This window comes from Actinacidiphila cocklensis, assembly GCF_907177275.1.
GTDB classification, from domain to species: domain Bacteria; phylum Actinomycetota; class Actinomycetes; order Streptomycetales; family Streptomycetaceae; genus Actinacidiphila; species Actinacidiphila cocklensis.
Genome location: NZ_CAJSLV010000062.1, coordinates 1 through 103,039 on the forward strand (window position 1 = coordinate 1; position 103,039 = coordinate 103,039).

The 103,039-nt window shown below is 72.1% G+C and carries 84 protein-coding genes; 40 read left to right on the plus strand and 44 right to left on the minus strand.

Annotation, left to right across the window (positions count from 1 at the left end):
* Positions 1–280 precede the first annotated feature (280 nt).
* Positions 281–1,531, plus strand: coding sequence for an MATE family efflux transporter (locus NFU81_RS21960; RefSeq protein ID WP_251492659.1), 1,251 nt, complete (start codon positions 281–283; stop codon positions 1,529–1,531).
* On the opposite strand, the gene NFU81_RS21965 is transcribed toward NFU81_RS21960, so the two are convergent.
* A complete protein-coding gene (locus NFU81_RS21965) occupies positions 1,500–2,978 on the minus strand; it encodes an O-antigen polymerase (protein ID WP_251492516.1) in 1,479 nt (492 codons plus the stop codon). The genes NFU81_RS21960 and NFU81_RS21965 overlap by 32 nt on opposite strands.
* Positions 2,979–3,237: 259 nt before the next feature.
* Between NFU81_RS21965 and NFU81_RS21970 the strand changes: the two genes are divergently transcribed.
* Entirely contained in the window at positions 3,238–4,404 is a 1,167-nt protein-coding gene (locus NFU81_RS21970) for a glycosyltransferase (protein WP_251492518.1), read from the plus strand.
* Here NFU81_RS21970 and NFU81_RS21975 read toward each other — a convergent pair.
* From NFU81_RS21975 to gmd, 4 genes are all read right to left on the minus strand, one after another.
* On the minus strand, positions 4,370–5,200 hold the full coding sequence (locus NFU81_RS21975; protein ID WP_251492520.1) for a glycosyltransferase family 2 protein: 831 nt from the start codon (positions 5,198–5,200) through the stop codon (positions 4,370–4,372). The two genes, NFU81_RS21970 and NFU81_RS21975, sit on opposite strands and share 35 nt — an antisense overlap.
* Complete coding sequence (locus tag NFU81_RS21980; protein ID WP_251492522.1) at positions 5,200–5,979, minus strand: hypothetical protein; 780 nt, start codon at positions 5,977–5,979, stop codon at positions 5,200–5,202. Before NFU81_RS21980 ends, NFU81_RS21975 begins: the two co-directional genes overlap by 1 nt.
* A complete protein-coding gene (locus NFU81_RS21985; RefSeq protein ID WP_251492524.1) occupies positions 5,976–8,195 on the minus strand; it encodes a LamG-like jellyroll fold domain-containing protein in 2,220 nt (739 codons plus the stop codon). Before NFU81_RS21985 ends, NFU81_RS21980 begins: the two co-directional genes overlap by 4 nt.
* A gap of 174 nt (positions 8,196–8,369) precedes the next feature.
* Positions 8,370–9,383 (minus strand): GDP-mannose 4,6-dehydratase, encoded by a 1,014-nt coding sequence (gene gmd / locus NFU81_RS21990; protein WP_251492527.1) that lies wholly within the window; start codon positions 9,381–9,383, stop codon positions 8,370–8,372.
* Positions 9,384–9,464: 81 nt separating this feature from the next.
* Here gmd and NFU81_RS21995 point away from each other — a divergent pair, with 81 nt between their 5' ends.
* Positions 9,465–10,469 (plus strand): GDP-L-fucose synthase family protein, encoded by a 1,005-nt coding sequence (locus NFU81_RS21995; protein ID WP_422665250.1) that lies wholly within the window; start codon positions 9,465–9,467, stop codon positions 10,467–10,469.
* Here the strand turns inward: NFU81_RS21995 and NFU81_RS22000 are convergent.
* Positions 10,466–11,962 carry a sugar transferase gene (locus NFU81_RS22000; RefSeq protein WP_422665251.1) on the minus strand — a complete coding sequence of 499 codons (1,497 nt, stop codon included), beginning with the start codon at positions 11,960–11,962 and terminating at the stop codon, positions 10,466–10,468. The genes NFU81_RS21995 and NFU81_RS22000 overlap by 4 nt on opposite strands.
* Positions 11,963–12,309: 347 nt before the next feature.
* Here NFU81_RS22000 and NFU81_RS22005 point away from each other — a divergent pair, with 347 nt between their 5' ends.
* Positions 12,310–13,335 carry a small ribosomal subunit Rsm22 family protein gene (locus NFU81_RS22005; RefSeq protein WP_251492531.1) on the plus strand — a complete coding sequence of 342 codons (1,026 nt, stop codon included), beginning with the start codon at positions 12,310–12,312 and terminating at the stop codon, positions 13,333–13,335.
* Here the strand turns inward: NFU81_RS22005 and corA are convergent.
* The 3 genes from corA to NFU81_RS22020 all read right to left on the minus strand — a co-directional run bounded on the left by corA (position 13,332) and on the right by NFU81_RS22020 (position 16,477).
* The gene (corA, locus tag NFU81_RS22010; RefSeq protein WP_251492533.1) at positions 13,332–14,444 is read right to left on the minus strand and encodes a magnesium/cobalt transporter CorA; all 1,113 of its coding nucleotides are present in this window, start codon (positions 14,442–14,444) and stop codon (positions 13,332–13,334) included. The two genes, NFU81_RS22005 and corA, sit on opposite strands and share 4 nt — an antisense overlap.
* Positions 14,441–15,982 (minus strand): phytoene desaturase family protein, encoded by a 1,542-nt coding sequence (locus tag NFU81_RS22015; protein ID WP_251492535.1) that lies wholly within the window; start codon positions 15,980–15,982, stop codon positions 14,441–14,443. The genes corA and NFU81_RS22015 overlap by 4 nt, the downstream gene beginning before the upstream one ends.
* Before the next feature lie 282 nt (positions 15,983–16,264).
* Positions 16,265–16,477, minus strand: a complete 213-nt coding sequence (locus NFU81_RS22020) for a hypothetical protein (protein WP_251492536.1) — start codon at positions 16,475–16,477, stop codon at positions 16,265–16,267.
* Between the two features lie 87 nt (positions 16,478–16,564).
* Here NFU81_RS22020 and map point away from each other — a divergent pair, with 87 nt between their 5' ends.
* Both map and NFU81_RS22030 read left to right on the plus strand, forming a co-directional pair.
* Positions 16,565–17,422, plus strand: a complete 858-nt coding sequence (gene map / locus NFU81_RS22025; RefSeq protein ID WP_251492538.1) for a type I methionyl aminopeptidase — start codon at positions 16,565–16,567, stop codon at positions 17,420–17,422.
* Between the two features lie 66 nt (positions 17,423–17,488).
* Positions 17,489–18,454: an SCO2278 family lipoprotein gene (locus NFU81_RS22030; protein ID WP_251492540.1), complete on the plus strand. Its 966-nt coding sequence runs from the start codon at positions 17,489–17,491 to the stop codon at positions 18,452–18,454.
* A gap of 12 nt (positions 18,455–18,466) precedes the next feature.
* Here the strand turns inward: NFU81_RS22030 and NFU81_RS22035 are convergent, their stop codons facing one another.
* Positions 18,467–19,183 (minus strand): bifunctional DNA primase/polymerase, encoded by a 717-nt coding sequence (locus NFU81_RS22035; protein WP_251492541.1) that lies wholly within the window; start codon positions 19,181–19,183, stop codon positions 18,467–18,469.
* A 388-nt stretch (positions 19,184–19,571) separates the two neighbouring features.
* Between NFU81_RS22035 and ddaH the strand changes: the two genes are divergently transcribed.
* The gene (gene ddaH / locus NFU81_RS22040) at positions 19,572–20,438 is read left to right on the plus strand and encodes a dimethylargininase (RefSeq protein WP_340188949.1); all 867 of its coding nucleotides are present in this window, start codon (positions 19,572–19,574) and stop codon (positions 20,436–20,438) included.
* Between the two features lie 87 nt (positions 20,439–20,525).
* Positions 20,526–21,242: an NADPH-dependent F420 reductase gene (gene npdG / locus NFU81_RS22045; RefSeq protein WP_251492543.1), complete on the plus strand. Its 717-nt coding sequence runs from the start codon at positions 20,526–20,528 to the stop codon at positions 21,240–21,242.
* A gap of 8 nt (positions 21,243–21,250) precedes the next feature.
* Here the strand turns inward: npdG and NFU81_RS22050 are convergent, their stop codons facing one another.
* Positions 21,251–22,177 (minus strand): NADP-dependent oxidoreductase, encoded by a 927-nt coding sequence (locus NFU81_RS22050; RefSeq protein WP_251492545.1) that lies wholly within the window; start codon positions 22,175–22,177, stop codon positions 21,251–21,253.
* Between the two features lie 143 nt (positions 22,178–22,320).
* On the opposite strand from NFU81_RS22050, the gene NFU81_RS22055 reads away from it, so the two are divergent.
* A complete protein-coding gene (locus tag NFU81_RS22055; RefSeq protein ID WP_251492547.1) occupies positions 22,321–22,488 on the plus strand; it encodes a hypothetical protein in 168 nt (55 codons plus the stop codon).
* Positions 22,489–22,533: 45 nt separating this feature from the next.
* On the opposite strand, the gene NFU81_RS22060 is transcribed toward NFU81_RS22055, so the two are convergent.
* Positions 22,534–23,304 carry a site-2 protease family protein gene (locus tag NFU81_RS22060; protein WP_251492666.1) on the minus strand — a complete coding sequence of 257 codons (771 nt, stop codon included), beginning with the start codon at positions 23,302–23,304 and terminating at the stop codon, positions 22,534–22,536.
* Positions 23,305–23,849: 545 nt separating this feature from the next.
* On the opposite strand from NFU81_RS22060, the gene NFU81_RS22065 reads away from it, so the two are divergent.
* The gene (locus NFU81_RS22065; RefSeq protein WP_251492549.1) at positions 23,850–27,200 is read left to right on the plus strand and encodes an AfsR/SARP family transcriptional regulator; all 3,351 of its coding nucleotides are present in this window, start codon (positions 23,850–23,852) and stop codon (positions 27,198–27,200) included.
* Between the two features lie 22 nt (positions 27,201–27,222).
* On the opposite strand, the gene NFU81_RS22070 is transcribed toward NFU81_RS22065, so the two are convergent.
* The 7 genes from NFU81_RS22070 to NFU81_RS22100 form a co-directional block, all read right to left on the minus strand.
* Positions 27,223–28,056 (minus strand): ABC transporter permease, encoded by an 834-nt coding sequence (locus NFU81_RS22070; RefSeq protein WP_251492551.1) that lies wholly within the window; start codon positions 28,054–28,056, stop codon positions 27,223–27,225.
* Complete coding sequence (locus NFU81_RS22075; protein ID WP_251492554.1) at positions 28,053–29,078, minus strand: ATP-binding cassette domain-containing protein; 1,026 nt, start codon at positions 29,076–29,078, stop codon at positions 28,053–28,055. Before NFU81_RS22075 ends, NFU81_RS22070 begins: the two co-directional genes overlap by 4 nt.
* Before the next feature lie 135 nt (positions 29,079–29,213).
* Complete coding sequence (locus NFU81_RS22080; protein ID WP_251492556.1) at positions 29,214–29,894, minus strand: anti-sigma factor family protein; 681 nt, start codon at positions 29,892–29,894, stop codon at positions 29,214–29,216.
* On the minus strand, positions 29,891–30,382 hold the full coding sequence (locus NFU81_RS22085) for a sigma-70 family RNA polymerase sigma factor (protein ID WP_251492668.1): 492 nt from the start codon (positions 30,380–30,382) through the stop codon (positions 29,891–29,893). The genes NFU81_RS22080 and NFU81_RS22085 overlap by 4 nt, the downstream gene beginning before the upstream one ends.
* A 282-nt stretch (positions 30,383–30,664) precedes the next feature.
* Entirely contained in the window at positions 30,665–31,537 is an 873-nt protein-coding gene (panB, locus tag NFU81_RS22090; RefSeq protein ID WP_251492558.1) for a 3-methyl-2-oxobutanoate hydroxymethyltransferase, read from the minus strand.
* Positions 31,538–31,691: 154 nt separating this feature from the next.
* A complete protein-coding gene (locus tag NFU81_RS22095; protein ID WP_251492560.1) occupies positions 31,692–32,114 on the minus strand; it encodes a hypothetical protein in 423 nt (140 codons plus the stop codon).
* 96 nt (positions 32,115–32,210) lie between these two features.
* Positions 32,211–34,601 carry an ATP-binding cassette domain-containing protein gene (locus NFU81_RS22100; protein ID WP_251492562.1) on the minus strand — a complete coding sequence of 797 codons (2,391 nt, stop codon included), beginning with the start codon at positions 34,599–34,601 and terminating at the stop codon, positions 32,211–32,213.
* A 171-nt stretch (positions 34,602–34,772) separates the two neighbouring features.
* On the opposite strand from NFU81_RS22100, the gene NFU81_RS22105 reads away from it, so the two are divergent.
* The 3 genes from NFU81_RS22105 to NFU81_RS22115 all read left to right on the plus strand — a co-directional run bounded on the left by NFU81_RS22105 (position 34,773) and on the right by NFU81_RS22115 (position 38,201).
* Positions 34,773–36,365, plus strand: coding sequence for an MFS transporter (locus NFU81_RS22105; protein WP_251492564.1), 1,593 nt, complete (start codon positions 34,773–34,775; stop codon positions 36,363–36,365).
* Complete coding sequence (locus tag NFU81_RS22110) at positions 36,362–36,982, plus strand: TetR/AcrR family transcriptional regulator (protein ID WP_251492566.1); 621 nt, start codon at positions 36,362–36,364, stop codon at positions 36,980–36,982. Before NFU81_RS22105 ends, NFU81_RS22110 begins: the two co-directional genes overlap by 4 nt.
* Before the next feature lie 292 nt (positions 36,983–37,274).
* Positions 37,275–38,201 carry an endonuclease/exonuclease/phosphatase family protein gene (locus NFU81_RS22115; RefSeq protein ID WP_422665258.1) on the plus strand — a complete coding sequence of 309 codons (927 nt, stop codon included), beginning with the start codon at positions 37,275–37,277 and terminating at the stop codon, positions 38,199–38,201.
* Between the two features lie 12 nt (positions 38,202–38,213).
* On the opposite strand, the gene NFU81_RS22120 is transcribed toward NFU81_RS22115, so the two are convergent.
* The 6 genes from NFU81_RS22120 to NFU81_RS22145 form a co-directional block, all read right to left on the minus strand.
* Complete coding sequence (locus tag NFU81_RS22120; protein ID WP_251492569.1) at positions 38,214–39,974, minus strand: NAD+ synthase; 1,761 nt, start codon at positions 39,972–39,974, stop codon at positions 38,214–38,216.
* Positions 39,975–40,243: 269 nt separating this feature from the next.
* Positions 40,244–41,959, minus strand: coding sequence for a glycoside hydrolase family 13 protein (locus tag NFU81_RS22125; RefSeq protein WP_422665252.1), 1,716 nt, complete (start codon positions 41,957–41,959; stop codon positions 40,244–40,246).
* Between the two features lie 65 nt (positions 41,960–42,024).
* Positions 42,025–42,915, minus strand: coding sequence for a carbohydrate ABC transporter permease (locus NFU81_RS22130; RefSeq protein ID WP_251492573.1), 891 nt, complete (start codon positions 42,913–42,915; stop codon positions 42,025–42,027).
* Positions 42,916–42,929: 14 nt separating this feature from the next.
* Positions 42,930–43,883 (minus strand): carbohydrate ABC transporter permease, encoded by a 954-nt coding sequence (locus tag NFU81_RS22135; protein WP_251492576.1) that lies wholly within the window; start codon positions 43,881–43,883, stop codon positions 42,930–42,932.
* Between the two features lie 87 nt (positions 43,884–43,970).
* Entirely contained in the window at positions 43,971–45,377 is a 1,407-nt protein-coding gene (locus tag NFU81_RS22140) for an ABC transporter substrate-binding protein (RefSeq protein WP_251492578.1), read from the minus strand.
* A 300-nt stretch (positions 45,378–45,677) separates the two neighbouring features.
* Positions 45,678–46,703 (minus strand): LacI family DNA-binding transcriptional regulator, encoded by a 1,026-nt coding sequence (locus NFU81_RS22145; RefSeq protein WP_205042732.1) that lies wholly within the window; start codon positions 46,701–46,703, stop codon positions 45,678–45,680.
* Between the two features lie 171 nt (positions 46,704–46,874).
* Between NFU81_RS22145 and NFU81_RS22150 the strand changes: the two genes are divergently transcribed.
* Positions 46,875–47,603, plus strand: coding sequence for a carbohydrate-binding protein (locus NFU81_RS22150; RefSeq protein WP_422665253.1), 729 nt, complete (start codon positions 46,875–46,877; stop codon positions 47,601–47,603).
* Here the strand turns inward: NFU81_RS22150 and NFU81_RS22155 are convergent.
* Positions 47,517–48,770, minus strand: coding sequence for a PucR-like N-terminal domain-containing protein (locus NFU81_RS22155; protein WP_251492580.1), 1,254 nt, complete (start codon positions 48,768–48,770; stop codon positions 47,517–47,519). The genes NFU81_RS22150 and NFU81_RS22155 overlap by 87 nt on opposite strands.
* Before the next feature lie 455 nt (positions 48,771–49,225).
* On the opposite strand from NFU81_RS22155, the gene NFU81_RS22160 reads away from it, so the two are divergent.
* The 16 genes from NFU81_RS22160 (at position 49,226) to NFU81_RS22235 (ending at position 65,597) form a co-directional block, all read left to right on the plus strand.
* Positions 49,226–49,858, plus strand: coding sequence for a hypothetical protein (locus NFU81_RS22160; RefSeq protein WP_251492582.1), 633 nt, complete (start codon positions 49,226–49,228; stop codon positions 49,856–49,858).
* Positions 49,859–50,155: 297 nt separating this feature from the next.
* Positions 50,156–51,907: a hypothetical protein gene (locus NFU81_RS22165; RefSeq protein ID WP_251492584.1), complete on the plus strand. Its 1,752-nt coding sequence runs from the start codon at positions 50,156–50,158 to the stop codon at positions 51,905–51,907.
* An 85-nt stretch (positions 51,908–51,992) separates the two neighbouring features.
* Positions 51,993–52,976: an ABC transporter ATP-binding protein gene (locus NFU81_RS22170; RefSeq protein ID WP_251492586.1), complete on the plus strand. Its 984-nt coding sequence runs from the start codon at positions 51,993–51,995 to the stop codon at positions 52,974–52,976.
* Positions 52,973–53,785, plus strand: a complete 813-nt coding sequence (locus NFU81_RS22175; RefSeq protein WP_422665254.1) for an MlaE family ABC transporter permease — start codon at positions 52,973–52,975, stop codon at positions 53,783–53,785. The genes NFU81_RS22170 and NFU81_RS22175 overlap by 4 nt, the downstream gene beginning before the upstream one ends.
* Before the next feature lie 3 nt (positions 53,786–53,788).
* Positions 53,789–54,604: an MlaE family ABC transporter permease gene (locus NFU81_RS22180; RefSeq protein WP_251492588.1), complete on the plus strand. Its 816-nt coding sequence runs from the start codon at positions 53,789–53,791 to the stop codon at positions 54,602–54,604.
* Positions 54,601–55,866 carry an MCE family protein gene (locus NFU81_RS22185; RefSeq protein WP_251492591.1) on the plus strand — a complete coding sequence of 422 codons (1,266 nt, stop codon included), beginning with the start codon at positions 54,601–54,603 and terminating at the stop codon, positions 55,864–55,866. The genes NFU81_RS22180 and NFU81_RS22185 overlap by 4 nt, the downstream gene beginning before the upstream one ends.
* Positions 55,863–56,894 (plus strand): MCE family protein, encoded by a 1,032-nt coding sequence (locus tag NFU81_RS22190; RefSeq protein WP_251492593.1) that lies wholly within the window; start codon positions 55,863–55,865, stop codon positions 56,892–56,894. The genes NFU81_RS22185 and NFU81_RS22190 overlap by 4 nt, the downstream gene beginning before the upstream one ends.
* Positions 56,891–57,961, plus strand: coding sequence for an MCE family protein (locus NFU81_RS22195; protein WP_251492595.1), 1,071 nt, complete (start codon positions 56,891–56,893; stop codon positions 57,959–57,961). The genes NFU81_RS22190 and NFU81_RS22195 overlap by 4 nt, the downstream gene beginning before the upstream one ends.
* The gene (locus tag NFU81_RS22200) at positions 57,958–59,094 is read left to right on the plus strand and encodes an MCE family protein (RefSeq protein ID WP_251492597.1); all 1,137 of its coding nucleotides are present in this window, start codon (positions 57,958–57,960) and stop codon (positions 59,092–59,094) included. The genes NFU81_RS22195 and NFU81_RS22200 overlap by 4 nt, the downstream gene beginning before the upstream one ends.
* On the plus strand, positions 59,091–60,224 hold the full coding sequence (locus tag NFU81_RS22205; RefSeq protein ID WP_251492599.1) for an MCE family protein: 1,134 nt from the start codon (positions 59,091–59,093) through the stop codon (positions 60,222–60,224). Before NFU81_RS22200 ends, NFU81_RS22205 begins: the two co-directional genes overlap by 4 nt.
* Positions 60,224–61,507, plus strand: coding sequence for an MCE family protein (locus tag NFU81_RS22210; protein WP_251492601.1), 1,284 nt, complete (start codon positions 60,224–60,226; stop codon positions 61,505–61,507). The genes NFU81_RS22205 and NFU81_RS22210 overlap by 1 nt, the downstream gene beginning before the upstream one ends.
* 50 nt (positions 61,508–61,557) lie before the next feature.
* Positions 61,558–62,061 (plus strand): hypothetical protein, encoded by a 504-nt coding sequence (locus NFU81_RS22215; RefSeq protein WP_422665259.1) that lies wholly within the window; start codon positions 61,558–61,560, stop codon positions 62,059–62,061.
* A 20-nt stretch (positions 62,062–62,081) separates the two neighbouring features.
* Positions 62,082–62,804, plus strand: a complete 723-nt coding sequence (locus tag NFU81_RS22220; RefSeq protein ID WP_251492603.1) for a hypothetical protein — start codon at positions 62,082–62,084, stop codon at positions 62,802–62,804.
* Positions 62,805–62,815: 11 nt separating this feature from the next.
* The gene (locus tag NFU81_RS22225; protein WP_251492605.1) at positions 62,816–63,397 is read left to right on the plus strand and encodes a nuclear transport factor 2 family protein; all 582 of its coding nucleotides are present in this window, start codon (positions 62,816–62,818) and stop codon (positions 63,395–63,397) included.
* Positions 63,398–63,424: 27 nt separating this feature from the next.
* The gene (locus NFU81_RS22230) at positions 63,425–64,105 is read left to right on the plus strand and encodes a hypothetical protein (protein WP_251492607.1); all 681 of its coding nucleotides are present in this window, start codon (positions 63,425–63,427) and stop codon (positions 64,103–64,105) included.
* A 130-nt stretch (positions 64,106–64,235) separates the two neighbouring features.
* Positions 64,236–65,597 (plus strand): glutamine synthetase family protein, encoded by a 1,362-nt coding sequence (locus NFU81_RS22235; RefSeq protein ID WP_251492609.1) that lies wholly within the window; start codon positions 64,236–64,238, stop codon positions 65,595–65,597.
* Between the two features lie 467 nt (positions 65,598–66,064).
* On the opposite strand, the gene NFU81_RS22240 is transcribed toward NFU81_RS22235, so the two are convergent.
* A complete protein-coding gene (locus tag NFU81_RS22240; RefSeq protein ID WP_251492611.1) occupies positions 66,065–66,727 on the minus strand; it encodes an HAD family hydrolase in 663 nt (220 codons plus the stop codon).
* Positions 66,728–66,806: 79 nt separating this feature from the next.
* Between NFU81_RS22240 and NFU81_RS22245 the strand changes: the two genes are divergently transcribed.
* The 3 genes from NFU81_RS22245 to NFU81_RS22255 all read left to right on the plus strand — a co-directional run bounded on the left by NFU81_RS22245 (position 66,807) and on the right by NFU81_RS22255 (position 69,323).
* Positions 66,807–67,595: a GOLPH3/VPS74 family protein gene (locus NFU81_RS22245; protein ID WP_251492675.1), complete on the plus strand. Its 789-nt coding sequence runs from the start codon at positions 66,807–66,809 to the stop codon at positions 67,593–67,595.
* Between the two features lie 40 nt (positions 67,596–67,635).
* Positions 67,636–68,178, plus strand: a complete 543-nt coding sequence (locus tag NFU81_RS22250; protein ID WP_251492613.1) for a hypothetical protein — start codon at positions 67,636–67,638, stop codon at positions 68,176–68,178.
* Positions 68,179–68,288: 110 nt separating this feature from the next.
* Positions 68,289–69,323 (plus strand): hypothetical protein, encoded by a 1,035-nt coding sequence (locus NFU81_RS22255; protein ID WP_251492615.1) that lies wholly within the window; start codon positions 68,289–68,291, stop codon positions 69,321–69,323.
* A gap of 6 nt (positions 69,324–69,329) precedes the next feature.
* On the opposite strand, the gene NFU81_RS22260 is transcribed toward NFU81_RS22255, so the two are convergent.
* The 6 genes from NFU81_RS22260 to NFU81_RS22285 all read right to left on the minus strand — a co-directional run bounded on the left by NFU81_RS22260 (position 69,330) and on the right by NFU81_RS22285 (position 75,463).
* Positions 69,330–70,352: a TolB-like translocation protein gene (locus NFU81_RS22260; protein WP_251492617.1), complete on the minus strand. Its 1,023-nt coding sequence runs from the start codon at positions 70,350–70,352 to the stop codon at positions 69,330–69,332.
* Positions 70,349–71,617, minus strand: coding sequence for an MFS transporter (locus NFU81_RS22265; protein WP_251492620.1), 1,269 nt, complete (start codon positions 71,615–71,617; stop codon positions 70,349–70,351). Before NFU81_RS22265 ends, NFU81_RS22260 begins: the two co-directional genes overlap by 4 nt.
* Before the next feature lie 3 nt (positions 71,618–71,620).
* A complete protein-coding gene (locus tag NFU81_RS22270; protein WP_251492621.1) occupies positions 71,621–72,490 on the minus strand; it encodes an alkaline phosphatase family protein in 870 nt (289 codons plus the stop codon).
* Positions 72,491–72,632: 142 nt separating this feature from the next.
* Complete coding sequence (locus NFU81_RS22275) at positions 72,633–73,997, minus strand: HAMP domain-containing sensor histidine kinase (protein ID WP_251492623.1); 1,365 nt, start codon at positions 73,995–73,997, stop codon at positions 72,633–72,635.
* The gene (locus tag NFU81_RS22280) at positions 73,994–74,665 is read right to left on the minus strand and encodes a response regulator transcription factor (protein WP_251492626.1); all 672 of its coding nucleotides are present in this window, start codon (positions 74,663–74,665) and stop codon (positions 73,994–73,996) included. Before NFU81_RS22280 ends, NFU81_RS22275 begins: the two co-directional genes overlap by 4 nt.
* A gap of 24 nt (positions 74,666–74,689) precedes the next feature.
* Positions 74,690–75,463, minus strand: a complete 774-nt coding sequence (locus NFU81_RS22285) for a hypothetical protein (protein ID WP_251492628.1) — start codon at positions 75,461–75,463, stop codon at positions 74,690–74,692.
* A gap of 304 nt (positions 75,464–75,767) precedes the next feature.
* On the opposite strand from NFU81_RS22285, the gene NFU81_RS22290 reads away from it, so the two are divergent.
* A complete protein-coding gene (locus tag NFU81_RS22290) occupies positions 75,768–78,767 on the plus strand; it encodes a bifunctional [glutamine synthetase] adenylyltransferase/[glutamine synthetase]-adenylyl-L-tyrosine phosphorylase (protein ID WP_251492630.1) in 3,000 nt (999 codons plus the stop codon).
* 127 nt (positions 78,768–78,894) lie between these two features.
* On the opposite strand, the gene NFU81_RS22295 is transcribed toward NFU81_RS22290, so the two are convergent.
* The 6 genes from NFU81_RS22295 to NFU81_RS22320 all read right to left on the minus strand — a co-directional run bounded on the left by NFU81_RS22295 (position 78,895) and on the right by NFU81_RS22320 (position 86,138).
* A complete protein-coding gene (locus NFU81_RS22295; protein ID WP_422665255.1) occupies positions 78,895–79,674 on the minus strand; it encodes a phosphatase PAP2 family protein in 780 nt (259 codons plus the stop codon).
* A gap of 166 nt (positions 79,675–79,840) precedes the next feature.
* A complete protein-coding gene (locus tag NFU81_RS22300; RefSeq protein WP_251492634.1) occupies positions 79,841–80,956 on the minus strand; it encodes a LacI family DNA-binding transcriptional regulator in 1,116 nt (371 codons plus the stop codon).
* 34 nt (positions 80,957–80,990) lie between these two features.
* Positions 80,991–82,727, minus strand: coding sequence for a glycoside hydrolase family 13 protein (locus tag NFU81_RS22305; protein WP_251492636.1), 1,737 nt, complete (start codon positions 82,725–82,727; stop codon positions 80,991–80,993).
* 68 nt (positions 82,728–82,795) lie between these two features.
* Positions 82,796–83,698, minus strand: coding sequence for a sugar ABC transporter permease (locus NFU81_RS22310; RefSeq protein ID WP_251492638.1), 903 nt, complete (start codon positions 83,696–83,698; stop codon positions 82,796–82,798).
* Positions 83,699–83,711: 13 nt separating this feature from the next.
* Positions 83,712–84,710: a carbohydrate ABC transporter permease gene (locus NFU81_RS22315; RefSeq protein ID WP_422665256.1), complete on the minus strand. Its 999-nt coding sequence runs from the start codon at positions 84,708–84,710 to the stop codon at positions 83,712–83,714.
* Positions 84,711–84,836: 126 nt separating this feature from the next.
* Positions 84,837–86,138 carry an extracellular solute-binding protein gene (locus NFU81_RS22320; RefSeq protein ID WP_251492640.1) on the minus strand — a complete coding sequence of 434 codons (1,302 nt, stop codon included), beginning with the start codon at positions 86,136–86,138 and terminating at the stop codon, positions 84,837–84,839.
* Between the two features lie 379 nt (positions 86,139–86,517).
* On the opposite strand from NFU81_RS22320, the gene pulA reads away from it, so the two are divergent.
* On the plus strand, positions 86,518–91,989 hold the full coding sequence (gene pulA / locus NFU81_RS22325) for a pullulanase-type alpha-1,6-glucosidase (RefSeq protein ID WP_422665257.1): 5,472 nt from the start codon (positions 86,518–86,520) through the stop codon (positions 91,987–91,989).
* Between the two features lie 99 nt (positions 91,990–92,088).
* Here the strand turns inward: pulA and NFU81_RS22330 are convergent, their stop codons facing one another.
* A complete protein-coding gene (locus NFU81_RS22330; protein WP_251492642.1) occupies positions 92,089–93,930 on the minus strand; it encodes a hypothetical protein in 1,842 nt (613 codons plus the stop codon).
* A gap of 244 nt (positions 93,931–94,174) precedes the next feature.
* On the minus strand, positions 94,175–95,194 hold the full coding sequence (gene glnII / locus NFU81_RS22335; RefSeq protein ID WP_251492644.1) for a glutamine synthetase: 1,020 nt from the start codon (positions 95,192–95,194) through the stop codon (positions 94,175–94,177).
* Between the two features lie 197 nt (positions 95,195–95,391).
* On the opposite strand from glnII, the gene NFU81_RS22340 reads away from it, so the two are divergent.
* The 3 genes from NFU81_RS22340 (at position 95,392) to NFU81_RS22350 (ending at position 97,079) form a co-directional block, all read left to right on the plus strand.
* Entirely contained in the window at positions 95,392–95,766 is a 375-nt protein-coding gene (locus NFU81_RS22340) for a 5-carboxymethyl-2-hydroxymuconate Delta-isomerase (RefSeq protein WP_251492646.1), read from the plus strand.
* A 2-nt stretch (positions 95,767–95,768) separates the two neighbouring features.
* Positions 95,769–96,641, plus strand: coding sequence for a Gfo/Idh/MocA family protein (locus NFU81_RS22345; protein ID WP_251492679.1), 873 nt, complete (start codon positions 95,769–95,771; stop codon positions 96,639–96,641).
* A gap of 63 nt (positions 96,642–96,704) precedes the next feature.
* Complete coding sequence (locus tag NFU81_RS22350; RefSeq protein ID WP_251492647.1) at positions 96,705–97,079, plus strand: hypothetical protein; 375 nt, start codon at positions 96,705–96,707, stop codon at positions 97,077–97,079.
* A gap of 70 nt (positions 97,080–97,149) precedes the next feature.
* Here the strand turns inward: NFU81_RS22350 and NFU81_RS22355 are convergent, their stop codons facing one another.
* Positions 97,150–97,599, minus strand: coding sequence for a group II truncated hemoglobin (locus NFU81_RS22355; RefSeq protein WP_251492649.1), 450 nt, complete (start codon positions 97,597–97,599; stop codon positions 97,150–97,152).
* Between the two features lie 138 nt (positions 97,600–97,737).
* Here NFU81_RS22355 and NFU81_RS22360 point away from each other — a divergent pair, with 138 nt between their 5' ends.
* On the plus strand, positions 97,738–98,745 hold the full coding sequence (locus NFU81_RS22360) for an NADPH:quinone reductase (protein ID WP_251492651.1): 1,008 nt from the start codon (positions 97,738–97,740) through the stop codon (positions 98,743–98,745).
* A 43-nt stretch (positions 98,746–98,788) separates the two neighbouring features.
* Here NFU81_RS22360 and NFU81_RS22365 read toward each other — a convergent pair whose 3' ends face one another.
* Entirely contained in the window at positions 98,789–99,736 is a 948-nt protein-coding gene (locus tag NFU81_RS22365) for a class A beta-lactamase-related serine hydrolase (RefSeq protein WP_251492653.1), read from the minus strand.
* A gap of 365 nt (positions 99,737–100,101) precedes the next feature.
* Here NFU81_RS22365 and NFU81_RS22370 point away from each other — a divergent pair, with 365 nt between their 5' ends.
* On the plus strand, positions 100,102–102,075 hold the full coding sequence (locus NFU81_RS22370; RefSeq protein ID WP_251492655.1) for a galactose-binding domain-containing protein: 1,974 nt from the start codon (positions 100,102–100,104) through the stop codon (positions 102,073–102,075).
* A 72-nt stretch (positions 102,076–102,147) separates the two neighbouring features.
* On the opposite strand, the gene NFU81_RS22375 is transcribed toward NFU81_RS22370, so the two are convergent.
* A partial coding sequence (locus tag NFU81_RS22375; protein WP_251492657.1) for a vWA domain-containing protein occupies positions 102,148–103,039 on the minus strand: 892 nt, incomplete at its 5' end.

Consider the following 103,039-nt stretch of genomic DNA (forward strand, 5'->3'; position numbering starts at 1 on the left):
CCGCCGGCCCCGCCACGCCGGCCGCCCGGCGCGACGGCGACCTGCCCCAGGAAGCCGCGAGCACCCCGCCGGAGCGTCACCCGGTCCCTTGACCGGCCCCGCCCCGCGGCACCCCGCCGCGGCCGGGGCCGCCCCAGAACCCCCGCCGGGCGGCAGTACGACGCCCGCGGCCGACGCGCCACGCGCCCGTACGGTGTCCGCGCACGCACCGGACCCGGCTCCAGGCGACGGCGACACCGCGTCCGGCCCCGAGGAGCGCGGCCTCGGCTCCAAGGCCGCCATCGCCAGCTCGGTGGCCGACCAGGGCGTGGCCGCGTTCACCAACATCATCGTGCTGGTGGTCGCGGCGAGGCTGTCGACCGCGGCGGGCTTCTCGGTGTTCTCGATGGTCTACATGGTCTTCACCGTGCTTCTCGGCATCGGCGTGTCCTACGTCGGCCAGGCGCTGGTGCTGGAACGCGGTACCGAACGCGTACGGGCCGCCTGCCGGTCCGCGGCCGTCTTCACCGCCGCCGCCTCCACCGCGATCGGCCTGGCGATGGCCGTCGGCCTCGGCCTCGCGGACGGCGCGACCGCGCACGGGCTCGCGGTGCTCGGCCTGGTACTGCCGATCGTGCTCACCCAGGACGGCCTGCGGTACTGCTTCTCCGCGCTGCGGCTGCCGCACTACGCCCTGGTCGGCGACACCGTACGGCTGCTGGTCGCGGTGCCCGCGCTGGCCGTGCAGCCGCACGGGGCGGGGCCGCAGCGGCTGGTGGCGGTGTGGGGGCTCTCGGCGCTGCCCGCGCTGCTGGTGGCCGCAGCGCTGCTGCGGCCGCGCGTCAAGGGCGCACCGCTGGACCTGCGGAAGTTCCTCCGCCGCGGGCACCTCGGGCAGCGCTTCGTCGTCGAGTTCGGCGTCGGCAACGCCACCAGCCAGCTCGCCGTGGTGGGCCTGGGCCTGTTCGCCGCGCCCCTCGCGGTCGGCGCCCTGCGCGGCGCCACCACCCTCTTCGGCCCGATGAACGTGCTGTTCAACTCCGCCACCGCCTTCGGCCCGCCGCTGCTGAACCGGGTGCGCGGCGCGGACAGCAAGGTCCGCGCCACCGCGGTGCTGGCCGTCGCGCTCGCCTGGGTCGCCGCGGCCTGGACGATCGTGCTGATGCTGCTGCCCGACCGGGTCGGCCGCCAGCTCCTCGGCGACACCTGGGCCGCCTCCTCCGGGCTGCTTGCCGCGTCCGGCAGCCAGTACGCGGGCATCGCGCTGGGCACCAGCGCCCTGCTCACCCTGCGGGTGCTGCAGCCGAAGGCGACGCTGCCGATCCAGGTCGCCTTCTCCCTCGCCTCGGTCGCCTTCATGCTCGGCGGCTACCGCCTCGACGGCGTCTACGGCGCGGCCTGGGGCCTGTGCCTGGGCTCCGCGCTCAAGGCCGCCGCGCTGTGGCTGCGGATCGCCGCCGTACGGCGCCGCCCGGCCCCCGCCGACGGGCCGCAGGCCCAGGACGGCACGGGGGAGGCCGTCACCGCAGGATCTTCCGCCGGTCCTCGCTGAAGGTGGTCACCAGCGCCAGGCACACCGCGGCGATACCGATCCGCCCGGACGCCTGGAGCAGCGGGCCGCGCAGCAGGATGAACGAGTAGCCGCACACCAGCGGGATCACCACCGCCATCACCGTGCCCGGCCGGCCGTCCTCCACCGTCCGCTGCGCGTACCGCCGGTCGCCGCGGGCGCACAGGTAGCCCAGCGCCAGGAAGCCGCCGGTCATCCCCACCGGGCCGAAGTCCAGCCACAGTTCGGCCCACAGCGGCGACGACAGGTTGGTGTTGGTCATGCCCATCCACTGGCCGACCTGCACCCCGGAGTCCAGCGGCTTGCCGTGCCACACGGAGCGCGGCACGAAGAAGAAGACGTCGGCGGCCAGTTGCCGCCCGTGCGCGTGGCCCTTGCCCGAGTGCACGAAGGTCAGGGTGTTGGCGAACATCCCGACCTGGTCGTAGTCCTTGATGGTCAGCGGTTCGAGGACCGACGTCGTCTCCACCGGGTGGTAGCCGCCGGAGTCGTAGCGGAAACGGTCGAGGAAGGGGAACAGCAGCAGGGCCGCGACCACCCCGGTCACCAGCGCCGCGCGGTACATCACCGGGCTGCGCGGGAAGGCGGTGAACAGCAGCGAGAACACGACCGTCAGGAACCAGTAACGCGGGTTCGAGATCGGGTTGTTGACGATCGCGTTGACGACCACCAGGCCGCAGAGCGCGGCGATCGCCGAAGGGGTGCGCCGGGCCACCCGGGAGGTGATCATCCAGCGCACCAGGAACAGCAGTGCCAGCAGGGCCGGTACGGTCCCGAAGCCGCGGATGAAGGCCGAGCCGACATGGCTGTCGCCGCCGCCACCGGCCAGGCCGCTGGACTGCACGGACTCGCTGATCGCCTGCCGGCTGCTGAAGAAGACGGCGGGGCCGCCGAGTTTGGCGATCGAGAGCGCGCTGCCGAGGTACGCGACGGCGATCAGCAGCCACAGCCGCCGGCGGCCCACCTGGGCGGGCGGCCGCGCCCGCCGCACCCGGGCCGCCGGCCGGTGCCGGGCCAGCAGGGCGCCGACGTCGAAGGCGACGCAGCCGACGAGGACGAGGGTGATCGCGGTCGTGGTGTCGGACCGCGGTCCGACCACCGGCGTCGGGACCTGGCCGATCACCGCCTGTGCGAGGGGGGCGACGCCCATGGCGACGTAGCAGAACAGCCAGAACGCGCCCTGGATCAGGCGGCGGCGACGCGTCAGCACCATGGCCGCGAGGCGGCCGCCGGCGTAGACGGTGAGGGTCAGTTGCAGCCAGTACGCCGTGTCGCGGACGCCGGTGCCGGGCTGGACGGTGACGTAGCCGGGCAGGAACCCGACGAGGGCGATGACCAGCGGTACGGCCAGCGCCCGCGAAAGTGCCGCCCGCGGCACTGACCGCGTCGTGCCGCGGACCCCCGCCACCGCGCCAGCGCTCACCGCCATGCGCCCACCTCCCCCGCCCGCGAGTCTATTGCCCCCACCCCGCCGTGGTGGGGCGGTCACGCGATTGCCACGTGCCGTGGCGTTGCCGTCTTTCCAGCCACAGCGGCGGGAAAGACGCGTTGACACCGCACGTGGCACGTCCTCGGGCGCCCCGCAGGGCGGTGCCGGGAACAAAAGGGCAGAAGGGGCGCGGGCGGGGGCGTACCCGGATAGGGTGCGGGCAAGGGGCGCCGGGGGCGCCCGGGGGGAAGGGGGAGACATGCGGGTACTGCATGTCGTCACGTTGCACACGCCGACAAACGACTTCGGCGGCCCGACACGGGTCGCCCTCAACCTGTCCAAAGGCCTGCGCAGCAAGGGCGTTGACGCCCGCATCGCCACGCTGGGCGACAAGTTCACCGGCCCCCTGCCCACGGAAGTGGAAGGCGTGCCGTCCTTCGTGCACCAGGCACGCCACGTGCTGCCCGCGTTCGAGGTGAGCGGCATCACCTCGCCCGCCCTGCTGGCCCGCGCCCGCCGCATGGTGAAGGGCGCGGACGTCGTCCATGTGCACCTGATGCGCGACCTGATCACGCTGCCCTTCGCCCTGATCGCCCTGGAGGCGAAGGTCCCGCTGGTGGTGCAGACGCACGGGATGATCGACCCGACGGAGAAGCTGTTCGCGAAGGCCGTCGACCTGCTCGGCATGAAGCGGGTGCTGCGCCGCGCGGACGCGATCCTGCATCTGACGCAGATGGAGCGCGAGGGCGTCCAGGCGGTCGTGCCGGAGACACCGCTGCGGACCTTCCACCGGCTGGTCAACGGGGTGACACCGCAGGACGCCCGCCCGCCGCGGGGGGACCGCCCGCCGACGGTGCTGTATCTGGCCCGGGTGCAGAAGCGCAAGCGCCCCGAGGACTTCGTGAACGCGATGCCGACCGTGCTCGCGCGGTATCCGGACGCCCGCTTCGTGCTCGCAGGACCCGACACCGGTGATCTGACCGGCCCCATGCGGAAGTTGGCCGCCGACCTGGGCGTGGCGGGCTCGCTGGAGTGCGTCGGCGCGCTCGGCCACGAGGACGTGCTGGCCCGGCTTCGGGCGGCGGACGTGTACGTCCTGCCCTCGGTGGTCGAGCCGTTCGCCGTGTCGATCCTGGAGGCGATGTCGGTGGGGCTGCCGGTGGTGGTGGCCCGCACCGGCGGACTGTCGCCCGACGTCGAGGCGGCGGGCGCGGGCCGGGTCACCGACAGCCGGCCGGACGCGGACAACGGCCCGCTGGTCGGCCGGGCGGTGCTGGACCTGCTCGACCCGGCCGCCAACGAGCAGGCCTCGCGCGCCGCACGGCAGTTGATCCACGACCGCTTCTCGATCGACGCGGTCGTGGACACCCTGCTGGACGTCTACGCCGGCGTCATGGCGCCAGGCGGCGCTGTTCGCGGGTCTTGAGCCCGATCTGCCAGCGGTAGAAGCTCATCGCGAGGGCGTAGTCCAGGCCTGCCCTGCCGTCCAGGAAGCCGCGCTTGTAGACGTACGCGTAGCCGAAGGACACCAGCGGCTTGAAGGGCACCTTGTGGAAGAGCTGCCCCTGCCGGGTCTTGACCTTCCTGATCTGCTCCTTCACCTGCGGGTTGACCTCCAGCCAGGCCTCCCAGTCGGAGTACCGGTTGTGGCGGTCGAACCAGGTGCGCACCGGGTCCAGGTCCTCGTGCTCGATGGGCGAGCGCAGCCGGGCGGCGGACTCCGCCACCGGCTGGTAGTGGCCCTCCTGCTCGCCCATGCCGGGCGCGTCGAGGTCGCCGACCTCGGGGAAGCGGCAGCGCGTGCGGTCCATCAGGGCGCGTTTGACGATGGTGTAGCCGTGCCGCAGCCGCCGGCCGGCGAACCAGTAGCCGAGCGGGATGTCGAAGGCCGCGACCGACGGCGGGCCGCCCGCGAACACCGCCCGCAGTTCGCCGAGCAGTTCAGGGCTCGGCGTCTCGTCCCCGTCGAGGAAGAGCAGCCACGGGACCTCCGGGTGGACGTGGTCCAGGCACCACTGCTTCTTCTTCGGGTAGCGGCCGTCCCAGGCGTAGTCGACGGTCTCCGCGCCCAGTTCGGCGGCGATCTTGCAGGTGTCGTCGGTGCTGTGCGAGTCGACCACGACGACGGCCTGGACGTGGTCGATGACCGACGAGACCGTACGGGCGATGTTCTCGGCCTCGTTCTTGGTCGGTATCGCCACGACGAGCGGCAGCTTGTCCATCAGGTCCCTCCGGAGGCCAGCCAGGCGTAGCACCCGCTGGACGTGATGCCGCGCGCGGCGGCCGGTACGGTCAGCCGGGCCCCGCCGCCCGACGCCAGGGTGGCGCCGTTCGCGCCGGTGACCCGCCAGGTGCAGGACGGCGACGGGTTCGGCGCCCGGTAGCCGCCGGGCGCGACGGAGCGGCCCGGTACGGCCTTGGCGGCGACGGTGAACGTGCCGTCGCCGAAGCCGCGTCGCGCCGCGTCGATGACGGGCTGCTGGTCGGGGCACAGGGCGGTGACGGCCGCGGCGGCACCGGACATGCTGATGTCGCCCGTGATGATCGCGCCGGCCGCCGCGTCCTTGTCGATCTTCGCGGTACGGGTCAGCCGGTCGCAGATCTCCTGGCCGCCCTCCAGGACCGCTGCGGGGTCGGTTCCCCGCGGGACCCGGCCGGACAGGTACGTCTTCTGCTGCTTGGTGAAGCTGCCGCCGCCGGGCGGGGTGAGCTGCGCGTCCGGCACCTTGGGGGCGTCGGCCGCGGAGCCGGGCGCCTCGGTGGTGGCCGGTGCGTCGCCCGGGGGCGCGGTGGCGGTGGCCGCCGGATCGCCCGCGGGGGCCGACACCGCGGCCGACACCGGGGCCGACGGCCGGTCCGCGGCCCTGTCGCCGTCGCCGCCGGAACCGCCCGAGCCGCAGCCGCCGAGCAGCAGCGCTGCCGCCGCCGTCACGAGGACGGCGGCGGCAGCGGCCGGGCGGAGGTGGGGGTACCCCCACGCGAAGCCCTGGGGGCCGGTCACCCGGCGGTCCCGAGGGCGTAGTGGTTCGCGACCTGCGCCGAGGTGAGCACCGTCGGGTAGACGGCGGCCTCGTCGAAGGAGCCGGCGAAGTACGCACTCGACGGCGCGGACGGCCAGCTGCCCAGGCTGTCGTAGCCGATGTGCCAGTAGCCCTGGTAGTTCTCGCTGGTGGTGACCAGCAGGTTGACCGCCTGCAGGACACCGTCGACGTACAGCCGCATGCCGTTCGACCCCTGGCTGGCGGTGACCAGGTGCCAGTTGCCGTCGTTGTACGCGGCCGGCGTGGTGATGACCCGGGTGGTGCCCGTGTACACACCGAAGTTCAGCCGGCCGTTGTTGGACATGTAGATGTGCTTGTCGTAGTTCCCGCTGGGGTGGGTGGAGTTGCTGCCGAAGCCCATCAGCTTGCCGCCCGACGTGGTCGTCGTCTTGAACCACGTCTCGATGGTGTATTGCGTCGGCGTCGGGTGCAGCCGGTCGCTGTAGGTCCACTGCGACGAGCCGTTGAAGGTGTACGCCTTCGACCCCGGCACCGCGCCCGGCGTCACCCCGTGCACAGGGCCGCCGACGCTGATCCCGCTGTCGTCGCCGGTCGAGGAGTCCGCGGTGTACGACCCGGCGGCCGCGTCGTAGCGCCAGTAGAGGGTCGCCCCGTCAGCGAGCACCTGCGTCGGGTACGCCTCCGCCGTCGCGGGCACGGTGGCAGACGCGTTGGGCGACAGGGCGCTGGTGTTGGTGCCGTCGCTCGCCGAGACCCGGTAGGTGTACTTCACGCCCGGGGTGACGTCGGTGTCGGTGTAGGTGAGCTGCGGCCTGATCCACGGCAGGGAGCTGCCGGCGACGGTGTAGACCGGGGTGGTGCCGCCGTTGCGGTAGACCCGGTAGGTCAGCAGGCCGTCGTCGGTGTCGGTGCTGGACTGCCAGCTGACCTTCACCGAGCCGGGGTCGATGCTGGTCACCGACGTCTGCGGCAGCGTCGGGGCACCGGTGTCCGGGCCGCTGGCGAACCGGGTCAGGCCCTGCTGCGCCGTTCCGTTGACGGTGGTGAACTCGCCGCCCACCCACAGGTAGTCGGTGCCGCCGGAGGACGCGAGGGTCATCACGCGGGGCCCGATCTTCTCGCCGATGCCGTCGTTGGTGTCGGGGAACCACGACAGCAGGTGCGGGTCGTCCACCGACTCGGCCAGCAGGTGCTTGCGCACCGAGTCCGGGTACTCGCCCATGCTGGAGCAGTCGTGGGCGTGGCTGCCGCTGTACAGGACGGTCTGGTAGACGCTCAGCGACTGCGTGGCGCCCAGGCAGGTGTCCCGCCAGACCTGGCTGAAGTCGTCGAGGCTGAAGCGGATGCGGCCGTCGAAGACTCCGCCGCCGGTGCCCTCGTTGGCGGTGTAGAAGCTGTTGCTCGCCGCGTCCACGACGATGTCCTTGGTCACCGAGGTGGCCGGGATGAAGCCGGTCGGATACGCCTTGACCAGGGCGCCGGTCGAGGTGTCGACCACCGCCAGGGAGTGCGAGTTCACGCCGTCCACGGTGCTGAAGTCGCCGCCCAGGATGGCGTTCTGGCCGTCCGGGGTGAGCGCGAGCGCCCTGCCCGGGTCGTCCGCGTCCGGCGCCCACGGCAGCAGCGCGCCCGTGGTGCTGACCGCCGCGTAGCGGCCCCTGGCCTGGCTGTTGACGGAGGTGACGTCACCGCCGAAGAAGACGGTGTCGGCGGTCGCCTCGACGGCCCGCACCGTGCCCGACACCGCCGGGTGGAAGCTGTTGCTGACCGTGCAGGTGTCCAGGTCGATGGCGGCGAGGCTGCTCACCCCGACCCCGTTGACCTGGCCGAAGAAGCCGCCCGCGTAGAGGGTGTGGCCGTCGGGCGAGACGGCCAGCGCCCGTACCGTCGCGTTGTCGGAGCCGACGGTGAAGTCCAGTCGGCAGCCCGCCGGCTGGCCGGTCGCCGCGTCGAAGGCGGCGAAGTTCGCCACCGCGGTCTCGTTGGTGCCGGCAGCCGATCCGGCCGGCCGGATCGTGGAGAAGGTGCCCGCGGTGTAGACGATGCCGTTCGCCTGGGCCAGAGCCCAGACCACGCCGTTGGTCTGATACGTGCCGAGGCTGTCGGCGGTCAGCCCGACAGGTGGTTGGAGCGCCGTCGCCGATGGTGCCGACAGCGTTCCCAGCGTTGCGGCCGCCAGTATGGCGGCAGCCGCGAACACCGGCCATTTACGCATGAGTTGCCCCCCAAGCCCATGATGTGCAACGGCCGGAACCGGCCGTCGTGGTGGACGGCAGATTAGGGCGTTCCGCTTGCCGCGGTCTCGCTTTTTGCCGAAACCGGTGAAGTACGGTGAAGTCGCCTGACATCAGGGCATCTGTCGGCCACCGCGGGACGTGTTGCGACCGGGTCATCTGTCGATCCGTATCGAGGCGCCCGCGAGCTGGTCGGCGACCTGCCGGATGTCGGCCTCGACCATGATGCGGGCCAGGTCGGCGACCCTCACCTTGGGCTCCCAGTCGAGCAGGTCGCGGGCCTTGCCCGCGTCGCCGATCAGCGCGTCGACCTCGGTGGGGCGCTCGTACTTGGGGTCGTAGCGGACGTACTGCGTCCAGTCCAGGTCCGCGTGCCCGAAGGCGACCTCGACGAACTGCCGTACGGTGGCGGCCTCACCGGTGGCCACCACGTAGTCGTCGGGTTCGTCGCGCTGCAGCATCCGCCACATGGCGTCCACGTACTCCGGCGCGTAGCCCCAGTCGCGGACCGCGTCCAGGTTGCCCAGGTACAGCCGGTCCTGCAGGCCCGCCTTGATCCTGGCCACCGCCCGGGTGATCTTCCTGGTCACGAACGTCTCCCCGCGGCGGGGCGACTCGTGGTTGAACAGGATGCCGTTGACGGCGTACATCCCGTACGCCTCACGGTAGTTGACCGTGGCCCAGTAGCCGAAGACCTTCGCGCAGCCGTACGGGCTGCGCGGGTGGAAGGGGGTGTCCTCGTTCTGCGGCGGTGGGGCGGAGCCGAACATCTCCGAGGACGAGGCCTGGTAGATCCGTGCCTCGGTGCCGCTGGCGCGTACCGCTTCGAGCAGCCGCATCGCGGACAGGCCGGTCACGTCGCCGGTGTAGAGCGGCGCGTCGAAGGACACCCGCACGTGGGACTGGGCGCCGAGGTTGTAGATCTCGTCGGGCCGCAGGTCGCGCAGCAGGTTGACCAGCGCGACGCCGTCGGTGAGGTCGGCGTGGTGCAGGACGAAGGAACGGTTGCGCGCCTGCGGGTCCTGGTAGATGTGGTCGATGCGCTCGGTGTTGAACGTCGAGGAGCGGCGCACGATGCCGTGCACGGTGTAGCCCTTGTCCAGCAGCATTTCGGCCAGGTAGGAGCCGTCCTGCCCGGTCACGCCGGTGATGAGCGCGGTCTTGCCCACGCGTTCCCCCAAGAGTTGGTGTCGGTCCAGGTCCGCATGAATGCGGAATTAACACCCGGACGGATGAAGTGTGCTGACACAATGCCGTTCATGACGGAACTACTGCCGGACGGCGCCCGGGTCTTCGTCGCGGGGCACCGCGGTCTCGTCGGCTCGGCGGTGGTCCGCCGCCTCACAGCCGAGGGCCACCCCGTGCTGGTCCGCACGCGCGACGAGCTGGATCTACGGGACGCCGCGGCAACTGCCGCGTGGCTGCGGCAGACCCGCCCCGACGCGGTGGTGCTGGCCGCCGCCAAGGTCGGGGGGATCATGGCCAACTCGACCTACCCGGTGCAGTTCCTCGAGGACAACCTGCGCATCCAGCTGAGCGTCGTCGCGGGCGCGCACGCCGCCGGGGTACCGCGGCTGCTGTTCCTCGGCTCGTCGTGCATCTACCCCAAGTTCGCCCCGCAGCCGATCCGCGAGGACGCGCTGCTGACCGGCCCGCTGGAGCCGACCAACGAGGCGTACGCACTGGCGAAGATCGCCGGCATCGTGCAGGTCCAGTCGTACCGCAGGCAGTACGGAGCCGCGTACGTCTCGGCGATGCCGACCAACCTCTACGGCCCGGGCGACAACTTCGACCTGGCCACCTCGCACGTGCTGCCCGCGCTGATCCGCCGCTTCGACGAGGCCGCGCGGGACGGCGCCCCCGAGGTCACGCTGTGGGGCAGCGGCACCCCGCGGCGCGAGTTCCTGCACGTCGACGACCTCGCCGCGGCCTGCACCCTGCTGCTGCGCGAGTACGACGCCGACGAGCCGGTCAACGTCGGCTGCGGCGAGGACCTGACCATCCGCGAACTCGCCGAGACCGTCAGCGACGTCGTCGGCTACCGCGGCCGGATCGGCTGGGACACCGCCAAGCCCGACGGCACCCCGCGCAAACTCCTCGACGTATCCCGGCTGTTCGCGCTCGGCTGGCGGCCGCGCGTCGCGCTGCGCGACGGTGTCGCGGCCGTCCACCGGCAGTGGCGTGAGCAGGCGGCCGGCAGCGCGGCCGCCGGGTCTGAGCCGGACCCGGGCGCGGAGCCCGCGGCGGCCCACTAGTAGGCCCCGCGGCCGTCGACCACGGCCCGTACCGTACGGGTCATGACCTCCAGGTCGCCGGCCAGCGACCAGTTGTCGACGTAGCGCAGGTCCAGCGCCAGCGTCTCGTCCCACGACAGGTCCGAGCGCCCGCTGACCTGCCACAGGCCGGTGATGCCGGGCTTGACCGCGAGCCGCCGCATCGCCACCTCGTCGTAGCGGTCGACCTCCTCGGGCAGCGGCGGGCGCGGCCCGACCAGCGACATCTCGCCGCGCAACACGTTGAACAGCTGCGGCAGTTCGTCCAGCGAGCAGCGCCGCAGCAGCCGGCCGACCGCGGTGACCCGCGGATCGCGGCGCATCTTGAACATCAGCCCGTCGTGCTCGTTGGCGCCGCTGCGCTCCAACTCCGCCTTGCGGGCCTCCGCGTCGGCCACCATCGTGCGGAACTTCCACATGGTGAAGCTCGCACGATGCTGCCCGCAGCGCACCTGCCGGTGGAAGGCGGGACCCGGCGACGTCAGCCTTATGGCCAGCGCGACCACGCAGAACACCGGCGCGAGCATCAGCAGTCCGAGCGCCGCGCCGGTACGGTCCAGCGCCGACTTCAGGCCGAGCTGCACCCCGTGCCTGACCGGCGGCGCTATGTGCAGCACCAGCAGCCCGGCAGGCGCGTCCAGGCCGACCCGGCGCACCTGCACGTCGACCAGGCCCGGCAGCAGCGCCACCGGCAGCCCCGCGTCGTGCAGGCTCCAGGAGAGCCGGCGCAGCCGCTCGGCCGACAGCCGCGGCCCCGGCGCCACCAGCACCAGGTCCGCATTGTGCTCGCGGGCCGCCCGCAGCACCGCCGCCGCGTCGTCCTTCGACCCGGCCGGCTCCAGGACGCCGAGCCGCTCGGTCACCGGCGCCCCGCACTCCAGCTTCGCGCTGCCCACCGGGACGACGCCGACGACCACGTACGCGTGCTCGGTCCTGGCCGCCAGATGCCCCACCACGTGGTCGGCGGCACCTGGCTCGCCGATCACCAGTGCCCGGCGCACCGCGTGCGCCTCGCGCCGGGCGGCGATCAGCCGGTGGTAGGTGACCCTGCGGCACGCGGCCGTCAGCAGCGGTGCCCAGGCGAGCGCGGCCAGCGCTGTCGACGGCTCGGTGACCTCGCCGAACGCGGTCCGCAGGACCGCCAGGACGCCGAGCAGCACCAGCCAGTCGCCGAGCACCTGGAAGCTGCCGCGGCCCTCGCCGAGCGCGCTCGCCGCATAGCGCCCGCGCACCGCGCGCACCGCGGGCCACGCCAGCGCCGCGGCCAGCGCCGCCGGCAGGGCGTGCGGCTGGCCGCCGGCATGCAGCGTCACCGCCGTGGGCACGCCCGCGCCCAGCGCGTCGACGATCACCGCGACCGGTAGGTACCAGGCGGCCTTCTGGCCGTAGCCGTGCGGTGCGCCCGCCCGGCCGTGTGCCGTACGCCCGCCCTCGGCTCGGGCACGCCGCCGGGTGTACCCCAGTGGCGCATTCAATGCTCCGGCAGCCGAGGCCGGTTGACCCTGTGCTCCGAACGCGAGCGGATTTCCGTTCCGCCCGGTTCCGCGCTCACTTGCTACGGGTATCGCTGGTCTGACCGACTGTGCATCGACATGCCGCATGGACCCCCCAGCCACCTCGCGACCGCCGGCGCCCTTCCACTTCCCCAAGTGGCGGGTCGCCGTGATACCAGCGAACGCTAGGCCAACAGGCCGTCCTTCCGCTGTGGTTTACGCATATTCGAGCCGATGTTATGACCGAGTTAACACGACTATGGCGTCTCGTCGAGCACACAGTGTAAGAGAACCGTTACACGAGTGAACGCCCCTTACAGTTGGGGCTTGTGCCTACCGTGCCCCTCCCCGACGACCTGCGTGCCGCCCTCGCCGACCAGCTGCGCTCCACCGCCCCCAGCAGGGCGTCCGCACAGGTCGAGCGCCTCATCGAGAGCTACCGCGGTGCGACCCCCACCGCCGCGCCGATCCTGCGCGACGCGGCGGACGTCGCCGCCTACGCCGCCTACCGGATGCCGGCCACCTATGCCGCGGTCAGGACGGCGCTCGGCGCATTCCGCTTGCAGGCGGGGGAGTGGACTCCGCGCACCCACCTCGACCTCGGCGGCGGCACGGGCGCGGCCACCTGGGCGGTGGCCGACGCCTGGGAGGACGCCGGGCACCGCAGCACCGTGCTCGACTGGTCCCAGCCCGCGCTGACCCTGGGCGCCGCGCTGGCCAAGACCGCGCGCACCGCATCGGTACGCGACGCCGACTGGACCAGGCAGCCGCTCGGCGGCGCCGCCCGGCTGCCGCAGGCCGACCTGGTCACCGTCTCGTACGTCCTCGGCGAACTCACCGACGCCGACCGGGAGTCGCTGGTCGCCGCGGCCGTGGAGGCCGCCGCCGGCGCCGTCGTCGTGGTCGAGCCCGGCACCCCCGAGGGGTACGCGCGCGTCATCGACGCGCGCGACCGGCTGATCGCCGCCGGGCTGCACGTCCTCGCACCCTGCCCGCACGACGGGCGCTGCCCGGTCACCGGTGACGACTGGTGCCACTTCGCCGCGCGCGTGCAGCGCACCGCGCTGCACCGGCAGATCAAGGGCGCGTCGCTGCCCTACGAGGACGAGAAGTTCAGCTACGTCGCCGCCGCCCGCTTCCCCGCCGAGCCGGCGCCCGGGCGGGTGGTCCGCCATCCGCAGATCCGCAAGGGCCTCGTCCTGCTCGACCTCTGCGGCCGCCCGCCCGGCCTGTCCCGTACGACGGTCAGCAAGCGTCAGGGCGACGCCTACCGCGCGGCACGCGACACCGAGTGGGGCGATCCCTGGCCCCCGGACCTGACCGCCGCGCAGGACGACACGCCCGCGGAGTCCTAGAGCCAGCCGATGCGGCGGAAGGCGCGGAAGACCACCGCGGACAGCGTGGCCGTCACGCCCAGCATCAGCGGGTAGCCGAAGGTCCAGCGCAGCTCGGGCATGTGGTCGAAGTTCATGCCGTAGAAGCCGGCGATCATCGTCGGGATCGCCAGGATGGCGGCGGCGGCACTGATCCGCCGCATGTCCACGTTCTGCTGCACGGCCAATTGGCTGAGATTCGCCGCCAGCAGCCCGTCCACCAGCTCGCTGTACGCGGTCAGCCGCTCCTTCACATGCGACAGGTGGTCGGACACGTCGCGGAAGTAGCGCCGCATCTCCGTGCCGATCAGGCCGTCCGCACCCTCGGTCAGCCGCTCCAGCGGGCGGGCCGTCGGGTAGACGGCGTGCTTGAACTCGATCAGCTCCCGCTTGAGCTGGTAGATCCGCTCGGCGTCGTCGCCGTGCGCGGTGGAGAAGACGTCGGACTCCAGGGTGTCCACGTCCAGCTCGACCGCGTCGGCGACGTCGAGGAAGTCGTCGACGACCTGGTCGGCGATCGCGTGCAGCACCGCCGCGGGGCCCTGCCTGAGCATCTCCGGCCTGGCCTCCAGCGCCTTGCGCACCCGGGACAGGCCCGGCGCGCTGCCGTGCCGCACCACGACCACGAAGTCGGGACCGACGAAGACCATCAGCTCGCCGGTGTCCACGACCTCGCTCGTCGCGGTGAGCTTCTCGTGCTCCACGAAGACGATCGTCTTGAGCACCAGGAAGAGGGTGTCGCCGTACCGCTCCAGTTTCGGCCGCTGGTGCGCCTGCACCGCGTCCTCGACCGCCAGCGGGTGCAGCCCGAAGACCTCGGCGATCTCCTCCAGGTGCTCCGCCTCCGGCTGGTGCAGGCCTATCCACGCGAAACCGCCGCGCTTGCGCGCCTCGTCGAGCACCTGCTGCGGCGGCAGCGACGCGGCACGGCAGCCGTCCTCGTAGACCGCGCAGTCCACGACCACGTCGGCGGTGCAGCGGCGCTGCTCGGGGACGGCGTCCGCGCCGTCCAGGCTGTGCCACCGGCCGTCGCGCCGCCACTGCCGGCCGGTTGCGCGCCGGACTGCCGCCGTGGTGCTGTGCTGCTTCATCGTGCTTTCTCCAGTACCGCCATCGCCGCGTTGTGCCCGGGGACACCGCTGACCCCGCCGCCGCGGACCGCGCCCGCGCCGCACAGGTAGACGTTCGCATACGGCGTGCCCACGCCCCACCTGCCAGTGGCGTCCGTCACGTCCTGCTCCGCGTACGGCCACGACAGGTCCCGGTGGAAGATGTGGCCGCCGGGCAGGCCCACCTCGCGCTCCAGGTCCAGCGGCGACTTCGCCTCGATGCAGGGCCGGCCCTCGGCGTCGAGGGCCAGACAGTCCGACAGCGGCTCGGCGAGCACCGCGTCCAGTTGCGCCAGCGTGGCCCGCAGCACCTCCGCCTTCGCGCCCGCCGGGTCGGCCGCGAAGAGCCGGGCCGGCGCGTGCAGGCCGAACAGCGTCAACGTGTGCATGCCCCAGCCGGCCAGGTCGGGGGACAGGATCGACGGGTCGGTCAGGCTGTGGCAGTAGATCTCCGACGGCGGCGCGTCCGGCACCCGGCCCGCCGCGGCCTGCTCGTACGCGGTCTGCAGCCCGTCGTAGCCCTCCGCGATGTGGAAGGTGCCGGCGAAGGCGTCCCGCGGGTCGACCACGCTGTCCCGCAGCCGCGGCAGGCGGCGCAGCAGCATGTTGACCTTGAGCTGGGCGCCCTCCGGGGCCGGCTCGGGGCGCGGCTCGCCCAGCAGGCCCGCCAGCTCGTACGGGGAGGCGTTGACCAGGACGTCCGCCGCGTCGACGGTGCGGCCGCCGGAGAGGGTCAGTGCGGCGCGTACGCCGTCGGCCTCGATGCCCGTCACCTCGGTGCCGGTGGCGATCTCCACGCCCGCCGCGCGTGCGGCGTCCGCGAGGGCGCCGGTGAACGCGCCCATGCCGCCCAGCGGCACGTCCCAGTCGCCGGTGCCGCCGCCGATCACGTGGTAGAGGAAGCAGCGGTTCTGCCGCAGCGAGGGGTCGTGTGCGTGGGTGAACGTGCCGATCAGGGCGTCGGTCAACACGATGCCGCGGACGGTGTCGTCGCCGAAGGCCGCCTCCACGGTCTCGCCGAGCGGCCGCTCGAACAGCGCGGACCAGGCCGCCGGGTCGTCCACCCGGCGCTCCAGCTCCGCCCGGCTGGGCAGCGGCTGCGTGAGCGTCGGGAACACGGCCTGCGCCACCCGGTGGGTCATCGCGTAGAAGCGCTCCCAGGCTTCGTACTCCCGGTCCGACCCGGTCAGCCGCGCGAAGCCCTCACGGGTCCTGGCCGGGTCCTGGGCGTCCACCAGCAGGCCGCGGTCGCCGTACGGCGTGTACGAGGAGATGCGGCGGCGGCGGACGGCGAAGTTCAGGCCGAGGTCGTCGACGATCTTCCTGGGCAGGAGGCTGACCAGGTACGAATACCGGGACAACCAGGCGTCCCAGCCGCTGAACGCCCGCGTCGAGACCGCGGCTCCCCCGACTGCGTCGAGCCGCTCGACCACCAGCACGGTGCGGCCTGCCCGCGCGAGGTAGGTCGCCGCGACCAGTCCGTTGTGCCCGCCGCCCACCACGACCACGTCGTATGCCATGGCGGCACCCTAAGCCGTCCGGCTCGGTCAGGGGTTGCCCCTTGCGCTGGCGTCGCGTCTTTCCCGCCGCCGCGGCTGGTCGCGCAATCCCCCGCGCCCCTGGGGGTTGCCCTCTGCGTAGAGGGTGAGCGTTTTTCAGGGGCGCGGGGAACTGCGCGACAAGCCACGACGCCGCGGCGGGCAGGCAACCGACTGCAGGGGCAGGACCTGAAGGGGCGCGGGGAACTGCGCGCCCGGCAGGCCACCGGGGGAAGGCCCGCCGGGAAGGGGACGATCGGGGGGCTACTCCCGATCGTCCCAGCGGGGGTCCGTGTCCCATTCGAGGTTGCGCTCAGCCGCCCTCTCCATCGCGTGCTCCGCCTCCGCCTTCGACCCGTAGGGGCCGAAGCGGTTCTTGGACGGGCAGTCCGGGCCTTCCTCGGCCCGCTTGTGCTCGATGCAGTAGAACCACTCGCCCGGCTTTCCCGCCGGCTTCTTCACTCGGAAGACTGCCATCTGCCTCTCCTGTCGTGGCCCGGGGCGCGGCGCCGTCCGCACAGCGGGGCGCATTCCCCATTTTCCCGCGCCGATACACTCGTCGGCATGTCTGGTCAGTCGCTGCTCGTCCCCGGCAAGCTGTCGCCCACGCGGCAGGTGCCCGCCTCGATCCCGCGTCCCGAATACGTGGGGAAACCGGGGCCGGCGCCCTATACGGGACCCGAGGTCCAGGACGCGGACACCGTGGAGCGGATGCGGGTCGCCTCGCGGATCGCGGCGCAGGCGATGGAGGAGGCGGCGAAGGCCGTCGCCCCGGGGGTGACCACGGACGAGCTGGACCGGATCGCCCACGAGTTCATGATCGGGCACGGCGCCTACCCCTCCGACCTGGGCTACCGCGGCTTCCCGAAGTCGCTGTGCACCTCGCTCAACGAGGTCATCTGCCACGGCATCCCCGACTCGACCGTACTGCGCGACGGCGACATCGTGAACCTGGACGTGACCGCGTACATCCACGGGGTGCACGGCGACTGCAACGCCACCTACTTCGTCGGCGACGTCGACGAGGAGTCGCGGCTGCTGGTGGAGCGCACCAGGGAGTCACTGGCGCGGGCGATCAAGACGGTGCGGCCCGGGCGGCAGATCAACGTGATCGGGCGGGTCATCGAGTCGTACGCCAAGCGCTTCGGATACGGCGTGGTGCGGGACTTCACCGGGCACGGCATCAACACGTCCTTCCACTCCGGGCTGATCATCCCGCACTACGACGACCCGCGGGCGACCACGGTGATGCAGCCCGGCATGACGTTCACGATCGAGCCGATGCTGACGCTGGGCACCCACGAGTACGACGTGTGGGACGACGGCTGGACCGTGGTCACCAAGGACCGCAAGCGCACGGCCCAGTTCGAGCACACGCTGGTGGTCACCGCGGACGGTGCGGAGATCCTGACCCTGCCGTGAGCGGTGTGCGGCGCCCGGTAGGGTGGCGGCGTCCGTGCGGATGAGTTGTTGAGGAGCCGACGCGCCATGAACCGCCGCAGGGTGTCCCTCGGGGCCGCCGTCGCGCTCACGCTGCCACTGGCCGGCTGCATGACCGTGCACGGCGAGCGGGAGAACATACCGTCGGTGCAGAAAGCCGAGGCCGCGGCCGCGCTGGCGAAGTTCACCGCGGTCAACAACCGGGTCGGCAGGACGTACGACTCCAAGGGCGTCGCCGCGGTCGAGTCGGGCGCGCTCGGGACGACCGACGAGGCGGGGCTGCGCGCGAAGCACGCCAACCACCCCCAGGGCAACTCCGGTTACCGGCCGCTGGTCTTCTCCGACTCGCGCTACCTCATACCCCGGCAGGTCGGCTGGCCGAAGTACTTCGTCGTCGACACCGCCACCAACCGCGGCAGCACGGCTCGTTGGCTGCTGGTCTTCCGGCGGGCCGCGGCCGGCCAGCCGTGGAAGGCGTCGTACGTCGCCTCGGTCCCCACCGCGGACGTACCGAAGTTCGCCCAGGACAAGGACGGTTACGCCGTCGCCCTGGGTCTTGCGGGGACGAATCTGCTGGTGCAGCCGGGGCAGTTGAGCGCGGACTACGCCACGTACCTCGGCGGCAGCGGCGGCAGCGACGTCTTCGCGGACGGCCCGTCCACCTCGCAGCTGCGCGGCGACCGCAACGCGCACGCCAAGACCGCGAACTCGGTCACCCAGTACGCCGACCAGCCCGCCGAGGGCGGGGACTTCACGCCGGTCGCGCTGCGGACGGCGGACGGCGGCGCGCTGGTGTTCTTCGCGTCCCACCACCAGTCGCGGGCCACCTTCAGGGCCGGCTACCGCCTCCAGATCGACGCCGACACCAAGGCGCTGATGACCGGCACCCCGCGTACCGCGGTCACCCTGAGCCGCCTCGCCGACGTGGCGGCCACCGTGCCGCCGGCGGGCGGGAGCGGGAAGGTCGTCTTCCTCAGCCGGGTCGTCGGCCTGGTCACCGCCAAGGGCGAGTGAGCCGGGCGCCGGTCAGCGCAGCCAGGTGGCCGGTTCGCGCTCGGGCTCGTAGGCGAACTGGGCGCAGGCGTCGGAGAGGACGTCGAGCACCGGGAGCGGGTCGGGCAGCGGCAGGTCCAGGCCGTGCTGCGGCAGCCACTCCACCGTCTCGCCGGACGGCAGCCGGGACGGCGGCAGCAGGACGTAGCTGCCGCGGGAGTGCCAGCGGATGCCGGGGTGCTCCTCCGCGGTCTCCGGGTGGCTGTCCAGCTCGCAGGGCCACCACTCGTCCTCGTCGGCGGGATTGCCACGGGTCTCGGTGAAGAACAGCAGCCGGTCCGCGCGGGCGGCGACCGGGCCGAGCGTCGCGCCGTCGGCGATCAGCCGCTCGATGGCGAGCCGGCCGGCCTCCGCGGGGACGTCGAGGACGTCGTGCGCGATGCCGGTGGCGGTGACGAAATTGGCCAGCGGGTCGGTGCGCAGCCAGTGGTCGATCTTGTCCTGGTCGGTGCTCGCCTGCGTCTGCCAGGCCGGCGAGACCGGGTGGACGGCCGGGATCGGACAGCCGATCCGCTCGCAGGAACAGCCGAAGTTGGCGGGGTGGGCGGCGGGCGCGACGGGGAAGCCGGCGGTGGCGGCAGCCTTGACCAGGGGGTCTCGGCGCAGGTCAGGCTCCGCTGCCCGGGCGGCGCCCGAGGCGCCCTCCGTCCGGCGGCGTACCCACTCGGACAACCTGCTCTTGCCTGCCATCGAGCTCCTTCCCTCGCCCCCGTCCCGCGGTGTCCACGGTACGCGGCTGATGGAGGACATCCTCCCTCTTGCCGGGAAGGAACACCCACCCGGGGTGGAAGTGTTCCCGGCGGCGGAATGTCCCGACACGGGGTCGGCGGCCCCTTGGTGCAGGTATACCCGAGTCGCCCGTTTCCCGCCGGTGCCAGGGCGGGTCCGCAGACGCCGTCGGCCCCGCCCTTCGGGCGGACGACGGGACCTTGCGGACCCGCCCTGGCGTCCGCCCGCGGGAGCATCTGCGGCGCGCCGGCGCTTCTGTGCGAAGTCGTTCACCGGGAACCGGGATCGGGCGCACAATCCTCGTAGTACGTTCCCCCGCCGGGCCGACCGTCCTGTGGGGGAACGCCCTGTGCACCCCAGGCACACTCACCACCACGAGGAGCCCTCATTGCGCACTGCGACACCCCGCCGGTACCTGATGTGCCCCCCGGCGCATTTCCGTGTGGCGTACTCCATCAACCCGTGGATGGACCCCGACAAACCGGTGGACCCCGCGCTCGCCCTCTTCCAATGGGAGGACCTGCGCGACCGCTACCGCTCGCTCGGCCACACCGTCGAGATCCTCGACCCGGTCGCGGGACTGCCCGACATGGTCTTCGCCGCGAACGGCGCCACCGTCGTGGACGGCCGCGTGCTGGGCGCGCGGTTCGCCAACCCCGAGCGGGCCGACGAGGCCCCGGCGCACCTGGCGTGGTTCCGCTCGCACGACGGCTTCGTCGAGGTACGCGAGCCCGAGCACGTCAACGAGGCCGAGGGCGACTTCGCGGTCACGTCCTCCTGGATGCTGGCCGGCCAGGGCTTCCGCAGCAGCCCGCTGGCGCACGACGAGGCGCAGGAGTTCTTCGGGCGGCCGGTGATCAGCCTGGAGCTGACCGACCCGCGCTACTACCACCTGGACACCGCGCTGGCCGTCCTGGACGACGCCGCCGACGAGATCATGTACTACCCCGGCGCCTTCTCGCCCGGCTCGCGGGCCGTCCTCGCCCGGCTCTTCCCCGACGCGCTGCTCGCGACCGCCGAGGACGCGGTCGTCTTCGGGCTCAACGCGGTCAGCGACGGCCTGAACGTCGTGCTGCCGCGCGAGGCGGCCGGGCTCTTCGACCCGCTGAAGGACCGGGGCTACGTGCCGGTCGGCGTCGACCTGGCGGAGTTCCACAAGGCGGGCGGCAGCGTCAAGTGCTGCACGATGGAGGTGCGGCCGGCGCCGCCCGGCTGAACCCCGCCCGCACAGCGCCGGGTGATCCCCGCCACCCGGGCGGGGCGCCCGGCACCGTGGAGCCCGGGACCTGGCAGGATCGCGGTCATGACTCACGCTGACGACAGCAACACCGCCCCTGCCAAGGCCCCCGCGAAGGACCCCTGGGAGCTGCCCGACGTGTCCGGCCTGGTGGTCGGGGTGCTCGGCGGTACCGGCGACCAGGGCCGCGGCCTGGCCTACCGGCTGGCCAGGGCCGGGCAGCGGGTGGTCATCGGCTCCCGCAACGCCGAGCGCGCGCAGACCGCCGCCGCGGAACTCGGCCTCGGCGTCGAGGGCGCCGACAACGCGGAGTGCGCGCGGCGCAGCGACGTGGTGATCGTCGCGGTGCCGTGGGACGGCCACGCCAAGACCCTGGAGTCGCTGCGCGAGGAGCTGGCGGGCAAGCTCGTCGTGGACTGCGTCAACCCGCTGGGCTTCGACAAGCAGGGCGCGTACGCCCTCACGCCCGAGGAGGGCAGCGCCGCCCAGCAGGCCGCCGCCCTGCTGCCCGGCTCCCGCGTCACCGCCGCCTTCCACCACCTGTCGGCGGTGCTGCTGCAGAACCCGGACATCGAGGAGATCGACACCGACGTGATGGTGCTCGGCGAGGTCCGCGCCGACACCGACCTCGTCCAGGCGCTCGCCGCCCGCATCCCCGGTATGCGCGGCGTCTTCGCCGGCCGGCTGCGCAACGCCCACCAGGTCGAGTCCCTGGTGGCCAACCTGATCTCCGTCAACCGCCGTTACAAGGCCCACGCGGGCCTGCGCCTGACCGACGTGTAGGGCCTGCCTCAGGACACCCGCAGGACGATCTTGCCGCGGCGGCCGCGCCGGTCGAGGGCGGCGTACGCGGCCGCCGTGCCGGACAGCGGGACCACCTGGTCGACGGGCACGGTCAGCCGGCCGGCCTCGACCAGGCGGGACAGCTCGACCAGGCCGTCCTGGTCGGGTTCCACGACGAAGAACGTCCCGCGCGGGCCGCCCTGACCCGGCGCGGCCGGCGGGGAGACGACGCTCACCAGCACGCCGCTGTCGCGCAGCACCTGCCACGAGCGCTGCTGGACCTCGCCGCCCACGGTGTCGAGGACCACGTCGACGTCCTCGACGAGGTCCTCGAAGCGCTCGTTGCGGTAGTCGACCACGCGCGCGGCGCCCAGCTCGCGTACGAAGTCCAGGCTGTCCGGCCCCGCCGTGCCGATCACCTCCGCGTCGAGCGCCGCCGCGACCTGCACCGCGAGCGAGCCGACGCCGCCGGCGGCGCCGTGCACCAGCACCCGCCCGCCCTTGCGCAGGCCGCCGTGGCGCACCAGGCCCTGCCAGGCGGTCAGCCCCGCCAGCGCCAGCGCGGCGGCCTCCTCGAAGCCCAGGCCGGCCGGCTTCGGCGCGAGCACACCGGCCGGCACCACGGTGAACTCCGCGGCCGCGCCGTCCATGGTGAAGGGGATCAGCCCGAAGACCTCGTCGCCCGCGCCGGGACCCTCGGCGAGGACTCCCGCGACCTCCTTCGCCGGGATCGCGGGCAGCCGCGGCCGCCCGCCGGGCTGCAGGCTGTCGGTCCAGGTGGCGTCCCAGGTCAGCTCGCCCGGGGTGATCGCCGCGGACCGCACCTCGACCAGCACCTCGCCGTCGCCCGGCACCGGCCGCGGCGCCTCCTCGTACGCCAGTACCTCAGGACCGCCGCGGCGGTGGCCGCGTACCGCGTGCATGGTGGTGTCCACGGGACGTCCCTTCCGCGCCTGGCGGCGCTGTCGCCCCCCAGTCAAACCGCTCCGCGGGCCGCCCGCCTCCCCGGTGCGGAGCATGGGGGACAATGGGCGGGCCGAAAGCCGTACGCACATGTCAGGACAGGAGCCGTCCGCCCATGCCCCGCCTCGCCCTCTACGCCCTCGTGGTGTGCGTGCTCGCCGTCGCCGCCGCCGTCGTGTCCTTCGTGAACGGCAACTGGCTGGGAGTGGTGTGGGTGCTGCTCGCGGGCGTGTCCAGCAACATGTGGTGGTACTTCCGCAGGAAGGCCCGCGGCGCGGCGTGAGGACGCCGCTGCCGCGGTGGGTGCTCCGCGGTCGGTGCTCGGCGGTCAGTGCTTCCAGAAGCGGAAGAGCCAGTAGCCGTACTCCACGGCCACGTCCGGGACGTCGAACCAGCGCATCACGTGGTAGACACCGTCGAAGAACTTCTCGTTGACCGCCGGGATGTACAGCACGCCGAAGGTGGCGATCAGCCCGAACGGCGCGAAGGGCTCCACCTGGCGGCGGAAATTGTACGGCAGCCAGGGCTCCCAGATGCCGTAGCCGTCCAGGCCCGGGATCGGCAGCAGGTTCAGGAAGGCCGCGCTGACCTGGAGGAACGCCAGGAATCCCAGCGCGACCAGGAAGGTCTGCGGCCAGCTGCCGATGGCGCCCAGCATGAACGGCAGCATCAGCAGGACGGCGAACAGCACGTTCGTCAGCGGACCCGCGGCCGAGATCAGGCTGTGCCGCCAGCGTCCGCGGATACGGCCCCGCTCGATGAACACGGCGCCGCCGGGGAGGCCGATGCCGCCCATGATCACGAAGATCACCGGCAGGACGACGGACAGGGCGGCGTTGGTGTACTTCAGCGGGTTGAGGCTGAGGTAGCCCTTGTCGCCGATGGTGATGTCGCCGCTGTGCAGGGCGGTGCGGGCGTGGGCGTACTCGTGCAGGCACAGCGAGACGACCCAGCCGGAGACGACGAAGAGGAACACGGCGAAGCCGGCGTCTGAGGCGAAGCCGCTCCACACCGCCCAGCCGGACACGGCCATGACCGCCGCGATGCCGAGGAACACGGGGCTGATGCCCCGCTCCCCGCGGCTGCGGGCCTGACGAATCGGCGTGACGCTCATGCGAGTGCTCCAGCTTCCCGACGGTGACCATCCCCCCGGAGACCTCAACGCCCCGGGGCGCCCGATCATCCCACGTTCTCCCCACCATCCGCGGGCCGCGGTGGCTTACGGGCTCCCCTTCCGCAGGGGGCGCGCTTCCGCGGGCCGCGGCGGCCGGGGGTGCCTCTGCGTGAGGCGGTGCTTTTCAGGGGGCGGGGAACTGCGCGACCATCCCCCAGAGCCTCGCATGGGAGGTGCCCCCACCACCGGGGCGCGGGTCGTCACCGGCCCGAAGGGGCGGTTGCTGTCGAAGACGGACCACCGGCCGGCGAGCGAAGCGAGACGGGGGCGCCCCCAGCGCCGCCTGGGGTTGCCCTCTTGCGGAAGGGAACCCTCCCAGCCACCGCGGCCCGCGGAAGCGCACCCCTGCTGAAGGGGGCCGTACAGGCACCGCGCCCAGCGGATGGGTGACGTCGGGGGGAGGCGTACCCCCCGAGGCGGCGCGGTGGCGGATGTTCGCCGTGGGGGTGGGGAGCCGTAAGAATGGGGCCGTGCGATACACGATTCTCGGCACTACGCAGGCCGTGCGGGACGGCGGTGAGGCGGTCGCCCTCGCGGGCGGCCGCCTCCGCGCGCTGCTGACGGCGCTCGCGCTGCGGCCCGGCCGGGTGGTGACCGCGGACGCGCTGATCGACGAGGTGTGGGACGGGGATCCGCCGGCCGGTGGGACGGGGGCGTTGCAGGCCCTGGTCGGGCGGCTGCGCAAGGCCATCGGGCACGACGCGGTCGACTCCGTCGAGGGCGGCTACCGGCTGGCCGCCGCGCACGACGACATCGACCTCTACCGCTTCGAGCGGCTCGCCGCGGAAGGCGCGCGGTCGCTGGCCGACCACGACCCGGTGAAGGCGGCCGGGCTGCTGGCCGACGCGCTCGCGCTGTGGCACGGTCCCGCGCTGGCCGACCTGCCGGACCGCGGCACCGCGGCCGTACGCAGCGAGGCGCTGCACCTGGACACCCGGCGGCTGTGGCTGACCGCGGAGCTGGAGCTGGGCCGGGCGGCACGCGTGCTGCCCGAGCTGGCGGGGCTGGCCGCCGACCACCCGCTGGACGAGCCGCTGCACGCCCTGTACATCCGCGCGCTGCGCGAGACGGGCCGCACGGCCGACGCGCTGGCGGCGTACGAGGTGGTGCGCCGGTCCCTCGCCGACGAACTGGGCACCGACCCGAGCCCCGAACTGCGGGCACTGCACGCCGAGTTGCTCAACCCCGCAGCGCAGATCGCGCAGCGGCCCGCCCCGTCGCGGCCGGGCAGCCGCCGTACCGGAAGGCCCGCGGGCAACGCCCGCGCGCGGCTGACCAGCTTCGTCGGCCGGCAGGCCGAACTCGCCGCGGTCGGCGCGGACTTGTCGCGGGCGCGGCTGGTGACGCTCACCGGCCCCGGTGGCACCGGCAAGACCCGGCTGTCGCAGGAGGCCGGCGACCTGGTCGCCGAGCGCTGGGCGGACGGCGTCTGGTACGCGGAGCTGGCCCCGGTCAGCGACCCCCGCACCCTCCCCGAGGCGGTGATCAGCGCGCTCGGGCTGCGCGACACCCGGCTGCACGGCGGCGCGGCCGAGACCGCGATCGTCGCGGAGGCCAAGGGGAAGGACCCGCTGCGCCGCCTCACCGACCACCTCGCGACCCGCGAGATACTTCTCGTGCTGGACAACTGCGAGCATGTGATCGACGCGGCGGCGACGCTCGTCGAACGGCTGCTCGCCGACTGCCCCGGCCTCGCGGTGCTGGCCACCAGTCGCGAACCGCTGGGCGTACCGGGGGAGTTGGTACGCCCGCTGGACCCGCTGCCGGAACCGACCGCACTGCAGCTGCTGGCCGACAGGGGCGCCGCGGCCCGCCCCGGCTTCTCGGTGGACGACGACCCGGTCGCCTGCGCCGAGCTGTGCCACCGCCTCGACGGGCTGCCGCTGGCCATCGAGCTGGCCGCGGCCCGGCTGCGCAGCCTCTCGCCGCGCGGGCTCGCCGACCGGCTCGACGACCGCTTCCGGCTGCTCACCGGCGGCAGCCGTACGCTGCTGCCCCGCCAGCAGACCCTGCGGGCCGTCGTGGACTGGTCCTGGGACCTGCTCGCCCCCGCCGAGCGCACGTTGCTGCGCCGCCTGGCGGTCTTCCGCGGCGGCTGGACGCTGGAGGCGGCCGAGGCGATCTGCGCGGACCCGCAGGGCGTCTCCCCGATCGACGCCGCCGACGCCGCCCCGCTGCTCGCCTCGCTGGTCGACAAGTCCCTGGTCCTCGCGGAACTGACCGCGGACAGCGAGCGCTACCGCATGCTGGAGACGATCTCCGAGTACGCCGGCGAGCGGCTCGACGAGTCGGGCGAGCGGTCCGCGACCGAACGGCGGCACATGACGTACTTCCGCGAGTACGTCCGCACCGCCGACCCGTTGCTGCGCCGGGCCGGCCAACTGGTGTGGTTCGAGCGGCTGGAGGTCGAGCACGAGAACCTGCGGGCCGCGCTGCGGCGGGCGGTGGACGCCGGGGACGAGGAGGAGGCGCTGCTGCTGGTACTGAGCTGCGCCTGGTTCTGGGAGGTGCGCAACTACATCTCGGAGCGCCGCTACTGGCCCAAGCAGGTGGCCGACATGGGCGAGGACCCCTTCGCCGATCCGCCGATCACCGAGCCGATCGAGCGCGGGCCGCTGGAGGACCCGCCGCCGCTGACCCCTGAGCAGCTGATCGAGGCCCGCCGCTGGGTGCGGGTGGTCCAGATGTCGGCCAGCGAGGGCGACACGGAGTGGTGGCGGCTGCCGAGCATGGTCAGGGTCGGTGAGTCGATGATCGCCAACTACCCGCCGCACCTGCCCCAGTCCGCGCGCCAGCCCGGCCTCATGCGCCCCTACAGCGCCTTCTTCGTCGGCCGGTTCGACGAGCTGTCGGGGCTCGTCGACGAGTCGGTCGACGCCTGCCGCCGGCACCACCGCGACTGGGAACTGGCGTACGCACTCCAGCTGCGGGCGAAGGTCAACAACGACGTGCCGGACCGCCTGGAGTCCGCGATCCACGACGTGAGCGAGAGCCGCCAAATCTTCGAGCGGCTCGGCGACGAGTGGGGCATGGCCGAGACGCTGTCGGCGGAGGCCGAGGCGGCGAGCAACGCCGGCGACTGGGAGCACGCGGCCGAGTGCTGCCGCCGGGGCATCGTGCTGGCCCGCAAGATCGGCTCGCACCAGCGGGTACCCGTCCTCACCGTCCGCCTCGGCGAGAACCTGGTCAACCTCGGCCGGGTCGAGGAGGGCCTGCGCACCCTGCGCGAGGGCGTGGCCGACGCGGACAACTTCGGCGCCGACAGCGAGGGGGCCGCCTTCTTCGGCAGGCTGCTGCTGGCCGGCGCGCTCGCCCACACCGGGCAGGAGGAGGAGGCGCTGGAGCTGATCGAGGAGACGATGCGGGACGAGGCGGCGACCGCAGGCCAGCCGAATTTCGTCGTCGGCATGCTGGTGGCGCTCAAGGGCTATCTGATCGGCAGGCTCGGCGAGCCCAAGGCCGGCGTCGACATGCTCAGCGAGGGCCTGACGGGCCTGGCGGACCACCCGCTGGCCAACGTGATCACCCCGCGGATCGGCATCCTGCTCGCGCCCGGCGCGATCGAGCTGCTCACCCGGCTCGCCGAGCAGGGCGGCCCCGACGGCCGCGGCGAGCGCCGCGCCCGCCGGGCGGCGCTCCTGATCAACGCCCACGACCGGCTGCGCCCTTCGGTGGTCCCGCCGGCGGAGGCCCGCGACCTGGCCCGGGCCAGGGAGCGGTTGACCGCCGTGCTGGGCGAGGAGGCGTACGCCGCCGGATACGCCGAGGGTGACGGCCTCGACACGATCGAGGCCGTCACCCTGATGCGGGACGTCGACTGAGCAGGCGGCCGCCCGCCGGTGCTCAGGTCTTCTTGCGGAAGCGGGCCACCGCCAGCGGTGCGGTCACCGCGGTGATGCCGACCGACCAGGCCAGCGTGATCCACACCGAGTGGGCGACGGCACCGCCGTTGATCATGGCGCGGGCCGCGTCCGCCAGGTTGGACAGCGGGTTGACCTTGGTGAACCCCTCCAGCCAGCCCGGCATCGTGGTGGGCTTGGCGAAGATCGAACTGCCGAACTGCAACGGCATCAGCACGAGCATGGCGACCCCCTGAACCGCCTGCGGCGTCTTCATGGTCAGACCCAGCAGGATGAAGATCCACATCAGTGAGGCGCCGAAGACCGCGGCCAGCGCGATCGCCCCGAGCAGGTGCAGCACGTCGGTGTGGATCGACAGGCCCAGCGCGAAGCCCACACCCAGCAGGATCAGGGTGGCGATCATCATCCGGCCCAGCTCGACGACGATCTTGGCGATCAGGACCGAGGAGCGCGCGATCGGCATCGTGCGGAACCGGTCCATGACCCCCTTCTTGAAGTCGTCGTTGATGCCGGTGCCGACCGCCATCGCGATGTTCATGCCCATCATGGCCATCAGGCCGGGCACCACGTAGTTCACGTACTCCTGCTGGTTGCCCTTGCCCGCCACGGCGCCGCCGAAGACGTACACGAACAGCAGGGTGAAGATGACCGGCATCAGCAGGACGTCGAACATCGACTCCGGGTCCTGCTTGATCTGCAGCATGTTGCGCCGCGCGAGGGCGCCGATGTGCCGCAGGTTGGCCCGCAGGCCGATCCGGCCCTCGTCGGCCGCGACGGCCTTCACCGGCCGGTCGAGGGTGGCCGTGGCCGTGCTCATACCGTCACCTCTTCCTTGCTGTTCGCGGGTGCGGCCGGCTCCACCGGGGTGCCCGAGTCGGTCTTCTTGCCGGTGATCGCCAGGAACACCTCGTCCAGGCTGGGCAGATGGGTGCCGATGTGCGCGATGGCCAGGCCGCGGGCGGCCAGCAGGCCCACCACCGCGGTCAGTTGCCCGTCGGTGACGATCGGCACGTTGACCGCGCCCGCGGCGTGGTCGACGGCCACCCCGTCGATCCCGTCGAGGCCCGCCTCGCTGATCGCGGCCGCCATCGCCGTCAGCCGGCCCGGGTCGGAGGGGACGATCTGCAGCGTCCTGCCGCCGACCTTCGCCTTCAGCTCCGCCACCTTGCCGTTGGCGACCACCCGGCCGCGGTCGATCACCGTCAGCTCGCTCGCGAGCTGCTCGGCCTCCTCCATGTACTGCGTGGTGAGCAGTACGGTGGCGCCCTCGCCGACCATGCGCTGGACCTCCTCCCACACCTCGTTGCGGGTGCGCGGGTCCAGGCCGGTGGTCGGCTCGTCCAGGTACAGCACGGCCGGCTCGCCGATCATGCTCGCCGCCAGGTCGAGCCGGCGGCGCATGCCGCCCGAGTACTGCATCGCCGGCCGCTTGGCCGCCTCGGTCAGCGAGAACCGCTCCAGCAGCTCGTCCGCCCGGGCCTTGGCCTGCCGGCTCGGCAGGTCGAGCAGCCGCCCGATCATGTACAGGTTCTCCCGGCCGGACAGCTTCTCGTCCACCGAGGCGTACTGCCCGGTGAGGCCGATCACCCGGCGCAGCTGCCGGGGCTGCCGCAGCACGTCGTAGCCGGCCACCCGTGCGGTGCCCGCGTCGGGCTTGACCAGTGTGGACAGCACCCTGACAAGGGTGGTCTTCCCGGCTCCGTTGGGGCCCAGTACTCCCAGTACCGTGCCCTGCCGTACGTCGAGGTCGACCCCGTCGAGTGCCTTGGTCTGGCCGTAGTGCTTGACCAGCCCCCGTACCTCGACGGCGGCGCCTTTTTCGCTCAGTCGCGTCGTCATGCCCCCAACAGTGCCGTGCCGTCCTGACACGGCACCGACACGCCGCCGACGCGCGGTGTCGGTGCCGTGTCGGGCGGGGACCGGGCGGCAAGGGGGTGGGGCTCTTGCAGGTCAGGGCGGGTCCGGCGGGGCCGGTCAGGTCGGCACGGTGACCAGCAGCGCGCCGGTGTCGTCGCGGACGTCGAAGCGGGTGATGTCGGAGGGGTGCAGCCCCGCGGCCCCGTGCACGGTGAGCGGCGCGGGTTGCGTGTCGGTGCCGTAGCCTTCGGCGGGCACCGACCAGGTGGCCACCGTCTGCCCGTTGCCGCTGACCGCGTACGCGACGAGCTTGCAGGTCAGCGGGCCGTGGACGCCGGTGAGGCGGAGGTCGACCACGCTGCCCCACCCCTTGTCGGTGACCGCGACGACCGCGGACACGCCCGTCGCGGGGTTCGAGGCGGTGTGCTGGTCGGAGCCGAAGCTCTGGACCGCCGCGGGGGAGCCGCCGTCGTTCTGCACGGCCAGCACGGCGAGCGCGGGGCCGCCGACGACCAGGACCGCGGCCGCCGCGACCGACAGCAGGCGGCGCCGCCGCTGCGTCCGGCGCTCGCCCGCGACCTGCGCGAGCAGCCGGTCGAGCACCGCGTCGCCGCCGGGCATCCCGAGGACGCCCAGCCCGTCGGCACCCAGCTCCTCCAGGACCGGTACGACCCCGCTGAGCTCGTCCAGCTCCTGCCCGCACAGCTCGCAGTCCAGCAGGTGCGCCTCGAAGCGCGCCATCTCGTCGTCGTCGAGCGCGCCGAGCAGGTAGGCGCCCACATCCACATGCGGGTTCATGAGGTGGTCACACCTCTCTCCTCCAGCGCGTTCCGCAGGGCGCGCAGCGCGTAGAACACCCGTGAGCGTACGGTGCCGGGCGGCAGCCCCAGCTCCTCGGCCGCCTCGTTGACCGTACGGCCGCCGAAGTAGGTGGCGACCAGCACCTCGCGGTGCGCCTCCGACAGGTCCTGGAGCGCGTCCGAGATCGTCATCAGCCGCAGCGAGCGCTCCATCTCGTCGTTCGCCGGCAGCTGCTCCAGCGCCGCGGGCGACGTCTCCGGCGGGCGGGCCTGCCGGCTGCGGTGGCCGTCGATCACGATCCGCCGGGCCACCGTGACCAGCCAGGGCCGCAGCGACCTGGCGGCCGGGTCGAGCCGCGAGGCGCTCTTCCAGGCCCGCAGCAGCGTCTCCTGCACCACGTCCTCGGCCAGGAAGCGGTCACCGGCGACGAGCCGGAGCACGTAGGCGTAGAGCGCGCCCGCGTGCTCGCGGTACAGCGCCCGCATCAGCTCCTCCTCCGGCGCCGAGCCGGCGGGACCCGAAGGCCCGAGGGGTGGTCCGTCCACGGGCGCATCCTGCCCTACCCGGCGCGCCGGGTCGAGGTCGGCCCCGGGCAGACCGGGGATCGTGCGGGTGGTGGAGGTCATAGGGCTTCCCGTGTGGGCCGGCGGCCGCCGCCCGCGGGCGGCGCTCACCGGCTCATACGGACCGGGCGGCGGGTTGTCTCAAAAGAACCCTCGGCACTTCGGGAAAACCCGGAAGTGTCGGGACACCCGCCGCCCTGCCATCTAGTGGAAGGTGTGCTCCTCGGCCGGGAAGGCCCCGCCGACGACCTCCTCGGCGTACGCCCTGGCGGCGTCGCCGAGAGTCTGCCGCAGGTTCAGGTACTGCTTGGTGAAGCGCGGCACCTTCCCGCCGGTCAGGCCGACCATGTCGGTCCACACCAGGACCTGCGCGTCGGTGTCGGGGCCCGCGCCGATCCCGATGACCGGGATGTGCAGCGAGCGGGTGACCTCGGCGGCGACCTCGGCCGGGACCAGTTCGAGCACCACCGCGAAGGCGCCGGCGTTCTGCGCCGCCTTCGCGTCCCTGATCAGCTGCTGGGCCGCCTCCTCGCCGCGGCCCTGCACCCGGTGGCCGAGGGTGTTCACCGACTGCGGCGTCAGCCCGAGGTGGGCCATCACCGGGATGCCGGCCTGCACGATCGTCTCGGTCTGCGGCAGCGACCGCTCGCCGCCCTCCAGCTTGACCGCCCCGACCCCGGCCTCCTTGACCAGCCGGGTGGCGCTGCGCAGCGCCTGTACGGGGCCTTCCTGGTACGACCCGAAGGTCAGGTCGCCGACGATCAGCGCCCGGCTCGTCCCGCGGACCACGGCGGCGGCCAGCATCGTCATGTGGTCCATCGTGACCGGCACGGTGCTGTCGAAGCCGAGGTGGCAGTTGCCCATCGAGTCCCCGACCAGCAGCACCGGGATGCCGGCCTCGTCGAAGACCGACGCGGTCATCGCGTCGTACGCGGTGAGCATGGGCCACCGCTCCCCGCGCTCCTTGGCCAGGGCCAGGTCCCGCACGGTGACCCGGCGGGTGCCGGTGCCGCCGTAGAGCGCCTTGGGGTTGTCGCCGCCCGCGGGCGTCTTCTGGGCAGCCGGAAGTTGCGTCATGGTGACAGCTCCTTCATGTCATCTCGAGGCGCCCTGACGGCGTCCCCGGATCACCTCCATGCTGACACGCCTGCCGGGCGCCGCAAAGGGGAGCCGCACTGTGCCGTGCGGCACGGTGCGGCTCCCCTTCGGCCGGTGCGGTCTGCCGCCGGGTTCAGTAGGTCCCGGCGCAGGAGTACGAGGTGGTGTACTCCAGGTCGCCCACGCAGACGCGGACGGTGTAGGGGACGCTGTCGTAGTACCAGCCCGTGGTCGTGTCGGGTGTGGCGACCGTCCCGGAGATGTGGGTCCACGCCGAGGTGCTCGACGAGCGGCGCTCCAGCCAGCCGAAGCACGTCAGCCCGCGGGTGCTCTTGGGAAGGCTGAACTCGCCGCGCGCGTAGACCGTGTTGCTCGCGGATCCGCCGTGCACCCATCCCTGGCACCCGGCGAAGGAGGCGTGCGTCCCGTCGATTCTGCCCAGGTCGGTGATGCCCGTGGCCGAGGCAGGCCCGGCGCCCGAAGCGATCATCCCTGCGACGGCGAATGCCGCCGCGCCTGCGGTGGTGAGCATGCGGCGCGTGAGCGGAGTGTGCACGAGGACCTCCAGCGTTGGGTGCCACCACGATGACCGACCGTGACACCTCTGGCGGGAGCATCGACGAAACCTGGCGGCATTGCGCCGCGACAGGCCCTACGCGGTGGCGCCCACGTAGGCGGCGAGGTGCTGTCCGGTGAGGGTGGAGGTGGCGGTGAGGTCGGCGGGGGTGCCCTCGAAGACGACGCGGCCGCCGTCGTGCCCGGCGCCGGGGCCGAGGTCGATGATCCAGTCGGCGTGGGCCATGACCGCCTGGTGGTGCTCCACCACGATGACGGACCTGCCCGAGTCGACGATGCGGTCGAGCAGGGCGAGCAGCTGCTCGACGTCGGCGAGGTGGAGGCCGGTGGTCGGTTCGTCCAGGACGTAGACGCCGGCCTTCTCGGCCATATGGGTGGCGAGCTTGAGGCGCTGGCGCTCGCCGCCCGACAGCGTGGTGAGCGGCTGGCCGAGGCCGATGTAGCCCAGGCCCACGTCGGCGAGCCGGGCGAGGACGGTGTGCGCCGCCGGGGTCCGCGCGTCGCCCGAGCCGAAGAACTCCTCAGCCTGGCTCACCGACATCGCGAGCACCTCGCTGATGTCCCGGCCGCCGAAGCGGTACTCCAGCACCGACGCCTGGAAGCGCCTGCCCTCGCACTCCTCGCAGACCGTGGCGACGCCGGCCATCATCGCCAGGTCGGTGTAGACGACGCCGATGCCGTTGCAGGTCGGGCAGGCGCCCTCGGAGTTGGCGCTGAAGAGCGCCGGCTTCACGCCGTTGGCCTTCGCGAAGGCCTTGCGGATCGGGTCGAGCAGCCCGGTGTACGTCGCCGGGTTGCTGCGGCGCGAACCGCGGATCGGGGCCTGGTCGATCGAGACGACGCCCGCGTCCTGCGGGATCGAGCCGTGCACGAGCGAGCTCTTCCCGGAACCGGCCACGCCGGTGATGACGGTGAGCACCCCCAGCGGGATGTCGACGTCCACGGCGCGCAGGTTGTGCGTGGCGGCCCCGCGGATCTCCAGGACCCCGGTCCGCTCCCGTACCGCCTTCTTCACCGCGGCCCGGTCGTCCAGGTGGCGGCCGGTGACGGTGCCGGAGGACCGCAGGCCCTCGACGGTGCCCTCGAAGCAGACGGTGCCGCCGTCGGTGCCCGCGCCGGGGCCGAGGTCGACCACGTGGTCGGCGATCACGATCGTCTCCGGCTTGTGCTCCACGACCAGCACCGTGTTGCCCTTGTCCCGCAGCCGCAGCAGCAGGTCGTTCATCCGCTGGATGTCGTGCGGGTGCAGGCCGATGGTCGGCTCGTCGAAGACGTAGGTGACGTCGGTGAGCGGCGAGCCGAGGTGGCGGACCATCTTGACGCGCTGCGCCTCGCCGCCGGACAGCGTGCCGGCCGGCCGGTCGAGCGAGAGGTAGCCGAGCCCGATCTCGACGAAGGAGTCCAGGCTGTCGCGCAGCGTCGCCAGCAGCGGAGCCACGGAGGGCTCGTCGAGGCCGCGCACCCACTGCGCGAGGTCGCTGATCTGCAGGGCGCACGCGTCCGCGATGCTGACCTCGCCGATCTTCGAGGACCTGGCGCCCTCGCTGAGCCGGGTGCCGTCGCACTCCGGGCAGGTGGTGAAGGTGACCGCCCGCTCCACGAAGGCCCTGATGTGCGGCTGCAGCGCGTCGGTGTCCTTGGCGAGCATCGACTTCCGGACCCGCGGGATCAGCCCCTCGTAGGTCATGTTGATGCCCGCGATCTTCATCCGGGTCGGCTCGCGGTGCAGGAAGTCGTGCAGCTCCTTCTTGGTGAACCTCGCGATCGGCTTGTCCGCGTCGTAGAAGCCCGACTCGGTGTAGAGGCGGGAGTTCCAGCCGCCGCCGGTGTAGCCGGGCACGGTGATCGCGCCCTCGTTGAGCGACTTGGAGCTGTCATAGAGCTGGTCCAGGTCGATGTCGGTGACCGTGCCGCGGCCCTCGCAGCGCGTGCACATGCCGCCGGTGCGGTGGAAGGTGGCCTTGACGGCCTTCTTGTCGCCCCGCTCGACGGTGATCGCCCCGCTGGCGCTGACCGACGGCACGTTGAAGGCGTACGCGGCCGGCGGGCCGATGTGCGGCTTTCCGAGCCGGCTGAAGAGGATGCGCAGCAGCGCGTTGGCGTCGGTCGCGGTGCCGACGGTGGAGCGCGGGTCGGATCCCATCCGCTGCTGGTCCACGACGATCGCGGTGGTCAGCCCGTCGAGCACGTCGACGTCGGGCCGCGCCAGCGTCGGCATGAAGCCCTGCACGAAGGCGCTGTACGTCTCGTTGATCAGCCGCTGGGACTCCGCGGCGACCGTGCCGAACACCAGCGAACTCTTGCCGGACCCGGAGACCCCGGTGAAGACGGTCAGCCGGCGCTTGGGGATCTCGACGTGCACGTCCCTGAGGTTGTTCACCCGCGCGCCGTGCACGCGGATCAGGTCGTGGCTGTCGGCGCCCCGCGGTTCCCGCGGCGTCGCGTCCGCCCTGGTGGACGTGCCCATGGTGTCTCCCTCTGCGCTGCGGGCCGCCCCGCCGGACCCGCCGTGGCGCCACGGTATCCGCAGCGGGCCGGGTGGTGCTTCCCGGATCCTGACCGGCGGCCGTGCCCGGTTTTACCCGGTCTTTACGATACGAGACGCCCTCGTATCGAAACCCCGACCTACGCTGGCAGAATGGCCGACAATGCGATTTTCAACGTCCCCGAGGCGATACACCGCCGACGTTGGGCGATTCTCACCGTGCTGCTGTTCAGCCTCCTGGTCGTGGTGCTGGACAACTCGATCCTCAACGTGGCGATGAAGACGATCGCGCAGCCGAAACCCAAGGGGCTCGGGGCGACGCAGAGTCAGCTGGAATGGGCGATCAACTCCTACACCCTGGTCTTCGCCGGACTGCTGTTCACCGCGGGCCTGCTGGGCGACCGGCTCGGGCGCAAGAAGGTGCTGCTGTTCGGGATGCTGGTGTTCGGCGTCGGCTCCGCGCTGTCGGCGACCGCCGGCTCCGCGGGCGAACTCATCGCCTACCGCGGCCTGATGGGCTTCGGCGGTGCCTTCATCATGCCCGCGACGCTGGCCATCATCATGAACGTCTTCCAGCGCGAGGAGCAGCCCAAGGCGATCGGCATCTGGGCCGGCGTCGTCGGCCTCGCCATCGCGATAGGGCCGATCACCGGCGGCCTGCTGCTCCAGCACTTCTGGTGGGGCTCGGTCTTCCTGGTCAACGTGCCGGTCGTGATCGCCGGCCTGATCGCGATGTTCGTGCTCGTACCGGACTCCAGGGACCCCAGGCCCGGCCGGCTCGACCCGGTCGGCGTGCTGTTGTCCATGGCCGGCCTGGTGCTGCTGATCTACGGCATCATCAAGGGCGGCCAGGCCGGCGACTTCACCGAGCCCGAGGTGTGGGTGACCTCGCTCGGCGGAGTGCTCGTCCTCGCCGGCTTCGTCTGGTACGAGAAGCGCGCGGAACAGCCGGCGCTGGACATCTCGTACTTCAGGAAGCGGCAGTTCTCCGCCTCCGTCGCCGCCATCGGCCTGGTGTTCTTCGCGCTGATGGGCGTGACCTTCTTCATCGTCTTCTACACCCAGTCGGTCCGCGGCTACAGCGCCCTGCAGTCCGGCCTGCTGCTGCTCCCGCTGGCCGGCGCGCAGATGATATTCGCCCCCAGGGCGCGGCTGCTGGTGGACAAGCTCGGCGCGCGGGCGGTCTGCGCGGGCGGCATGGCGATGACCGGCGTGTCCTTCCTCGGCTTCCTGCTGCTCGGCGTGGACAGCCCGATCTGGGTGCTGGAAGTGCTGTTCTTCCTGATGGGCGCGGCCATGGCGCACGTCATGCCGCCCGCCACCGTGATGATCATGTCGTCGCTGCCGCGGGAGAAGGCGGGATCCGGGTCCGCCATCAACAACGTCTTCCGGCAGGTCGGCGGGGCACTCGGGGTCGCCGTCCTCGGCTCGCTGATGTCCACCGTCTACCGCAACGGCGTCAGCGGCCACCTCGGCAGCCTGCCCGCGCCCCAGCGGCACGCGGCGGGGGAGTCCATCGAGGCCACCCTCGGCGTCGCCGCCAAGCTCGGCCCCAAGGGCCAGGTCCTGGTCGAGCCGGCCCACCACGCCTTCATCCACGCCATGCACATCACGGCGGCGGCCTCCGGCGGCGTCGCCCTCTTCGGCGCGCTGGTGGTGCTGGTCTTCCTGCCGGGCAGGTCCACCCCGGCGGCCGCCGAGCCCGGCGGCGAGGCGGAGCTGTCGATGGCGGGTGCGGAGCAGTGAGCGGGCCGGATACGTCGGCCGTGCCGCGCGGGCGACCGCGCGACGCGGCCGTCGGCCACAAGGTCGTCGAGACCGTCCTGCGGCTCATCGCCGAGGGGACGCCGTTCGGCGACCTGACGATGGAGGGCATCGCCCGCGAGGCCGGCGTCGGCAAGGCCACCCTCTACCGGCGGTGGGCAGGCAAGGACGCGCTGCTGCTGGACGCGATGGCCGCCGTCGACAGCCCCGCGCTGCCCGTGCTGCCGGGCACGTCCTTCCGCGACGACCTTGTCGTCGCGGTCGAGACGATACGCAAGCGCGGCCTGGCAAAACGGGATTCGGCGATGCTGCGGAACATGCTGACGCAGATGCACAACAACCCGGAGCTATGGCGGCGCTACCACGGGACGGTCATCGCCAAACGGCGCGCCGCGCTCGCGCGGCTGCTCGAACACGGCATCGCCATCGGGGCGGTCAGGCCGGAGCTGGGCTCCGACCTGGAACTGCTGGTGGACTTCGTCACCGGCCCGATGCTCACCCGCACCGCGTTCCGCGAGGACGCCCCCCTGGAGCAGGGTCTCTCCGAGCGGGTCGTCGACCTCATCCTCCACGGCATCGCCCCGGGCGACGACACGTAGGGCCCCTCGCGCGGGCCGGCCCGACACAGGTACTGGTTTTGTCACAAGGCGGGTGATTCGTCGTGCCGGCCGGAACCTCGGTGGGGGCGGGGGCCGTCGGTTCTCATACCGATCCCCTAAGGTCGGCAGAGCACCCGGCAACGCAGCGAGGATCCTCATGACCCAGGCGCAGAGCAGCACGGACGCGGCCGCGGGCGGCGACGGCACGCAGGAGCGGGCCGAGGCCGGCGGACGGGACCGCGCTCTGGACCGGGCGCTGAAGCGGTTCGTGCGCTGGTGGCGCCCCACCGGCATGTGGCGGCGGGGCATCGTGCTCGCTGCCGTCTGCGCCCTGCTCACCGGCGTGCTGTTCCTGCACTCCGACATCCCCAACCGGATCGGCAACCTGGGCAGCCTGCTGGAGACCTTCCTGCCCTGGCTCGGCGTGGCGCTGCCGCTGCTGTTCGTCCTGGCGGTGCTGCGGCGGTCGACGACCGCCCTGATCGCGCTGCTGCTGCCGACCCTGGTGTGGCTGAACCTCTTCGGCGGGCTGCTGACCGACAAGTCCTCGGCCGGCGGCGACCTGACCGTGCTGACGCACAACGTCAACGCCGACAACCCCGACCCCGACGGCACCGCCAAGGACGTGATCGCGGCCGGCGCCGACGTGGTGGCGCTGGAGGAATTGGCCGAGAGTCAGGCGCCCCGCTACGCGCGGGATCTCGCGGCGGCGTATCCGTACCACTCGGTGCAGGGCACGGTGGGGCTGTGGAGCAGGTACCCGATCAGCGGGGTCGCCCCGGTGGACATCAGGATGGGCTGGACCCGGGCGATGCGGGCCGCGGTGAGCACGCCGGACGGCAAGGTCGCGGTCTACGTGGCCCATCTGCCGTCCGTGCGGGTGAAGTTCGACGCCGGGTTCACCGCCGGGCAGCGGGACCGCGCCGCCGACGCGCTGGGGCGGGCCATCTCGGCCGAGCCGCTGCACAGCGTCGTGCTGCTCGGCGACCTCAACGGCACCATGAACGACCGGGCGTTGGCCTCGGTCACCTCGCAGATGCGCTCCACGCAGGGCGCCGCGGGCAACGGCATGGGCTTCAGCTGGCCGGCCGGCATGCCGATGGCGCGGATCGACCAGATCATGGTCAAGGGCGCGGAGCCCAGGTCGTCCTGGACCCTGCCGCGGACGGGCAGCGACCACCTGCCGGTCGCCGCCCGCCTCCAACTCCCGCACGACTGAACGGGACAGCCCTTAGCTCTGCTCGCCCTCGCGCCAGCGGTTGGTGATCGGCAGCCTGCGGTCCTTGCCGAAGCCCTTCGCGGAGATCTTCGTCCCCGGCGGGTACTGCCGTCGCTTGTACTCGGCGGTGTCGGTGAGCTTGAGGATGCGCGTCACGAGCTCCGCGTCGAAGCCGGCCGCGACGATCGCGTCCCGGCCCTGGTCCCGGTCGACGTACAGCTCCAGCACGCGGTCGAGCACGTCGTAGTCGGGCAGCGAGTCGGTGTCGACCTGGCCGGGGCGCAGTTCGGCGCTCGGCGGCTTGCTGATCGAGTTCTCCGGGATCGGCGGGGTCTCGCCCGTCGCCGCCGCCACCGCGTTGCGCCAGCGGGCCAGCCGGAAGACGGTGGTCTTGTAGACGTCCTTGATCGGGCCGTAGGCACCCACCGAGTCGCCGTAGAGGGTCGAGTAGCCCACCGCCAGCTCGCTCTTGTTGCCCGGCGCGAGCACGATGTGGCCCTCCTGGTTGGAGATCGCCATCAGCGTCACCCCGCGCAGCCGGGACTGCAGGTTCTCCTCGGCCAGCCCGGTCAGCGACAGCGACGCCATGTACGCGTCGAACATCGGCGCGATCGGCACCGTGCGGTAGTTCAGGCCGGTCCTGCGGGCCAGTTCGGCCGCGTCGCCCCTGGAGTGGTCCGAGGAGTACGCCGACGGCATCGACACGCCGTAGACGTTGGCCGCCCCGACCGCGTCGCACGCGACGGCCGCGACCAGGGCCGAGTCGATACCGCCCGACACGCCGATCAGCACCGAGCGGAAGCCGTTCTTCTCGACGTACGCGCGCAGGCCGGTGACCAGCGCCCCGTAGACCTCGGCGTCGTCCTCCAGGCGTTCGGCGACCTCGCCGGTGAACTGCGGGGCGTACGGCGCCACCGGCTCCTCGGACAGCGTCACATGGCGGATCTCCAGGCCGTCGGCCACCAGGCCGGACGGGACCTCGGGCGCCGCGGCCGGCAGCTCCAGGTCGAGGATGACGCACTCCTCGGCGAACTGCGGCGCCCGGGCGATCACCTCGCCGTCCTGCGTGACCGCGATGGTGTCGCCGTCGAAGACCAGCTCGTCCTGCGCGCCGACCATCGCCAGGTACACCAGGGTGCAGCCGGCCTCCTGGGCGCGCTTGCGCACCAGGTCGAGGCGGGTGTCGTCCTTGTCGCGCTCGTACGGCGAGGCGTTGACCGACAGCAGCAGGCCCGCCCCGGCCGCGCGGGCGCCGGGCACCCGGCCGCCGTCCTGCCACAGGTCCTCGCAGATCGCCAGTGCCACGTCCACGCCGCGGACCCGGATCACCGGCATGGTGTCGCCGGGCACGAAGTACCGGAACTCGTCGAACACGCCGTAGTTGGGCAGGTGGTGCTTGGCGAACCGCAGTGCCACCTTGCCGCGGTGCAGCACCGCGGCGCAGTTCTGCGGGGCGCCGGCCGGCTGGCCGAGCCGCGGCCGGGCGTCGTGGCTGCGGCCCAGGTAGCCGACGACGACCGGAAGTTCGCCGAACCCCTCGGCGGCGAGCCGCTCGGCCAGTTCCACCAGCGCGCTGCGGCTCGCCTCGACGAACGACGACCGCAGGGCCAGGTCCTCCACCGGGTATCCGGTGAGCATCATCTCGGGGAACGCCACCAGGTGGGCTCCTTGCCCGGCGGCGTGCCGGGTCCAGCGCACGACCGACTCGGCGTTCCCGGCGATGTCGCCGACGCGGGCGTCGATCTGATTCAGGGCGAGTCGTAGTTGAGGCACGCCCCCAGTTTAATCGTCACCTCGACGAAATCGCTGTCGCCCAGGTCACACGGGCGGTTCCCGCTGGCGCGGGGGCGCCCCTGGAGGGCGCCCCCCAGGGCGCCCAAGGGCTGTCCCGCAATCCCCGGCGGGCGCGCGACGACAGCTGCGGCACCTCGCTGCGTTGTCGGGCTCGCCCGGATACGACCCGGTATGAGGGCGACCCTTCGCCTTGCGATGCACCGCATCTGACGCCGCCCGCTGGTCCACCGCGGATCACGGGGCAGCCCTTAGCCGCGGAGCCAGACCGCGGTGTCGGCCGGGAGGCGGCCCTCGGTCAGCGGCCCGCTGGCCAGCAGCACCTCCGTACCGGCGGGCAATTCCGCAGGAGAGTCCGCAAGGTTCAGGACGCAGACGAACTCGGGGGAGCGGCGGAAGGCCAGCACGCCAGGTGCGGACTCCAGCCATGCGAAGGAGCCGTCGCCGAGCCCGGCCTCGGCCCGCCGCAGGCCCAGCGCCGCACGGTAGAGGGACAGCATCGACGCGGGGTCGGCGGACTGCGCGTCGGCGGTGCGCGACGCCCAGTCCGCGGGCTGCGGCAGCCACGGCTCGACGCCGGCGGGGCTGAAGCCGAACGGCGACGCGGACCCGCCCCACGGCAGCGGGACCCGACAGCCGTCCCGTCCCGGGTTGGTGTCGGAGGACCGCAGGTACATCGGGTCCTGGAGCTTGTCCAGCGGGATGTCCTCGACCTCGGGCAGCCCCAGCTCCTCGCCCTGGTAGAGGTAGACCGAGCCGGGCAGCGCCAGGGTGAGCAGGGCCGCGGCCCGCGCCCGCCGGGTGCCGAGCTCCAGGTCGGTGGATATGCCGAAGGCCTTCGTGGCGAAGTCGAACCCGGTGTCGGCCCGCCCGTAGCGGGTGACCGTACGCGTCACGTCGTGGTTGCACAGCACCCAGGTGGCGGGCGCGCTCACCGGCGCGTGCGCGGCCAGCGTCGTGTCGATGGACGTCCGCAGCCTGGCCGGCTCCCAGGGGCAGGCCAGGAAGTCGAAGTTGAAGGCGGTGTGCATCTCGTCCGGCCGCAGGTACCGCGCGAAGCGCTCCGCGTCGGGCAGCCACACCTCGCCGACCAGGATCCGCGCGCCGGGGTAGGAGTCGGCGATCCGCCGCCAGCCGCGGTAGATGTCGTGCAGCTCGTCGCGGTCGACGTACGGGTGGGCGGCCAGGACCGCGTCGGCGCCCGCGGACGGGTCGGGCAGGTCGGGCAGCTCCGGGTCCTTGGAGACCATGGCGGCGGAGTCGATGCGCACCCCGCCCGCGCCGCGGTCGAACCAGAACCGCAGGATGTCCTCGTGCTCGGCGCGGACCTCGGGGTGGTTCCAGTTGAGGTCGGGCTGCTCGGAGTCGAAGAGGTTCAGGAACCAGTCGCCCGGCGTGCCGTCCGGGTCGGTGGTCCGCGTCCAGGCGGGGCCGCCGAACTGCGAGGGCCAGTTGTTGGGCGGCAGCTCGCCGTGCTCGCCGCGCCCGGGGCGGAACCAGAAGCGCTCCCGCGCGGGTGATCCGGGACCGGCCGCGAGCGCCTCGCGGAACCACGGGTGCGCGGCGGAGATGTGGTTCGGCACGATGTCGATGATCGTCCTGATGCCCAGCGCGAGGGCCTCGGAGATCAGTTTCTCGGCCTCGGCCAGGGTCCCGAAGACCGGTTCGACGTCGCGGTAGTCGGCGACGTCGTAGCCGCCGTCCGCCATCGGCGACGGGTACCACGGGCAGAACCACAGAGCGTTGACGCCCAGCTCGGCCAGGTACGGCAGCCGGGACCGCACACCGGCGAGATCACCGGTCCCGTCACCGTTGCTGTCGGCGAAGCTCCGCGGATAGACCTGGTAGATGACCGCGCCGCGCCACCAGTTCTCGTCGGCCTCGGGCTGCAGGGTGTCTGCCACGTCAACGTCCTTTCGGGCAGGTGGGACCCCGCCGCCGGCCCCGGATGGCGGGGATGTGGGCATGAGGACCGGCGGCGGAGTGCTGAGGGGTGGAGCGTTACGGAAGGCTGCGCGGCGTCATGGGCCGGTCAGCCCTTGAGGCTGCCGGCGGTCAGGCCGGACATGATGTTGCGCTGGAAGAGCAGGAAGATCAGCAGGGTCGGCAGCGCGGAGATGGCGAGCGCGGCGATGAGCACGTTCTGCGGGACGCCCTGCGAGAGCGAGTTGATGCCGATGTTGATGGGCTGCTTCGAGGGGTCGGGCTCCACCAGCATCGGCCAGAGGAAGTCCTTCCAGACGTTGACCACCGCGAAGATCGACACCACACCGAGGATCGGCCGGGACATCGGCAGCACGATCGACAGCAGGGTGCGCATCGGCCCTGCCCCGTCGATGGCCGCTGCGGCCATCAGGTCGTTGGGGATCGAGTCGAAGAACCGTTTGAGCAGGAAGATGTTGAAGCCGTTGGCCACCGTCGGCAGCCAGATCGCCCACGGGTGGTTGATCAGGTTGACGTGCAGCAGCGGCAGGTCGAGCACGGTCATGTACTGCGGGATGATCAGCACGGCGGACGGGATCATCAGCGTGGCGAGCATGCCGCCGAGCACGATGTTGCCCAGCACGGGCCTCAGCTTGGACAGCGCGTAGGCCGCGGCGACGTCGAAGACCAGCTGGAAGGCCAGTGCGCCGAAGGCGTAGTAGAAGGTGTTCCACAGCAGCTTGGCGAGCTTGAGCTGGGTCCACGCCGTCTTGTAGTTCGACGGCTGCGGGTCCTTGGGCACCAGCGTCGGCGGGTTGTGCAGCACCTCGTGCACGGACTTGAAGCCGCTGGTGGCCATCCAGTAGAGCGGTCCGACGAAGACCAGCGTGAAGACCACGAGCACCACGGACAGCACGGTCCAGTAGATGACCTTGCCCCGGGGCCTGGCCAGGGTCGCGGACGAGATCAGCGTCCGGTTCGCGGGAGTGAACTCTGCCATGATCGTGATCCGTCCTAGTCGGCGTTCCGGTTGAGCCGCGCGTACAGGCCGGAGAATCCGGCGAGTACCAGCAGCAGGAAGAGGCCGAGTGCGGCCGCGCCACCGAAGTTGTTGTAGCGGTAGCCGTACTGGTAGACCATGTAGACCACGGTCATCGTGGAATTCTCCGGGCCGTTTCCGCCGGCCATCAGGAAGACGTTGGTGAATTCCTGCATGGTGGCGACGATCTGCAGCAGGAGCATCAGCGAGAGCACCAGCCGGGTCTGCGGCACGGTCACGTGCCAGATCTTGCTCCACAGGCCCGCGCCGTCCAGGTCGGCGGCCTCGTACAGCTCACCGGGTATGTTCTGCAGCGCCGCCAGGTAGATCAGCGTGGCGCTTCCCATGCTCATCCAGGTCGCCGCGACGACCACCGAGATCAGCGCGGTGTGGGACGAGTCGAGCCACTGCGACGTCGGCAGGTGGAAGATCTTGAGAATGCGGTTGAACAGCCCGTATTCCGGGTTGTAGAAGTACTTGAAGAGCAGCGCGCCGGCCACCGGCGGGAGCATCACGGGCAGGTACACCAGAATGCGCAGATAGGCCCGTGCGTGCCGCAGTTCGTTGAGCAGGATGGCCACGAAGAACGGCACCACGAAGCCGATCACGAGGGCGTAGAGCGTGAACATCCCGGTGTTCTTCCACGCCGTCCAGAAATACGGGTCGTGGTAGACGGTCTTGATGTTCTTGAAGCCGACCCAGCTGGTCACCCCGCGTCTGGTCTGCTGGAAGCTCATGATGAACTCCCGGACCATCGGGTACCACGAGAAGAACCCGAAGCAGAGGATCGCCCCGATCAGGAACCCGTAGGCCTGGAGGTTCTGGCTCAGTTTGCGGCTCAGGCCGCCCCGGCCGCCTTGGGTCCTGGGACCTGCCGCGCGCCCGGCGTGGCGCCTGGTTGTTTTGTCGGGGACGGTCGTCGCCGCCATGAAGGCTCCTCGGCTGGAAGCGGTGCTTGTGATCCGTGCCGCGCCGCGGGGGCCGGTCGCCGACCGGCCCCCGCGGGGGCTGCGCTGTTACTGGCCGGCGGCCAGCAGCTGGTTCGCCTGCGTCTCGGCGGACGAGAGCAGCTTGCCGATGTCGGCGCCCTTGTTGCTCAGCACTCCGGACATCACGGTGTCGAGCACGGTGTAGAGCTTCTGCGCGTTCGGCGGCTCACCCTTCACCGGCACCTGCGCGTCCACGTACGACTTGTAGTTCTGCACCGGCACGGTCGCGTACTGGGTCTTGTCCGCGGTGTCCGTGGCCTTGGACTGGCCGGTGAAGAAGAACGGCTGCGGCAGGCCGACCGGGATGCCGTCGGTCTTGTTGCGCGCGTAGTTGAACTGGCCCTTCTTCAGGGTCAGGAACTTGAAGTTGATCCAGGCGATGCCGGCCTTGATCTGGTCGGGGGAGTCCGACTTCTTGAAGAAGTAGTCGTTGCCGCCCATCAGCGAGGTCTTGCCGCCGGGGATCGGCGCCATGCCCAGGTCGTTGAAGTTGGCGCCGTACTGCTGGACCATGAGCTGGATGTCGTCGGGCGCGGCGAGGTACATGCCGATCTGGCCCGCGCCCATCGCCTTCTGGCTCTCGCCCCACTCCTTGCCGGCGCTGGCGGGCATGCTGTTGTCCACCCAGCGCATGTCGTGGATGGTCTGCAGGATCGAGGTGGCCTCGGGGCCGTTGAAGGCCGCCTTGGTGCCGTCCTCGCTGACGACGTTGTTGCCCGCGCCGTACAGCGCCGAGGTCAGGTGCCAGCCGCCCTGGTTGCCCGCGCCGTACTCGAAGAAGCCGTGGATGCCCTTGCTGCCCAGCTTGTCCTGGATGACCTTGGAGTCGGTCCTGATCTCGTCCCAGGTCGTCGGCGGCTTGTCGGGGTCGAGACCGGCGTCCTTGAAGATCTTCCGGTTGTAGACCAGGCCCATCGAGTAGTTGGTCGTCGGCAGGCCGTAGAGCTTGCCGTCGTCCTTGAGGATCGCCAGGACGTTGGGGTCGATGTCCTTGAGGTTGGGGACCGTCTTGTCGTTGACGTAGGCGGTGATGTCAGCGGCCTGGCCGGCGTCGAGGACCTGGTTGAGGTCGGTGACGTAGCTGTAGAAGACGTCGGTCTCGGACGAGCCCTGCAGCTGGGCGGTGAACTTGTCCGTGTCCTCGCAGGGGAACGTGTCCTTGCTGTTGATCGTCACGTTCGGGTACGTCTTGTGGAACTCGGCGATGTCGTCCAGCCACTGCTTGCGCTCGGGCTTCTTCGTCGTGGGCGGCATGCAGTCGACGCTGATGGTCACCTTGGTCTTCGGGTCCAAGGGCGTACCGGCGCTGGAGCTGCTGGCCTTGCTGCCGCCGTTGTCGTCCTTCTTGTCGCTGGAGGAACACGCGGCACTCGTCAATCCGATGCCTGCGACCAGCGCGACTGCCACCAGTCTGCGGTAGCGGATTCTGCTCATGATCAAACCCTTCCCCTGAACCACTGCGCGTCATTGGACTGCGATCTGGGACCCCCGCGGCGCATGATGCACATGGTGTCCGGCGCAGGTGCGCGCCGCCGTCTCGGGTTGGCTCAACGTACTTAACCCGATAGATGTCCGCAAGATGTCGCGTGAATTTCGCAAAGACACGACTTGGTCACGACGGTCCAGGGTGCTGACTGTGCTGCGGAGACGACTGAGCGCGCAGCCGCACCGCGCCGGTACCCGGCACGGTGAACTGCGCGCTCTGCCCCGCGGACGGTCGTCCAGGGCTCCCCGCTACGCGTTCGTACGGGCCTCCGGATGCGGGATGCGGGCCGGGTGCGGGGCCGGTCCCGTGGAACCGCGTACTACCAGTTCCGGCTCGAAGAACAGCTCGTCGTGGTCGACCGAGGCACCGCTGATCTCCCCGGCCAGCAGGTCCACGGCGGCCCGGCCCATCGCCTCGATGGGCTGCCTGACGGTGGTCAGCGGCGGCTCGGTGCAGTTCATCAGCGACGAGTCGTCGTAACCGATTACTGACACGTCTTCCGGCACCGACAGGCGACGCCTGCGGGCCGCCCTGATGGTGCCGAGCGCGAGCAGGTCGGAGGCGCAGATGAAGGCCGTGATGCCGCGCGCCAGCAGTCGGCTCGCCGCGGCCTGGCCGCCTTCGAGGGTGAACAGCGCGTGCTCCACGGTCACCGACGGGTCCACCCGGCGGGCGGCTGCCAGCTTGCGCCGGGACGGCACGTGGTCGGGCGGGCCGAGCACCAGCGCGATCCGCTGGTGGCCCAGCGAGATCAGGTGGTTCATCGCCTGCTCCACCGCCACCGCGTCGTCGCAGGAGACCCGCGGGAAGTCGAGATGGTCGATGGCGGCGTTCATCAGGACGGTCGGCAGGTTGCGTTCCGCGAGCCGTGCGTAGTGGTCGTGGGGCGATTCGGCCTGGGCGTAGAGCCCGCCGAAGAAGACCACCCCGGAGACGTGCTGCTGGAGCAGCAACTCCACGTAGTCGGCCTCGGAGACGCCGCCCGCGGTCTGGGTGCACAGCACCGGGGTGAAGCCCTGCTGTGCCAGCGCGCCGCCGACCACCTCCGCGAAAGCGGGGAAGATCGGGTTCTGCAGCTCGGGCATGACCATGCCGACCAGCCGGGCGCGTTCGCCCCGCAGCTGGGTGGGCCGTTCGTATCCGAGCACGTCAAGGGCGGTGAGGACCGCGGCCCGGGTAGCGTCGGAGACGCCGGGCTTTCCGTTCAGCACCCGGCTGACGGTGGCCTCGCTCACCCCGACCTTCTTTGCCACCTCGGCAAGTCGTCGTGTCATGGCGTCGATTCTAGTACAGGTGGCGCAAGATTCTTGCGGTGATTTTGCGGGATCTCTGCAAGTCATCCAAATTTTGCGAAACCTGGTCGACATATTGCTGCGTCAGGTCGTGATCCCTAGGGTGTCGGTCGTCACACCAGCGACTCCCGCCAGAAGGGACCCCCCCACCGCATGAACACCAGACGTCACACTTCTGCCTGGCTCGCCTCGGCGACCGCCGCGGCGCTCGCCGCCGGCGGACTCGCCGTCGCCATGACCACGCAGACCGCCAGTGCCGCCCCCACCGCACAGGCCGTCTCGCCCTTCGCCGTCAGCGGCGGCGCCACCGTACCGTTCACCGAGTACGAAGCCGAGGCCGCGGCCACCAACGGTTCACCGGTCGGCCCCGACTACACGCAGTCGACCGTCGCCTCCGAGGCGTCGGGCCGCCGTGCGGTCACCCTCGGCGGCCAGGGCAAGTACGTCGAGTTCACCCTCAGCAAGCCGGCCAACGCCGTCGACGTGGCCGCGAACCTGCCCCGCGGCGCCTCCGGCACCGTGTCCGTCTACGTCAACGGCACCAGGATCGCCGGCAAGCTGGCGGTCACCTCGCAGTACTCCTACGTGGACACCGGCTGGATCGCCGGCGCCAAGACGCACCACTTCTTCGACGACTCCCGGCTGCTGCTCGGCCAGGACGTCGCAGCCGGCGGCAAGGTGAAGCTCCAGCTCGACGCGGGCGACACCGGCAGCGCCACCGTGGACGTGGCCGACTTCGAGCAGGTCGCGGGCGCCGCCGCCCGCCGCCGTGCCGGGAGGGTCCGCCGTCTGCGGTCAGCGCTGCTTCGGCACCCGCGGCCTGCCCGGGCGCCGGGGGGCGCGGGTGAACGCGTCGCCGTCGCGCAGGTGCAGGGCACGTAACGCGATCTCGGTGGCGAACCGCTGGTCGGGCCGGGTGAGCTGCTCGCCGAAGGCCCGCTCCAGGATGCGCAGCCGATAGCGCACCGTCTGCGGGTGGACGTCCAGTTGCTCGGCGATCTGCGCCGCGGTGCCCCGGGTGACCAGCCAGATCCGCAGCGTCTCGACGAGCCGGGCCTGCTGGGTGGGCGTCAGGGCCGCGAGCGGCGCGAGATATCTGGCGGCCATCTGGTCGGCCAGCGCCGGGTCGCCCAGCAGCCACAGCGGCAGCAGGTGGTCCTCGCTCAGCAGCAGCGGGTCTCCCGTGACGGCTCCGCTGCCGGCCAGCGAGAGGGTCTGCCGGGCCCACCGCAGCGAGTCCGCCGCCTCGCCCAGCCCGGTGGTCAGGCCGACCGCGGCCCGGCAGCCGCCCAGCGCGTCGTCGAGGCAGGCGCGGCGCGCCTCGGTCAGCGGCCCGGGCACCAGCAGGTGCGGCTCGGGATCGGCGAAGTCCTGGAGCATGTCCGGGTCCAGGGACTGGCGGCGCGGCCGGGTACCCGGGGCGAGCGCCACCATGGTCACCTCGTCCGGCAGCTTCCAGGCGCAGTGCTCGGCGAGTTCGGCCAGCGCGCTGCGGGCCACCGCGGTGCCGCCGAGGATGCGGCGCAGCAGCCGCCGGCGCCGGTTGTCGGGCTCCTCGCCCAGTTCCGCCAGGGCCTGGACGTAGCCCTCGCGGGAGAGTTCCGCCAGGTCGCCCATGTAGGCGAAGAGGGCGTCGGCGAAGGTGAGCATGAAGCCCGCCGACAGGTTGTAGCGGCGGCCCACCGCGCGCACCCGGCGCAGCGCCACCTGGCAGCCGATCCGGTAGGCGGCCTGGAGGTTGTCCAGGCTGCGGCCCTCGTACGCCTCGTAGCGGCCGAACCGCCGGCACAGGTCGTCGCGCTGCGACGTGGTGGCGGTGGGCGCGGCGACCCGGTCCACGAAACTGGCGATGCTCTGCTCGATCCCGAAGCGGATCACCCTGCTGTTCGGGCCTTCCAGGAGGTGCCCGTATTCGGGGATCGCGGAGACGATTTCAGCCGCCATCTCTTTTAAAAGACTTGGCAGTTCAGGACGCATGATGGCGGCGAACTCCCGCGGTATCGGCCCCGCGATCTCCCCCTGATCCGGGACCTGTCGCATGAATGACATGCCTGTCCCCCCTCCCGTACCGCGTCATTGCGTCGGTGGTCTCGCTGCAACATAGACCAAATGTTCACGCTGCGCAGCCCCGCGGTTGCGCAAACGTTGTCGGCCGTGCGGGCGGCGGGCGCCGGGCGCACGGCTCCGGGGCGGCGCGGAGCCGGCGCTGCGGCGGGCGCGATGCTCACTCGCGGACAAAAGGCGGCGGGGCAATGCTGCCTCGGTGACAGAAAATTACCCGACGGTAGGGTTCCGGGCGGAATCTTGGACCTGATTGTTGCGCCCCTCGGTTACCCGTGCGTAACGTCCAGCTCTGCGAGGGCACCCGAGGGAATCGGTGCCCCACGTTCCAGATAGCAGTCGCAGCCGAATTCCGCCATCGACGTGCAGTGTTGTGCGCGAAGAGCGCGGTTTCGGTTTATCAGGTACGTCGAACTCCTCGGACTCACGGAAGGAATCAGCCCATGCGCAAGCTCACCAGGGCGTTCACCGGGACGGTGACCACGGGCGCCGCGATCGCCGCGGTCGTCGGCCTGGCAGCCGCTCCCGCCTTCGCCTCCGTCAGCTCGGCGACGGTCAGCGGGAACACCAACGCCAACGGCTCCATCACGGCCACCGCCACCAGCCCGACGCTGACCGACTCCAAGACCGGCGTCAAGCTCACCTGTGCCTCCGCCACCGCCTCAGGTACGGCGGCGAACGGCACCTACACGGCCGGCGCGCCCACGGCGATCAAGGTCGCCTCGCTGTCCACGCTCGCATGGAACCAGTGCACGATCAGCGGCATCGCCTTCACGGTGAAGGCCAACGCCACCCCGTGGAACCTGAACGCCACCGGCGCCACCGTCAGCGGTGCCACCCCCGGCTCCATCACCGGTGTCAACGCGACCCTGTCCGGCGCGTGCAACGCCACCGTCACCGGCACGGTCACCGGCAAGTACACCAACGCCACGCACACGCTGTCGATCAACGCCGGCACCCTGGTCGTCTCCGGCGTGAGCGGCCTGTGCCTCGGCCTGATCAACAACGGCGACGCGGTCGTCTACAACGCGAACTACGTCGTCACGCCGGCCACCCTGGCGGTCAACGCGACCTGAGACGGGCTCCGTTCGTCCGCGGGCACCGCAACCCGGCCCCGCGGGCGGGCGGCACTCCCTCGTCGTGCGCTCCGAGCCCCGGCGGGCACCGTCCCCGCCGGGGCTCGCCGTCCCCGGGTGCCGCGCCCCCGATGCTCAGCCGACGACAAGAACCGGCTGCGGGATTGTCATCGGTTGACAAGAAAAGCGCCTCACCGGGCACTCGCCGAATTCGCCCTCGTCGATCACTTGTACGGCCTTATTACCCGCCCGTAATGTCCGTGCGTCGCAGACGCGCCAGCCAGAGGAGTCCAGCCGATGCGAGGTGCCGTGAACCTGCGCCGTGCGGCGCTGACCGCCGCCACGGCGTCGGTCGCCGTACTGGCCGGGATGCTGCCCGGCACCCCCTCCGCGGCGACCGGCCCCGACGGCACCGTCGAACTCGCCTACAGCTGCGCCTTCACCGCGGGCACCGGTCCCGGCACCGCGGACCCCTCCGGCGACCCCTCCGCCACGCCCGCTCCCGGCACCGCCGTGACCGAGGACGCCACCGTCACCGTTCACCAGCAGTACCCGGCGACCGGCGCGGTCGGCGCGCGGATCCAGCCCGGCCCGCTGACCGTGGAGGTGGTCCTCGGCAAGGACGCCGCCGGCGCGGTCCTGCCGGACGGCACCGCCTCGGCCACCGCGACCGGGTCGCTCACCACCCGGGTCACCCAGGGCTCGTCCGCGGCCGACGCGGTCTGGCCCGGGCTCCGGGCCGCCTCCACGCCCACCGCGGACGGCCTGGACCTGACGTTCACCGGGAACGCCACCGCGCTCAGCGTCACCGCCCCGGGCACCGTCCGGTTCGACCTCGGGCGGTTGGACCTCACCGTGTACGCGGAAGCCGGCGCCACCGCCCCGCCCTCGGCGTCCCCGACGCCGTCGGCCGCCGGCGGGGCGTCCGCGGCCGGGACCCCGCCGGCCGGCGACGCCGCCTCCGGCGCCTCGGCGGACGGCTCCGCGAGCCCGGCGGCCGGCGCCGGGCCGGCCGCCGGCGTCACCGGCGGAGTGACCGCCGCGTGCACGCCGAAACCCGGCCAGTCCACGGTGATCGGCGAGGTCGGCGTCGCCGCACCGGCCACGCCCTTACCGTCAGGGGCCGGACCCGGCACCGGATCGGGGGCCGGCCGGGGCACCGCGATGCAGAAGGACGCCGCCGGCACCGCCGCGCCCACCACCCGGCACGGGACCATCGCCCTGGCCGCGCCCCCGCACTCCGACGTCTCGACCTGCGGCGCGGTGCCGACGGGCGACCCGGACCAGAAGATCCTGGACGCGCAGCCGCGTCCGCCCGGCTCGTTCAACATCGCCGTCGCGCCGGCGGACCGCCAGGCCGAGTGCACCTTCCTCACCGGTCTGTCCAACGTCGGCAAGCTGAACGGCGCCTCCGTCATCAACGACCTCAACGACCATCCGGCGCTGACGAACGTCACCCAGACCGGTGTGTGGATCGGCTTCCAGGAGGACGGCTCCCTCTACAGCGAGTTCGACTCCATCGCGACGCTGGACCTGCCGCCCGCCAAGTCCACCTTCCTGACGTTCGGGTTCATGCCCACCTCCGCGGTGATGACCCTGACCCAGGTCGGCCCGCTGACCCTGGTCATCGTCGGCAGCAGCGGCGACGACTACGTCACCACCACCACCGTCTACGGCAGGCTGCAACTGCGGCTGAGCCACATCGAGATCAACGGCACCCCGCTGGACGTCGGTTCCGGCTGCCGCACCGTGGCGCCGCTGGACCTCAAGCTGGTCGGCATCGACCTGAGCAACACCGCCGGCCACGGCGGCGTCCTCAGCCCCACCGACTACAACGAGATCGGCGGCGGCCCGCTCTCCCAGGACCGGCTCACCATCCCGCCGTTCACCGGCTGCTCCGCCCACGGGGACGACGTCGACGCGCTGCTCACCGCGTCGATCTCCGGGTCGGGCAACTCGCTCAACCTCATTCAGGGGCCGCTGTGCATCCCGAGCGCCTTCCTGAACTGCGACCCCGAGATCCCGTTCCCGACCCCGCCGCACCGCTGAGCCCGCACGGCATGTCCCACCGTCACAGCCCCTCCGGCGGCCGCGACGCCGCCCGTCCGACCCCATCGCCCCCAGGGAGGTGCCCGTGGGAATCGAAGTGATCGTCGAAGGTCTGACGAAGTCCTTTGGCAAACAGACCGTCTGGCAGGATGTGACGCTCACTCTGCCGCCCGGTGAGGTCAGCGTGATGCTGGGACCCTCCGGCACCGGCAAGACCGTGTTCCTCAAGTCCGTGATCGGCCTGCTCAAACCCGAGCGCGGCCGGGTGCTCGTCAACGGCGTCGACATGGTCAACGGCCCCGAGCGGGACATCTACCAGACCCGCAAGCTGTTCGGCCTGATGTTCCAGGACGGCGCGCTGTTCGGCTCGATGAACCTCTTCGACAACATCGCCTTCCCGCTGCGCGAGCACACCCGCAAGAAGGAGTCGGAGATCCGCCGCGTCGTCATGGAGCGGATGGACATGGTCGGCCTGGTCGGCTCCGAGGCCAAGCTCCCCGGCGAGATATCCGGCGGCATGCGCAAACGCGCCGGGCTGGCCCGCGCGCTGGTGCTCGACCCGCAGATCATCCTGTGCGACGAGCCCGACTCCGGCCTCGACCCGGTCCGGACCTCGTACATCTCGCAGCTGCTGATCGACCTCAACGCGCAGATCGACGCGACCATGCTGATCGTCACCCACAACCTCGACATCGCCGCGACCGTGCCCGACAACATGGGCATGCTCTTCCGCCGCGAACTGGTCGCCTTCGGGCCGCGGGAGCTGCTGCTGACCAGCGACGTACCGGTGGTCAGGCAGTTCCTCAGCGGCCGCCGCGAAGGCCCGATCGGCATGGCGGAGGAGAAGGACGAGGCCACCCTCGCCATGGAGCAGCTCGCCGACGACAGCACCGTGCCGATCGCCCCGCCCACCGTCGTACCGCAGCTGGAACCGAGTCCGGGACTGCCGCCGCGGCAGGCCGTACAGCGGCGCCGGGCACGGGTGCTGGCGATGTGGGACCAGTTGCCGGCCGCCGCCCGTACCGCGGTGCAGGCCGGACTCGCCCCGGTCCAGGGAGAGCCCGCATGACCGCACCGGTGCGCGTACGCGAGTCCGCGCCGCGCCGACCGATCCCCGGCACCGGGGCGCTGCGCCAGACCGGGCAGTTGATGACGCTCGCCGCCACGACCGTACGGGACACCTTCCGGCGGCCCTTCCAGATGCGCGAACTCGTCGAGCAGTTCTGGTTCGTGGCCAGCGTCACGATCCTGCCCGCCGCCCTGGTCTCGATCCCGTTCGGCGCGGTCATCGCCCTCCAGGTCGGCTCGCTCACCCAGCAGTTGGGCGCCCAGTCCTTCACCGGCGGCGCCAGCGTGCTGGCGGTGATCCAGCAGGCCAGCCCGCTGATCGTGGCGCTGCTGATCGCCGGCGCCGGCGGCAGCGCGATCTGCGCCGACCTCGGGTCGCGGAAGATCCGCGAGGAGCTGGACGCCATGGAGGTGATGGGCGTCTCGCCGGTGCAGCGGCTGATCGTGCCGCGGGTGCTGGCCACCATGCTGGTCGCGCTGCTGCTCAACGGCCTGGTGTCGGTGGTCGGTACGGCCGGCGGCTACTTCTTCAACGTCATCGTCCAGCACGGCACCCCGGGCGCGTACCTGTCCAGCTTCTCCTCGCTGGCGCAGCTGCCCGACCTCTACATCAGCGAGATCAAGGCGGTGATCTTCGGCTTCATCGCCGGCATCGTCGCCGCCTACCGCGGTCTGCACCCCAAGGGCGGCCCCAAGGGCGTGGGCGACGCCGTCAACCAGTCCGTGGTGATCACCTTCCTGCTGCTGTTCTTCGTCAACGTCGTGCTCACCGCGATCTACCTGCAGCTCGTCCCGCAGAAGGGGGCCTGACCGATGGCACTCCTTGACCGCCCCCTGCGCTGGCTGGACGAGACCGGCGACCACTTCATCTTCCACGTCACCGCGGTGCTGTGGATTCCGCGCACCCTGCGCCGCTACCTCAGGGAGGTGCAGCGGCTGCTCGCCGAGGTCGCCTTCGGCAGCGGCGGGCTCGGCGTGATCGGCGGCACCGTCGGCGTGATGATCGGCATGACCCTGGCCACCGGCACCGTCGTCGGCCTCCAGGGCTACGCGGCCATGAACCAGCTCGGCACCGCCGCCTTCACCGGCTTCATCTCCGCGTACTTCAACACCCGCGAGATCGCCCCGCTGGTCGCGGGACTCGCCCTGTCCGCGACCGTCGGCGCCGGATTCACCGCACAGCTCGGCGCCATGCGGATCAACGAGGAGGTCGACGCGCTGGAGGGGATGGGCATCCGCTCCATGCCGTACCTGGTCAGCACCCGCATCATCGCCGGAGTCGTGGCGATCGTGCCGCTGTACGGCATCGGCCTGCTCAGCAGCTACGCGGCCTCCCGGCTGGTCACCGTGTGGTTCAACGGCCAGTCGCCGGGCACCTACGACCACTACTTCAACCTCTTCCTCTCCCCGCAGGACGTGCTGCTGTCCACGCTGAAGGTGCTGATCTTCAGCGTGATCGTGATCCTCGCGCACTGCTACTACGGCTACACCGCCAAGGGCGGCCCCGCCGGGGTCGGCATCGCGGTGGGGCGCTCGGTCCGCAACGCCATCGTGATCATCTCGATCACCGACTTCTTCCTGTCGCTGGCGCTGTGGGGCGCCACCACCACCGTGCGGGTGGCCGGATGACCGCCACCGAGACCCGCACCCCCGCCGTCCCCGCGCCCCGCCGCGCCAGGCTGCGCGGCACCACCGCCGGGCGCAGAACCGCCGGCCTGGTCTTCCTGCTGGTCCCCGCGCTGCTGGCGTGGCTGGCGGTCGCCGTCTACGACAAGGACTTCAGCGACGAGGCGACCGTGACCGTACTGACCGGCAGCGTCGGCAACGAGATGCACCCCGGCGCCGACGTCAAGGTCCGCGGGGTCGTCGTCGGCCGGGTCAGCGCCATCCACGCCGACGGGCAGGGCGCCCGGCTCACCCTCGCCCTCGACCCGGGCCAGCTGCACCGCATCCCGGCCGGCGTCACCGCCCAGATGCTGCCCACCACCCTGTTCGGCGCCCGCTTCGTCGCCCTGGTGCCGCCCGCGGACGCGGTCGCCGACGGCCCGACGCTCACCGCGAGCAGCACCATCCCGCAGGACCGCTCCAGCGACGCCGTCGAACTCCAGCAGGTGCTCGACAACGTGATGCCGCTGCTGACCGCGGTCCAGCCGCAGAAGCTCGCCGCCACCCTCAACGCGGTCGCCACCGCGCTGGACGGCCGCGGCACCCAGCTCGGCACCACCCTGGTCCAGCTGGACCGCTACCTCAGCAAGCTCAACCCCGAACTGCCGGTGCTCAACGACGACATCAGGCAGCTCGTCACCGTCAGCCACATCTACGACGACGCCGCCCCCGACATCGTGCAGGCGCTCACCGACTTCACCAGGACCAGCGGCACCATCGCCGAGGAGCAGGCGGGCCTGAGCACCCTCTACGGCACCGCGACCGGCACCGCCCAGGACGTCACCACCTACCTGCGGCAGAACAGCCCCAACATCATCCGGCTGGCCGCCGGCAGCCGCGGCACCCTGTCCCTGCTCGCGGAGTACGCCCCGTCCTTCCCCTGCACCCTGCGCACCCTCGCCGACTTCGTACCCGCCATGGACAAGGCACTCGGCAAGGGCACCGGCCAACCCGGTCTGCACGTCGACCTGACCAGCGTGCCCTCGCGCGGCCGGTACACCGCGGGCAAGGACACCCCGTCCTACGGCAAGAGCGGCGGCCCGCAGTGCTACTCCGTCCCCTACACCGGCAAGGGCACCGCCCCGCCGGCCAACTCCCCGCAGGAGAACGAGCTGATCGACGAACTCCTCGCACCCGGCGCGCACACCTCGCCCGGTGACCTGCCGGACTGGAGCAGCCTGCTGACCGGGCCGGTCTTCCGCGGGGCGGAGGTGACCGTCCAGTGAAGCGCAGGAGCCTGGCAGGACCGATCGTCAAGTCGCTGATCTTCATCCTGGTCACCGCGCTGGCCACCACCGTGCTCGCGGTCAGCATCGCCGGCTCGGGCGTCGGCGACACCTCCGGCTACAACGCGCTGTTCACCGACACCACGGGCCTGATGTCCGGCGACAGCGTACGGATCGCCGGCGTGAAGGTCGGGCAGGTCGACTCGATCACCGTCTACCGGCACAACCTGGCGAAGGTGCACTTCTCGGTCCAGCGCGAGCGCACCCTGCCCCGGTCCGCCGACGTCACCATCAAGTACCTGAACCTGGTCGGCCAGCGCTACGTCGACCTCGAACAGGGCACCGGACCCGTCGGCGAGACCCTGGAACCCGGCCAGACCATCCAGCTGGACCACACCACCCCCGCGCTGGACCTCACCCAGCTCTTCGCCGGCTTCCAGCCGCTCTTCGAGGGCCTGTCCCCCAGGGACGTCAACCAGCTGGCCGGCGAGATCGTGCAGGTGCTCCAGGGCGAGGGCGGCACCGTGGACAGCCTGATCGGCAGCATCGGCTCGCTGACCACCACGCTGGCCGCCAAGGACCAGGTCATCGGCCAGGTCATCGACAACCTCAACACCGTGCTGACCACCGTCAACACCCGCGAGGCCAACTTCAACGACCTGGTCACCACCCTCCAGCAGCTCGTCACCGGCTTCTCCGGCGACCGCGAGCCGATCGGCCAGTCGATCACCGCGATCTCCCAGCTGACCACCAGCACCGCCGGCCTGCTCACCCAGGGCCGGCAGCCGCTGAAGGACTCCATCGCGCAGCTCGGCAGGCTGTCGACCGACCTGGCCGACTCCACACCGCAGTTGCAGAGGTTCCTGGTCAACACCCCGCAGAAGTTCCGGGCCGTCGGACGGGCCTCCTCGTACGGGTCCTGGCTCAACCTCTACCTGTGCCAGGCCACCGTCGCCGGGGTGACCACCTCCGACGGCAGCAAGGCGCCCACCGGCATAGCGATCAGCGAATCGAGGTGCCGGTCATGAAGCGGCCACGTCTCCGTCTCCGCGCCCCGGCCGACCGCGGCAGGCCGCTCTTCCGGCCGCTGCGGGAACGCAACCCGGTGGCGGTCGGCGCGGTCGGGCTGCTGGTGCTCGCGCTGGCCGGCCTGGTCGCCTACAACGCCGACGCGCTGCCGGTGATCGGCGGCGGCACCAGCTACTCGGCGAACTTCACCGAGGCGGCGGGCCTGCGCCCGGGCAACGAGGTACGGGTCGCCGGCGTCAAGGTCGGCAAGGTCACCGGGGTGTCGCTGGACGGCGCCCAGGTCGAGGTCACCTTCAAGGTCCGGCACACCTGGATCGGCGACGCCAGCACCGCCGCCATCGGCATCAAGACGCTGCTCGGCGAGAAGTACCTGGCCGTCGACCCGCTCGGCAGCCGCGAGCAGAATCCCGGCACCCGCATCCCCAGGAGCCGCACCACCTCGCCGTACGACGTCACGCAGGCCTTCGACGGGCTCGGCCAGACCCTCGGCTCGCTCGACACCAAGCAGCTCGCGGCGAGCTTCCAGACCATCTCCGACACCTTCAAGGACACCCCCTCGTCGGTCCGCAGCGCCGCCACCGGGCTGTCCTCGCTGTCGCAGACCATCTCCAGCCGGGACGCCCAGCTCGCCCAGCTGCTCACCGGCAGCAAGCAGCTCACCCAGACCCTCTCCGACCAGAACAGCCGCTTCCAGACCCTGATCTCCGACGGCGACCTGCTGCTCGGCGAGATCCAGAAACGGCGGGACGCCATCCACACCCTGCTCACCGGCACGCAGGACCTGGGCATCCAGCTCAACGGCCTGGTCGCCGACAACACCCGGCAGCTCGCCCCGACCCTGAACGCCCTGGACCGGGTCACCGGCGTCCTGGTCGCCAACCAGTCCAGCCTCGACCAGGCACTCGCGCTGGCCGGCCCCTACTACCGGCTGGTCGGCAACACCCTGGGCAACGGGCGCTGGTTCGACAGCTACCTGTGCGGCCTGGTGCCCAAGAGCTATCTGCCGGCCGGCACCCCGCCCGAGAACGGGTGCATGCCGCCCAAGGCGACAGGGAGCGCGTCATGACCCTCACGCCCGCCAAGCCGCGCCCCCGGCTGCCCCGGCCCTCGCTGCCCGCGGTCAGGGTGTCCCGGCGGCTGCTGGTGGCCGGCCTGGTGCTGGCCGTGGTCGCCGCGGCCGCCGTCACCGCGGGCTTCGCGGCCTTCGGCGGCCCCGGCGGCCACCGCGTCACCGCCTACTTCGACCGTACCGTCGGCGTCTACAAGGGTTCCGACCTGCGGATACTCGGAGTGAAGGTGGGCACCGTCGACGCGGTGCGGCCCAAGGGCAAGCAGGTCGAGGTCACCTTGCACCTCGACCACGGCGTCAAGGTGCCCGCCGACGCGGGAGCCGTCGTCGTCGCCCCCAGCGTCGTCGCCGACCGCTACGTGCAGCTCACCCCCGCCTACACCGGCGGCCCGCAGCTCAGGGACCACGCGGTCATCCCGGCGAGCCGCACCGCCACCCCGGTCGAGGTCGACCAGCTCTACGACAGCATCACCCAGCTCAGCGACGCGCTCGGCCCGAACGGCGCCAACACCACCGGCGCGCTGTCCGGGCTGCTCGACACCGGGGCGCAGAACCTCGACGGCAACGGCAAGGCCATCGGCGACAGCATCAACCAGCTCGGCCAGGCCTCCAAGACCCTCGACAGCCACAGCGGCGACCTGTTCGCGACCCTGTCCTACCTCCAGTCCTTCACCACGATGCTGAAGAACAACGACGGCAAGGTGAAGGCGGCGGCCGACCAACTCTCCACCGTCACCGGCTTCCTGGCCGCGGACAAGGAGGACCTCGGCGGCGCGCTCCAGCAACTGTCCACCGCCCTGGGCCAGGTGAAGACCTTCATCCAGGACAACCGCGGCCGGCTCACGACCAGCATCGACAAGCTCGCCCCGCTCACCCAGACGCTGGTCGACCAGCGCGCCTCGCTCGCCGAACTCCTCGACACCGCACCGCTGGCCGCCGACAACCTGCTCAACGCCTACGACCCGCAGCACCAGAGCATCGACGGCCGCACCGACATCAACGAGCTGAGCATGGGCGACCTCGACCCGGCGGCCGGCAAGCCGGCCACCACCGCCTCCCCGGCCGCGAAGCGCCTGCCGCTGCCCTTCCCCGCGGCCGGGGACGTCACCACCCCAGGGGGCGCGCGATGAACCGACGGCGTACGACAGCGGCCGCGGCCGGCGCGCTGCTCAGCCTCGCCCTGGCCGGCTGCTCCTTCGGCGGGGTGCAGAGCCTCCCGCTGCCCGGCGGCGCCGACCTCGGCAGCCACCCCTACACCGTCAAGGCGCAGTTCGCCGACGTCCTCGACCTCGTACCGCAGGCGTCGGTACGGGTCAACGACGTCGCCGTCGGCCGGGTGACCTCCATCCACGTCGCAGACGACGGCTGGTCCGCGATGGTCACCATGAAGGTCAACGGCAAGGTCCGGCTGCCCGCCAACGCCTACGCGCACCTGGAGCAGTCCAGCCTGCTCGGCGAGAAGTACGTCCAGCTGTCCGCGCCGCCCGCCGGCGAGACCTCCCGCGGGCGGCTGGCCGGCGGCTCGGTCATCCCCACCTCGCACACCAACCGCAACCCCGAGGTGGAGGAGGTCTTCGGCGCGCTCTCGCTGCTGCTCAACGGCGGCGGCATCCAGCAGCTGAAGACCATCAGCACCGAGTTGAACAAGGCGCTCACCGGCAACGAGCCCGAGGTCCGCGACATGCTCACCCAGGTGGACACCCTGGTCACCGACCTGGACACGCACAAGCAGGACATCACCGACGCGCTCGACGGCGTCAACCAGCTGTCCGCCACCCTCGCCGTCCGCGACCAGAAGATCGGCACCGTACTGACCGGGCTGAGCCCCGGGCTGAAGGTGCTCGACCAGCAGCGCGGGTCGCTGGTCACCATGCTGCGGGCACTCGACACCCTCTCCGGCGTCGCGGTGGACACCGTCAACCAGAGCAAGGACGACATGGTCGCCGACCTCCAGGCCCTCGCGCCGACCCTGCAACGGCTCGCCGACTCCGGCAAGGACCTGCCCGACTCCCTCCAGGTGCTGCTGACCTACCCGTTCACCGACGAGGTGCTCAACGGCGTCAAGGGCGACTACCTCAACGTCTACCTCGACCTGACCGCCGCCCCCGGCACCCAGCTCATCCCGGCCCTGGAGTCCAAGGACAACGTGTACGGGGACACCGCCCAGCCGCAGAGCCAGCCGCAGAGCAAGAAGAGCAACATCCCCAAGGGCCTCCCGCTGCCGCTGCCTTCGGTCACCACCACTGCGGGGGGCCGCTGATGCTGACCAGGACGACCGTCGTCAAGAACATCGCCTTCCTGCTGGTCGCCGTGCTGGTGCTCGGCTACATCGGGGTGCGCTACGCCGACCTCGGCCGCTACGTGGGCCTGCGCGGCTACTACACCGTCAAGGTCGAACTGCCCGAGGCGGGCGGCCTGTTCGAGCACTCGGACGTCACGTACCGGGGCGTGTCGGTCGGCCGGGTCGGGCCGATCAGGCTCACCTCGGACGGCGTCGAGGCGGACCTGCGGATCGACAACTCCGCACCGGACATCCCCGCCCACCTCCAGGCGGTCGTCGCGAGCCTGTCCGCGGTCGGCGAGCAGTACATCGACCTGCGGCCCAGCACCGACAACGGCCCCTACCTGCACGACGGTTCACGCGTCGACCAGGCCGACACCCAGATCCCCGCACCGGTCACCAACCTGCTCACCAGCGTCAACGAACTGGCAGGCTCCGTACCGCTGAACTCGCTGCGCACCGTCGTCGACGAGTTCGGCCAGGTCTTCAACGGGCAGGCCGACAACCTCCAGTCGCTGCTGGACTCCAGCGGCCGCTTCATCTCCGCCGCCGACACCAACCTCCCGGCCGACACCCAGCTGATCGTCGACGGGCAGACCGTGCTGCGCACCCAGGCCGACGAGGGGGCAGCCATCAGGTCCTTCGCCGACAGCGCCAACCAGCTCGCCGCCCAGCTCAACTCCTCCGACACCGACCTGCGCCGGCTCATCGCGGCCGCACCCGACGCGGCCACCCAGGTCAGCGCGCTGCTGCGGGACGTGGGACCGCAGCTGAGCGTGGTGCTGGCCAACCTCCTCACCACCTCCGACATCGCCGAGACCCGGCAGCGCGGCATCGAGGAGTACCTGGTCACGGTGCCCCAGGTGGTCGCCGCGGGATCCACCGCCGTCAGCCCCAAGGGCCTGCGCTTCGGCATGGCGGTCACGTTCTTCTCGCCGCTGCCGTGCACCTCCGGATACGGCGGCACCACCTACCGCAACGGCACCGACACCAGTACGCCGGCGACCGCGTTCAACACCGCGGCCCGCTGTGCCGCGCCCGCGTCCAGCGGCATCGACGTCCGCGGCAGCGCGCACGCGCCGTCTGGCGGTGCGCTGCCCGCGCCCGCGGAGCCCGGCTCCGTCCTGCCCATCGGCACCGGTCAGGGCGCGGGCACCTACTCCGCCCCGGCAGGACCCGCCCTGCCCGGCGCGCTCGGCCTTCCGGCACTGCCGGCCGCCGGCCCCGTCGACCTGGCGGGCCTGCTGGGGGTGACGCCGTGAGGCCGCCACGCGCCCTGCGCGGCCTTCGTGCCGTACGCCTCCCGCGGGTCCTGCGCGGGCGGGCCGCCGGGTGGGTGGCCGCCTGGACGGTCGCCGCGGTCGTCTGCGGGCTCGGCGCCTGGTCGTACGCCGGCACCCGCGGCGACGACGCGCTGAGCTTCGGCAAGGCGCGGGACGCCGCGCTCGCCGACGGGCAGCGCGACATCGCCCGGCTCAACACCGTCGACGCCGCCCACGCGGACAGCGACCTCGGCCAGTGGCTCGCGGTGACCGCGGGGCCGCTGCACGACCGGATGGCCAGTACGCACACCGCGGACGCGGCCACGCTGAAGCAGTCGGGCACCTCCACCCGCGGCACCGTCACCGACGCCGCGGTCACCGAACTGGACACCAGGGCGGGCACGGCCAAGCTCATCGCCACCGTGCAGGTCAGGGTCACCCCGGCCACGGGCACGGCGACCACCGACCGCAAGCGCTTCGAGGCGGGCCTGTCCCGCACCGCCGACGGCTGGAAGCTCACCGCCCTCACCGCGGTGCCGGCCGGGTCGAGTTGAGAGCGGAGGAAGGTACCCGGATGAAGACGCACCAGCCCCCGGCCGAGCCGGCGGAGGCGGACGAGGCCCCGGTGGCGGCCGCCGCGGAATCCCCGGCCGAGGACGTCGGGGAATCCCCGGCCGAGGACCTCGGGGAACCTCCGGCCGAGGACGCCGCCCCGGACGCACCCGCTCGCGGCGCGCGGCGGCCGTCGTGGCCCGGCTTCCTGCGGGGGAGGCGGCCTTCGTGGCCGCGGGCCGTGCGGAGCAGCCCGTGGCGGGCCGTCGCCGTCGTGGTGATCGCCGGGCTGCTGCTGGCCGGCGGCGGACTCGGCTACGCGGCACACCGGTTGCAGGACCCGGGCGCGGCGCACAACCACGCGCTCACCGACACCGAGGCCACCAGCCGGCTCACCGGTGACGTCAGCGACGCGCTCAGCCGGATCTTCGCGTACACCCCCGACGACACCCGGTCCACCGCCCGGGCCGCCCGCGACCTGCTGGAGGGCACGGCGGCACAGCAGTACCAGAAGCTCTTCACGCAGATCCGGCAGCAGGTCGCCGACCAGCGGCTGACCCTGAGCACCCGGGTGGTGCGGGCCGGCGTGGTCTCGCTCACCGGCGACCGCGCCCGGCTGCTGGTCTTCCTCGACCAGACCGCCCAGCGTGCAGGCGCCGCCGCCACCAGCGCGGCGGCCCAACTCTCGGTGACCGCCCACCTGGTCGGCGGCCACTGGCGGATCAGCGACCTCAAGGCCCGGTAGGAGAAGCCCAGATGGCACGCATGCAGTCCGTCCTCCGGCGCCGCCCGCTGCTCGCGGCGGCGCTCACCCTCGCGCTGGCCGCGGCCCTCGCCGCCGCACTGACCGGGTGGTCCTGGTACGGCGCCGCCCACGACGGCGACGCCGCCTTCGCCCGCAACCGCGACGCCGTACTGGCCGCGGGCGAGCAGGCCGTACAGAACCTCAACACCCTCGACCACAGCGACCTGGACCACGGGCTGGACATCTGGGAGGACTCCACCACCGGCGACCTGCACAGCCAACTCACCCAGGGCAGGACCGACTTCGCCAAGCAGGTGCAGCAGGCGCAGACGGTCAGCACCGCCAAGGTGCTCTCCGGCGCGGTCACCGAGCTGGACACCAGGACCGGCAAGGCCAGCGTCATGGTCGCGCTGCGGATCACCGTCCAGGCGCCCAAGTCCAAGCCGGCGGTCAAGGAGAGCCGGATGCTCGGCGAGCTGACCAGGACCGCCGACGGCTGGAAGCTCAGCGCCCTGGGCCAGGCCCCGATGGGCGACAGCGCCCCGGACCCCGCGCCCGCCTCCACCACCCCGCAGCCCACCGCGAGCCACTGACGCCGTACGCGAGAGGACCGACGCGCCATGTCGACCACCCGTCATCTGATCAACCGGCAGCGCAGGCTCGCCGCGGTGTCCGCGGCGGCGGAGGAGCGGGCGGAGGAGCGTACGGTGCGCGGCCCGGCGCCGGTCCGTACGCGTACCCGTACGGACCTTGCCGCCGTGGAGGTCAAGGAGCCCGCCGCCCGGCGCCCCTTCCCGCTCGCCGTCACGCTGCTCGCCGTGCTGGCCGTCCTGCTCGGCGGTTTCGCCGCGGTCGCCGCGAGCCGGGCCTCGGCGCTGCACGACACCGTCGCCACCCACAACACCGCGCTGACCGACACCGCCCGCACCAGCGAGGTCAAGGGCCAGATCGCCGAGGCGGTGAACGCGGTCTTCTCCTACGACTACGCCGACACCGCCCGCACCGACGCCGCGGCAAGGCGACTGCTCACCGGAAAGGCCGTACAGCAGTACGCGGGCATGCTCGCCGAGGTGCGCGCCCAGGCACCGGCGCAGAAACTGGTGCTGACCACCACGGTCACCGACACCGGCGTCGCGGCGATCGACGGCGACCGCGCGCACGTGCTGGTGTTCGCCGACCAGCGCAACACCAGCACGGCCAAGGCGGGGGCGGGCAGCACGTACGCCGCGGCCATGTTCGCGGTGGACGCCGTCCACCAGGACGGCATCTGGAAGATCGCCTCGATCGACACCTTCGGCTGAGGCCTCGCAGCAGGCACTATGGACAGTGAGCCGCGACTGCAACGCACCCGAAACGGTGTGATGCAATGCTCATGATCCCCCGCCCGGACCAGGCGGGGGAGCGGTGCCTGACCGGCGAGGATGGATGGATATGGATAAGCAGCAGGAGTTCGTTCTCCGGACCCTTGAGGAGCGGGACATCCGCTTCGTACGGCTGTGGTTCACCGACGTACTCGGCTACCTCAAGTCGGTCGCCGTCGCCCCCGCCGAGCTGGAACAGGCGTTCGACGAAGGCATCGGCTTCGACGGGTCCGCCATCGAGGGCTTCGCCCGGGTGTACGAATCGGACATGATCGCCAAGCCCGACCCCGGCACCTTCCAGATCCTGCCCTGGCGAGCCGAGGGACCCGGCACGGCCCGGATGTTCTGCGACATCCTGATGCCCGACGGCTCACCGTCCTACGCCGACCCGCGCTACGTCCTCAAGCGCGCCCTTGCCAAGACCTCCGACCTCGGCTTCACCTTCTACACCCACCCCGAGATCGAGTTCTACCTGCTCAAGGACAAGCCGCTGGACGGCGGCCGCCCCACCCCGGCCGACAACTCCGGCTACTTCGACCACACCCCGCAGAACATCGGGATGGACTTCCGCCGCCAGGCGATCACGATGCTGGAGTCGATGGGCATCTCGGTGGAGTTCTCCCACCACGAGGGCGCCCCCGGCCAGCAGGAGATCGACCTGCGGTACGCCGACGCGCTGTCCACCGCCGACAACGTCATGACCTTCCGGCTCGTCATGAAGCAGGTCGCCCTGGAGCAGGGCGTGCACGCCACCTTCATGCCCAAGCCGTTCTCGGAGTTCCCCGGCTCCGGCATGCACACCCACCTCTCCCTCTTCGAGGGCGACCGCAACGCCTTCTACGAGTCCGGCGCGGAGTTCCAGCTCTCCAAGGTCGGCCGGTCCTTCATCGCGGGCCTGCTGCGGCACGCCGGTGAGATCTCCGCGGTCACCAACCAGTGGGTCAACTCCTACAAGCGCATCTGGGGCGGCTCCCAGCGCACCGCGGGCGCCGGCGGCGAGGCCCCCTCGTACATCTGCTGGGGCCACAACAACCGGTCCGCCCTCATCCGCGTCCCGATGTACAAGCCCGGCAAGACCGGCTCCACCCGCGTCGAGGTCCGCTCCCTCGACTCCGGCGCCAACCCCTACCTGTCCTACGCGGTCCTGCTCGCCGCCGGCATGAAGGGCATCCAGGACGGCTACGAACTCCCGGCCGGCGCCGACGACGACGTGTGGGCACTGTCCGACTCCGAACGCCGCGCCCTCGGCATCGAGCCCCTCCCGCAGAACCTGGGCGAGGCCATCGACCTGATGCAGCGCAGCGAACTCGTCGCCGAGACCCTGGGCGAGCACGTCTTCGACTTCTTCCTCCGCAACAAGAAGCAGGAGTGGGAGGAGTACCGCTCCGAGGTCACCGCCTTCGAACTCCGCAAGAACCTGCCGGTGCTGTAAGCGCAGGTCAGATGCCCTTTCGTGCGTGAGCGACCATCCGGGCCAGCGGCGATGTGCCGCTGGCCCGGTTGCGCAGGTCCGGCGCCTTCGACACGCTGGTCGTCACTGGGCGGAGGGCTGGGCCACGAGGACTGGCCCCAGGTCCTGGCGGAGCTGGGACCTCGGTAGTTGTTGCTCAGCCATGGTCGGGGCGGTGACGTGGGCGTGGGGAAGCGGCGGACGTGGGCGGGCCTGGCGTACCTGTACGTCCTGCTGGTGGGGTTCTGCACGCTGGTGGAGCACTGGTTGTGGGGGAAGGGCTGGAAGGCGGGGTTCGACTCGTCGCTGCTGATGGCGCTGTTGCCGGTCGCGGGGTCGCACGGGCCTCAATGGCGCCGGGCACGTCGCGCCGCGAAGCGTCAACGGGCCTTGCAGGGCCATCAGGTGCCCGGTGATCGTGGGACGACGTAGCCGGGGTCATGGGCTGGTCACAGGCCTGGCGCCGGCACTCCGGCGGCGGTGAGGATCTCGGGGGCGGCCTCGCGCAGGCTCGTGAAGTGGCGGTGCACGCCGGCCGGTGCGGTCGCGGAGTTGACGCCCCAGACCGTCATGCCGGCCCGCAGGCCTGCCTCGACTCCGGAAGGGGCGTCCTCGACGACCAGGCAGTCCTCGGGCCGCGCGCCGAGCCGCTCGGCGGCCGTCAGATAGGGCAGGGGCGAGGGTTTGCCCTCCTCCACCGCGGCCGCGTCCACGACGACCCGCGGGACCGGCAGGCCCGTGCGGGCGAACCGGCCGCGCACCCGGTGCTCGTAGTTGGAGGTCACCAGCGCCCACGCCCCCGGCGGCAGGGCGTTCAGCAGCTGCGACGCGCCGTCGAAGGCCGCGTAGGCGCCGGTCCTGACATCCTCGTCCTCCAACTCGTGCAGCGCCGCCAGGCACTCCGCCCGGTCCAGGTGGGGAGCCACCGCGGCGAAGGTCTCCAGCGGCCTCGTCCGCAGCGCCACCCGGTAGACGTCGGCCGCGTCCAGCCCGTGCCGTCCCGCCCACGTCGCCCAGACCCGGCGCTGGTTGTCCACGGCGTCGACCAAGGTGCCGTCGACGTCGAAGAGGACGTACCTGCCCGGGTTGCGCTGCTCGTCCTCACTGGTCACCCCGTGATCATGCCAGCACGGCGATAAGTGCGGAGCGCTGCCTTCCGGGGGTGGCCGCGCCTACGCTTGCGGGGTGACGATGGGGGACGAACTGCTCCTGCTCGCGATCGTGCCGGGCAGGCGGCGGATACGGATACGCGCCGAGGACCGGCTCAGGTTCGCCCTGCGGGCGGCGGAGCTCGCGGAGTTGAGCCTGGCGGGGCGGATCGCCGTCGGCCCGCGGCGGATCGAGGTGCTGGACTCCCGGCGCGTCGACGTCCCCCGGCTGAGCAACATCCTGCACGGCCTGGACACGGCCACTGTGCCGCCCAGCCCGCAGAGCTGGCTGCGCGGGACGCCGCGCTCCCTGACCACGGAGTACCTGTCCCGGCTGGAGGACCAGAAGACGGTCCGGGTACGGCGGCAGCGGGTCCGCAGCGGAAGCACCCGCCACGACATCCTCTCCGTCGACCTGCCGCGCCGGCAGGCCGTGCTGGACCGCCTCGGCCGCGTGGTCTTCGGCGGGGTGGAGGACGCCCGCGACCTGACCCTGCTCGTGCTCGCCCAGACCGCGGGCATCGCCGCCGCCCTCTACCCGGGCCTGCACGGCTCCGCGGCCCGCCGCCGGACGGCGGCCCTCGCCGCGACCGACCCCCTCCCCGGACTCGCCGACGCGACCCGGACCGCGGACGAGGAACTCGCCACCACGATCGCCGCCGCCACCGGCGACCTCTCCTGCCGCCTCGGCGGCGAGCTGCGCAGCCTCTACTCCGACACGACGACCGGCGGCCACAGCCTCGGCCACGACCTGTCCTCGTCCACCTGGTCCGAGGGCCACACCGGCGGCTCCCACCACCACGACAGCGGCGGCGGCCACGGCGACTGGTGAGCCCACTTCCCCTTCACCGTACGAAAGGCACAGCTTCTCCATGCCCTCTCTCAGACCCGGCGTGCCGGTCCTGCTCGTCGCCGCGTCAGCGGCGATGCTCACCGCCTGCGGCAAGGCAGGTGCGGCCGACGCGCACGTGGGCGCCCGGCTCCCGACGGCGCGCACTCTCGCCGAGGCCGATCAGCAGCTGCACGCGTACCTCCTCGACGTGTTGCCGGCGGGCGCCGGCGACAGCAGCACCCGCGCCGGCGCGGTCCAGGCCCCCTTGCCGGGCCAGACCGGCTGCAATGTCCGCGGGCAGGCCACCCACGTGGTGACGGAGACCGTCCTCGGCGCCCGCGACGGCTACGCCACCGACGTCGTGGGCGCCTTCCGGCACCGCGGCTGGCACATCGTCGGCTGGAACGGCGACACCCCCGACGGCTCCCGGGTCACCGGTGCGGCTCAGGCCGGCTACCGCCTGGTGATCCGGGAGCGCTCCGACACCGTCGACGTCGCCATCGAAACCCCCTGCCTCCAGGGCGACCCCCTCCCGAAGCGCTCGGACTTCCCCGACGACTCCACTGACGGCAAGCACGCCTGAGACGCCCCCCCTCACGCGCGACCCACCCGGGCCAGGCGTGGGGAAATCCCGTGGACCCATCGCCGCGGGCGGGGCACAATCCGCGGGGACCGGGGCGAGGGGGAGCTTGGTTGGACGTGTTCGTGTGTGCCGGGTGCGGCACGGAGTTGACGGCGCCGGTGTCGCGGGTCGCCCTTCCTGTTCACACCCACTACGGGGGGTGGGAGGAACTCCATCCTCCCCTGATGGAGCCCGCGACGTACGCCGTCGAGCCGCGGCCCACCGGACCGCCCTGGCGGTTGTGGGAGGAGGCCGGGGAGGACGCGGCTGCCCGGCAGGGCGTGTACGCCCCGGTGTACTCCGTCTCCTTCGGGGCGCGGAACAGGATCGTCATCGCCCCCGGCGACTCCCGTTCCATGACCCTGATCCCCGAGAGGTGCGAGGGCTACTGCCGGGGTGTGGACGGCCGGGCAGGTCCCAATCTGGCGTGCGTGGGGTGCGGGCAGGCCGTGGCGACGCGGGTGGACGACTGCGGGTCGTGGCAGACGGTGTGGCTGGAGCCCGACGCGGTCGTACGCCGTTTCTCGGGGCTCCCCGCCGGTCCGGCTCCTGACTGGGACGACCTGGCGCGCGCCGAGCACCGCGTCCCGCCCGTCGAGCCCGACGGGTCGTGGAGCCGCCGCTGGGAGGCGGCGGTCGGCGTCGCGCTGGCCCACCTCGTGGCGGTCACCGACTGCCGTCCGGTGACGCTTCCCGCCGGCCCCGTCGCCGAACTGCTGGGCCACGCCGTCGGCCGGCACCTCCCCGCCGGGGACGGTGCCCGGTCGGTGGCGCTGGCCGGCCCGGGGATCGGCATGCCCCGGCCGCGTCCTGACATCCTCCTCGTCCCCCGCCACCCCCTCACGGGCACGCCCTGGCGCCCGCCGGGCGACGAAGGGGCCGTGGTGCCGCTGGACAGCGGGGTCTGGGCGTACCTCGCCCACCCGGGCGAGACCTCGCCGATGCCCGCGACCGGGGTGCTCCCTGAGGGCGTCCTGCGCGACGACTACCCGCTGCCGCCGAGCCCGGGGTCCCCGCTGGCGCCTCACCCCCACGCCTTCGTGGACACCCTGGTCAGGCTGCCCGCAATACGCTCGCCCCGCCTGCGCTGGTATCGCGACGCGTGACGCGGGTCAGCCCAGCCAGGACGGGGACAGGGCCGAGGGGGTCAGGAGGTGGGGGGTGCCGGTGGGCGTGGCGGGGGTGGTGTAGAGGTCGGAGCCGTAGTCGCCCGGGAGGGAGTAGGCGAGGGTCTGGTCGTCGAGCCAGACGGCCTGGTCGTCGACGTTGCGGGTCTCGGCGGTGGGGTGGTCGCGCAGGGTGGCGAGGTCGAGGACGTAGAGGCGCCAGGGGGCGTCGGGGGACAGGCCGGGGACGCGCTTCTTGAAGGCGATACGGGTGCCGTCGGGGGACAGCGAGGGGCACTCGACGTTGGTGCGCAGGGTGACCGCGGTCTTCGCCGTCACGTCGCCGCGGATCAGGTAGGTGTGGCCGCCGGTCGCCGCGGTGGCGTAGAAGTGGGTGTCGTCGGCGAAGGTCACGCCCCAGAAGTTGAGGTCGGCGGCGCGCAGCCGCTTGCCGTCGCGGGTGACGGTGTAGTCCTCCAGGGTCGGCTGCAGGACGCCGGTCCTGGTGTCGAGGATGGAGGTGCGGGTGGAGAAGTTCGTGCCCGCGTAGGAGTCGCCGCCGACGAAGACCGTCCAGGCGACGAGGTGGCCGCTGGGGGAGACCCGGGCGCGGGTGGGGATGCCCGCCAGGTCGACGCGGCGGGTGGTGTGCAGGCCGGCGTCGAGGACCAGGGCGCGGTAGGTGTCGTTGACCGGGCCGCGCTCGGCCTGGAGGCAGATCCCGGTGCCGGCGGCGGCGTAGAAGCGCAGGCACTTGACGCCGGAGGCGGTGCGCGAGCCTTCGGGGTCGGCGGCCGGGACGCTGGCCAGCTCGTCGCGGTGCGGTCCCCAGGCCATCGAGCGGAAGACGATGCGCCGCCCGCCGGAACCGGCCAGCGAGACCGTGCCGGCGTGCACCGCGGGGCCGCCCGCCTGCACCTGGTTCTTGCGGTCCGCCCGCTCGGCGGCCCGCCAGACCGCGACCCCGGCGACGGTGGCCAGCACCAGGACGCCGGCCAGCAGCACCAGCAGCCTGTCCCGCACGCTCATACCGCCTCCGCGGGCCGCAACCGGATGGAAAGTGCCACGCTCGCCAGCAGCGCGACCGCCGCCCCGGCCAGCGCCGACCGGTCGCCGAACGCGGTCCAGGCCGCGCCGAAGGCGATCGAGCAGCAGAAGCGCGCGGCGGCCTGCCCGGTCTGCACGAGCGCGAGACCGCTGGAGCGCAGCGCCGCCGGTACGGAGCCGGCCGCGGCCGCCATCAGCACGCCGTCGGTGGCCGCGTAGAACGTGCCGTGCAGGGCGAGCACCGCGTACGGCAGCACGCCGGCCCGCAGGTGCGCGAGCAGCAGGCCGTACGCGAGCAGCAGCGCGACATGGCCGCCGACGAAGACCCGCCACCGGCCCACCCGGTCCGCCCAGCGGCCGAGCGGCACGGCGAGCAGCAGGAAGGCTGCCGCGGTGCCGAGCGGCAGCAGCGCGAACCAGCGGTCGGGCACGCCGAGCCGGCGCTGCAGCATGAGGTAGACGAAGGAGTCGCTGACCGTGGCCAGGCCCAGCGCCACCGCGCACAGCGCGAGCCCGCGCAGCTCCCGCCGCCCGAGCAGGGCGACCGCGGCCCGCAGCGAGGGCCGCTCGGCGCCGTCCCCCGGGGCGGCCGCCTCCCGGGCGCGGGAGGGCACGAAGAGCAGCAGCACCAGCACGCCGACCATGGCGACGCAGAAGCTGACGGTGAAGACGGCGTCGTAGCCGTCGGCGGCCTGGCGCAGGATGAGGAAGGCGACGAGCGGGCCGAGCAGGGCTCCGGTGGTGTCCATTGCGCGGTGCACCCCGAAGGCCCGGCCGCGGCCCTGCGGCGGTGAGGACAGCGAGATCAGGGCGTCGCGGGGGGCGGTGCGCAGGCCCTTGCCGGTGCGGTCGGCGGCGAGCACCGCGCCGATCAGCGGCAGGGTGTGGGCGGCGAGCAGCAGTGGTTTGCACAGCGCGGACAGGCCGTAGCCGAAGGCGGCGACCTGTTTGTGCCGGCCGCCGCGGTCGGCGAGGTGGCCGCCGACCAGCCGGACCAGGGCGCTGAAACCGTTGTAGACGCCGTCGAGCAGGCCGAAGCCCAGCGGGGACAGGCCGAGCCCGGTGACCAGGTAGAGCGGCAGCACCGCGGTGACCATCTCGGAGGAGATGTCGGTGATCAGGCTGACCGCGCCGAGCGCGAGCACGGTGGAGGCGACCGCGGACCGCCGCCCGGGGCGTGGGAGGCCCCGGGCGGCGGATCGCGAGGCCGCCGCGGGTGTGCTCCCGCGGCTCTCGCTGACGTACATCGGTCAGCTGGTCCAGATGCCGGTGATGTCCGACGCGGACGCCGCCTGGCCGGCATGCGTCGACGTGCCCGCGAGGTCCTCCAGCGTCCGCAGGAGGTTGTAGTGGTTGTACGTGGTCCCGTTGGAGCTGCCCGCGGTGACCGGCTGCCCGTAGAGAACCGTCGGGATGCGGTTGCCGCTCAGCGAATTGTCCTCGTCGAAGGTCACCACCAGGAGGCTGTTGTGGGTCTTGGCCCAGGTGGCGTACGCGCCGAGGTTGTTCTTGATCCAGGTGTCACCGGTGGACACCGAGCAGTCGTGCATGTCGCTGCACAGGTTCGGCACCACGAACGACGTGGTCGGCAGCGTCGAGTAGTCGGTGGGGAACTGCGCGAAGGTCTTCGCACTCGACGTCGGCACGTTGGAGAAGCCGAACCACGGGTTGTGCTTCTGTGCGTAGTTGCCGCTCTTGCAGGTCGTCGAGCCCTGGCTGGGCAGCGTCTCGTTGTAGCTGCCCCACGTCTTGCCCGCGGCGGCCACCTCCGAGCCCAGGTTCGCGGCCGAGCTGAAGCCGGGCGTGATGCAGCTGTCGTCCGTGATGCCCTGGGTGGAGCCGGAGAACAGCGCGTAGTAGTTCGGCTGGCTGGGGTGGGTGATGCCGTGGTTCTGCGTGAGGTTCGCGCCGCCGGTCTTCAGCGAGTTGATGTAAGGGGCGCTGGAACTGCCGATCACCTGGCTGTACGCGTGGTTCTCCATGACCACCACGACGGTGTGGTCGGGAGTGGGGACGGAGCCTGCCGCCTGGGCGTTGCCGCCGAGGCCGGCCCACAGGCCGGCAGAGGCGGCGGCAAGGCCGCCGGCGGTCAACAGGGCGGTACGGCTGCGGCTGCGCACGGGTTACCTCCGGTACGGGGGCGGGTGGGACGCGCGGGGTCTGCGGTGCGGTGTGCATGCCAAAGGTAGGGGCGGCAGGGCGACCCGCGGACCGTGCGGGAGGTGAAGAACATGCAAACGATGCGGTACGAACGCCGGCGCGTCAGCTGGTCGGCGGCAGTGACAGCCGCAGCCGCACGCCCTGCGGCAGCGGCTCCGCCGTCACGGTCCCGCCGTGCGTCTCGGCGATCTGCCGCACGATCGCCAGGCCCAGCCCGGAGCCGGGCAGCGAGCGCGCGGCCGGCGAGCGGTAGAAGCGGTCGAAGACGAAGGGCAGGTCGGCTGCGGGGATACCGGGGCCGCGGTCGCTCACGGACACGGCACCGGCGGCGGTCGTGGCCACGGTGATCCGGCCGCCGTCAGGGCTCCATTTTACGGCGTTGTCCACCAGATTGCCGATCGCGCGCTCCACCGCGTCCGGGTCGGCGTGCACCAGGCACGGCTCCAGCTCCGCCGCGAAGTCCAGCCGCGGCGACCTGGCGGCGGCCCGCTCCACCACCCGCCGGGCCAGCAGGTCCAGCCGGGTGTCCTCGGTGTGCACCCGCACACCGCCGTAACGGCCCAGGTCCACCAGGTCGTTGACCAGCGAGGTCAGCTCGGCGGCCTGGGCGCGGGCCTCGGCGACCAGCGCGGGCGCCTGCGGATCGGCCAACCCCGGCCCCTCCGCGAGGAGTTCGAGGTTGGTGGTCAGGCTGGTCAGCGGGGTGCGCAGCTCGTGCGACGCGTCCGCGACCAGCCGGCGCTGCGCGCCCACCGACTCGTCGAGGGCCGCCATCATCGCCGCGAACGACCGGGTGAGCCGGGCGATCTCGTCCCGCCCGTCGGCCGAGAGCCGCGCGGTCAGATCCTGCGTCGCGGTGACGTGCTCCACGGTCTCGGTCAGCTGCCGCACCGGCCGCAGTACCCGCCCGGCCGCCAGCCGCCCCACCGCTGCCGCCAGGACGCAGCCGCCCGCCGCGATCGCCGCCAGCAGGAGGGCCAGCCGGTTCAGGGCGCTGTGCACCACCGACGTCGGCACCGCGGTACGCACCAGCACGCCGGGGCTGCCGGTCATCTGCGCGGTGTAGATCCGGTACCGCCGGCCGCCGTAGTCGGCGTCGTGGAAGTACGCCGGGCTGCTGCCCTCCGCGACCGCCACATCCCGTTTGCTGACGTCGGTGAATCCGTCCGTGGCCCCTACGGCGATCGGCGGGATCAGGAACTGGAGCAGGTCGGAGCCGACGTTGACCGGCCCGGTCGGGATCACCGGACGGTCCGGCGCCACCCCGGGCGTCTTGGCCGCCACCTCACCCTTCTCCTTGAACGCCTTCACCATGTCGGGCGCCTGGCCGGCGGCCGACACCAGGTCCGCGTCGTGCTGCTCGTTCAACTTGGCGCCCAGGGACGGGTACAGCACCAGCGAGGCGAGCAACAGCGCGGCCAGTACGGCTAGTCCGCCCGCGAGCGCCAGCCGGTCGCGCAGGCTCACGGCCCCTCCCGCAGCACGTAGCCCAGGCCGCGTACGGTCTGCACCAGCCGCGGCTCACCGTCCGCCTCCAGCTTGGCGCGCAAGTAACTCATGTACACCCACAGGGCGTTGGAAGACGGGCCGAAGTCGTAGCCCCACACCGAGTCGAAGATGAGGGTGCGGCTCAGCACCCGGCGCGGGTTGCGCAGGAACAGTTCGAGGAGTGCGTACTCGGTCCTGGTCAGGTCGAGGACCCGGCCACCGCGGGTGGCCCGGCACGCGGCGGTGTCCAGTTCCAGGTCCGCGAACCGCAGCAGCTCCTGGTCGGCGCCGCTGCGGCGCAGCAGCGCCCTGATCCTGGCCCGCAGCTCCTCCAGCGCGAAGGGCTTGGCCAGGTAGTCGTCCGCGCCCGCGTCCAGGCCCGCGACCCGGTCGGCGACCAGGTCGCGGGCGGTGAGCATCAGGATCGGCGTGCGGTCGCCGCGTGCCCGCAGGGTGCGGCAGACCTCCAGTCCGTTCGGCTCGGGCATCAGGATGTCCAGCACCACCGCGTCCTGCCGGCCGGCGGCCAGCGACGCCAGCGCGGTGGCGCCGTCCGCCGCCACCGAGACCTCGTACCCGTCCCGGGTCAGGGCGTGCGCCAGCGAACGGCGTACCGCGTCATCGTCGTCAACCACCAGCACTCGCATGGCGTCAGGGTGCCGTAACGCTTGTCAGCGCAGGATCAGGGTCATGCCGGCGTCGGCGGCCTTCTTGCCGGGGGCCTCCTTGCCGGGTGCCGGCTTGCCCTTGCCGTCCTTGCCCCCCTTGCCGTCCTTGCCGTCGCCCCTGCCCGGGTCGGGCTTGCAGGTGGGCTTGCCGTCGCCCGGCTTGCCCGCGGCCGACTTGAGCTGGAAGAGCGCCTTGGTGAGCTGCTGCGGGGTGACCCCGAGGCGGGCGGCGACCGCGGCGAAGGCCGGGCTGTTCTCGTCGACGGTGCCCTTCGGGCCGGTGGCCATCTTCTGCAGGGCGTCCAGGGCCACCTGGGCCTTGGCCTGCGATACGCCGAGCACCTTGGCCAGTTGGGCGGCGGTGAACACGGTGGCGGGGCCGCTCTTGTCGTCCTTCCCGCCCTTGGCGCCCCGGTCGTCCTTGGTGCCCTTGCCCTCCTTGGCGTCCTTTCCGCCCGGCGCGGGGCGGGTGCCGCCGAGGATTTCCACCAGGGTCTTGCGGGCCTTGGCCGTGGAGATGCCCATGTCCTTGGCGAAGATCGCCACGACCTTGTCCGTCAGCTTGCCGCCGGTCGCGCCGAGCGCGATCTTGACGTCCCTGAGGGCGTTCTCCAGCTTCGCGTCCCGCTGGGCCGGTGCGCACTGCGCCGGCTTCTTGCCGGCGGTGCTCCCCGACGCGGGGCCTGTGCCGTGGCTTGCGCCGGCGGCGGAGGCCGTGGCGGCCCCCAGGGCCAGGATGATGGCTGTCGCGGTGGTGAGTGCGGTCTTGTGGCGCACGGTGCGCCCCCTTTCTTCCGTGCTGCCAGCACACCAAGGCGCGCTTCACGCCGGCATCGGCGAACCTTAGGACTTCCCTAGAACTCTCCGCCCTCCCGGGCGCGCCCCGTCCCGGGACCTTCCCCCGGCGGGTGGCCTGTCGCGCAGTTCCGCCCCCGGAGCTTCGCCCGGGGTACCCCCAGCGCCCCTTCTGGCCTGCGTCCTCCTGTGCACGGGGTTCGCGCCCGGCGGGGTGGGGGAGGGGCGGATAAAGTTGACGTGGTGCGGGTCGGTCCGCGGGGTGCGGGCCGGGATGGGAGGGCCGATGCAGGGCCGACGCAGCAGTACGTTCACCCGACTGCTCCGACACGGCTTCACCGACCCCGCCGCGGCCGAGCGGCTCCTCGACGTACCGGAGCTGTCAGCCGTCCGCGCCGACCCCGTGCTGCTGGAAGCGCTGGGCGCCACCGCCGACCCGGACCAGGCGCTGCTGGGCCTCGTCCGGCTGGTCGAGGCCCTCGATCCGGACGAGCGGCGCGCGCTGCTGGACACCGTGACCACCGCCAAGCCGCTGCGCGACCGCCTGCTGGGGGTGCTGGGCGCCTCGGAGGCGCTCGGGGACCACCTGGCCAGGCACCCGGGGGACTGGCACGCGCTGGTCACGTACGAGGCGGCCGACCTGCACCCGGGCGTCGCCGAGTTCGAGCGGGGCCTCGCCGCGGCGACCGACCCCGACGCGCTGCGTGCCGCGTACCGCCGGTGCCTGCTGGGGATAGCGGCCCGTGACGTGTGCGGCACCAGCGACCTGGTGCACACGGCGGCCGAGCTGGCCGACCTCGCGACGGCCACGCTGCGTGCGGCGCTGGCCATCGCCGCCGCCGAGGCCCCGCACGACGCCGCGGCAGCCCGCCTCGCGGTGATCGGCATGGGCAAATGCGGCGGCCACGAGCTGAACTACGTCTCCGACGTCGACGTGATCTTCGTGGCCGAGCCGTCCGAGGCCGTCGAGGAGGTCGAGGCGGTCAGGGCCGCGACCCGGCTCGCCGCCCGGATGATGCGGGTGTGCTCCGACACCACCGCGGAGGGCACGATCTGGCCGGTCGACGCGAACCTGCGGCCCGAGGGCAAGAACGGCCCGCTGGTGCGCACCCTGTCCAGCCACCTGGCGTACTACGCGAGGTGGGCGAAGACCTGGGAGTTCCAGGCGCTGCTGAAGGCCCGCCCGGTCGCCGGCGACCCGGCGCTCGGCGCCGAGTACGTCGCCGCGATCCGCCCGCTGGTGTGGCAGGCCGCCGAGCGCGAGCACTTCGTGACCGACGTGCAGCAGATGCGCCGCCGGGTCGTGGACAACATCCCAGCCGCCCAGGTGGAGCGGGAGCTCAAGCTCGGCCCCGGCGGGCTGCGGGACGTGGAGTTCGCCGTCCAGCTGCTGCAACTGGTGCACGGCCGCACCGACAGCTCGCTGCGCAGCGGCACCACGCTGACCGCGCTCGCCGAGCTGGCCGCCGGCGGCTACGTGGGCCGGGCGGACGCCGCCTCGCTGGACGACGCCTACCGCTTCCTGCGGCTGATGGAGCACCGCATCCAGCTGCACAAGATGCGCCGCACCCACCTGGTGCCCGCCGACGAGGCGGGCCTGCGGCGCCTCGGGCGCGGCCTGGGCTTCCGCTCGGAGCCGGTCGCGAACCTGACCAGGGAGTGGAAGCGGCACGGCATGGAGGTGCGGCGGCTGCACGAGAAGCTGTTCTACCGGCCGCTGCTGGAATCCGTCGCGCAGCTCGGCACCGACGACACCCGGCTGAGCACCGACGCGGCCCGGCAGCGCCTCCAGGCGCTCGGCTACGCCGACCCGGCCGGCGCGATACGCCACCTGGAGGCGCTGGCCAGCGGGGTCAGCCGCAAGGCGGCGATCCAGCGCACCCTGCTGCCGGTGCTGCTCGGCTGGTTCGCGGACTCCGCCGACCCGGACGCCGGGCTGCTGGGCTTCCGCAAGGTCTCCGACGCGCTGGGCCTGACGCCCTGGTATCTGCGGCTGCTGCGGGACGAGGGCGCCGCGGCCCAGCGGCTGGCCCGGGTGCTCTCCTCCGGGCGGATGGCCCCTGACCTGCTGCTGCGCGCCCCCGAGGCGGTCGCGGTGCTCGGCTCGGTGGACGGCGGCCTGGTGCCGCGCGACCATGCCGTGCTCGAACAGGAGGTGCTGGCCGCGGTGGGCCGCGCGGAGGGTCCCGAGCAGGCCATCGCCGCGGTCCGCGGGGTACGCCGGCGGGAGCTGTTCCGTACGGCGGCGGCCGACCTCATCGACACCTACGGCGACGACGTCGAGGCCGACGAGGACCGGGTGGACGCGGCGGATCTGGTCGACCGGGTCGGCTGCGCCGTCTTCGGCCTGACCGCGGCGACCCTCGCCGGCGCCCTGCGCGCCGCGGTCAACGCGGTGACCGGCAACGACGCCCGGCCGCTGCCGACGCGGTTCGCGGTCATCGGCATGGGTCGCTTCGGCGGCCGGGAGCTGGGCTACGGCTCGGACGCCGACGTGCTCTTCGTCCACGAGCCGCGGGACGGCGTGGACCAGGAGGAGGCCGGCCGCGCCGCCCTCGCGGTCGCCGACGAGATGCGCCGGCTGCTGCAGATCCCCACCGCCGACCCGCCGCTGCTGGTCGACGCCGACCTGCGCCCCGAGGGCAAGAGCGGCCCGCTGGTCCGCAGCCTGGCGTCGTACGCCGCCTACTACCGCAGGTGGTCGCTGGTGTGGGAGAGCCAGGCGCTGCTGCGGGCGATGCCGGTGGCCGGCGACCAGGACCTGGGGACCCGCTTCATGGAGCTGATCGACCCGCTGCGCTACCCGGCGGGCGGCCTGGACGAGGAGGCGGTCCGCGAGATCCGCCGGCTCAAGGCGCGGATGGAGTCCGAGCGGCTGCCGCGCGGCGCCGACCGCACCACCCACGCCAAACTGGGCCGCGGCGGGCTGTCCGACGTCGAGTGGACCGTCCAGCTGCTCCAGCTCCAGCACGCTGGCCGGCTGCCCGAGCTGCGCACCACCGGCACCCGGCAGGCGCTGGCCGCGGCGGTCGGGGCGGACCTGATCGACCCGGCGGACGCGGCCGTCCTGGACGAGGCATGGGTGCTGGCCACCCGGGTGCGCAACGCCGTGATGCTGGTACGCGGCCGGCCCGGCGACACCTTCCCCGGCGACGGGCGCGAGCTGGCCGCGGTGGGCCGCTACCTCGGCTTCCCGCCCGGCCACGTCGGCGACATGCTGGAGGACTACCGCAGGCGGACGCGGCGGGCACGGGCAGTGGTGGACCGGCTGTTCTACCAGGGCTGACGAGCGAGCATCCGCAGTGGCCGGCCGAGGAACGAGGTCGTCCGCGGAGGACGCGAGGAGGAAGACCGAGCGATGAAGCGGGAGGGCTGACGAGCGGTGAAGCGGGAGGGTTGACCCCTGGCAGGGGTCAGCCCTCGGCCGCCTCGGGGTGCTTTTCGAGCGACAGCGACCCCGTGGCGTACTTCGGCAGCGCGTACACCCACCGGCCGTAGAGGACGTAGGCCACCGCGTAGCCGATGGCCAGGCACAGCGCACCGCCGACCGCGTCCATCCAGAAGTGGTTGCCGGTGGAGACGATCACCAGGAGCGTCGCCACCGGGTAGAGCGCGCCGAGGATACGCGCCCACAGCGGTTTGGCCAGCGTCACGATGGTGATGCCGCACCACAGCGACCAGCCGATGTGCATCGACGGCATCGCCGCGTACTGGTTGGACACCTGCGCCAGGTCGCCCTGCGAGAGCGAGCCCCAGGTGTGGTGCAGCATCACCGTGTCGACGAAGCCGCCGCCGGTCATCAGCCGCGGCGGGGCCAGCGGATACGCCCAGAAGCCGATCAGCGCCAGCCAGGTGGTCATGAAGACCACCAGGCGGGCCGGGCCGTACCGGCCGGGGTGGCAGATGTAGAGCCATATCAACACGCCCACGGTCACTATGAAGTGCAGTGTGGCGTAGTAGTAGTTCATCCCCACGATCAGCCACGTCACGGAGTTCACGCCGTGGTTGACACCGCGCTCGACGGCCAGGCCCAGGTGGTGTTCGAGCGTCCAGATCGCGTCGGCGTGCCGCAGTGCGGCCGTCTGCTGCTCCGGCACCGCGTTCCTGATCTGCGAGTACAGGTAGTAGCTGACGCCGATCAGCATGATCTCGAACCACAGCCTGGGGTGGCGGGGGGTGCGCACTCTCTCCATCACTGAATGGACCAGTCCCGGTCGGGCCGTGCTCTCAGCTCCATCGGAGGTGTGCGAACCGGTGGAGTTCTGCGGTGCGGCGGAACGGCCATCTGTCGTGTTCGCGGTCTTCGCAGTCGGTTCCCCCATAGGAGACCAGTCTGCCAGATGTGTCCCGTGTTGCGGATCAGCCGCAGGTCGGATCGTGGGCCGTCCGGGTGGTCTTTCGGCCATCGGGCTTCGGGGCGGCGGACTGGGCCGGCAGCGGGGCGTTCTGGGCGTTCTGACCGGTGGGGCCGGCCGCGGTCGACCCGCGGACGACCAGTTCGGGCAGGAAGACGAACTCGCTGTGCGGGGCAGGGGTGCCGCCGACCTCCTCCAGCAGCGCGTTGACCGCCGCCTGGCCCATCGCCGTCACCGGCTGCCTGATGGTGGTCAGTGGAGGGTCGGTGAACGCGATCAGCGGCGAGTCGTCGAAGCCCACCACGGACACGTCGTCCGGAACCGACAGGCCCTGCTGCCTGGCCGCCCTGATCGCGCCCAGCGCCATCATGTCGGAGGCGCAGACGACGGCCGTGCAGCCGTCCGCTATCAGCGCCGACGCGGCCGCCTGGCCACCCTCAAGGGTGAACAGCGAGTGCTGCACCAGGCCGAGCGCCTCGTCCTCCGCCATGCCCAGCACGTCGGACATCGACGTCACGAAGCCCTCGATCTTCCTGCGCACCGGGACGAAACGCTTCTGCCCCACCGCGAGGCCGATCCTGCGGTGCCCGAGCGCAGCCAGATGCGTCACCGCCAGCCGCATCGCGCCCCGGTCGTCGGGCGACACGAAGGGCGCGTTGACCTTCTCGGTGAAGCCGTTGATCAGCACGAACGGCACGCCCTGGCCCTGCAGCCTGGCGTAGCGCTCCATGTCGGCGGTGCAGTCGGCGTGCAGCCCCGACACGAAGATGATCCCGGCCACGCCCCGCTCGACCAGCATCTCCACCAGCTCGTCCTCGGTGGAGCCGCCGGGCGTCTGGGTGGCCAGCACGGGGGTGTAGCCCTGCCGGGTCAGCGCCTGGCCGATGATCTGCGCGAAGGCCGGGAAGATCGGGTTGTCCAGCTCGGGGGTGATCAGCCCGACCAGCCCCGCGCTGCGCTGCCGCAGCCGGACCGGGCGCTCGTACCCCAGCAGGTCGAGCGCGGCCAGCACTGATTCGCGGGTGGTGGCGGAAACCCCGGGTTTGCCGTTGAGCACCCGGCTGACCGTCGCTTCGCTGACCCCCGCCTGGGCTGCGATGTCAGCGAGCCGCGCGGTCACAGCACCGGATGCTATTGGACGGAATGCCACCACGTCAGATCGCCCACCAAATTGCCGTGTCCCCGGCGATAGTCACGTCAATGCCGTCAACCTGGTCGGAAGTGCCCGCCGCCGCGGGCGCCGTCGGCGGCCGCTGGGCGGCGCTGGACAGCAGCGGGCGGCCGCCCGGCACCGTCAGCACCACCGGCTCCGCGGTCAGGTTGACCAGGCACAGGAAGGCGTCGCCCGCGCCGTCCCTGCGGAAGGCCAGCGCACCCTCCGGGGCGTCCAGCCACTGCACGGAGCTGCCCGCGCCCAGCGCCGGCAGCTCCCGGCGCAGCGCCAGCGCCGCCCGGTACAGCTCCAGGGTGGAGGCCGGGTCGCCGGTCTGCGCCTCTACGCTCAGCTCGGCCCAGCTCGCCGGCTGCGGCAGCCAGCTCCCGCCGCCCGCGGGGCCGAAGCCGTACGGGGCCTCCGTGCCCGACCACGGGATCGGCACCCGGCAGCCGTCGCGGAAGCCGTCCTGGCCGGCCGCCCGGAAGAACGACGGGTCCTGGCGCACCTCGTCCGGCAGGTCGGTGACGTCGGGCAGGCCCAGCTCCTCGCCCTGGTAGAGGTAGGCGGAGCCGGGCAGCGATAGCATCAGCAAAGTGGCCGCCCGCGCCCTGCGCAGGCCCAGATCGCGGTCGCCGGCCTCGCGCAGCTGGGTCCCGCCCGGAGGGTTGCCGAAGCGGGTGGCGTGCCGGGTCACGTCGTGGTTGGACAGCACCCAGGTCGCGGGGGCACCGACCGCGCCCATCGCGGCCAGCGACTTGTCGATGACCTTGTGCAGCGCCGCCGCGTCCCACGGGGTCGCCAGGTACTCGAAGTTGAAGGCCTGGTGCAGCTCGTCCGGCCGCAGGTAGAGCGCGGCCCGCTCGATGGTCGGCGTCCATGCCTCGGCGACGCCGATGCGCTCATCGGGGTACTCGTCGAGGATGCGTCGCCACCCGCGGTAGATCTCGTGCACACCGTCCTGGTCGAAGTACGGCATGGGCGCGCTGCCCAGCAGCGACAGCTGCTCGCTGTGCCCGATGTCGGGCAGGCCCGCCGCCTTGACCAGGCCGTGCGCCACGTCGATGCGGAAGCCGTCGGTGCCCAGGTCCAGCCAGAACCGCAGCACCGAGCGGAACTCCTCGTGCACCGCCGGGTGGTCCCAGTTGAAGTCCGGCTGCTCGGGCGCGAACAGGTGCAGGTACCACTCGCCGGGCTTGCCGTCCGGGTCGGAGGTCCTGGTCCACGCCGGGCCGCCGAAGATGGACTCCCAGTCGTTGGGCGGCAGTTCGCCGCGCGCGCCCTTGCCCGCCCGGAAGTGGAAGCGGTCCCGCAGCGCGGAGCCGGGTCCTTCGCGCAGCGCCTGCTTGAACCACTCGTGCTGGTCGGAGCAGTGGTTGGGCACCAGGTCGACGATGACCCGCAGGTTCAGCGCGTGCGCGGTACGCACCAGGTCGTCGGCGTCGTTGAGGGTGCCGAACATCGGGTCGACCTCGCGGTAGTCCGCCACGTCGTAGCCGGCGTCGGCCTGCGGGGAGGCGTAGAAGGGCGACAGCCACACCGCGTCCACCCCCAGGTCCCGCAGGTACGGCAACCGGGCGGTGACGCCGGGCAGATCTCCCATGCCGTCGCCGTTCCCGTCGGCGAAACTGCGCGGGTAGACCTGGTAGATGACCGCGTCGCGCCACCAGTCTCTGGCGCTTGCGTCGGCAGCGGGTGCGGCGGCGGAGCGGGGCGCGTCTGAGAGGTGCTGGCTCATGGATTCCCTTGTCGGGTGCGGGGGATCGACTTGTGGCATGCGTTGGTGCGGGGCGGTGCTGCGGGCCGTCAACCCTTGGTGCCGCCGGCGGTCAGGCCGGTCACCAGATGGCGCTGGACGAGCAGGAAGACGATGGTCGCGGGTATCGCGATCAGCACCGAGGCGGCGGTCATGCTGCCCCAGTCCGCGCGCTGGTCGGAGGCGAAGGTGCGGATGCCCGCCGCCAGCGTGGAGTGGTCCCTGCCCATGAACTGCGCCGAGTACGCGACTTCGCCCCAGGCGGTCAGGAAGCTGTAGAAGGCGGTGACGGCCAGCCCCGGGCGGGCCAGCGGCACGATCAGCCGCCAGAAGGTGCCGAACGGGGTCAGCCCGTCGACCCGGCCGGCCTCGTCGATGTCGCGCGGGATGGTGTCGAAGTAGCCCTTGAGCATCCACGCGCAGAAGGGCACCGCGATGGTGCAGTAGACCAGGACCAGGCCGAGGTAGGTGTCGATCAGGTCCAGCTGCGCCAGCAGGTTGTACAGCGGCACGATCAGTACCGCCATCGGGAACATCTGGGTGACCAGGAAGGTCCACATCAGCGATTTGTGGCCGGGGAAGCGCATCCGGGAGATCGCGTAGCCCGCGCTGGCGGAGATCAGCACGCCGAGCACGGTGGTGGCGCCGGCCACGATCACCGAGTTGAGGAACCACTTGGGGAAGCTGGTGTGCAGCAGCACGAACCGGTAGTTGGCCAGGCCCAGGTGCTTGAGCACCTCGTGCGGCTGCTGCCAGGACGTGCTGGGGCCGAGCGAGATGAACAGGATCCACAGCACGGGGAAGACCGCGATGGCGCTCGCGGTGATCAGGGCGGCGTGCAGCGCGATCGACGCGCCGCGGCTGCGCTCGCCCCGCCCGCGGTGGCGTTCCGCGGCGGTACCGCGTGAGGAGGTCGTGGTGGCGGCCGGGCCGCTGTGGGTGGTGGCACTCATGGTGATCCGGCTCCTAGGCCTGCTCGGGCTTCAACTGGCGGCGGTAGAAGGTGGAGAAGGCCACGAGGATGAGGAGGATGACGATCCCGTAGGTGGCGGCCCCGGAATAATCGGACACTCCGGTGAACGCCTTCTCGTAGGCGTATGTCACCAGGATGTCGGTGTCGCCCGTGGTGTTGTTGCCCAGCAGCAGGTAGATGATCGCGAACATGTTGAACGTCCAGACCGTGCTGAGCAGCACCACCGTGCTGGTGACCGGGCGCAGCCCGGGCACGGTGACGTTGGTGAAGCGCTGCAGCGGCGAGGCGCCGTCCATCTCGGCGGCCTCGTAGAGCTCGCCGGGTATCGACTGCAGGCCGCCGAGCAGGGCGACCATCATGAACGGCACGCCGACCCAGATGTTCACCATGATCACCGCGATCTTCTGCGACAGCGGTGTGCCGAGCCAGTCCTGTGCGGGCAGCCCGAAGCTGGTGATGATGTCGTTGAAGACGCCGTACTGCGAGTTGAGCATCAGCCGCCAGGCGAAGACGCCGATAAAGGCCGGCACGGCCCACGGCAGGATCAGGCAGAGCCGGTAGAACAGCCGGAACTTCACCCTGCGGTTGAGCAGCATCGCCATCGCGAGCCCGATGGCGTAGGTGACCGCCACGCAGCAGACGGTCCACACGACCGTCCACTCGAAGCGCGGGTAGAAGTCGCCGTCCTTGCCCGACAGCACCTGCCAGTAGTTGTGCAGGCCCACCCAGTGGTAGGTGGCGCCGATGTGGACCGGGCCGATGTTCTTGGCGACGTTGGTCTCGTTGGCGTTCGTCAGCGACAGGTACGTGCCGTAGCCGAGCGGATAGAACACCAGGACGGCCAGCACGATCACGACCGGGGCGACCATCGCCCAGGCGTACCAGTGCCGGTCCCAGGAACGCCTGATCGAGGTCATCAGGCCGGGCCGCGGCTCGCGCGGCGGGCGGGCGGCCGTGCCCGGGGCGGGCTCGTCCATGGTGGCGGTGGTCATCGCTCCTCGGCTCTTTCGTCGGTGATGGGGTGACCGGACCGGCCGGCCGGGCGCGTGGGCCGGCCCCGTACGCCGTGCTGCGTGCGGGGCGGCCCCGGCCGACCGGTCCGGGAACGGGGGGCCTGGCTACTGCACGGTGTAGCCGGGCAGCAGCTTGCCGAACTCCTTGGCTGCGGCGTCCAGGCCGTCCTGGACCGAGGACTTGCCCTGAAGGATCTTGATGTACTCCTGCTGGAGCGGCGTGAACAGGCTGCCCACCTGCGGCAGCGCGACCCGCGGCCGGGCGGTGTCCATGATCGGCTTGAAGCCGGCGATCGTCTGGTTCTTGAGCACCTCTGCGGTGTAGGCGGAGGTCCTGGTCGGCAGGGTGCCGTTCTTCAGCGCGATCGTCTGCTGGCTGGCCGAGGAGGTCATGAACTGCGTGAACAGGTAGGCCGCGTCCAGGTTCCCGGAGCCCTGGTAGACGGCCAGGTCGTGGCCGCCGGTCGGGGCCAGCGCCTTGCCGGTGGAGCCGGCCGGCACGGGGGCGTAACCGAGGTTGGCCTCCTTGCCCTGGAAGGCGGACCCGGTCAGGTCGTCGCCCACCGACCACGGCCCCTGGACCAGCATGGCGACCTTGCCGGTCTTGAACGAGGTCTGCATGTTGTCGTACGCGCTGGCGAAGTCGACCTTCAGCGAGGAGGTGTCGTAGATCTTCTTCGCCTCGGTGACCGCCTTGACGGCCTCCGGCGAGTTGATCGTGACCTTCTTGGCGGCCGGGTCGGCCAGGTCAGCACCCTCGCCGAACAGCACGGGGAAGAGGAAGTACGAGTCGGGGTTGACGTACGTGCCCTCGACGCCGGGCACCTTCGCCTTGATGGTGGCGGAGTCGGCGATCAGCTCGTCCCAGGTGGTCGGGGGAGCGGCGATGCCGGCCTTGGCGAAGATGTCCTTGTTGTAGAGCAGCCCGAGCGTGTCGGTCACCGACGGGACACCGTAGGTCTTGCCCTCGTACTTGGTGGTGTCCATCGGACCCGCCACGAAGTCCTGCGTGTCGCTCAGCGCCGTGGTGCCGTCCAGCGGGGCGATGTAGTGCAGCGAGGCGTACTCGGGGATCAGCCCGACGTCGGTCCGCACCACGTCCGGCGCACCCTTGCCGCTCTGCGCCGCAGCCTTGAACTTCTGCTCCACGGTGGTGAAGTCGACGTTCTGGTAGTTCACCTTGATGTGGGGGTACTTCGCCTCGAAGTCCTTGATCAGGGCCTGGTAGGTCGGGGCCTCGTTCTTGGCGTCCGAGGTGTCCCAGTAGGTGATCGTCCCGGAGACCGCGGCCGGGTCCTTGGCCGCCGATCCCTTGTCGTTCTTGTCGTCGCTACCACTACCGCCACAGGCGGTGACCCCGAGAACGATGGCTGCGGCCATCGCCACGGCGGATATGCCGCGTCGCATACCTGACTCCTTGATGAGGGAAGTGCCCGTTCGCCCTGGCCAGGCTGGCTGCCGGCCGCTGTCGTCCCTACGGGGCCGCTCGGGCTGGGCAGGAACGTAACAGCGATGTAATGCTTTGCGAAAGAGGCTGCAAGAAACTTTCCGCAAGATCCTTCATCCGTGATGCGCCCGTGACCCGGGCGTGTCGCCGACGGCCTGACCTCGGGCGAGTGCCGAGGCGGACCGTGCGGCCCGGGGAACGGAACTGCTTACAGAGTCTTGCTGCAACCGCCTCCTGAGGGATACGTTCCCGCTCAGCTCCGGCACCGACGCCGCAGCTGCGACCGGTTCATGCGCGTGGACCCGGGCGCGAGGCTGTCCCCAGCAAGGAGATCCGCCCGTGGCCCTGGAGTTCAGGCTGCCCGTTTTCAGGCGGCGCGCACGCGCCCGGAAGGCCGCCGCCGCCACCGCCTTCGCGGCGCTGGCCGCATTCGTCCAACCGGCCTACGCCCACGGCTCGCCGCAACCGCCGGCCGCGCCGTCCGACAAGGCGCTCGCCGGGCAGGCCGCACGGCACGACGACACCCGCGAGCAGTTCTACTTCGTGATGCCGGATCGGTTCGCCGACGGCGACAAGGGCAACGACCGCGGCGGCCTGACCGGCGGCCGGCTGAGCACCGGCTACGACCCCACGGACAAGGGCTTCTACCAGGGCGGCGACCTCAAGGGCCTCACGCAGAAGCTGGACTACATCAAGGGCCTGGGCACCACCGCGATCTGGATGGCGCCCATCTTCAAGAACCAGCCCGTCCAGGGCACCGGCGCCGACGCTTCCGCGGGCTACCACGGCTACTGGATCACCGACTTCACCCAGGTGGACCCGCACTTCGGCACCAACGACGACCTGAGGAAGCTGATATCCGCCGCCCACGCCAAGGGCATGAAGATCTTCTTCGACGTCATCACCAACCACACCGCCGACGTCGTCGGCAACACCGGCAATACCTACGGCTACCTGTCCAAGTGCGCCTTCCCCTACCTGTCGGGCGACGGCACCCCCTTCGACGACGACACCTACGCCGCCGGCGGCAAGGGCTTCCCGAAGGTCACCGCCGCGTCCTTCCCGCGCACCCCGACCGTGCCCGCGGACAAGGTGAACGCCAAGGTCCCGGCCTGGCTCAACGACCCGACGATGTACCACAACCGCGGCGACTCCACGTTCGCCGGCGAGAGCGCCGACCAGGGCGACTTCAGCGGCCTGGACGACCTGTGGACGCAGCGGCCCGAGGTCGTGCACGGCATGGAGCAGATCTACGAGAAGTGGGTCAGGGACTTCGCGATCGACGGCTTCCGCATCGACACCGTCAAGAACGTCGACCTGCCGTTCTGGACCCAGTGGGCGACCGCGCTGGACGCCTACGCGGCCCAGCACGGCCGGAAGAACTTCTTCATGTTCGGCGAGACCTACGACGCCGACCCGGCCGTCACCTCGCCCTACGTCACGCAGGGCCGGCTGGACGCGACCCTGGACTTCCCCTTCCAGGACGCCGCCCGCGGCTTCGCCTCGCAGGGCGCACCGCCGAGCAAGCTCGCCGGGGTCTACGGGCAGGACTACCGCTACACCACCGACAAGGCCAACGCGTACGAGCAGGTCACCTTCCTCGGCAACCACGACATGGGCCGCATCGGCGGCTTCCTCGCCCAGGACAACCCGGGCGCGAGCGACGCGGAACTGCTCAAGCGCGACGAGCTGGCCAACGCCGTGATGTTCCTCGGCCGCGGGAACCCCGTCGTCTACTACGGCGACGAGCAGGGCTTCACCGGCGCCCCCGGCGGCGACAAGAACGCCCGGCAGACGATGTTCGCCTCCCAGGTCGCCGACTACCTCGACGACGACGAGATCGGCACCGACCGCACCGCCGCCAGTGACGCCTACGACCCGCAGCACCCCCTCTACCGGGCGATCGACGCGCTCTCGCAGCTCACCAAGGACCACCCGGCGCTCCGCGACGGCGTGCAGACCGAGCGGTACACCGCCCCCGGCAGCGACCCCGGCGTCTACGCGTACTCCCGTACCGACGCCACCAGCCGCGACGACTACCTGGTCGCGATCAACAACGCCACCACCGCGCAGACCGTGACCGTACCGACCGGCAACGCGGCGGGCGCCGCCTACCGGGGGATCTACGGCAGCACCGCCACCGCCACCACCGCCGCGGACGGCACCCTCACCCTGGCCGTGCCGCCGCTCCAGGCCGTCGTGCTGCACGCGGCCGCACCGCTGCCCGCGCCCGCCACCGCGCCGCGGCTGACCCTGAGCCCGCCCGCGGCCGGCGCGACCGGCACCGTCGAGCTGTCCGCCGACGTCACCGGCGGTGGCCTGAACCGGGTCGTCTTCGCCGCCCAGGTCGGCAACGCCCCCTGGAAGGTGCTCGGTTCCGCCGACCACGCCCCCTACAAGGTCACGCAGGCCCTCGACCCGCAGACGGCTGCGGGAACACCCGTGCGCTACAAGGCCGTTGCGGTCTCCGCCGGCGGACGTACCGCCGCGGCGACCGCCGCCACCGTGACCGGCACCGCACCCGTCAGCGCCCCGCCGACCGCGATCAGCCACGACTACGCGATCGTCCACTACAAGCGCACCGACGCCGACTACACCGACTGGGGCCTCTACGCCTGGGGCGACATCGCCGACGGCGAGGCGACCACCTGGCCGGCCGGCCACCCCTTCACCGGACGCGACGCCTACGGCGCCTTCGCCTACGTGAAGCTCAAGCCGGGCGCGTCCGGCGTCGGCTTCATCGTGGTCGACAAGAACGGCGTCAAGGACACCGACGGCGACCGCACCATCGACCTCACCACGAGCGGCGAGGTGTGGATCACCCAGGGCAGCACGGCAGTCGCCACCAGCGCGCCGGACGGCGCCTACCCGCCGCAGGACACCGCGAAGGCCGTCCTGCACTACCGCCGAGCCGACAGTGACTACACCGGCTGGGGCCTGCACGTGTGGAACGGCGCCGCGAACCCCACCGACTGGTCCGCGCCGCTCCAGCCCACCCGCATCGACTCCTACGGCGCCGTCTACGAGGTGCCGCTCGCCGCCGGGGCGACCTCGCTCAGCTACATCCTGCACAACGGCGACACCAAGGACCTGCCCAGCGACCAGTCCCTCGACCTCACCGGCACCGGCCACGAGGTGTGGCTGCTCGGCGGCACCCCCGCCTACCTGCTGCCGCAGCCCCAGGGCAGCGGCGCCGACCTGGACCTGGGCAAGGCGCAGGCCCAGTGGATCGACCGCGACACCGTCGCCTGGCAGACCAGCGCGCCGTCCGCCTCCCAGCAGCTCGTCTACGCCCCCGACGGCGGCATCACCGTCAAGGACGGCGCACTGTCCAGTGAGGGCCACTGGCTGCGCCTGCAGAAGGCCGCCGGCGGCCTCACCGCCGCGCAGCTCGCCAAGTTCCCCCAGCTGAAGGGCTATACGGCCTTCACCGTCGACCCGCGCGACCGGGCCAGGGTGCCCGCCGCGCTGCGCGGGCAGCTCATCGCCACCCAACGGGCCGCTGGGGGTACCTCCCAGGCCGGAGGCTCTGGGGGAGGGGCACTGCTGGCCGCGACCGGGGTGCAGACGCAGGGCGTCCTCGACGACCTCTACTCCGGTGCCGCGCAAAAGGCCGTACTCGGACCGGTGTTCAGCCACGGCAGGCCGAGCCTGTCGGTGTGGGCGCCGACCGCCCACAGCGTCGCGGTGGAGATCGGCGGCCGCACCGTCCCGCTGAAGGAGAACCCGGCAAGCGGCGTCTGGTCGGTCACCGGCACCCCCGCGTGGACCGGGAAGCCCTACCTCTACGACGTGACCGTCTGGGCGCCCAGCGTGCAGAAACTCGTCGTCAACAAGGTCACCGACCCCTACTCGGTGGCGCTCACCGCCGACTCGAAGCAGAGCCTGCTGGTGGACCTGGACGACCCGAAGCTCGCCCCGAAGGGCTGGGCGGGGGAGCGCAAGCCGGCCGCCGTGCCGATGAGCCGGGCCGAGATCCAGGAGCTGCACGTCCGGGACTTCTCCGTCGCCGACACCACCGTCCCGGCCGCCGACCGCGGCAAGTACACGGCCTTCACCGACACCTCCTCGGCCGGCATGACCCACCTGCGCGACCTCGCGAAGGCCGGCGTCAACTACGTGCACCTGCTGCCCGTGTTCGACTTCGCGACCGTGCCGGAGAAGGTGGCCGACCAGACGACGCCGGACTGCGACCTGGCCTCGTACGCCCCGGCAAGTGACAAGCAGCAGGCCTGCGTCACCGCCCAGCAGGCCACCGACGCGTACAACTGGGGCTACGACCCCTACCACTTCACCGTGCCCGAGGGCTCGTACGCCCAGGACCCGGACGGCACCGGGCGCACGGTGGAGTTCCGGAAGATGGTGCAGGGGCTCAACACCGCCGGCCTGCGGGTCGTGATGGACGTCGTCTACAACCACACCTCCGCCGCGGGCCAGGCCGACACCTCCGTCCTGGACAAGATCGTGCCCGGCTACTACCAGCGCCTCATGCCGGACGGGTCGGTTGCCACGTCCACCTGCTGCGCGGGCACCGCGCCGGAGAACGCCATGATGGGCAAGCTCGTCGTGGACTCCCTCGTGACCTGGGCCAGGCAGTACAAGGTCGACGGCTTCCGCTTCGACCTCATGGGCCACCACCCCAAGGCCAACATCCTCGCCGTGCGCAAGGCGCTCGACGCGCTGACCCTCGCCAAGGACGGCGTCGACGGGAAGGGCATCATCCTCTACGGCGAGGGCTGGAACTTCGGCGAGGTCGCCGACAACGCCCGCTTCGTCCAGGCCACCCAGGCCAACATGGCCGGCACCGGCATCGCCACCTTCTCCGACCGGGCGCGCGACGCCGTACGCGGCGGCAGCCCCTTCGACGCCGACCCGGGCGTCCAGGGCTTCGCCTCCGGCCTCTACACCGACCCCAACTCCTCGACCGCGAACGGCACCCCGGCGGAGCAGAAGGCCCGCCTGCTGCACTACCAGGACCTCATCAAGGTCGGACTCACCGGCAACCTGCGGCAGTTCGGCTTCACCGACTCCGCGGGCAAGCAGGTCACCGGCGCCGAGATCGACTACAACGGCGCACCCGCCGGATACGCCGACGCCCCCGGTGACGCGCTCGCGTACGCCGACGCGCACGACAACGAGTCGCTCTACGACGCGCTGGCCTACAAGCTCCCGGCGGGCACCTCCGCCGCGGACCGGGCGCGTATGCAGGTGCTCGCCGAGGCCACCGCGGTGCTGTCCCAGGGTCCCGCCCTCGGCCAGGCGGGCTCCGACCTGCTGCGGTCCAAGTCCCTCGACCGCAACTCCTTCGACTCGGGGGACTGGTTCAACGCGATCCACTGGTCGTGCGGACAGGGCGACGGGATGGGGCGCGGGTTGCCGCCGGCGGCCGACAACCAGTCCAAGTGGCCCTACGCCACGCCCCTGTTGACGAACCCGGCCGCGGTGCCTTCGTGCGCCCAGATCGGCGGGGCGTCCGCCGCGTACCAGGACCTGCTGCGGATCCGCACCGCGGAGCCGGCCTTCCATCTGGCGACCTCCGGTCAGGTGCAGCGGGAACTGGCCTTCCCGCTGTCCGGGGCGTCCGAGACGCCGGGGGTCATCACGATGACCCTCGGTGACCTGGTGGTCGTCTTCAACGCGACGCCGCTCGCGCAGGCGCAGAGGGTTTCGGCGCTGGCCGGTACGGCGTACGGGCTGCACCCGGTGCAGGCCGCCGGGGCGGACCCGGTGGTGAAGACGGCGGCTTATGCCGCCGCGACCGGCACGTTCACCGTCCCGGGGCGGACGGTGGCGGTCTTCCTGCGGAAGTAGCTCCCCGGGGGCCACCCCTCGGGGTGGCCCCTTCCCCCTTCCGCGGGAAAGGCGGTCACCCACCGCAACGGGGCGATCACCTGGCCCCCGGAGGCGGGATCAGTTGCCCCCCAGGGGGCGGAGGGTGGCGCCGGACTTGAGGTGGGCGGTCAGGGTGGCGCGGGTGTCGCGGGGGGCGGGGACGGCCAGGGAGGAGCCGGAGACACTGGCGGTGACGCCGTTGCTGGAGGCGATGGACTGCACGTCACGGCTGCCCGCCGCCAGGAGGTACCAGTGGCCGGCGGGGGACCGCCACATCACCCCGCCCAAGACGTTCCGGCCGAAGCGGCTGCAGGCACTTCCGTCGGTCTGCCGACCGGCGAGCGTGCCGGGCGCCGTCGCCGGGGCGCTCGGGGGGACGAACTGGACGGTCGCGCGGCCCGGCCCGCGCCACGTGTCGGCCCGGTCGCAGGTCCACGCGGCCGACCCGGCGCCCTCGGGGAGCGGGGTGCGGGCGAACTGCCAGTCGTTGACCGACCGCACGCCCTGCCCGCGCAGTTCGCCCAGCCGGCAGGCGCCGTGCGCCCAGCTGTCCAGCGCCTCGGGACCGGTGGCCTCGCGCGGGGCGCGGGCGGTGTCGCCGGGAACGGGCGGCGGGGTGAAGGTCAGGTGCACGGGGCTGAGGTCGCCCAGGTCGGTGAGCAGGAAGGAGTGCTGCTCCACGACCCGGCTGGAGGACCGCAGCTGCAGCACCGGCCAGGTCGTCCCGCAGGCACCGGCGGCCGCCCCGGCCCCCGGCATGCGCACCGGGTCCGTCGTACCGTCCGCGGCCCTGTGCAGCGGCACCCCCTGCTTGTCGGGCTGCAGCAGGTCGCGGGTCTCGGAGCCGGCGACCCAGGGGGCGGTCAGGAAGCGGGTGTTGCCGTCGCCCCGGTCCACGACGACCGCCGCGGCCGTGGTGATGTCGGCGTCGGAGACCTGCGCGAAGTCCAGGGCCGCGGCGCCGCTGCCCCCGGTACGGGCCTGGGCGTAGCGGACCAGCCGCAGGCCGTCGTAGAAGATCACCACCGTGGCCGAGTCCACGTCCCCCGCGTAGAGCAGCTGCGGCGGCTGCGAGGGCGCCGTCCGCGGGGTGCCGGGGGTCGCGCTGACCTGCACGGACGGCCCCGGGTTCGCCCATGTCGCCAGGGCCTTGCCGAGCAGCGGGCGGTCGCCGGCGCGGTTGCCGCGGGCCGGCCAGGCGGTGAAGTCGAGCCGGGCGGTCGCGGCCCAGGCCTGCGGGGCCGCCCGGACCAGGGCGGCCGGGTCGATCGCCTGCTGGGCGCCCGCGGCGGAGCCGGGCGACCCGCCGGAGCGGCGCGGCTCGGGCGGGCCGCCGATCGCCGCCACCGCGAGGACCACCGCGGCGACCGCGACGGCCGCGCCGGTGAAGAGCCCGGTCCTGGCCCGCTGCCGCCGCCGCAACAGGTCGGTGGGCCGCACCTGGACCGTGCAGGGGTCGAACTCGCCCGCCGCCAGCAGCCGGTGGTCGCTCTCGATGGCCACCGCCGTCCGCACCGCACCCCGCGGGTCGTTGGCGCCCGCCTGCGTCAGCACGTCCCCGGCCGCCTGCTCGTCGAGGCCTTCCACGCCCAGCAGCGCGTAGGCGGCCCGCGCCGCCCCGGGCAGCGAGGCCAGCGCCCGGTCCAGGGCGAGTTCCGCGCTGCCGCCGGCCTGGGGGTACAGCCGCAGGCCCAGCACCTGCGGCAGCCCTGCCGCGGCCAGCGCGCTGCGCAACCGGCCGCGCCTGCGCCCCTGGGCGAGCGCCTGGCGCAGCACCTCGCGGCGCAGCGCCGCGTACGGCCCCTCGCCTCCCGTCGAGCCGAGCGCGACCCGCAGCGACCGCTGGGCGTGCCGGTGCGCGATGAGCACTCTGCGGTGCCGGCCGATCGTCGCGGGCAGCGCCAGGTATCCCAGCCGCACCAGCCGCGGGTAGTGCTCGATCAGAGCTGCCTCGGCCTCCGCGACCGGGACGCGCCGATGGGGCTTCTTCTTGGAATGAAACGGCGCGTGTGACGGTCGGCTCTTCACGTTCCGTCAAACGAGTGATGCCGGTGATAGTCACAGGCAAACAGCCCCAAACACCCCTGGAACAGCGGAAAGGCGCCCATCGTGACGACGGGCGCCTTTCACGACCGCGGGGAGGCGGTGTGCGGTGAGCTGCGGATCAGACCAGGCCGGCCTTCTCCAGCGCGGAACCGCAGGTGTCCACGATCAGCCGGGTGACGACGTAGGGGTCGACGTTGGCGTTCGGGCGGCGGTCCTCGATGTAGCCCTTCTGGTCCACCTCGACCTGCCACGGGATGCGGACCGACGCGCCGCGGTTGGAGACGCCGTAGCTGTACTCGTTCCACGGGGCGGTCTCGTGCGCACCGGTGAGGCGGCCCTCGACGCCGGCGCCGTAGTGCTTGATGTGCTCCAGCGGCTTGTCGTCGCGGCCCAGCGACTCGGCGGCCTCGATGATCGCCGCGTAGTTCTCGCGCATCGCCTTGGTGGAGAAGTTGGTGTGCGCGCCCGCGCCGTTCCAGTCGCCCTTGGCGGGCTTGGGGTCGAGCGTCGCGGAGATGCCGAAGTCCTCAGCGGTGCGGTAGAGCAGCCAGCGGGCGACCCACAGGTGGTCGGAGACCTCCAGCGGGCTGAGCGGGCCGACCTGGAACTCCCACTGGCCGGGCATGACCTCGGCGTTGATGCCGGAGATGCCGAGACCGGCGGCCAGGCAGTTCTCCAGGTGCTTCTCGACGACCGGGCGGCCGAAGATCTCGTCGGCGCCGACACCGCAGTAGTAGCCGCCCTGGGGGGCGGGGAAGCCGTTCTCCGGGAAGCCCAGCGGGCGCGAGCCCTGGAAGAAGGTGTACTCCTGCTCGATGCCGAACAGCGACTCCTGGTCGGCGAACTTCTCGGCGACCTCGCGCAGCGCGGCGCGGGTGTTGGACTCGTGCGGGGTGCCGTCGATGTTGAAGACCTCGCACATCACCAGGACGTCGTCACCGCCGCGGATCGGGTCGGGGAACGACGCGACCGGCTTGAGTACGCGGTCCGAGGCGTGGCCCTCGGCCTGGTTGGTGCTGGACCCGTCGAACCCCCAGATCGGAAGCTCCGCGCCGTCGGCCAGGATCCGCGTCTTCGAACGGAGCTTCGCGGTCGGCGTGGTGCCGTCTATCCAGATGTACTCAGCCTTGTAGGTCACGGTGACGCCATCCTTAACGAACGTGATCGCGGGGGTGCGGCCGAGCTGCGCTGATCGGACCGAAGGCAGCGTCGCAAGGATGGTTTTCCCGAGCGTTGCCCTTGTGTTAACGGGATGTAACCGAGCCGCCGGGGTGGCCGGGCGCGCATCGTGAGACGCGCCGCCCGCCGCGGACCTGCCGGGATAGGCTCCCGACCATGCCGCATACCACCGTGGAATACTCCGGAACGCTCGTAGAAGCCCTCGACCGGCCCGCGTTCGGCGCGGCCCTGCACGAGGCTCTGGTCACCGTCGCGGGCGGACGCGCCGGCGGTTGCAAGACCCGTTTCGTACGCCATGACGACCTCTTCATCGGCGACGGTTCCGCGCACCACGCGATGATCCACGTCGAGATAGCACTGCTATCCGGGCGCACCCCCGAGGTCAAGCGCGCGCTCACCGAGGCGGTGCTGGCCGCGCTGCGCGAACACACCGCGCCCACCCCGCAGTACGCGGTGCAGTTCTCCGTCGACCTGCGCGACCTGGACCGGGACGCGTACGTGGTCCACGAGAACCCGCGGACCGCGTCATGACCCTGCGGGTCGGGCTGCTGGGCACGGGGCCGTGGGCGCGGCTCGCGCACGGCCCGGCGCTCGCCGCGCACCCGGGCGTCGACTTCGCCGGGGTGTGGGGCCGCAGGCCGGAGGCCGCCGCCGAGGTCGCCGGCATGTTCGGGACCCGCGCTTACGCGGACGCCGACGAGCTGATCGCCGACGTCGACGCGGTGGCGATCGCCCTGCCGCCCGCCCTCCAGGCGCCGCTGGCCGCCCGCGCCGCCCGCGCCGGGCGGCACCTGCTGCTGGACAAGCCGCTGGCCGACACCGTCGAGGGCGCCCGCGAGGTGGTCGACGCGGTCGAGCGGGCCGGGGTGCGCTCGGTGGTCTTCTTCACCCTGCGCTTCGACGCGGCGGGCGCCGGGTGGATCGCCGCGCAGGCCGCGGCCGGCGGCTGGTTCACCGGCCGCGCCGACTGGTACGGCGCTGTCTTCGGCGGCGACGACAGCCCGTTCGCCGACTCGCCGTGGCGGCGCGAGAAGGGCGGCCTGTGGGATGTCGGCCCGCACGCGCTGTCCGTCCTGCTGCCGGTGCTCGGCGACGTCACCGCCGTCACGGCGGCCCGCGGCCCCGGCGACCTGGTGCATCTGACCCTGCGTCACGACAGCGGGGCGTCCAGCACCGCCGTGCTCACCCTCACCGCACCGCCGGCCGGCGCGGGGGTGGCCATCGAGTTCCGCGGCACGCACGGGGTCGCGACCTACCCCGACGGCCTCGACGTTCCCGCCAGGGACGCGTTCGCGCGGGCCGTCGACGCGCTCATCGGCGGCGAACCGCACGCGTGCGACGCCCGGTTCGGGCTGCGGGTCACCGAGATCCTCGCCGCGGCCGAGGAGTTGCTGGCGGGAGTTTGATCGTTTTCGCCCGGTTGGCGCCGGCCCCTTCCGGAGCCGGCGCAGGGTGTCTATGGTCGGAACATGAGTGCTCCTGACTGGTGGTCGATCGAGGTCATGGACGTCGAGGACGGCGCGGTGCACACCGCGACCGGGTGGCGCGACGCGTATGCGCACGGGCTGACCGAGTCGCTCATCACCAACGGCGCGGAGTCCTGGCAGTGGTTCGAGCACAGCTGGGGCGTGGTGCTCGAAGTCTCCTTCACGCGGGAGGAGTCGTGGGCCGGCTGGCTCGCCCTCCCCGGCACGCAGGCCGCGCTGGACGCGGTCCCCGACCCCGTACGCGGCCTGCTCGTCCACCGCGGCCACGGCGGCTCCTCCGGGGCGTACGTCCCGCGGACGCCCGGCAGCGACCCGTACACCGAGCGGGTCTCCCTGCCCGAGCCGCTCGTTCCCTGACCGGGACCAGGACCGGGACCAGTACCGGGACCAGGACCGGGACCAGTACCGGCCGGCCCCGTGCCGGGCGTCAGGCCAGGCCGTCCCAGCCCCAGTGCGGGGCCGGGCCGGGGTCGCCGAGCGTGGTGCCGGGCTGCGATACCGACGCGGCGATCCGGGTGCCCCACTCGATGTACTCGCCGAAGCGCCGCTGCAGCAGCTCGTCGTCCGGCAGCTCCTTCGCCGCGGTCCGCAGCATGACCTCGACCCACCGCGCCCGCTGCTCCTCGGTGATGCGCAGGTCCAAGTGGCTGGTGAGCAGCGCCTGGTGGCCGCCGAGCCGCTCGGTGTATCCCGCGGGGCCGCCGAAGACCTCCGACAGCCACACCACGACGTGGTCGATGTGCGTCGGGGTGAAGTGCGCGAAGACCGGTTCGAGTACCGGATCGACCAGCACCTGCGCGTAGAAGGCCTCGATCAGCCGCCGCAGCGCCGCCTCGCCGCCGAGGGCGTCGTAGAAGGTCTCGTCGTGGTCGGTCACGCGTACTCCTCGGGTCGGACGTCTGGACCCCACCCTCCCCCTCACCGGCGGCCGGCGTCGAAGGATTTCGCCCCCGGCACACCGAACGGAGCAGTGCATTCCGGGAAGAAAGCCGGCCGTCGGCAGCTTGTAGCGCTCATGAAGGCGATCACTTACAAGACCAGCGGCGCTTCCGACGTCATGGCGCTGACCGACCGGCCGGTCCCCACACCGGGGGAGGGCGAGGTGCGGGTCGCGGTGAGGGTGTCGGGCGTGAACCCGACCGACTGGAAGGCCCGGCAGGGCGGCACCCCGCACGGCGAGCAGGTGCCGAACCAGGACGGCTCCGGCGTGATCGACGCGGTCGGCCCCGGCGTGCCCGAGGCCAGGATCGGCGAGCGGGTGTGGCTGTGGGAGGCCGCGTGGGGCCGCGCCGACGGCACCGCGCAGGAGTACGTGACGCTGCCGGCGCGGCAGGCCGTGGCGCTGCCCGGGCACGCGTCGTTCGACCTGGGCGCGAGCCTGGGCATCCCGGCGCTGACCGCCCACCGCACGCTGACCGTCGCCGACGGCGGCCCGTCCCGCCTGGCGCCCGGCGCGCTGGCCGGCCGTACGGTGCTGGTCGCGGGCGGCGCCGGCGCGGTCGGCAACGCGGCGATCCAGCTGGCCCGCTGGGCGGGCGCCACCGTGATCACGACGGTCAGCGGCCCCGCTAAGGGCGAGCTGGCCAAGGCGGCCGGCGCGCAGCACGTCGTCGACTACCGGGCGCAGGACGCGGCCGCCGAGATCCGCAGGATCGCCCCCGGCGGGGTGGACATCGTCGTCGAGGTCGCGCCCGCGGCGAACGCGGCGCTGGACGAGGCGGTGACCGCGCCGGACGCGGTCGTGGCCTTCTACGCCGACGACTCGGCGTCCTTCTCCGTCCCCGCCCGGCCGTCGATGTTCGCCAACCTGCGCTGGCAGGGCGTGCTGGTCTACACCGTCCCCGCCGCCGCCAAGGACGACGCCGTCGCAGCGGTCTCCGCGGCCGTGGCGGACGGCGCGATCCGGGTCGGCGAGTCCGCGGGCCTGCCGCTGCACCGCTTCCCGCTGCCGCGCACCGCCGAGGCCCACGACGCCGTCCAGCAGGCCGTGGTCGGCAAGGTCCTGATCGACGTCGCCGGCTGACGCCGACGGGCCGCCCCGGCAAGGGGCGGCCCGCGGAAGGGGATCAGGAGTAGAGGGCCTTCGCGGCGGCGGCCGCCGCGTCCTCGACCTTGTCGATGCCCGACTTCTCGGACTTGTTGCCCGAGGAGAGCACGCAGACCAGCAGCGTGTGGCCCTTGTAGTCGACCTCGCCGATGCTGTTGATGTCCCACAGCCCGGTGGCGCTGCGCTGCAGCCAGCCGTTCTTCAGCGCGAAGCCGCTGCCGTCCTCGTCGGCCGCTGACACGCCCCACTGCTGGCCCTTGGTGACCGTGTGCATCAGGCCCTTGATGTACGTCCGGGACGCCGCCGACAGCGGTGAGTCGTCGCCGAAGACCACCCGCAGCAGCGCCTGCTGGTCGGCCGTGGTGGTCTGGGTCAGACCCCACAGGTCCGCCGAGCCGCCCTGGGTGTGGTCCATGCCGAAGGTGTGGTTGGCCGCGTCGAGCCCGGTCCTGCGGTTGACGGCGTTCCACAGCGCGGTCGCCGCGTTGTTGTCGCTCTGCTGGATCATCACCGTGGCCTGCGACTTCTCCGTCGAGGTCATGGTGGTGCCGGCCTTCTGGTGCCGCAGCAGCAGGGTGGCCAGGATGTCGACCTTGACGATGCTCGCCGTGTCGTAGGTGGCGGAGCCGTCCGCGTACGAGGCGCCGGTGCCGCTGTCGCCCAGGTCGGTCACCGCGACCGACAGCCGTCCCTTGCTGCTCGCCGACAGGGCCTTGATCGACGTGGCGAGCCGGGTCTTGGCGTCGCCCGCCGCCGTCGTCGGCGGCTTCGACGGGGTGGTGGGCGCGCTCGTGGTGGGCGGTGCGGTGGTGGCCGGGGTCGTGCTCGCGGGGGGAGTACTGCCGGCCGCGTCCTGGCCCTTGGCGTCACTGGTCGCGGCGGAGTCGGTGCGGGCCTTGGCCGAGGGCGACCGGTTGATGATCACCAGGGTGATCAGCCCGATCGTGGCCAGTACGGCCGCCGACACGACCGCCGGGCGCCTCCACCAGGACGGTTTTCGCCGTCGCCGGTGGGAACGGGAGCGCGTCGAGCCGCGCCCACCGCCCGGTGGTCCTGAAACATGCGTCATGCACCAGACCGTAAGAGCGGAATATTTCATTCTCCTAAGATTTTCGTACCGAATTGGCTGAGCGAGGTTTTTCCGCAGGCCAGGACGTCAGGTGGACATGAACGCTTCTTGCGTGGTTTCTGTCAAATATTTCGCCTGATGCGCGATCTATTGCGGACGCGTGACCTCGTCGTTACGATCCCCGCACCAGACTTCCGGTCCGCTGCCGTAGACCGATCGGCCGTGTGACGGCGGGAGTTGACAGCCGATCGGAGGAGTTCCAGATGGGTGTCACACGCCGGGCGCTACTGCAGGCCGCGATTGCGGTGTCTGCAACGGGGGCGGTGGGAGTTGCGCAGACCGCGCTCTCCGGCAGCGCTTTTGCCGCGAGTTCTGCGGGTGATGTTGTGGGCAAGATCACGGTGGGGTATCAGGGCTGGTTTGCGTGTATTGGTGATGGTGCGCCCATCAACGCGTGGTGGCACTGGAGTCAGAACGCGGGCCAGGCTCCGTCGCCGTCGAACACCGGGATCGTGGCGTGGCCGGACGTGCGGGACTACGCGACGACGTATCCGACCGGTTACGCGGCGCTTGGAGGCGGCCAGCCCGCGTCGCTGTTCTCGTCGTACGACCAGCAGACGGTGGACACCCACTTCCTGTGGATGCAGCAGAACAACATCGACACCGCGGCCCTGCAGCGGTTCAACCCCACCGGCGGTGAGGGGCCGACCCGCGACGCGATGACGGCGAAGGTCCGCAGCGCCGCGGAGTCGCACGGGCGGAAGTTCTACATCATGTACGACGTGTCCGACTGGACGAACATGCAGTCGGACATCAAGGCCGACTGGACGAACAAGATGAAGGCCTACACCGCCTCACCGGCGTACGCGGTGCAGAACGGCAAGCCGGTGGTGTGCATCTGGGGCTTCGGCTTCAACGACAACCAGCGCCCCTTCTCCGCGGCCGCGTGCCTGGACGTCGTCAACTGGTTCAAGGCGCAGGGCTGCTACGTCATCGGCGGGGTCCCCACCTGGTGGCGCACCGGCGACCGGGACTCGCGCCCCGGCTTCTCCGACGTCTACCACGCCTTCCACATGCTCAGCCCGTGGCTGGTCGGCCGGATCGGCAACGTCGGTGACGCCGACAACTTCTACAACGTCGCCACCGTCCCCGACGTCGCCGAATGCGCCGCCCACGGCATCGACTACCAGCCCTGCGTCCTGCCCGGCTCCGTCACCGGCCGCCAGCGCGCCCACGGCGACTTCATGTGGCGGCAGTTCTACCACATGTGCCGCGCCGGAGTGCAGGGCATCTACATCTCCATGTTCGACGAGTACAACGAAGGCAACCAGATCGCCAAGACCGCCGAATCCCAGGCCTTCGTCCCCACCAACTCCGGCTTCCTCGCCCTCGACGAGGACGGCACCGCCTGCTCCTCCGACTACTACCTCCGCCTCACCGGCGACGGCGGCCGCATGCTCAAAGGCCAGATCGCGCTGACCGCCACCCGCCCCACCCAGCCGGTCGTCAGCGGCGGCGGCGACACCGTACCGCCCACCGCCCCCGGCTCCCTGCACTCCACCGGGCACAGCGACACCACCGTCGCCCTGGCCTGGACCGCGGCCACCGACAACGTCGGCGTCACCGGCTACCGGGTGCGCCTGATCAGCGGCGGCACCGGCACCCAGGCCGGCACCACCTCGGGCACCTCCTTCACCGTCACCGGCCTGACCGCGCAGACCGCCTACACCTTCGACGTGCTCGCGCTCGACGCGGCCGGCGGTGTGTCGCAGCCCTCCAACCAGCTCACCGTCACCACCGACGCGACCTCGTCCACCACGGACCTGGCCCTGCACAAGCCGACCTCGGAGAGCAGCCACACCCAGACCTACGGCTCGGGCAACGCCGTCGACGGCGACCAGAACTCCTACTGGGAGAGCGCCAACAACGCCTTCCCGCAGTGGCTCCAGGTCGACCTGGGCAGCGCGACCACCGTCAAGCGGGTCGTCGTCGACCTGCCGCCGGCCGCCGCGTGGGCCACCCGCAGCCAGACCATCGCCGTCCAGGGCAGCACCGACGGCGGCACCTTCAGCACCCTGCTGGCCGCCGCCGCCCGCACCTTCGACCCGGCGACCGGCAACACCGCGACGCTCACCCTGCCCAGCGCCGCCACCGCCCGCTACGTCCGGCTGGTCTTCACCGCCAACACCGGCTGGCCCGCGGGCCAGGCGTCCGGGCTGCACGTCTTCAACGCCTGACCCGCACCCCGCACAGCGGCGGTACGGCCGAGACGCCATCCCCCGGCCGTACCGCCGCCCGCACGCGCGCGCTCAGCGCAGGATGCCCGCCGCCCTCGCGGCCTTCAGCCAGGACGGGAACTCGGTGAGGATGCGGTCGTACAGCTCGGCGTCCGACAGCGTGGCGATGTCGTCCACGGCGAAGAAGCCCACGTTGTCGACCCGCCGGCCGCCCATCGTGTCGAAGCGTTCGAGGATGCCGTAGTTGGAGTGGCCCAGGCCCACGAACTGCCAGAAGATCGGCTCCTCCACCGCCGCCCGCAGCTGCTGCTCGATCTCCGCGTTGCGGTGCACACCGCCGTCGGAGAAGAACAGCACGAAGGTCGGGTCCTGCGACGGCGCCGACCGGACGAAGTCCCGCACCTGCGCGATGACCTTCTGCTCCTCGTTCTGGATGCCGACCGCCCGCATGTCGACCTGGCCGGGCTGCAGCCCGCGCGGCGCCTTCTTGCGGCGGCCGAACAGCACCAGCTCGCCGATCCGCACATGCAGCGCGATCCAGCCGGGCAGTTCGCCCAGGGTCAGCTCCGGCAGCCGGGCCGGGTTGCTGGCGAAGGTCCACGCCTGCATCGTGCCGTCACTGCTCAACTGCGCGGCGACCGCCGCCATCCGCTCCACCACGCCGGCGACCACACCGCCCGCGTACAGCTTCGCCATCGACCCCGACGCGTCGAGCACCAGCACGATACGGGCGGTGGCGCCCTCCGCCCCGTGCTTGCGCAAGCTCACCGCGACCTGCTCCTTGCGCAGCGACAGCCGCTTGCGCATGTCGACCGGCAGGTTCTCCTCGCCCTTGACCATGCGGGGCGCGCCGGCCGGCGCGGGGGCGCCGTACGCGGTGCCGTAGTTCGTGCCGGGCGGGGGCGGCAGCGGTGCCGCGGGTCCGGTCGGCGCGGGCGGCGGCAGCGGTGCCGCGGGTCCGGTC

What these genes read in the sequence shown, in the direction of transcription:
- NFU81_RS21965 (WP_251492516.1), bottom strand. Translation starts at nt 2,978, where the DNA reads ATGGCGGTGAGCGCTGGCGCGGTGGCGGGGGTCCGCGGCACGACGCGG.
- NFU81_RS21970 (WP_251492518.1), top strand. Translation starts at nt 3,238, where the DNA reads ATGCGGGTACTGCATGTCGTCACGTTGCACACGCCGACAAACGACTTC.
- NFU81_RS21975 (WP_251492520.1), bottom strand. Translation starts at nt 5,200, where the DNA reads ATGGACAAGCTGCCGCTCGTCGTGGCGATACCGACCAAGAACGAGGCC.
- NFU81_RS21985 (WP_251492524.1), bottom strand. Translation starts at nt 8,195, where the DNA reads ATGCGTAAATGGCCGGTGTTCGCGGCTGCCGCCATACTGGCGGCCGCA.
- NFU81_RS21995 (WP_422665250.1), top strand. Translation starts at nt 9,465, where the DNA reads ATGCCGTTCATGACGGAACTACTGCCGGACGGCGCCCGGGTCTTCGTC.
- corA (WP_251492533.1), bottom strand. Translation starts at nt 14,444, where the DNA reads ATGAAGCAGCACAGCACCACGGCGGCAGTCCGGCGCGCAACCGGCCGG.
- NFU81_RS22015 (WP_251492535.1), bottom strand. Translation starts at nt 15,982, where the DNA reads ATGGCATACGACGTGGTCGTGGTGGGCGGCGGGCACAACGGACTGGTC.
- NFU81_RS22020 (WP_251492536.1), bottom strand. Translation starts at nt 16,477, where the DNA reads ATGGCAGTCTTCCGAGTGAAGAAGCCGGCGGGAAAGCCGGGCGAGTGG.
- map (WP_251492538.1), top strand. Translation starts at nt 16,565, where the DNA reads ATGTCTGGTCAGTCGCTGCTCGTCCCCGGCAAGCTGTCGCCCACGCGG.
- NFU81_RS22030 (WP_251492540.1), top strand. Translation starts at nt 17,489, where the DNA reads ATGAACCGCCGCAGGGTGTCCCTCGGGGCCGCCGTCGCGCTCACGCTG.
- NFU81_RS22035 (WP_251492541.1), bottom strand. Translation starts at nt 19,183, where the DNA reads ATGGCAGGCAAGAGCAGGTTGTCCGAGTGGGTACGCCGCCGGACGGAG.
- npdG (WP_251492543.1), top strand. Translation starts at nt 20,526, where the DNA reads ATGACTCACGCTGACGACAGCAACACCGCCCCTGCCAAGGCCCCCGCG.
- NFU81_RS22055 (WP_251492547.1), top strand. Translation starts at nt 22,321, where the DNA reads ATGCCCCGCCTCGCCCTCTACGCCCTCGTGGTGTGCGTGCTCGCCGTC.
- NFU81_RS22070 (WP_251492551.1), bottom strand. Translation starts at nt 28,056, where the DNA reads ATGAGCACGGCCACGGCCACCCTCGACCGGCCGGTGAAGGCCGTCGCG.
- NFU81_RS22075 (WP_251492554.1), bottom strand. Translation starts at nt 29,078, where the DNA reads ATGACGACGCGACTGAGCGAAAAAGGCGCCGCCGTCGAGGTACGGGGG.
- NFU81_RS22080 (WP_251492556.1), bottom strand. Translation starts at nt 29,894, where the DNA reads ATGAACCCGCATGTGGATGTGGGCGCCTACCTGCTCGGCGCGCTCGAC.
- NFU81_RS22085 (WP_251492668.1), bottom strand. Translation starts at nt 30,382, where the DNA reads ATGCGGGCGCTGTACCGCGAGCACGCGGGCGCGCTCTACGCCTACGTG.
- panB (WP_251492558.1), bottom strand. Translation starts at nt 31,537, where the DNA reads ATGACGCAACTTCCGGCTGCCCAGAAGACGCCCGCGGGCGGCGACAAC.
- NFU81_RS22100 (WP_251492562.1), bottom strand. Translation starts at nt 34,601, where the DNA reads ATGGGCACGTCCACCAGGGCGGACGCGACGCCGCGGGAACCGCGGGGC.
- NFU81_RS22105 (WP_251492564.1), top strand. Translation starts at nt 34,773, where the DNA reads ATGGCCGACAATGCGATTTTCAACGTCCCCGAGGCGATACACCGCCGA.
- NFU81_RS22115 (WP_422665258.1), top strand. Translation starts at nt 37,275, where the DNA reads ATGTGGCGGCGGGGCATCGTGCTCGCTGCCGTCTGCGCCCTGCTCACC.
- NFU81_RS22125 (WP_422665252.1), bottom strand. Translation starts at nt 41,959, where the DNA reads ATGCCCACATCCCCGCCATCCGGGGCCGGCGGCGGGGTCCCACCTGCC.
- NFU81_RS22130 (WP_251492573.1), bottom strand. Translation starts at nt 42,915, where the DNA reads ATGGCAGAGTTCACTCCCGCGAACCGGACGCTGATCTCGTCCGCGACC.
- NFU81_RS22135 (WP_251492576.1), bottom strand. Translation starts at nt 43,883, where the DNA reads ATGGCGGCGACGACCGTCCCCGACAAAACAACCAGGCGCCACGCCGGG.
- NFU81_RS22140 (WP_251492578.1), bottom strand. Translation starts at nt 45,377, where the DNA reads ATGAGCAGAATCCGCTACCGCAGACTGGTGGCAGTCGCGCTGGTCGCA.
- NFU81_RS22145 (WP_205042732.1), bottom strand. Translation starts at nt 46,703, where the DNA reads ATGACACGACGACTTGCCGAGGTGGCAAAGAAGGTCGGGGTGAGCGAG.
- NFU81_RS22150 (WP_422665253.1), top strand. Translation starts at nt 46,875, where the DNA reads ATGAACACCAGACGTCACACTTCTGCCTGGCTCGCCTCGGCGACCGCC.
- NFU81_RS22155 (WP_251492580.1), bottom strand. Translation starts at nt 48,770, where the DNA reads ATGTCATTCATGCGACAGGTCCCGGATCAGGGGGAGATCGCGGGGCCG.
- NFU81_RS22160 (WP_251492582.1), top strand. Translation starts at nt 49,226, where the DNA reads ATGCGCAAGCTCACCAGGGCGTTCACCGGGACGGTGACCACGGGCGCC.
- NFU81_RS22165 (WP_251492584.1), top strand. Translation starts at nt 50,156, where the DNA reads ATGCGAGGTGCCGTGAACCTGCGCCGTGCGGCGCTGACCGCCGCCACG.
- NFU81_RS22175 (WP_422665254.1), top strand. Translation starts at nt 52,973, where the DNA reads ATGACCGCACCGGTGCGCGTACGCGAGTCCGCGCCGCGCCGACCGATC.
- NFU81_RS22180 (WP_251492588.1), top strand. Translation starts at nt 53,789, where the DNA reads ATGGCACTCCTTGACCGCCCCCTGCGCTGGCTGGACGAGACCGGCGAC.
- NFU81_RS22185 (WP_251492591.1), top strand. Translation starts at nt 54,601, where the DNA reads ATGACCGCCACCGAGACCCGCACCCCCGCCGTCCCCGCGCCCCGCCGC.
- NFU81_RS22195 (WP_251492595.1), top strand. Translation starts at nt 56,891, where the DNA reads ATGAAGCGGCCACGTCTCCGTCTCCGCGCCCCGGCCGACCGCGGCAGG.
- NFU81_RS22200 (WP_251492597.1), top strand. Translation starts at nt 57,958, where the DNA reads ATGACCCTCACGCCCGCCAAGCCGCGCCCCCGGCTGCCCCGGCCCTCG.
- NFU81_RS22205 (WP_251492599.1), top strand. Translation starts at nt 59,091, where the DNA reads ATGAACCGACGGCGTACGACAGCGGCCGCGGCCGGCGCGCTGCTCAGC.
- NFU81_RS22210 (WP_251492601.1), top strand. Translation starts at nt 60,224, where the DNA reads ATGCTGACCAGGACGACCGTCGTCAAGAACATCGCCTTCCTGCTGGTC.
- NFU81_RS22220 (WP_251492603.1), top strand. Translation starts at nt 62,082, where the DNA reads ATGAAGACGCACCAGCCCCCGGCCGAGCCGGCGGAGGCGGACGAGGCC.
- NFU81_RS22225 (WP_251492605.1), top strand. Translation starts at nt 62,816, where the DNA reads ATGGCACGCATGCAGTCCGTCCTCCGGCGCCGCCCGCTGCTCGCGGCG.
- NFU81_RS22230 (WP_251492607.1), top strand. Translation starts at nt 63,425, where the DNA reads ATGTCGACCACCCGTCATCTGATCAACCGGCAGCGCAGGCTCGCCGCG.
- NFU81_RS22235 (WP_251492609.1), top strand. Translation starts at nt 64,236, where the DNA reads ATGGATAAGCAGCAGGAGTTCGTTCTCCGGACCCTTGAGGAGCGGGAC.
- NFU81_RS22245 (WP_251492675.1), top strand. Translation starts at nt 66,807, where the DNA reads ATGGGGGACGAACTGCTCCTGCTCGCGATCGTGCCGGGCAGGCGGCGG.
- NFU81_RS22250 (WP_251492613.1), top strand. Translation starts at nt 67,636, where the DNA reads ATGCCCTCTCTCAGACCCGGCGTGCCGGTCCTGCTCGTCGCCGCGTCA.
- NFU81_RS22260 (WP_251492617.1), bottom strand. Translation starts at nt 70,352, where the DNA reads ATGAGCGTGCGGGACAGGCTGCTGGTGCTGCTGGCCGGCGTCCTGGTG.
- NFU81_RS22265 (WP_251492620.1), bottom strand. Translation starts at nt 71,617, where the DNA reads ATGTACGTCAGCGAGAGCCGCGGGAGCACACCCGCGGCGGCCTCGCGA.
- NFU81_RS22280 (WP_251492626.1), bottom strand. Translation starts at nt 74,665, where the DNA reads ATGCGAGTGCTGGTGGTTGACGACGATGACGCGGTACGCCGTTCGCTG.
- NFU81_RS22290 (WP_251492630.1), top strand. Translation starts at nt 75,768, where the DNA reads ATGCAGGGCCGACGCAGCAGTACGTTCACCCGACTGCTCCGACACGGC.
- NFU81_RS22295 (WP_422665255.1), bottom strand. Translation starts at nt 79,674, where the DNA reads ATGGAGAGAGTGCGCACCCCCCGCCACCCCAGGCTGTGGTTCGAGATC.
- NFU81_RS22305 (WP_251492636.1), bottom strand. Translation starts at nt 82,727, where the DNA reads ATGAGCCAGCACCTCTCAGACGCGCCCCGCTCCGCCGCCGCACCCGCT.
- NFU81_RS22310 (WP_251492638.1), bottom strand. Translation starts at nt 83,698, where the DNA reads ATGAGTGCCACCACCCACAGCGGCCCGGCCGCCACCACGACCTCCTCA.
- NFU81_RS22315 (WP_422665256.1), bottom strand. Translation starts at nt 84,710, where the DNA reads ATGACCACCGCCACCATGGACGAGCCCGCCCCGGGCACGGCCGCCCGC.
- NFU81_RS22320 (WP_251492640.1), bottom strand. Translation starts at nt 86,138, where the DNA reads ATGCGACGCGGCATATCCGCCGTGGCGATGGCCGCAGCCATCGTTCTC.
- NFU81_RS22340 (WP_251492646.1), top strand. Translation starts at nt 95,392, where the DNA reads ATGCCGCATACCACCGTGGAATACTCCGGAACGCTCGTAGAAGCCCTC.
- NFU81_RS22350 (WP_251492647.1), top strand. Translation starts at nt 96,705, where the DNA reads ATGAGTGCTCCTGACTGGTGGTCGATCGAGGTCATGGACGTCGAGGAC.
- NFU81_RS22360 (WP_251492651.1), top strand. Translation starts at nt 97,738, where the DNA reads ATGAAGGCGATCACTTACAAGACCAGCGGCGCTTCCGACGTCATGGCG.
- NFU81_RS22370 (WP_251492655.1), top strand. Translation starts at nt 100,102, where the DNA reads ATGGGTGTCACACGCCGGGCGCTACTGCAGGCCGCGATTGCGGTGTCT.